Source organism: Snuella lapsa (assembly GCF_039539345.1).
GTDB lineage: Bacteria > Bacteroidota > Bacteroidia > Flavobacteriales > Flavobacteriaceae > Snuella > Snuella lapsa.
In genome coordinates this window covers 57,672-146,077 of record NZ_BAABCY010000035.1, presented here as the reverse complement: position 1 = coordinate 146,077, position 88,406 = coordinate 57,672, and the positions used below count along the sequence as shown (strand labels likewise).

Annotated in this window: 88 protein-coding genes and 1 tRNA gene; 30 read left to right on the top strand and 59 right to left on the bottom strand. The window is 35.0% G+C overall.

Annotated features, from left to right (window positions below):
* Positions 1-43: 43 nt before the first annotated feature.
* On the top strand, positions 44-445 hold the full coding sequence (locus ABD792_RS07665) for a RidA family protein (RefSeq protein ID WP_345005288.1): 402 nt from the start codon (positions 44-46) through the stop codon (positions 443-445).
* On the opposite strand, the gene ABD792_RS07660 is transcribed toward ABD792_RS07665, so the two are convergent.
* The 36 genes from ABD792_RS07660 to rpsL form a co-directional block, all read right to left on the bottom strand.
* Positions 446-1,360: a dimethylarginine dimethylaminohydrolase family protein gene (locus tag ABD792_RS07660; RefSeq protein ID WP_345005287.1), complete on the bottom strand. Its 915-nt coding sequence runs from the start codon at positions 1,358-1,360 to the stop codon at positions 446-448.
* 68 nt (positions 1,361-1,428) lie between these two features.
* Positions 1,429-2,715, bottom strand: a complete 1,287-nt coding sequence (locus tag ABD792_RS07655; RefSeq protein ID WP_345005286.1) for a citrate synthase — start codon at positions 2,713-2,715, stop codon at positions 1,429-1,431.
* Positions 2,716-2,887: 172 nt separating this feature from the next.
* Positions 2,888-4,177 (bottom strand): phosphopyruvate hydratase, encoded by a 1,290-nt coding sequence (gene eno / locus ABD792_RS07650; RefSeq protein ID WP_345005285.1) that lies wholly within the window; start codon positions 4,175-4,177, stop codon positions 2,888-2,890.
* 150 nt (positions 4,178-4,327) lie between these two features.
* Positions 4,328-5,437, bottom strand: coding sequence for a glutamine-hydrolyzing carbamoyl-phosphate synthase small subunit (gene carA, locus ABD792_RS07645; RefSeq protein ID WP_345005284.1), 1,110 nt, complete (start codon positions 5,435-5,437; stop codon positions 4,328-4,330).
* Between the two features lie 89 nt (positions 5,438-5,526).
* Positions 5,527-6,003 (bottom strand): 50S ribosomal protein L17, encoded by a 477-nt coding sequence (gene rplQ / locus ABD792_RS07640; protein ID WP_345005283.1) that lies wholly within the window; start codon positions 6,001-6,003, stop codon positions 5,527-5,529.
* Positions 6,004-6,158: 155 nt separating this feature from the next.
* Positions 6,159-7,151 carry a DNA-directed RNA polymerase subunit alpha gene (locus ABD792_RS07635; RefSeq protein ID WP_199112832.1) on the bottom strand — a complete coding sequence of 331 codons (993 nt, stop codon included), beginning with the start codon at positions 7,149-7,151 and terminating at the stop codon, positions 6,159-6,161.
* A gap of 97 nt (positions 7,152-7,248) precedes the next feature.
* Entirely contained in the window at positions 7,249-7,854 is a 606-nt protein-coding gene (gene rpsD / locus ABD792_RS07630) for a 30S ribosomal protein S4 (RefSeq protein WP_345005282.1), read from the bottom strand.
* 248 nt (positions 7,855-8,102) lie between these two features.
* A complete protein-coding gene (gene rpsK / locus ABD792_RS07625; RefSeq protein ID WP_345005280.1) occupies positions 8,103-8,486 on the bottom strand; it encodes a 30S ribosomal protein S11 in 384 nt (127 codons plus the stop codon).
* Positions 8,487-8,593: 107 nt separating this feature from the next.
* Positions 8,594-8,968 carry a 30S ribosomal protein S13 gene (gene rpsM, locus ABD792_RS07620; protein WP_345005279.1) on the bottom strand — a complete coding sequence of 125 codons (375 nt, stop codon included), beginning with the start codon at positions 8,966-8,968 and terminating at the stop codon, positions 8,594-8,596.
* A 104-nt stretch (positions 8,969-9,072) separates the two neighbouring features.
* Positions 9,073-9,189 (bottom strand): type B 50S ribosomal protein L36, encoded by a 117-nt coding sequence (gene ykgO, locus ABD792_RS07615; RefSeq protein WP_013305171.1) that lies wholly within the window; start codon positions 9,187-9,189, stop codon positions 9,073-9,075.
* Positions 9,190-9,273: 84 nt separating this feature from the next.
* A complete protein-coding gene (gene infA / locus ABD792_RS07610; protein WP_007094967.1) occupies positions 9,274-9,489 on the bottom strand; it encodes a translation initiation factor IF-1 in 216 nt (71 codons plus the stop codon).
* Positions 9,490-9,499: 10 nt separating this feature from the next.
* Positions 9,500-10,849, bottom strand: coding sequence for a preprotein translocase subunit SecY (gene secY, locus ABD792_RS07605; protein ID WP_345005278.1), 1,350 nt, complete (start codon positions 10,847-10,849; stop codon positions 9,500-9,502).
* 15 nt (positions 10,850-10,864) lie between these two features.
* The gene (rplO, locus tag ABD792_RS07600) at positions 10,865-11,317 is read right to left on the bottom strand and encodes a 50S ribosomal protein L15 (RefSeq protein ID WP_345005277.1); all 453 of its coding nucleotides are present in this window, start codon (positions 11,315-11,317) and stop codon (positions 10,865-10,867) included.
* Positions 11,318-11,333: 16 nt separating this feature from the next.
* Positions 11,334-11,513: a 50S ribosomal protein L30 gene (gene rpmD / locus ABD792_RS07595; protein ID WP_099563536.1), complete on the bottom strand. Its 180-nt coding sequence runs from the start codon at positions 11,511-11,513 to the stop codon at positions 11,334-11,336.
* A 14-nt stretch (positions 11,514-11,527) separates the two neighbouring features.
* Entirely contained in the window at positions 11,528-12,052 is a 525-nt protein-coding gene (gene rpsE / locus ABD792_RS07590; RefSeq protein ID WP_199112805.1) for a 30S ribosomal protein S5, read from the bottom strand.
* Between the two features lie 6 nt (positions 12,053-12,058).
* On the bottom strand, positions 12,059-12,415 hold the full coding sequence (rplR, locus tag ABD792_RS07585; RefSeq protein WP_345005275.1) for a 50S ribosomal protein L18: 357 nt from the start codon (positions 12,413-12,415) through the stop codon (positions 12,059-12,061).
* A gap of 10 nt (positions 12,416-12,425) precedes the next feature.
* Positions 12,426-12,968 (bottom strand): 50S ribosomal protein L6, encoded by a 543-nt coding sequence (gene rplF, locus ABD792_RS07580; RefSeq protein WP_345005274.1) that lies wholly within the window; start codon positions 12,966-12,968, stop codon positions 12,426-12,428.
* A gap of 12 nt (positions 12,969-12,980) precedes the next feature.
* Complete coding sequence (rpsH, locus tag ABD792_RS07575; RefSeq protein WP_166967730.1) at positions 12,981-13,379, bottom strand: 30S ribosomal protein S8; 399 nt, start codon at positions 13,377-13,379, stop codon at positions 12,981-12,983.
* A gap of 71 nt (positions 13,380-13,450) precedes the next feature.
* Positions 13,451-13,720 carry a 30S ribosomal protein S14 gene (gene rpsN, locus ABD792_RS07570; protein WP_099563531.1) on the bottom strand — a complete coding sequence of 90 codons (270 nt, stop codon included), beginning with the start codon at positions 13,718-13,720 and terminating at the stop codon, positions 13,451-13,453.
* A 3-nt stretch (positions 13,721-13,723) separates the two neighbouring features.
* Positions 13,724-14,275 carry a 50S ribosomal protein L5 gene (gene rplE, locus ABD792_RS07565; protein ID WP_345005273.1) on the bottom strand — a complete coding sequence of 184 codons (552 nt, stop codon included), beginning with the start codon at positions 14,273-14,275 and terminating at the stop codon, positions 13,724-13,726.
* Positions 14,276-14,277: 2 nt separating this feature from the next.
* Positions 14,278-14,589, bottom strand: a complete 312-nt coding sequence (rplX, locus tag ABD792_RS07560; protein ID WP_345005272.1) for a 50S ribosomal protein L24 — start codon at positions 14,587-14,589, stop codon at positions 14,278-14,280.
* Positions 14,590-14,601: 12 nt separating this feature from the next.
* A complete protein-coding gene (rplN, locus tag ABD792_RS07555; protein WP_199112796.1) occupies positions 14,602-14,970 on the bottom strand; it encodes a 50S ribosomal protein L14 in 369 nt (122 codons plus the stop codon).
* 2 nt (positions 14,971-14,972) lie between these two features.
* Positions 14,973-15,230: a 30S ribosomal protein S17 gene (gene rpsQ / locus ABD792_RS07550; protein WP_117172447.1), complete on the bottom strand. Its 258-nt coding sequence runs from the start codon at positions 15,228-15,230 to the stop codon at positions 14,973-14,975.
* Positions 15,231-15,241: 11 nt separating this feature from the next.
* Positions 15,242-15,433 (bottom strand): 50S ribosomal protein L29, encoded by a 192-nt coding sequence (gene rpmC, locus ABD792_RS07545; protein WP_199112794.1) that lies wholly within the window; start codon positions 15,431-15,433, stop codon positions 15,242-15,244.
* Between the two features lie 13 nt (positions 15,434-15,446).
* A complete protein-coding gene (gene rplP, locus ABD792_RS07540) occupies positions 15,447-15,866 on the bottom strand; it encodes a 50S ribosomal protein L16 (protein ID WP_199112792.1) in 420 nt (139 codons plus the stop codon).
* A gap of 21 nt (positions 15,867-15,887) precedes the next feature.
* Positions 15,888-16,607 (bottom strand): 30S ribosomal protein S3, encoded by a 720-nt coding sequence (rpsC, locus tag ABD792_RS07535; RefSeq protein WP_345005270.1) that lies wholly within the window; start codon positions 16,605-16,607, stop codon positions 15,888-15,890.
* Between the two features lie 9 nt (positions 16,608-16,616).
* Positions 16,617-17,024 carry a 50S ribosomal protein L22 gene (rplV, locus tag ABD792_RS07530; protein WP_199112779.1) on the bottom strand — a complete coding sequence of 136 codons (408 nt, stop codon included), beginning with the start codon at positions 17,022-17,024 and terminating at the stop codon, positions 16,617-16,619.
* A 6-nt stretch (positions 17,025-17,030) separates the two neighbouring features.
* Positions 17,031-17,309 carry a 30S ribosomal protein S19 gene (gene rpsS / locus ABD792_RS07525; RefSeq protein WP_090841277.1) on the bottom strand — a complete coding sequence of 93 codons (279 nt, stop codon included), beginning with the start codon at positions 17,307-17,309 and terminating at the stop codon, positions 17,031-17,033.
* A 3-nt stretch (positions 17,310-17,312) separates the two neighbouring features.
* Positions 17,313-18,140 (bottom strand): 50S ribosomal protein L2, encoded by an 828-nt coding sequence (gene rplB / locus ABD792_RS07520; protein ID WP_345005268.1) that lies wholly within the window; start codon positions 18,138-18,140, stop codon positions 17,313-17,315.
* A 10-nt stretch (positions 18,141-18,150) separates the two neighbouring features.
* Complete coding sequence (gene rplW, locus ABD792_RS07515) at positions 18,151-18,441, bottom strand: 50S ribosomal protein L23 (protein WP_199112769.1); 291 nt, start codon at positions 18,439-18,441, stop codon at positions 18,151-18,153.
* A gap of 7 nt (positions 18,442-18,448) precedes the next feature.
* Positions 18,449-19,078, bottom strand: coding sequence for a 50S ribosomal protein L4 (rplD, locus tag ABD792_RS07510; RefSeq protein WP_345005267.1), 630 nt, complete (start codon positions 19,076-19,078; stop codon positions 18,449-18,451).
* On the bottom strand, positions 19,078-19,695 hold the full coding sequence (rplC, locus tag ABD792_RS07505) for a 50S ribosomal protein L3 (RefSeq protein ID WP_345005266.1): 618 nt from the start codon (positions 19,693-19,695) through the stop codon (positions 19,078-19,080). Before rplC ends, rplD begins: the two co-directional genes overlap by 1 nt.
* Before the next feature lie 142 nt (positions 19,696-19,837).
* A complete protein-coding gene (gene rpsJ / locus ABD792_RS07500) occupies positions 19,838-20,143 on the bottom strand; it encodes a 30S ribosomal protein S10 (RefSeq protein ID WP_007650482.1) in 306 nt (101 codons plus the stop codon).
* An 11-nt stretch (positions 20,144-20,154) separates the two neighbouring features.
* On the bottom strand, positions 20,155-22,281 hold the full coding sequence (gene fusA / locus ABD792_RS07495) for an elongation factor G (protein WP_345005265.1): 2,127 nt from the start codon (positions 22,279-22,281) through the stop codon (positions 20,155-20,157).
* A gap of 6 nt (positions 22,282-22,287) precedes the next feature.
* Positions 22,288-22,764, bottom strand: coding sequence for a 30S ribosomal protein S7 (gene rpsG, locus ABD792_RS07490; protein ID WP_345005264.1), 477 nt, complete (start codon positions 22,762-22,764; stop codon positions 22,288-22,290).
* A gap of 90 nt (positions 22,765-22,854) precedes the next feature.
* Positions 22,855-23,229, bottom strand: a complete 375-nt coding sequence (gene rpsL, locus ABD792_RS07485) for a 30S ribosomal protein S12 (protein ID WP_199112753.1) — start codon at positions 23,227-23,229, stop codon at positions 22,855-22,857.
* A 178-nt stretch (positions 23,230-23,407) separates the two neighbouring features.
* Here rpsL and ABD792_RS07480 point away from each other — a divergent pair, with 178 nt between their 5' ends.
* The 4 genes from ABD792_RS07480 (at position 23,408) to ABD792_RS07465 (ending at position 31,062) form a co-directional block, all read left to right on the top strand.
* Positions 23,408-25,105 (top strand): POTRA domain-containing protein, encoded by a 1,698-nt coding sequence (locus tag ABD792_RS07480; RefSeq protein WP_345005262.1) that lies wholly within the window; start codon positions 23,408-23,410, stop codon positions 25,103-25,105.
* A 122-nt stretch (positions 25,106-25,227) separates the two neighbouring features.
* Positions 25,228-28,458: a SusC/RagA family TonB-linked outer membrane protein gene (locus ABD792_RS07475; RefSeq protein WP_345005261.1), complete on the top strand. Its 3,231-nt coding sequence runs from the start codon at positions 25,228-25,230 to the stop codon at positions 28,456-28,458.
* A gap of 18 nt (positions 28,459-28,476) precedes the next feature.
* Positions 28,477-30,174 carry a SusD/RagB family nutrient-binding outer membrane lipoprotein gene (locus ABD792_RS07470; RefSeq protein WP_345005260.1) on the top strand — a complete coding sequence of 566 codons (1,698 nt, stop codon included), beginning with the start codon at positions 28,477-28,479 and terminating at the stop codon, positions 30,172-30,174.
* Positions 30,175-30,186: 12 nt separating this feature from the next.
* The gene (locus tag ABD792_RS07465) at positions 30,187-31,062 is read left to right on the top strand and encodes a hypothetical protein (protein ID WP_345005259.1); all 876 of its coding nucleotides are present in this window, start codon (positions 30,187-30,189) and stop codon (positions 31,060-31,062) included.
* A 129-nt stretch (positions 31,063-31,191) separates the two neighbouring features.
* Here ABD792_RS07465 and ABD792_RS07460 read toward each other — a convergent pair whose 3' ends face one another.
* On the bottom strand, positions 31,192-35,142 hold the full coding sequence (locus ABD792_RS07460) for an FG-GAP-like repeat-containing protein (RefSeq protein WP_345005258.1): 3,951 nt from the start codon (positions 35,140-35,142) through the stop codon (positions 31,192-31,194).
* 141 nt (positions 35,143-35,283) lie between these two features.
* Here ABD792_RS07460 and rlmB point away from each other — a divergent pair, with 141 nt between their 5' ends.
* Complete coding sequence (gene rlmB, locus ABD792_RS07455; RefSeq protein WP_345005257.1) at positions 35,284-36,021, top strand: 23S rRNA (guanosine(2251)-2'-O)-methyltransferase RlmB; 738 nt, start codon at positions 35,284-35,286, stop codon at positions 36,019-36,021.
* A 42-nt stretch (positions 36,022-36,063) separates the two neighbouring features.
* Here the strand turns inward: rlmB and ABD792_RS07450 are convergent, their stop codons facing one another.
* The gene (locus ABD792_RS07450; protein WP_345005256.1) at positions 36,064-36,801 is read right to left on the bottom strand and encodes a rhomboid family intramembrane serine protease; all 738 of its coding nucleotides are present in this window, start codon (positions 36,799-36,801) and stop codon (positions 36,064-36,066) included.
* Positions 36,802-37,085: 284 nt separating this feature from the next.
* On the opposite strand from ABD792_RS07450, the gene ABD792_RS07445 reads away from it, so the two are divergent.
* Positions 37,086-38,363, top strand: coding sequence for a replication-associated recombination protein A (locus ABD792_RS07445; RefSeq protein ID WP_345005255.1), 1,278 nt, complete (start codon positions 37,086-37,088; stop codon positions 38,361-38,363).
* A 21-nt stretch (positions 38,364-38,384) separates the two neighbouring features.
* Here ABD792_RS07445 and ABD792_RS07440 read toward each other — a convergent pair whose 3' ends face one another.
* From ABD792_RS07440 to radC, 6 genes are read right to left on the bottom strand one after another with little or no spacing between them, the layout of a single operon-like run.
* A complete protein-coding gene (locus ABD792_RS07440) occupies positions 38,385-39,224 on the bottom strand; it encodes a protein kinase family protein (RefSeq protein WP_345005254.1) in 840 nt (279 codons plus the stop codon).
* On the bottom strand, positions 39,214-40,626 hold the full coding sequence (locus tag ABD792_RS07435; RefSeq protein ID WP_345005253.1) for a DUF5723 family protein: 1,413 nt from the start codon (positions 40,624-40,626) through the stop codon (positions 39,214-39,216). The genes ABD792_RS07440 and ABD792_RS07435 overlap by 11 nt, the downstream gene beginning before the upstream one ends.
* Complete coding sequence (locus ABD792_RS07430) at positions 40,623-41,186, bottom strand: hypothetical protein (protein ID WP_345005252.1); 564 nt, start codon at positions 41,184-41,186, stop codon at positions 40,623-40,625. Before ABD792_RS07430 ends, ABD792_RS07435 begins: the two co-directional genes overlap by 4 nt.
* 39 nt (positions 41,187-41,225) lie before the next feature.
* Entirely contained in the window at positions 41,226-41,915 is a 690-nt protein-coding gene (locus ABD792_RS07425; protein ID WP_345005250.1) for a YjjG family noncanonical pyrimidine nucleotidase, read from the bottom strand.
* Positions 41,905-43,206 carry a polysaccharide deacetylase family protein gene (locus ABD792_RS07420; protein ID WP_345005249.1) on the bottom strand — a complete coding sequence of 434 codons (1,302 nt, stop codon included), beginning with the start codon at positions 43,204-43,206 and terminating at the stop codon, positions 41,905-41,907. Before ABD792_RS07420 ends, ABD792_RS07425 begins: the two co-directional genes overlap by 11 nt.
* 57 nt (positions 43,207-43,263) lie before the next feature.
* Positions 43,264-43,962 (bottom strand): RadC family protein, encoded by a 699-nt coding sequence (gene radC, locus ABD792_RS07415; RefSeq protein WP_345005248.1) that lies wholly within the window; start codon positions 43,960-43,962, stop codon positions 43,264-43,266.
* Positions 43,963-44,086: 124 nt separating this feature from the next.
* Between radC and ABD792_RS07410 the strand changes: the two genes are divergently transcribed.
* Complete coding sequence (locus ABD792_RS07410) at positions 44,087-44,536, top strand: DUF1569 domain-containing protein (protein WP_345005247.1); 450 nt, start codon at positions 44,087-44,089, stop codon at positions 44,534-44,536.
* A 66-nt stretch (positions 44,537-44,602) separates the two neighbouring features.
* Entirely contained in the window at positions 44,603-45,241 is a 639-nt protein-coding gene (locus ABD792_RS07405) for an MOSC domain-containing protein (RefSeq protein WP_345005246.1), read from the top strand.
* Here the strand turns inward: ABD792_RS07405 and ABD792_RS07400 are convergent.
* Together ABD792_RS07400 and ABD792_RS07395 are read right to left on the bottom strand one after the other, a co-directional pair.
* Positions 45,230-46,585, bottom strand: a complete 1,356-nt coding sequence (locus ABD792_RS07400; protein ID WP_345005245.1) for a UDP-N-acetylmuramate--L-alanine ligase — start codon at positions 46,583-46,585, stop codon at positions 45,230-45,232. The genes ABD792_RS07405 and ABD792_RS07400 overlap by 12 nt on opposite strands.
* Before the next feature lie 112 nt (positions 46,586-46,697).
* Positions 46,698-47,654 (bottom strand): tetratricopeptide repeat protein, encoded by a 957-nt coding sequence (locus tag ABD792_RS07395; protein WP_345005244.1) that lies wholly within the window; start codon positions 47,652-47,654, stop codon positions 46,698-46,700.
* 258 nt (positions 47,655-47,912) lie between these two features.
* On the opposite strand from ABD792_RS07395, the gene ABD792_RS07390 reads away from it, so the two are divergent.
* The 3 genes from ABD792_RS07390 to ABD792_RS07380 all read left to right on the top strand — a co-directional run bounded on the left by ABD792_RS07390 (position 47,913) and on the right by ABD792_RS07380 (position 56,311).
* Complete coding sequence (locus tag ABD792_RS07390) at positions 47,913-54,257, top strand: alpha-2-macroglobulin family protein (RefSeq protein WP_345005242.1); 6,345 nt, start codon at positions 47,913-47,915, stop codon at positions 54,255-54,257.
* A gap of 129 nt (positions 54,258-54,386) precedes the next feature.
* Positions 54,387-54,896 carry a hypothetical protein gene (locus ABD792_RS07385; RefSeq protein WP_345005241.1) on the top strand — a complete coding sequence of 170 codons (510 nt, stop codon included), beginning with the start codon at positions 54,387-54,389 and terminating at the stop codon, positions 54,894-54,896.
* Positions 54,893-56,311, top strand: coding sequence for a M64 family metallopeptidase (locus ABD792_RS07380; protein WP_345005240.1), 1,419 nt, complete (start codon positions 54,893-54,895; stop codon positions 56,309-56,311). The genes ABD792_RS07385 and ABD792_RS07380 overlap by 4 nt, the downstream gene beginning before the upstream one ends.
* A 4-nt stretch (positions 56,312-56,315) precedes the next feature.
* On the opposite strand, the gene ABD792_RS07375 is transcribed toward ABD792_RS07380, so the two are convergent.
* The 3 genes from ABD792_RS07375 to ABD792_RS07365 all read right to left on the bottom strand — a co-directional run bounded on the left by ABD792_RS07375 (position 56,316) and on the right by ABD792_RS07365 (position 59,121).
* Positions 56,316-56,834: a DUF4136 domain-containing protein gene (locus ABD792_RS07375; protein ID WP_345005239.1), complete on the bottom strand. Its 519-nt coding sequence runs from the start codon at positions 56,832-56,834 to the stop codon at positions 56,316-56,318.
* 69 nt (positions 56,835-56,903) lie between these two features.
* On the bottom strand, positions 56,904-57,902 hold the full coding sequence (obgE, locus tag ABD792_RS07370) for a GTPase ObgE (protein WP_345005237.1): 999 nt from the start codon (positions 57,900-57,902) through the stop codon (positions 56,904-56,906).
* Positions 57,903-58,011: 109 nt separating this feature from the next.
* Positions 58,012-59,121 carry an adenylate kinase gene (locus ABD792_RS07365; RefSeq protein ID WP_345005235.1) on the bottom strand — a complete coding sequence of 370 codons (1,110 nt, stop codon included), beginning with the start codon at positions 59,119-59,121 and terminating at the stop codon, positions 58,012-58,014.
* A gap of 255 nt (positions 59,122-59,376) precedes the next feature.
* On the opposite strand from ABD792_RS07365, the gene ABD792_RS07360 reads away from it, so the two are divergent.
* The 5 genes from ABD792_RS07360 to ABD792_RS07340 all read left to right on the top strand — a co-directional run bounded on the left by ABD792_RS07360 (position 59,377) and on the right by ABD792_RS07340 (position 64,096).
* A complete protein-coding gene (locus tag ABD792_RS07360) occupies positions 59,377-60,531 on the top strand; it encodes a 5-(carboxyamino)imidazole ribonucleotide synthase (protein ID WP_345005234.1) in 1,155 nt (384 codons plus the stop codon).
* Positions 60,532-60,563: 32 nt separating this feature from the next.
* Complete coding sequence (purE, locus tag ABD792_RS07355; protein WP_345005233.1) at positions 60,564-61,043, top strand: 5-(carboxyamino)imidazole ribonucleotide mutase; 480 nt, start codon at positions 60,564-60,566, stop codon at positions 61,041-61,043.
* 146 nt (positions 61,044-61,189) lie between these two features.
* Positions 61,190-63,229, top strand: coding sequence for a M3 family metallopeptidase (locus tag ABD792_RS07350; RefSeq protein WP_345005232.1), 2,040 nt, complete (start codon positions 61,190-61,192; stop codon positions 63,227-63,229).
* A gap of 46 nt (positions 63,230-63,275) precedes the next feature.
* Complete coding sequence (locus ABD792_RS07345) at positions 63,276-63,830, top strand: sigma-70 family RNA polymerase sigma factor (protein ID WP_345005231.1); 555 nt, start codon at positions 63,276-63,278, stop codon at positions 63,828-63,830.
* A gap of 2 nt (positions 63,831-63,832) precedes the next feature.
* Positions 63,833-64,096, top strand: a complete 264-nt coding sequence (locus ABD792_RS07340; protein ID WP_345005230.1) for a hypothetical protein — start codon at positions 63,833-63,835, stop codon at positions 64,094-64,096.
* A 14-nt stretch (positions 64,097-64,110) separates the two neighbouring features.
* Here the strand turns inward: ABD792_RS07340 and ABD792_RS07335 are convergent, their stop codons facing one another.
* The gene (locus ABD792_RS07335; RefSeq protein ID WP_345005229.1) at positions 64,111-64,941 is read right to left on the bottom strand and encodes a UbiA prenyltransferase family protein; all 831 of its coding nucleotides are present in this window, start codon (positions 64,939-64,941) and stop codon (positions 64,111-64,113) included.
* 119 nt (positions 64,942-65,060) lie between these two features.
* Between ABD792_RS07335 and gcvP the strand changes: the two genes are divergently transcribed.
* From gcvP to ABD792_RS07315, 4 genes are all read left to right on the top strand, one after another.
* The gene (gene gcvP / locus ABD792_RS07330) at positions 65,061-67,913 is read left to right on the top strand and encodes an aminomethyl-transferring glycine dehydrogenase (RefSeq protein ID WP_345005227.1); all 2,853 of its coding nucleotides are present in this window, start codon (positions 65,061-65,063) and stop codon (positions 67,911-67,913) included.
* Between the two features lie 97 nt (positions 67,914-68,010).
* Complete coding sequence (locus ABD792_RS07325) at positions 68,011-69,069, top strand: 3-oxoacyl-ACP synthase III family protein (RefSeq protein ID WP_345005226.1); 1,059 nt, start codon at positions 68,011-68,013, stop codon at positions 69,067-69,069.
* Between the two features lie 26 nt (positions 69,070-69,095).
* On the top strand, positions 69,096-69,623 hold the full coding sequence (locus ABD792_RS07320) for a methyltransferase (protein WP_345005225.1): 528 nt from the start codon (positions 69,096-69,098) through the stop codon (positions 69,621-69,623).
* Between the two features lie 9 nt (positions 69,624-69,632).
* Positions 69,633-70,487, top strand: a complete 855-nt coding sequence (locus ABD792_RS07315) for a glycosyltransferase family 2 protein (RefSeq protein ID WP_345005224.1) — start codon at positions 69,633-69,635, stop codon at positions 70,485-70,487.
* 34 nt (positions 70,488-70,521) lie between these two features.
* Here the strand turns inward: ABD792_RS07315 and ABD792_RS07310 are convergent, their stop codons facing one another.
* The 3 genes from ABD792_RS07310 to pafA form a co-directional block, all read right to left on the bottom strand.
* Positions 70,522-72,231 (bottom strand): T9SS type A sorting domain-containing protein, encoded by a 1,710-nt coding sequence (locus ABD792_RS07310; RefSeq protein WP_345005223.1) that lies wholly within the window; start codon positions 72,229-72,231, stop codon positions 70,522-70,524.
* Between the two features lie 93 nt (positions 72,232-72,324).
* Positions 72,325-73,137, bottom strand: a complete 813-nt coding sequence (locus tag ABD792_RS07305; protein WP_345005222.1) for a DNA/RNA non-specific endonuclease — start codon at positions 73,135-73,137, stop codon at positions 72,325-72,327.
* Between the two features lie 4 nt (positions 73,138-73,141).
* Entirely contained in the window at positions 73,142-74,809 is a 1,668-nt protein-coding gene (gene pafA / locus ABD792_RS07300) for an alkaline phosphatase PafA (RefSeq protein ID WP_345005220.1), read from the bottom strand.
* A gap of 104 nt (positions 74,810-74,913) precedes the next feature.
* Between pafA and ABD792_RS07295 the strand changes: the two genes are divergently transcribed.
* Positions 74,914-75,651, top strand: a complete 738-nt coding sequence (locus tag ABD792_RS07295; protein ID WP_345005219.1) for an MlaE family ABC transporter permease — start codon at positions 74,914-74,916, stop codon at positions 75,649-75,651.
* On the top strand, positions 75,651-76,418 hold the full coding sequence (locus ABD792_RS07290) for an ABC transporter ATP-binding protein (RefSeq protein WP_345005218.1): 768 nt from the start codon (positions 75,651-75,653) through the stop codon (positions 76,416-76,418). The genes ABD792_RS07295 and ABD792_RS07290 overlap by 1 nt, the downstream gene beginning before the upstream one ends.
* Here the strand turns inward: ABD792_RS07290 and ABD792_RS07285 are convergent, their stop codons facing one another.
* From ABD792_RS07285 to ABD792_RS07275, 3 genes are all read right to left on the bottom strand, one after another.
* Complete coding sequence (locus ABD792_RS07285) at positions 76,419-77,879, bottom strand: DUF389 domain-containing protein (RefSeq protein WP_345005217.1); 1,461 nt, start codon at positions 77,877-77,879, stop codon at positions 76,419-76,421. It lies immediately after the preceding gene.
* Positions 77,880-77,989: 110 nt separating this feature from the next.
* Positions 77,990-79,069, bottom strand: coding sequence for a mannose-1-phosphate guanylyltransferase (locus ABD792_RS07280; RefSeq protein ID WP_345005216.1), 1,080 nt, complete (start codon positions 79,067-79,069; stop codon positions 77,990-77,992).
* Positions 79,070-79,092: 23 nt separating this feature from the next.
* Entirely contained in the window at positions 79,093-79,686 is a 594-nt protein-coding gene (locus tag ABD792_RS07275) for a SprT-like domain-containing protein (protein WP_345005215.1), read from the bottom strand.
* Between the two features lie 103 nt (positions 79,687-79,789).
* Here ABD792_RS07275 and ABD792_RS07270 point away from each other — a divergent pair, with 103 nt between their 5' ends.
* The gene (locus ABD792_RS07270) at positions 79,790-80,170 is read left to right on the top strand and encodes a hypothetical protein (RefSeq protein ID WP_345005214.1); all 381 of its coding nucleotides are present in this window, start codon (positions 79,790-79,792) and stop codon (positions 80,168-80,170) included.
* A gap of 25 nt (positions 80,171-80,195) precedes the next feature.
* Positions 80,196-81,437 (top strand): DEAD/DEAH box helicase, encoded by a 1,242-nt coding sequence (locus tag ABD792_RS07265; RefSeq protein WP_345005213.1) that lies wholly within the window; start codon positions 80,196-80,198, stop codon positions 81,435-81,437.
* A gap of 47 nt (positions 81,438-81,484) precedes the next feature.
* Here the strand turns inward: ABD792_RS07265 and ABD792_RS07260 are convergent, their stop codons facing one another.
* A complete protein-coding gene (locus ABD792_RS07260) occupies positions 81,485-82,150 on the bottom strand; it encodes a M15 family metallopeptidase (RefSeq protein WP_345005211.1) in 666 nt (221 codons plus the stop codon).
* A gap of 446 nt (positions 82,151-82,596) precedes the next feature.
* Here ABD792_RS07260 and ABD792_RS07255 point away from each other — a divergent pair, with 446 nt between their 5' ends.
* The 4 genes from ABD792_RS07255 to ABD792_RS07240 all read left to right on the top strand — a co-directional run bounded on the left by ABD792_RS07255 (position 82,597) and on the right by ABD792_RS07240 (position 87,001).
* The gene (locus ABD792_RS07255; RefSeq protein WP_345005210.1) at positions 82,597-83,520 is read left to right on the top strand and encodes an alpha/beta hydrolase family protein; all 924 of its coding nucleotides are present in this window, start codon (positions 82,597-82,599) and stop codon (positions 83,518-83,520) included.
* Positions 83,521-83,806: 286 nt separating this feature from the next.
* A complete protein-coding gene (locus tag ABD792_RS07250; RefSeq protein WP_345005209.1) occupies positions 83,807-84,538 on the top strand; it encodes an outer membrane beta-barrel protein in 732 nt (243 codons plus the stop codon).
* A 407-nt stretch (positions 84,539-84,945) separates the two neighbouring features.
* Positions 84,946-86,259, top strand: a complete 1,314-nt coding sequence (locus ABD792_RS07245; protein WP_345005208.1) for a DUF819 family protein — start codon at positions 84,946-84,948, stop codon at positions 86,257-86,259.
* Positions 86,260-86,308: 49 nt separating this feature from the next.
* A complete protein-coding gene (locus ABD792_RS07240; RefSeq protein ID WP_345005207.1) occupies positions 86,309-87,001 on the top strand; it encodes a DUF4369 domain-containing protein in 693 nt (230 codons plus the stop codon).
* Between the two features lie 164 nt (positions 87,002-87,165).
* Here ABD792_RS07240 and ABD792_RS07235 read toward each other — a convergent pair.
* Positions 87,166-87,239, bottom strand: a tRNA-Thr gene (locus tag ABD792_RS07235).
* Positions 87,240-87,301: 62 nt separating this feature from the next.
* Positions 87,302-87,571 (bottom strand): hypothetical protein, encoded by a 270-nt coding sequence (locus ABD792_RS07230; protein WP_345005204.1) that lies wholly within the window; start codon positions 87,569-87,571, stop codon positions 87,302-87,304.
* Positions 87,572-88,008: 437 nt separating this feature from the next.
* Between ABD792_RS07230 and ABD792_RS07225 the strand changes: the two genes are divergently transcribed.
* Positions 88,009-88,380, top strand: coding sequence for a hypothetical protein (locus ABD792_RS07225; protein WP_345005202.1), 372 nt, complete (start codon positions 88,009-88,011; stop codon positions 88,378-88,380).
* The last annotated feature ends 26 nt before the right edge of the window (positions 88,381-88,406 follow it).

Here is an 88,406-nt window from a genome sequence, read left to right as displayed (position 1 = left end):
ATTAAATTTGAAACAGAAAACACACCGCAACTAGCTCTTTTTTATTAAATCATTACGTCGAACTCAGGTTAGAAAGTTAATAAGTACAGGATCGCCCTTTGAATTTGAAATAGGATATTCTCGAGCTGTTGTTCAAGATAAATGGATTTTTGTATCTGGTACCACAGGATATGATTACAAAACCATGACTATTAGTGATGATTTGGTTTCACAGACAGAACAGTGTTTAAAAAACATTAAAGATACCTTAGAAAAAGCAGACGCTTCTTTAGCTAATGTAGTTAGAGTAACTTATATACTTCCAAATGCGGATGATTTTAAACAATGTTGGCCGGTACTTAAAAAGTACTTTGGCGACATACGGCCTGCTGCTACGATGATAAATGCTGGTTTAGCCGATAATAAAATGAAAATTGAAATTGAAGTAACCGCTTTAAAACCTTAATTACTCTCTAATTAAGGGCAAAGTAGAACAACGCAACATACCTTCTTGTTTAGATATTTCAGCATAGGGTACTTCTTCAACGGTAAAACCTTGACTACGCAACCATTTGTTTAATCTTGTAAAATTCTTTTCGGAAACAATTACATCTTCTGAAATAGAAAATATATTACTGGTCATATCGTACATTTCGTCCTTAGTAATTTCAAAAATATTTTCTTTTCCAAAAAAATCAACCAACCATTCATACTCTCTTTCAATCAAGAAGCCGTTTTTATGAATAATAGCCTTGTCTTTCCCTATTGGCTGAAAGCAACAATCTAAATGTAGAGCGTTTTCTTTTGGGTCTGTATTTGATTTTCTGAGTTCAAATGATTTAACAATCTTGTTTGGGAATAACTCTTGAATGGCTATAACTGCATCCATGTTAGTTCTGGCCGTAATCAACTCGGGATAATCTTCTCCTGAATAAGTCCCAATAAATATATAATCGTTCCACGGCATGACATCTCCGCCCTCAACATGGCATTCATCGGGTAAAACAATCCTGTTTTTACTATCAACTTGATCCCATACGTATTGTATTGCCTTAATTTCCTGCTCTCTATTAGGAAGTATATTTGCTCTAATAATTTTATCTTCAATTACAAAAGCTATATCTCGCGAGAAAATCTGGTTACAATCTTTAATAACTTCTGGTCTAAAAACTTTAACATCATATTTCTTAAAAACAGCAGCCACAGCTTCCATTTCTATAACCATATCCTCTTCGGTTGGATAGGTACCTTCCAAAACATGCTGAATGCTTTTAGGGTCATAACAATCTTCAACCTTGGGAATTGCCCCATTGCTCTCGGCTGTTCCCAAAATAACTGCACGCAATCTTGCGGTTTCGTTTTTTATATGAAGTTTTAACATGCTGTAAATATAAAAAAGCTCCATAAGTATTAGTTATGAAGCTTCTTATTTTTTTGAACAACTTTGTTTTATCTTTGGTCAATAGGCAGGAACGACCTATGTGTTTTACCAATATACAACTGTCTTGGTCTTCCTATTGGTTCCTTACGCAAACGCATTTCTCTCCATTGCGCAATCCACCCTGGCAAGCGGCCTAATGCAAACATAACAGTAAACATATCGGTTGGAATTCCCATAGCTCTATAAATGATCCCTGAATAAAAGTCTACATTCGGATACAATTTTCTTTTCACAAAATAATCGTCGTGTAAAGCTTCATTTTCCAATCCTTTGGCTATATCTAAAATAGGGTCTACTACTCCTAAATCACCTAATACTTCATCTGCAGCTTTTTTTATGATCTTTGCTCTAGGGTCAAAATTCTTATATACTCTGTGGCCAAAGCCCATTAAACGGAATGGATCGGTCTTATCTTTTGCTTTTGCCATATACTTTTTGGTATCACCCCCATCTAATTTTATGGCCTCAAGCATTTCTAAAACAGCTTGATTTGCCCCACCATGTAACGGTCCCCAAAGAGCTGATATTCCCGCCGACAGGGAAGCAAACAGGCCTGCATGTGAAGAACCAACAATTCTAACTGTAGATGTAGAACAGTTCTGCTCATGGTCTGCATGAAGGATTAAAAGCTTATCTAAAGCATCAACCAAAACTTTGTTTTGAACATATTCTTCATTAGGCTGTCTAAACATCATTTTTAAGATGTTCTCAACATAACCTAAGTTTTTATCCCCATAATCTAATGGCAACCCTTCCTTCTTACGGAGTGTCCATGCAACCAATACTGGAAATTTACCCAGAATTTTCACCACCGACTTATACATATCTTCTTCGGAATTCACATTCACCGAAGATGGGTTAAATGCAGTTAGAGCACTTGTTAAGGAGGCTATAACTCCCATTGGGTGTGCCGACTTAGGAAAGGCATCTAAAATCTTCTTTACATCTTCATCTACAATAGACTGCGCTTTAATATCTGCATGAAATTTATCACTCTGCTCTTTAGTAGGCAATTCTCCAAATATTAAAAGAAAAGCTACTTCTAAAAAATCAGCTTTATCGGCCAATTCCTCTATTGAATATCCTCGATATCTTAAAATTCCTTTTTCACCATCTAAAAACGTAATTTCACTTTCACAAGATCCCGTATTTTTATATCCCGAATCTAAAGTTGTTATACCTCCCGTTACACTTCTTAGATTAGAAATATCTATAGCTACTTCATTTTCTGTTCCTGTAACTAAAGGAAATTCATTCTTCGTACCGTTAATTTCTATAGTGGCAGTATTTGACATATATTTAAAATTGTTTTTTTGATTTTGAGAGTCGCTAATTTACGAAATATCTCTCCGTTTTTAAAGGTTTCCTGCAAAGATTTAGTCATTTTAAATTTTAGTTAAAATGACCTCAAAAAAAAGCGATTATTTAAAAAAATAATCGCTTTTTTACTAAAATATTATCATCTGGCTATTTTATTTTAAAAGCCTTTTCTTGTGGGAAGTAAGCAACATCTGCTAATTCCTCTTCAATTCGAAGCAATTGGTTATATTTTGCCATACGGTCACTACGTGATGCGGATCCTGTTTTTATTTGACCAGTGTTCAATGCTACTGCCAAATCGGCTATAGTATTGTCTTCGGTCTCTCCAGAACGGTGAGACATCACTGAGGTATAACCTGCATTATGAGCCATATTTACAGCTGCAATAGTTTCTGTTAAGGTTCCTATTTGGTTAACCTTAATAAGAATAGAATTTGCTATACCATTTTCGATACCGCGAGATAAGCGTTCTACATTAGTCACAAATAAATCATCACCTACAAGTTGTACTTTTTCGCCTACTTTTTCGGTTAAGTATTTCCAACCCTCCCAGTCGTTTTCATCCATTCCATCCTCTATTGAAATAATAGGGTATTTTTCGACCAGTTCAGCCAAGTAATCCGCTTGTTCTTTACTGGTTCTTACCTTACCTGTTTCGCCTTCGAACTTCTTGTAGTTATACTCTCCATTCTCATAAAATTCTGCCGAAGCACAATCTAAAGCAATCTTAACTTCTTCTCCGAACTTGTAACCTGCTTTTTCTACAGCCTTTGCAATAGTATCGATAGCATCTTCAGTACCGTCTAAAGTAGGAGCAAAACCACCTTCATCACCAACAGCTGTACTCAAACCTCTTTCATGTAATACTTTTTTAAGGTTGTGGAATATTTCTGTACCCATTTGCATTGCATGTGTAAAATTATTTGCTTTTACAGGCATAATCATAAACTCCTGGAATGCAATTGGAGCATCACTATGCGACCCTCCATTGATAATATTCATCATTGGTAAGGGAAGTGTGTTAGCAGAAACACCACCTACGTAACGATACAACGGTAATCCTAACTCTGATGCTGCCGCTTTAGCTACTGCTAAAGATACTCCAAGAATTGCATTGGCTCCTAATTTGGATTTGTTTGAAGTTCCATCTAAATCAATCATCAATTGATCGATTAAATTTTGTTCAAACACCGATACACCTAATAATTCTTCGGCTATAATGGAATTAACATTTTCAACTGCTTTTAATACGCCTTTCCCCATATAAGTATCGCCTCCATCTCGTAATTCGACAGCTTCATGTTCTCCTGTTGAAGCCCCTGAAGGTACAGCTGCCCTACCTAAAATACCATTTTCTGTTACAACATCTACTTCTACTGTAGGGTTACCTCTAGAATCTAAAATTTGTCTTGCGTGGATATTAATTATTGCGCTCATATGTCTTATTTTTAACTTTTATTACTTCAAATTTACGGCTAAATCTTGTTTAATTTTAGAGGTTTTTAAAGAAATAACCAAAATCTCCTCTATAACGTTTTAGTAAACAAAGCCCTCAAAAAAATGAGGTTTTCTTGAGGGCTGACTATTTTATTTGCTTTTCTTTATATTTTCTATAAACTGATCGAAAAGATAGGAAGAATCATGTGGACCTGGACTAGCTTCTGGATGGTACTGAACCGAAAAACAATTTTTGTTTTTCATTGCCAATCCAGCTACTGTATGGTCATTTAAATGTACATGTGTTATTTCTAAATCGCTATGAGATTCGGCTTCTTCCCTATTTACTGCAAATCCGTGGTTTTGTGATGTAATTTCTCCTTTACCAGTAGTAAGATTTTTTACTGGATGGTTAATACCACGGTGTCCATGATGCATTTTATAAGTTGATACACCGTTTGCTATTGCAATAACCTGATGACCAAGACAGATGCCAAATAATGGCAAATCTCTATTAATAATCTCCTTTGCCAAAGCTTGCGCTTCTTTTAAAGGTTCTGGATCTCCTGGCCCATTAGATAAGAAATAACCATCAGGGTTCCAATCACTCAACTCTTCGAATGTTGCATTATAAGGGAACACTTTTATGTAAACATCGCGTTGAGCAATATTTCGTAATATATTCTTTTTGATTCCAATGTCCAAAGCTGCCACTTTATAAGTCGCATTTTCATCTCCGAAGTAATACGGCTCTTCTGTTGATACTTTTGATGCCAACTCCAAACCATTCATATTTGGCACTTCAGCTAATTGTTTCTTCAAACCGTCAATATTATCAACATCCGTAGATATTACGGCATTCATAGCCCCATTGTCTCTAATATAGCTCACTAAAGCTCTTGTGTCTACATCAGAAATTGCCAAAAGGTTGTTATCATTTAAAAATGTCTCTAAAGAACTATCTGCAGCATCACGAGAATAATCGTAGCTAAAATTTTTACAAATCAAACCAGCTATCTTAATAGAATCTGATTCAATTTCTTCTGCATTAGTTCCGTAGTTACCAATGTGGGCATTGGTTGTTACCATCAATTGGCCGTAGTAAGAAGGATCGGTAAAAATTTCTTGATACCCAGTCATACCCGTATTAAAGCATACTTCACCAAATGAAGTTCCTTGCTTGTTACCTACAGCTTTTCCATAAAAAATAGTACCGTCTGCCAAAAGAATTATGGCATTTTGTCTTTTTTGATATTTCATTTATTCAATAAAAAAGTTTTGCAAAATTGCACAAAAAAAAGGATAAACTAAAATAGTTTATCCTTTATATTTTAAATGTATATTAACATCTATTCTTCCTCTTCGTTGGTTGCTTTCGTTTCAACAACTGGAGCGGCTGCTGGCTTAGAACCACCTCTTCTGCTTCGTCTTGTTGTTTTCTTCTTGGCTTTTTCTGCGTTGTAGATTTCGTTATAATCTACCAACTCTATCATAGCCATGTCTGCATTATCTCCTAAACGATTACCCAACTTAATAATTCTAGTATAACCACCTGGTCTATCGGCAATCTTTGTTGCCACATCCCTAAACAACTCAGTAACGGCATCCTTTTGTCTCAATCTAGACATTACAATACGTCTGTTATGTGTAGTGTCTTCTTTTGACTTGGTAATCAAAGGCTCAACAAACTGCTTTAAAGCTTTAGCTTTAGCTACAGTTGTATTGATACGTTTGTGTTCTATCAAAGAACAAGCCATGTTAGCCAACATTGATTTTCTGTGGGCTGATTTTCTTCCTAAATGGTTAAATTTCTTTCCGTGTCTCATGACATTTCATTTAGTCTTCATCTTGTCTCTACCCTTTTTGGGGAGCAAAATATGAAGGTATTAATTATTTAATTTACTCTTTTGATTTACAATTTTAAATTTAAGAAACTTGACAGTGTTTAATTTGCCATTCAAAAATCTACAATTCAAAATTGTTAGTCTTTATCTAATTTATATTTACTTAAATCCATTCCGAAATTCAAACCCTTAACACTTACAAGCTCTTCAAGCTCTGTTAATGATTTTTTACCAAAATTACGGAACTTCATCAAATCATTTTTGTTAAATGACACTAAGTCTCCTAATGTATCTACTTCGGCAGCCTTTAAACAATTAAGTGCACGTACCGATAAATCCATATCGATTAACTTCGTTTTAAGAAGCTGTCTCATATGTAAAGATTCTTCATCATATGTTTCAGTTTGTGCAATCTCATCAGCTTCTAATGTAATACGCTCATCAGAGAATAACATGAAGTGGTGAATTAAGGTTTTAGCTGCTTCTGTTAAAGCATCTTGAGGTGTAATAGAGCCGTCCGTAATGATCTCAAAAACCAATTTTTCATAATCTGTCTTTTGCTCTACACGGTAATTCTCTATGCTATACTTAACATTCTTTATAGGTGTGTATATTGAATCTGTAAAGATAGTTCCTATAGGAGCAGCAGCTTTTTTGTTTTCTTCTGCCGGTACATAACCTCTACCTTTTTCTATAGTAATCTCTAAGTTAAAGTTTACTTTAGGATCTAAGTTACAAATTACCAATTCGGTATTTAACACTTGGAATCCTGAAATAAATTTCTGGAAATCACCAGCTTTAATTTGATCTTGCCCAGAAATCGATATTGAAACAGATTCGTTGTCAATGTCATCGATCTGTCTTTTAAAACGAGCTTGTTTTAGGTTTAAAATGATTTCTGTAACATCTTCAACAACGCCAGCAATCGTAGAGAACTCATGATCTACACCTTCAATTTTAACCGATGTAATAGCAAATCCTTCTAAAGATGAAAGTAAAACTCTTCTTAATGCGTTACCTACTGTTAATCCATAACCGGGTTCTAAAGGACGAAATTCGAATTTGCCTTCAAAATCGGTTGAATCAATCATGATTACTTTGTCAGGCTTTTGAAAATTAAATACTGCCATATTTTTTCTTCGTTTTAATTGCTATTTAGTTGCGCGGTTTAAAAGTTTGAAGAAGTACCAATAAACCCTTTGGCTAAATACCAATGTTTTTAAATTATTATTTAGAGTATAATTCGACTATGAATTGCTCGTTTATGTTTTCTGGAATTTGAATTCTAGCAGGAACTGCAACATAAGTTCCTTGCTTAGTATCGTTATTCCATGTAATCCATTCGTAAACGTGGTTTGAATTAGCCAAAGATTGCGTTATTACATCTAAAGACTTAGACTTTTCTCTTACGGCTATAATATCTCCAGCTTTTAAAGAATAGGATGGGATGTTTACTAATTCTCCATTAACAGTAATGTGTCTGTGAGACACTAATTGTCTTGCAGCACTTCTAGATGGAGCAATTCCCATTCTGTAGACTACATTATCCAATCTAGATTCACATAATTGTAATAATACCTCACCGGTAATACCTTGTGCAGCTCTTGCACGTTTAAACATATTTCTGAACTGACGCTCTAAAACACCGTATGTGTATTTAGCTTTTTGCTTTTCCATTAACTGGATTGCATATTCAGATTTTTTTCCACGACGCTTAGCGTTACCGTGTTGACCTGGAGGGTAATTTCTTTTTTCAAAAGACTTATCTTCTCCAAAAATAGCTTCACCAAACTTGCGAGCTATTTTAGTTTTAGGACCAGTATATCTTGCCATTTTAAATTGTGTTTTTAAGAGTAGTTATGAATTAAGGTCTTAATCTTATCCTTCGATAACCAGTAATCTCTTGTTTTTGATACTTGTTATTGTTATTATTTTTCAGTTTGCAAATTTATACAAAAAATTAATACCATCTTTAAATCAGATGATATTAATTTTTTTGTCGTTTTTACTCCTTTGCCTTGGCTCAGGGCAGGTTTACAGATATGCTTTTAACAAAACAGTAAACCAAACAATTGTAATTGTTATACTCTTCTACGTTTTGGAGGTCTACAACCATTATGTGGTAGTGGTGTAACATCGATAATTTCGGTTACTTCAATACCTGAGTTGTGAATGGAACGAATAGCAGACTCTCTACCGTTTCCAGGACCTTTAACATAAACTTTTACTTTTTTCAAGCCAGCTTCTTGAGCTACTTTTGCAGCATCTTCAGCCGCCAATTGTGCAGCATAAGGAGTATTTTTCTTAGAACCTCTAAACCCCATTTTACCAGCAGAAGACCAAGAAATTACGTCTCCTTTTTTATTGGTAAGTGAAATAATAATGTTATTGAAAGATGCTGTTACGTGAGCTTCACCAACAGAGTCAACAATAACTTTACGTTTTTTAGTGCTTGTTTTTGCCATATTTTCTAGTTTTTAGCTGTTAGTTATAGTCGCTAGAATCCTAAACCTAAATAATTTCAAACAGATTCTTTCCAACGTCTAAATACTAAAGACTAAATTTCTAATTATTATTTAGTTGCTTTTTTCTTATTAGCAACAGTTTTTCTTCTACCTTTTCTAGTTCTAGAATTGTTTTTAGTACGTTGTCCTCTTAATGGAAGACCAGCTCTATGACGAATTCCTCTATAACAACCAATATCCATTAGTCGTTTAATATTTAATTGAGTTTCAGAACGTAATTCACCTTCAATGGTGTAAGTTCCTACTGCTTCACGAATACTTCCGATTTCATCGTCTGTCCAATCTTGTACTTTAGTACTTTCATCAACTTTAGCTGTTGCCAAAATTTCTTTAGCTCTACTTTTACCTATTCCATAGATATAAGTTAAAGAGATAACGCCTCTTTTGTTTTTTGGTATGTCTACACCTGCAATTCTTGCCATATCTTTTTAGTTTCTAGTTGTTAGTTTTTAGTTGTTAGAATCCTAAACATTTCTATTTCAAGCAGATTCATCTAACTTCTAAACACTAATGACTTATGTCTAATTTATCCTTGTCTTTGTTTAAATCTAGGATTCTTTTTGTTAATTACGTAAAGTCTACCCTTTCTACGCACGATTTTACAATCTGCACTTCTTTTTTTAACTGATGCTCTTACTTTCATTTTTCTTAGTTTAAAGTTTAAAGTTTAAAGTTTAAAGTTGATTAAATCTAGCCTTCAACTTTCACTTACAACTTTATAGCTCATTTAATATCTATAAGTTATTCGAGCCTTCGTTAGATCGTAAGGACTCATTTCTAATTTAACTTTATCTCCTGGTAATAATTTTATATAATGCATACGCATTTTACCTGAGATGTGTGCAGTCACAATGTGACCATTTTCTAATTCAACACGGAACATGGCATTTGATAATGCTTCTATAATTGTTCCATCTTGTTCTATTGCTGCTTGTTTTGCCATAGTATAATAATTAAGCTACTGCTTTTCTATTTTTACCTGTTTTCATCAAGCCATCGTAATGTCTATTCAACAAGTAAGAATTCACTTGTTGCATAGTGTCAATTGCAACTCCAACCATGATTAATAATGAGGTTCCTCCGAAAAACAAGGCCCATCCGGCTTGAACGTCCATAAGCTGTACAATAACAGCTGGGAACACAGCTATAATTGCTAAGAATATAGAACCCGGTAAGGTTATTTGAGACATTATCTTATCAAGATATTCTGATGTTTCAGAACCTGGGCGAATACCTGGGATAAAACCACCACTACGCTTTAAATCGTCTGCCATTTTGTTAGTTGGTACTGTAATTGCTGTATAGAAATATGTAAATACAATAATTAACAAAGCAAATACTAAATTATACCAAAAACCAAACATGTTGTTTCCAAACTCTGTTTGAAGCCATTGTCCAACTGCTGAATCCTTCAAAGAATCTAAGCCTCCTATCAGCCCTGGCACAAACATGATAGCCTGAGCAAAGATAATAGGCATTACCCCTGATGCATTAAGTTTTAAAGGAATATATTGTCTAGATCCTGCCATAACATTCTTTTCGTATCCACCCGACGCTGTACGTCTTGCGTACTGAACAGCTATTTTCCTAACTGCCATTACGAGCATAATAGATGCCAAAATGATAACAAACCAAATAACTAATTCGAAAAGAATCAACATGATGTTATTACCTTCCAACCTAGTAGCGGCGTTTTGTAAGAATGACTGTGGCAATCTAGCTATAATACCTACCATAATTAATAAGGAAATACCATTACCAATTCCTTTATCGGTAATCTTTTCTCCTAACCACATAGCAAAAATACAGCCTGTAACTAAAATAGATACCGATGAGAAATAAAACAATGGTCCTGTCCCTAATAAAAAGGCACTTTGAGGAATACCCAAACTTGGTAAGCTAGCCAAATAACCAGGTGCTTGTAACAAACAAATAGCTATTGTTAACCATCTTGTTATTTGAGTGATTTTTTTCTGTCCACTTGCTCCTTCCTTTTGTAACTTTTGTAAATAAGGAATTGCAATCCCCATTAACTGTACAACAATAGAAGCTGAAATGTATGGCATGATACCTAGTGCAAAAACAGATGCATTAGCAAATGCACCTCCAGTAAAGGCATTAAGTAATCCTAAAATACCTTGTTCGGTATTATCACCTAGAGCTTCTAATTGCGAAGCATCGACACCAGGTAATACCACTTGGGCACCAAAACGATAAACTAAAAGCAGACTCAAAGTAACAATGATTCTGTTTCTTAGTTCCTCTATTTTCCAAACATTTTTTAACGATTCTATAAATTTCATACGTTTAATAAGGTCTTATAACGTTACTGCTTCACCTCCAGCAGCTTCAATAGCAGCTTTTGCTGAAGCTGAAAACTTATGTGCAGATACTTTTAATTTTGCTTTTAACTCTCCTCTACCTAATATTTTAACCAGATCATTTTTTCCAACTAAATTATTAGTAAATAGTGTTTCAAAATCTACGGTATCACCTATTTTCTTATCATCAACCAGTTGTTGTAAAGTATCCAAGTTAATACCTTGGTATTCTACACGGTTAATATTTGTAAAACCAAATTTGGGAACACGTCTTTGAATAGGCATTTGTCCTCCTTCAAATCCAATTTTCTTAGAATAGCCAGAACGTGATTTAGCTCCTTTGTGACCACGAGTAGCAGTACCACCTTTACCAGAACCTTGTCCTCTACCTATCCTTTTCCCTTGGCTTTTTACTGAACCTTCTGCAGGTTTTAAATTACTTAAATCCATTTTTCAGTTTATATTTTTAAGCTTCTTCAACAGAAACTAAATGTGAAACTTTAGCAACCATACCAAGAATATTTGGTGTAGCTTCATGCTCTTTAACTTGACCAATCTTTTTAAGACCTAAAGCTTCTAACGTTCTTTTTTGTCTTTGCGTACGATTGATAGCGCTTTTAACTTTTGTTACTTTAATCTTTGCCATCTTTGATGTTATTATTAAGCGTTAAAAACTTTTTCAAGTGTAATACCTCTATCTCGAGCTATTGCATTGGCATCTCTTAATTGTAACAAAGCGTCGAATGTTGCTTTTACTACATTATGAGGGTTAGATGATCCTTGAGATTTTGATAGTACATCATGTACTCCAACGGCTTCAAGAACTGTTCTAACTGCACCTCCAGCAATAACACCGGTACCTGGAGCAGCTGGAATAATGTTTACTCTTGCTCCACCAAATTTACCTTTTTGCTCGTGTGGCAAAGTTCCTTTTATAATAGGAATTCTAACAAGGTTTTTCTTAGCGTCTTCTACAGCTTTTGCAATAGCACTTGCTACATCTTTAGACTTCCCTAAACCTTGTCCTACAACACCAGCTTCGTCACCAACTACAACAATTGCTGAAAAACCGAATGCTCTACCACCTTTGGTCACTTTTGTTACTCTTTGTACACCAACTAGACGATCTTTTAAATCTAATCCACCTGGTTTTACTAACTCTGCGCTTTTGTATTTACGATACATAATTTCTTAGAATTTAAGTCCTGCTTCTCTAGCTCCTTCAGCTAATGATTTTACTCTTCCATGGTATAAATAACCACCTCTATCAAAAGAGACAGTTTCTACACCAGCCTTTAAAGCTTTTTCAGCAAGTGCTTTACCTACTAATTTAGCCACTTCAACTTTAGTTGCTTTCGCAGAACTAATATCTTTATCTCTAGAAGATGCAGCACTGATTGTTTTACCAGTTACGTCATCTACCAATTGAGCATAAATTTCTTTATTACTTCTATAAACAGCTAATCTTGGTCTTGCCTCTGTACCAGAAACAACCTTACGGATTCTGTTTTTTATTCTTAGTCTTCTTTCGTTCTTTGTCAATGCCATAACTTAATTATTAAGCTGATTTACCTGCTTTTCTTCTTATTTCTTCACCAACAAACTTGATTCCTTTTCCTTTGTAAGGTTCAGGCTTTCTAAAACCACGAATCTTCGCTGCTACTTGACCAACTAATTGTTTATCATGAGAAGTCAATTTAACAATTGGATTCTTCCCTTTTTCAGATATAGTTTCAACCTTAACTTCTGGAGCTATTTCTAAAACGATATTATGTGAGAATCCTAATGCTAAATCTAATTTTTGTCCTTGATTAGATGCTCTATAACCTACACCTATCAACTCTAACTCTTTAGTCCACCCATTAGATACACCTACAATCATGTTATTCAACAATGATCTGTACAAACCATGTTTTGCTTTTTGGTCTTTAGAATCTGAAGAACGTGTTACTAAAACATTAGCATCTTCTACTGTAATCTCTACAGTATCGTAACTTTGAGATAATTCTCCTAGCTTACCTTTTACTGTAACGACTCCGTCTTTTATATCAACTGTAACACCTTCTGGGATTGCTACTGGATTATTTCCTATTCTTGACATGTCTCTATCTTTTTAGTAAACGTAACACAATACTTCACCACCTACATTATCTCTTTTGGCTTGTTTACCAGTCATTACTCCATGAGAAGTTGAAACGATGGCTATACCAAGACCATTAAGAATTCTAGGCAGTTCTTTAGAACTAGCATACTTACGTAAACCTGGTTTACTTATTCTTTGAATCTTTTTAATTACAGGTTCTTTAGTTTCTTTATTGTACTTAAGTGCTATTTTAATAGTACCTTGTACAGTAGAATCGTCGAACTTGTAGCTTAAAATATATCCTTGTTCGAATAATATTTTAGTGATGTCCTTTTTTAAATTAGATGCAGGTATCTCGACCACTCTGTGGTTAGCACGCACTGCGTTTCTAATTCTTGTAAGATAATCCGCTATAGGATCTGTATACATAATTATTGATTTGCGGTTATGGTTTTCAAAAAGAACTATTTCCGTTTGAACCTATAACCAATTAAAATATTTTACCAACTTGCTTTTTTAACGCCTGGGATAAGGCCTTGATTGGCCATTTCTCTAAACGTTACACGTGAAATACCAAAAGTTCTCATATAGCCTTTTGGTCTTCCTGTTAATTTACATCTATTATGCATGCGAATTGGGGAAGCATTTTTAGGTAACTTTTGTAATGCTTCGTAATCGCCAGCTTCTTTTAAAGCTTTACGTTTCTCTGCATACTTTGCTACTGTTTTAGCTCTTTTTACCTCGCGGGCTTTCATTGATTCTTTAGCCATGTCTTAGTTCTTTTTAAAAGGTAACCCTAATTCAGTTAATAATGATTTTGCTTCTTTATCTGTCTCGGCAGAAGTTACAAATGTAATATCCATTCCTGAGATTTTATTAACTTTATCAATATTTATCTCTGGAAAAATAATTTGTTCTGTAATTCCAAGGTTGTAATTACCTCTTCCATCGAATCCAGTCGCCTTAATTCCGTTAAAATCTCTTACCCGAGGTAAGGCAGAAGTAACTAAACGATCTAAAAATTCATACATTCTTTCTCCACGTAAGGTTACTTTAGCGCCAATTGGCATCCCTTTACGCAATTTAAATGATGCAACGTCCTTTTTAGAAATTGTAGCTACAGCTTTCTGTCCAGATATAGTTGTTAATTCTTCTACTGCGTAGTCGATTAACTTTTTATCTGCTACTGCAGCTCCAACACCTTTAGATATTACTATCTTTTCTAGTTTTGGAACTTGCATAACATTCTTATATCCAAATTCTTCTGTAAGAGCTGCAATAACTCTGCTTTTATACTCTTCTTTAAGTCTAGGTGAATATGCCATAACTATATTACTTCATTAGATTTTTTTGAAAATCTTACTTTCTTATCGCCTTCTATTCTATATCCAACACGTGTTGTTTCTCCTTTCGAAGTTAACAACGATAAGTTAGAAATATGGATAGCAGCTTCTTTTTCTACGATACCACCTTGTGGGTTCTGTGCACTTGGTTTAGTATGTTTCTTAACCAAGTTGATCCCTTCTACAATGGCTTTGTTTTTTGCTATTAATACCTTTTGAACTTTGCCTTCGGCACCTTTATGGTCTCCAGCAATCACTCTTACAGTATCTCCAGTTTTTATTTTAAGCTTTGTCATCTTAATAATCCATTAAAGCACTTCAGGTGCTAATGATACAATTTTCATGAATTGTTTATCACGAAGTTCTCTAGCAACAGGACCAAACACACGTGTACCTCTCATCTCTCCCGCAGGGTTTAAAAGCACACAAGCGTTATCATCAAATCTAATATAAGATCCGTCTGGTCTTCTTACTTCTTTCTTAGTACGTACAACAACTGCTGTCGATACGGCACCTTTTTTAATGTTTCCATTAGGTGTTGCATCTTTAACAGAAACAACTATTTTGTCTCCTACAGAAGCATATCTTCTTTTAGTACCACCTAGAACACGTATTGTTAATACTTCTTTTGCTCCAGTGTTATCTGCTACTTTTAATCTTGATTCTTGCTGTACCATAATTACTTAGCTCTTTCTATGATTTCAACTAATCTCCAACATTTAGATTTACTTAAAGGTCTTGTTTCCATGATCCTTACAGTATCTCCAATATTACAATCATTTGTTTCGTCGTGTGCAACATATTTCTTTGTTTTTAACACGAACTTACCATACATAGGGTGTTTTACTTTTTTAACCTCTGCAACCACAATGGATTTTTGCATTTTGTTACTTGTAACAACTCCTATACGTTCTTTTCTTAAATTTCTTGTTTCCATCTTTCGCAGAATTATTGTAATTCTCTTTTAGTTAATTCTGTCGCAATTCTTGCTACAGTACGTCTAATTGTACGTAATTGAATTGGGTTTTCTAAAGGAGATATTGCATGAGCTAATTTTAAATCTGAATAGCTCTTTTTTGTCTCACCAAGTTTTTCCTGTAACTCAGCGGTTGATAATTCTTTAATTTCTGATTGTTTCATAATATCAAATAAATTATGCTTCGTAATCGCGAGCAATTATAAACTTAGTTTTAACTGGTAGTTTTTGAGCTGCCAAGCGTAACGCTTCTTTTGCTATTTCAATTGGCACTCCTCCTACTTCAAAAAGCACACGTCCTGGCTTTACAACTGCTACCCAATATTCAACGGCACCTTTACCTTTACCCATACGTACTTCAAGAGGTTTCTTAGTAATTGGCTTATCTGGAAATATTTTAATCCAAAGTTGCCCTTCTCTTTTCATGTAACGTGTAGCAGCAATACGTGCAGCCTCTATTTGGCGTGATGTAATAAATTGAGAGTCTAATGCTTTTATACCAAAAGTTCCGTTTGAAAGTTGATTTCCTCTTTGGGAAAGACCTTTCATACGTCCTTTTTGTTGCTTACGAAATTTTGTTCTTTTAGGCTGTAACATTTTTCTTTACTTTATAAAAAATTACTTTCTACGACGAGGCTTTGAATTTCCACGCCCTCCGGCTCCACCTTTTCCTTGCTTTTTGGACAATCCAACAAGCGGAGAAAGTTCTCTTTTACCATATACTTCACCTTTCATGATCCATACTTTAACACCTAATCTACCATAAGTAGTATGTGCTTCAACTAAAGCATAATCAATATCGGCTCTAAAGGTCGATAAAGGAATGCGTCCTTCTTTGTAGTGTTCTGAACGTGCCATTTCAGCACCATTTAAACGACCACTAATCTGGATCTTAATTCCTTCTGCATTCATACGCATTGTAGCAGCAATAGCCATTTTTATCGCACGACGGTAAGAAATTCTGTTTTCTATTTGACGTGCAATACTTGATGCCACTAAAAATGCATCTAGTTCAGGTCTCTTTATCTCAAAGATGTTAATCTGAACTTCTTTTCCAGTAATTTTCTTAAGCTCTTCTTTTAACTTGTCTACCTCTTGACCGCCTTTACCAATAATGATACCTGGACGCGCCGTAGTGATAGTAACGGTTACAAGTTTTAAGGTTCGCTCTATAATTACTCTGGATACACTAGCTTTAGATAAACGTGCATGAACGTATTTTCTAATTTTGTCATCTTCAGCAAGCTTATCTCCATAATCATTGCCTCCATACCAATTAGATTCCCATCCTCTGATAATACCTAAGCGATTTCCGATTGGATTTGTTTTTTGTCCCATACTTCTATCTTAGCTTTGTGTGTTATTGTTAGCTCCAACTACTATTGTTACGTGGTTAGAACGCTTTCTTATTCTGTGAGCACGACCTTGAGGAGCTGGACGTAATCTTTTTAACATAGATCCGCCATCTACTCTAATTTCCTTTACAAATAATTCGGCCTCTTCAATATTAGCATCTTCGTTTTTAGATTGCCAGTTTGCGATTGCAGACAACAACAATTTCTCTAAACGGTTAGACGCTTCTTTTTGACTGAATTTTAATATGTTAAGTGCTTTCTCTACGCGTTCACCTCTTACTAAATCGGCTACTAAACGCATTTTTCTTGGAGATGTAGGACAATTATTAAGTTTAGCAAAAGCAACATGCTTCTTTCTTTCCTTAATAGCGTCTGCCATTTGTTTTTTACGACTTCCCATAGCTTACTACTTTTTACCTTTGTTTTTAGCACCTGCATGACCTCTAAACGATCGTGTTGGTGAAAATTCTCCTAATTTATGACCTACCATATTTTCTGTAACGTAAACAGGCACAAATTGACGGCCATTATGCACTGCAATTGTTTGTCCAACAAAATCTGGAGTAATCATACTGGCTCTAGACCAAGTCTTAATTACTGTCTTTTTATCAGCTTCTACATTAGCAGCTACTTTTTTCTCTAATTTATAATGAACGTAAGGTCCTTTTTTTAATGATCTTGCCATGTCTTATTTCTTTCTACGTTCTACAATGTATTTATTTGTTGGATTCTTTTTAGAACGTGTTCTAAATCCTTTAGCAGGAACGCCGTTTCTAGATCTTGGATGTCCACCAGAAGCACGTCCTTCACCACCACCCATTGGGTGATCAACAGGGTTCATAACTACAGGTCTAGTACGAGGTCTTCTACCTAACCATCTTGTTCTACCTGCTTTACCAGATACTAACAACTGATGGTCTGAGTTAGAAACAACTCCGATAGTAGCCATACAATTAACCAGAATTAATCGTGTTTCTCCAGATGGTAACTTAATTGTAGCAAACTTCCCGTCTCTTGCCATTAACTGAGCAAAAGCTCCAGCACTTCGTGCAATTACAGCACCTTGCCCTGGTCTTAGCTCAACACAAGAAATAATCGTTCCTAATGGAATTTGGCTTAATGGCATTGCATTTCCAATTTCTGGAGCAATACCCTCTGATCCTGACACTACATTTTGTCCTACTTGCAAACCATTTTGGGCGATAATGTATCTTTTCTCACCGTCTTGATAGTTTAACAACGCGATAAATGCTGTCCTGTTTGGATCGTATTGAATCGACTTAACTTCGGCAGGAATTCCTGCTTTGTCTCTTTTAAAATCGATAATACGATACTTTCTTTTATGACCTCCACCTATATAGCGCATGGTCATTTTTCCTTGACTGTTTCTACCACCAGATCTTTTATTCGGAACGAGCAAGCTCTTTTCCGGCTTATCAGTAGTAATGGCGTCAAATCCATTAACTACTCTAAAACGCTGACCTGGCGTGATTGGTTTTAATTTTCTTACTGACATTCTTGTCTAATTACATGTTACTGTATAAATCAATCATTTCACCTTCCGCCAGTTGTACAATTGCTTTTTTAACAGCATTTGTTTTACCATGTTGAATACCTGTTTTTGTATAACGGGTTCTTCTATCTGGACGGACATTTATAGTACGAACTTTTTCAACAGAAACACCATAAGCAGCCTCAACCGCTTTTTTAATTTCTACCTTGTTCGCCTTTGTATTCACCGAAAACGTATAGCAGTTTCTTAACTCGCTATCTGTAGTCGCTTTTTCTGTGATTATAGGTTTAATTAAGATACTCATCTGTTTCTTATTTACTTAAGTTTGTTTCAATTCCTTCTAAAGCACCTTCTAAAAGCACTACTTGATTTGCATTTAAAATCTTATAAGTGCTTAATTCTGTGTTAGTTACAACTTCAGAACCTTTTAAATTGCGCGATGACAAATATACATTATTATTTGACCCTCCCAACACAAACAAAGATTTTTTATCTTCTAGGTTTAAGGCTTTTAGCACTGCGGTAAAGTTTTTTGTTTTTGGCGACTCAAATGTAAAGTCTTCCAATACAACGATAGACTTCTCGCTAGCTTTAATACTTAATGCCGATTTACGTGCTAAACGCTTAAGGTTTTTATTAAGTTTGAAGCTGTAATTTCTTGGTCTTGGCCCAAACATACGACCTCCTCCTTTAAATACACCAGACTTAATACTACCTGCTCTTGCAGTACCAGTACCTTTTTGTTTTTTAATCTTACGTGTACTTCCAGATATCTCACCACGCTCTTTAGACTTGTGAGTTCCTTGTCTTTGGTTTGCTAAGTATTGCTTAACATCCAAATATACCGCATGATTATTAGGCTCAATAGCAAATACTTCTTGAGAAAGGTTCGCCTTTCTACCAGTATCTTTTCCGTTTATATCTAAAACTGCTACTTCCATTACTTTCTAATAATTACATAAGAGTTTTTGTGTCCAGGCACGCAACCTTTAACAACAAGTAGGTTCTTTTCAGCTACTACTTTTAACACTCTTAAATTTTGAACTTTCACTTTTTCTCCACCCATTCTTCCGGCCATTTTCATGCCCTTGAATACGCGTGCAGGATACGACGCAGCTCCAATTGACCCTGGTGCTCTTAAACGGTTGTGCTGACCGTGGGTAGCTTGACCTACACCACCAAATCCGTGACGTTTTACAACACCCTGGAATCCTTTTCCTTTAGATGTTCCTGATACATCAACAAATTCTCCTTCGTTGAAGTGCTCTACAGTGATTGCATCACCTAACTTGTACTCCTCATCAAAACCTTTGAATTCAACAACTTTGCGTTTTACAGAAGTCCCTGCCTTTTTAGCATGACCTAGATCAGCCTTAGTAGCACTTTTTTCTGTCGCGTCATCGAAACCAAGCTGTACAGCTTCATAGCCATCAACTTCATTGGTTCTGACTTGGGTAACGATACATGGTCCAGCTTCGATTACTGTACATGGAATATTCTTTCCATTTTCATCAAAGATGCTGGTCATACCGACTTTCTTTCCTATTAACCCAGACATATTTACTATTTATTAATTATTACTATTTGTTATTAAAAATTCAAGGCCAAAACACATTTCGACCTTGAACTGCATTTTTCCGTTTTTCCCGCGACCGCATCGGTGGGACATGTTAGATTCCTGCCTTCGCAGGAATGGCAAACTATACTTTTATCTCTACTTCAACACCACTTGGTAATTCAAGTTTCATCAAAGCATCAATTGTTTTAGATGATGATGAATAAATATCAAGTAAACGCTTATAAGAGCTTAATTGAAATTGTTCTCTTGACTTTTTATTTACGTGTGGTGAACGTAAAACAGTGAAAATTTTCTTGTGAGTTGGTAATGGAATTGGCCCAGTTACAACAGCACCTGTACTTTTTACTGTTTTTACAATCTTATCAGCAGACTTGTCTACTAAATTGTGATCGTAAGATTTTAATTTTATTCTGATTTTTTGACTCATTTTCTTAATATTTAAGCTTCAACACCTTTAGCAGCTTTAATCACTTCTTCAGAAATATTTGAAGGTGTCTCAGCATAATGTGAAAATTCCATAGTTGATGTCGCACGACCTGAAGATAATGTTCTTAACGTCGTTACGTATCCGAACATTTCTGATAATGGCACGGTAGCTTTTACTGTTTTAGCTCCAGCTCTATCTCCCATATCACTAACTTGACCACGACGACGGTTTAAGTCACCTACAATATCACCCATATTTTCTTCTGGAGTGATAACTTCAAGTTTCATGATTGGTTCCATAATCACAGCTTTAGCAGCTTTAGCGGCAGCTTTAAACCCAAGCTTAGCAGCTAATTCGAACGATAATTGATCTGAATCTACATCGTGATAAGAACCGTCAGTTAATGTCACTTTCATAGCATCAACTTCATATCCTGCCAAAGGTCCATTAACCATAGCCATTTTGAATCCTTTCTCTACAGATGGAATAAATTCTTTTGGAACGTTACCACCTTTTATTTCGGAAACAAACTCTAATCCAACCTTACCTTCTTCAGCAGGCTCTAGTGTAAATACAATATCTGCGAATTTACCACGTCCACCAGATTGTTTCTTGTAAACTTCTCTGTGCTCTGCACGTTGTGTAATAGCTTCTTTGTACTCAACTTGAGGCTGTCCTTGATTAACTTCAACCTTAAACTCACGCTTCAAACGGTCAACAATAATATCTAAGTGAAGTTCACCCATTCCAGAAATAATAGTCTGTCCTGAAGCTTCATCTGTCCTAGCTGTAAATGTTGGATCTTCTTCAGATAATTTAGCCAAAGCCATACCTAATTTATCAACATCTGCCTTAGTCTTAGGCTCAACCGCTATACCAATTACTGGATCTGGAAAATCCATAGATTCCAACACAATTGGTGCGTTTTCTGCAGACATGGTATCACCTGTCTTAATATCTTTAAACCCTACAGCTGCTCCAATATCTCCCGCTTCAATAAAATCAATAGCATTTTGCTTGTTTGAGTGCATTTGGTAGATACGTGAGATACGCTCTTTTTTACCTGAACGGTTATTCAAAATATAAGAACCTGCATCCAAACGACCAGAATAAGCTCTAAAGAATGCCAAACGTCCAACAAAAGGATCGGTAGCAATTTTAAATGCTAATGCTGAGAATGGATCTTTTACATCTGGCTTACGAACTTCTTCAGCTCCTGTGTTTGGGTTAGTCCCTACAATATTATCTCTATCTATAGGTGAAGGCAAATAACGACATACAGCATCTAACAAGAACTGCACCCCTTTATTTTTAAATGAAGAACCACAAATCATGGGAATAATAGCCATATCCATTACAGCAGCTCTAAGTGCAGCGTGCACTTCTTCTTCTGTAATTGAATCTTCATCTTCCATGAATTTTTCTAAAAGATTCTCATCGTAAGTAGCAACTTCTTCAATTAAAAGTGCACGATATTTACGAGCTTCTTCCTTCATGTCTTCTGGAATATCGATAACATCAAAAGTAGCCCCTTGTGTTTCATCATGCCATATAATAGCACGGTTTTTAACTAAATCGATAATTCCTTTAAAGTCTGCCTCATCACCAATGTTCAATACAATTGGCACTGCATTAGACTTCAACATATCTTTTACCTGTTGACAAACACCTAAAAAGTTAGATCCTTGACGGTCCATTTTATTAACAAAACCAATCCTTGGAACTTTGTAGTTATCTGCAAGTCTCCAGTTAGTTTCAGATTGAGGCTCTACACCATCAACTGCACTAAATAAAAACACCAATCCGTCTAATACACGTAGTGAACGGTTCACCTCTACGGTAAAGTCAACGTGACCTGGAGTATCTATTATATTAAAATGATAACCTTCAGTATCAGGTGTTGGTTGTCCATTCTCTAACGGGAAGTTCCATGTACAAGTGGTAGCAGCCGAGGTAATTGTGATACCTCTTTCTTGTTCCTGCTCCATCCAATCCATAGTAGCGGCACCATCATGAACCTCACCAATTTTGTGGGACACTCCTGTATAATAAAGAATACGCTCTGTAGTAGTAGTTTTACCTGCATCAATATGTGCAGCAATACCAATATTTCTAGTAAATTTTAAATCTCTTGCCATTTCTTATTAAAATCTAAAGTGAGAGAATGCTTTATTTGCTTCTGCCATTTTATGAGTATCAACTCTTTTCTTAACGGCCGCCCCTTCTTCTTTAGCTGCTGCTAAAATCTCAGCTGCTAACCTTTGTGACATAGATTTCTCATTCCTTTTACGCGCATATCCTATTAACCACTTCATCGCTGTTGATATCTTGCGGTCAGGACGTATTTGCATTGGAATTTGAAAAGTAGCACCTCCAACACGACGGCTACGCACTTCTACGTGAGGCATCACATTAGATAAAGCATCTTTCCAAATCTCTAAGGCAGATTTTTCATCGTCTGTCTTTTTAGCATCTACAATGTCAATCGCATCATAGAAAACTTTAAACGCTACAGACTTTTTACCATCCCACATCATGTTATTTACAAAACGCGTAACCAACTGATCGTTAAATCTTGGATCCGGTAAAAGCGGTCTTTTTTTAGCTTGTCTTTTTCTCATGTCTTCTTTTAAGTTATTTGTTATTGGCTAACGGCTAACAGTTTTAGTTTTACAACTTTTAACTTTTAACTTTTAACTTCTAACTCTGTTTTACTTTTTAGGGCGTTTAGCACCGTACTTAGATCTACGTTGTGTTCTACCTGCTACACCAGCTGTGTCTAAGGCGCCACGAACGATATGATATCTAACTCCCGGTAAATCTTTTACCCTTCCACCTCTAACCAATACTATCGAGTGCTCTTGTAAATTGTGTCCTTCTCCTGGGATGTATGCATTTACCTCATTACCATTTGTTAATCTAACCCTTGCAACTTTACGCATTGCTGAGTTAGGTTTCTTTGGTGTTGTAGTGTAAACACGCGTACAAACCCCACGTCTTTGAGGACAAGAATTCAAAGCAGCCGATTTACTCTTCTTGGTTATTTTGGCTCTTCCTGTTCTTACTAATTGTGAAATTGTTGGCATAAATTATATATAAATTTAAAAATCCTCTTCTAAGAGGGCTGCAAAGGTAGAAATTAAAATTAAAAATTCAAATCCTAAAACATTAATTTTCAACTAAGTTTAAAATTAATAAGCATGTCTGTATTATAAGTATATGTTTTCCGTTAGATTTACACAATGAATGTACACTTTGTTTAACGTGAAAAAACTTCTATTTTTACTCCTTATTATATGCTCTCTCTTTGCTTCGGAATCCTATAGTCAAAACCTGCGCCTTAAAATCAAAGGAACCTCCGATACCGACTCCCATACCATAGATTCCATAGGCTACGTTAGCACGCCCCATAAGAACTACGTCTCAATAGCAAACGAAATTAAAACACTTCAAAAAAAACTTTCAAAGCTAGGTTATATTGAAAACAAATGCTCGCCCGCAATTAAACTAAATGACTCCACCTTTTCAACCACCTTCGAGTTAAAAAAGAAATACCACACCATATATATATATTACGACAATACTACCATAGATGCTTCCATTTTAAAAGCCATTTCAAAACGTGTTTTTGATACTTACTTCGAATTAGATTTTAAAACCATCGAGAATTCACTACATTATATCAACTCAAAAAACATTGAAAAAGGCTTCCCTTTTTCTAAACTGAGATTAGCCAACATCGTTCCTACTGAAAATTTAAAACTAAGAGCCGACTTAGTCCTCGAATCCCACAAAGAACCAAGAACCATAAACAATATTATAATAAGGGGGTATGAATTGTTCCCTAAAGCATATCTAAACCATTTCTTTAAAATAAAACCCAAGCAAATTTATAACAGCGATAACATAAAAAGAAAAACAGAATTATTTAACAACCTGAATTTTGCCAACCAAATAAAGCCCCCTGAAGTATTATTCTCAAAAGATTCCACAATTGTTTATTTATACATAGAAAAATCAAAAAGTAATTCGTTTAACGGTTTTTTAGGATTTGGAACTAACACCGAAACTGGAAAGTTAGAATTTGACGGCTACTTAGATCTTAATCTTATTAATAATTTAAATTATGGAGAATCCTTAAAACTACTTTACAAGAGCGACGAGGGCAATCAAAAAACTTTTGAAACAAACTTAAGTCTTCCTTACCTATTCAAATCTCCAATAGGTATCAACCTGCGACTCCATATATTTAAAAAAGATTCGTTATTTACCACTATTAACCAATCAGCAAAGCTCAATTACCTCATTAATTCTAATCATAAAATATATTCAGGCGTTTTAACCTCTCAGTCAAGTAATTTACTATCCTTAAATACTAATACAAACATAAAAGACTACAAAACCACAGCTTTCACTTTTGCTTACGAATACACAAAAACCCAATCCAATAACTTATTATTTCCATTGCACTCAAATTTATATATAGAAACTACCTTAGGTAAAAGAATCTCATCGGACATCGAAAACAAACAAACTGGCATTACCCTAAACGCTTTTACAATCATCAATCTTAACAAAAAAAACAGTTTGTTTCTAAAAGTAAATAGTGCCAATTTAATATCTAATACGTACCTCGAAAATGAATTATTGCGATTTGGAGGCATCAATTCTATCAGAGGCTTTGAAGAGAACAGCTTACAGGCTTCTTTCTATAGTACAATAAATACCGAATACAGACTACAACTAGGCAACAATCTCTACATCCACACCATTACAGACGCTTCGTATTTTGAGAACAAAATGTTACATAGGAAAGAAAAACTATTTGGATATGGATTTGGTTTAGGAATCATAACTAAGTCTGGACTTTTTAAATTAAACTACGCTAATGGGAAAAGCGAAAATCAAAAATTTAAACTATCCAATTCAAAAGTTCATTTAAGCCTTACAACCCAGTTTTAAAGTATAAATTTTGCCTTTTGTCTATCGAGAAGGGTGAAAAAAGTAAATTTTAACCAATATTTATTGCTTTATTAAGATTTTATTAAGATTTTTGACATTGACTAATTCAAATAATTATTAAAATGAAAACAAAGTTTAGTGGAATTCTAACGCTATTACTAGCGTTTGTTGTGCAATTAACTTTTGCACAAGAGAAGACAATTTCAGGAACGGTATCCGATGAAACGGGATTACCTTTACCTGGCACGACTGTCTTAGTAAAAGGTACATCCTCTGGTACCTCAACCGATTTCGATGGTAATTATTCAATTGACGCTAGTACAGGAGATATTCTTGTATTTAGTTTTGTTGGATACACAAGTCAAGAAATCACAGTTGGATCCTCCAATACAATTAATGTTACAATGAAAGAGGACACCGCTGTTTTAGAAGAGGTTGTTGTCACTGCTCAAGGCATTAGAAGGGAGAAAAAGGCTTTAGGGTATGCAGTAACAACTTTAAATTCTGAACAAGTAGAAAGCCGACCTGAAGCTGATATTGCAAGAGTTTTATCTGGTAAAATAGCTGGTGTAAGCGTTGTAGGAACAGGTGGTTTAGCAGGTAGTGGAACCAATATAAAAATTAGAGGCAATGTTTCTATTACAGGCGACAATCAACCTTTGTTTGTTATAAATGGAGTTCCGTTTAACACAAGTACCAATGCTGAAAGTAATGTTACTACAGGTAACGGTTCTGTATCTGCTTCCAGTAGATTTTTAGATTTAGACCCTAACAACATTGCTTCAATGAGTGTCTTAAAAGGACTAAGTGCTACAGTTCTTTATGGTGATGCCGGTAGAAATGGTGTAATATTGATCACTACCAAAACAGGTGGAGATGGAAGTGCTGATAAAGGTTTTGAAGTAAGCCTTAATCAATCTGTTTTTTTCAATGAAATTTCAAGCTTACCAGATTACACAGATGTTTATGGTCAAGGGGGTGATAACTCTGTTAACGTTGGATTTGTTGGAAACTGGGGAGGACGATTTGATGGCAATTTCACGGTTAGGCATCATTACGACTTACCTGCTTTAAATGAATCATTTCCAGAATATGCAGGTGTTACTGTTCCTTATCAAAATTTTAAAAACAATGTGAAAGATTTTTTCAGAACTGGTCTTGGACGAACAACATCTGTAAATGTATCTAAGGGAACTGAGAATGCTTCTTTTAATATAAATTTCGGCAATACAGATGAAGACGGTTACGTAAGAGGAAATAACATTAAAAGAACAAATTTTGGAGCTGGTGGTTCTGTTAAATTGAGCAATAAATTTACTATAAACGGTTCTTTCAATTTTTCAACCAGTAAATTTATTACGCCTCCGGTTTCTGCCGATAATGGTACAGGCAACTTTTCCATCTTTACTAGAACTTTATTTGTGCCAAGAAATTTTGATTTAATAGGACTTCCTTATCAAGATCCTTTTACAGGAGCTAGTGTATACTATAGAACCGATCAAGAGAACCCTCGCTGGCTAATAGACAATTCTCAAGAATCTATAAACGTAAATAGGTTTTACAATTCTATAAGTACAATGTTTGATATAAGTGAAAATCTAAAATTAACTTATCGTGTAGGTTATGACACCTACACAGAAAGACAACAATTTTATATCAACCAAGGAGGTGTAAGTGCTTTAATTGCTCGAGAGGGTTTTCTAAAAACTACATCGGCTACGAATACCATTTGGGATCACAGTTTAATTCTTAATGTTAACGATATAAACCTCGCTGAAAATCTAGGTTTAAATGCCACTCTTGGTATTAATACCAACTCTGAAGTTTATGACAAATTTGGCGTTGCCAGTACAGGGCAAGTTGTTTTTGACTTTATTGATCATAACAACTTTAAAACTCAAAGTAATCAAGATCCTCTTGGAAGTTCATTAGACTTTATTCAAAAAGAGAACACGATAGGTGTTTATAGCCAACTACAGCTAGACTACTCTAACTATTTATTTTTAACTTTAGCAGGAAGAAATGACTGGACATCTACAGTTGAAATTGATAACCGATCACTTTTTTACCCTAGTGCAGCCCTTTCGATAATTCCAACTTCTGCTATCCCTAGTTTGAAATCAGACGGATTAAATTATTTGAAGTTTAGAGTTGGTTATGGTACTTCAGCTGGTTTTCCAAGCCCATACAGAACGAGACAAACACTTGCCCTAGGTACTGCTGCATTCACTACTCGAGGAGGCCGAGTAGTAAATGTAAACTCTAGCGGTTCATTATCCAGTGGTGTTGACGTTGAATCAAATCCTAATCTTAAAGCAGAACTACATTCTGAAATTGAGGCTGGTGTAGAAGCAAAACTATTAAACAATAGAATTGATTTAGAGTTAAGTGTCTTTACAAGAGATTCGAAAGACCAAATTTTAAGCTCTACCATTCCGTTATCAACAGGTTTTGAAAGAACCACTGTTAATGCTGGTAAAATTTTAACTCAGGGAATTGAGGTTGATTTAGGCATTAGACCAATTGAAAATGATAACTTTAAATGGCTATCAAACTTTACTTTTACAGCTATGGAAAGTGAAGTTAAAGATCTTCCTGCTGGAGATGTTTTTATAGCTGGTTTTTCTAATTTAGGTAACTATGCTATAGAAGGCGAACCCCTTGGTGTTATAAAAGGCAGCTATGCATTGAGAGATGACGAAGGTAATTTACTAATCAATCCTACTACAGGTAATATTTTAGACAGTAGCGCCTTAGGCTTTGACGATGAAATAATTGGAGACCCTAACCCAGATTGGCAATTAACTACAATTAATAGCTTTTCTTTCAAGGGCTTAACTTTAACTGCCCAGGTTGAATACGTACATGGAGGCGATTTTTCATCTAATACAATAAACAACCTTTTAAGAAGGGGTGTTACGAAGTTTCAAGATAATAGAGAAGGCACTAAAGTCATCTCTGGATTTTATGCTAACCCTAACACGGGAGAAGTATTACTGGATGGGTCAGGAAACAAAATACCCAACGCCATCCAACAGGGTACTAATGAATTATGGTTCCTTAATTATGTAGACACTTCAGACAACCAAATATTTGATGGCTCTACAGTAAGATTAAGAGAGATTTCATTAACCTACGACCTACCTAAGAAATTCTTAGCTAAAACCCCGTTTGGGTCAATGTCATTTACTTTACTAGGGCAAAATTTATGGTTCTATTCTCCTAATATTCCAAAGTACACCAATTTTGATCCTGAAACATTAAGTACAGGTGTTGGTAACGGTCTTGGTCTTGACTTCCAAACTGCACCAACTTCAAAAAAGTATGGATTTAGTTTTAAGGCTACTTTTTAAATTAAAAAAAATTAGAAAATGAAAACACAGAATATAAAATTAATACCTATTTGTTTCCTTCTTCTAGCCTTAGCTATGGGATGTGAAACTACAAATTTGGATTTATTGAATAATCCTAGCGAATTAACGCCAGAAAGTGCCGATCCTGATTTACTTCTTAACAATGCACAACTGCGTTTTGTTGCAGCTATTGCTTACAATGAAGATAATGAAGACGGACTTAATGTAAGAGCCGCAGAAACTGTTAGAATGCAGCATTTATTTGGTAACTATTCTGGGCCTTTTGCCGCGTCTAATGGCTCGTTGGATGATGCTTGGAAAGATCTTTACAGAGAGACACTTCAGGACATTAACGTTCTGCTTCCCATTGCGGAAGAAAGAGATCTACAGGGTCACATTGGAATTGCCAAGGTAATTAAAGCATTTGCTTTTGTAACCCTAGTTGATATTTGGGGAGATGTTCCTTATAGCGAAGCTTTACAAGGCTCAGCTGTTATTGCTCCAAACGTTGAAGACGGTCAAGTAATATATAACGACATGCTTGTTGTTCTTGACGAAGCTATTGCTGCTCTTAATAATGCCAGTATAATGCCTGCCGATGATTTGTTTTACGCTGGTGATGCTTCAAAATGGATAACGGCTGCACGTACACTTAAATTTAAAATGTACGCGCAAATGAGATTAATCGGTAACTTTCAATCTGAAATTAACACTTTAATTAGCCAAGGCATAATAGATGATGCCAGTGAAGATTTAGAGTTTAAGTATTCTACGGTATCTAGTGCTACTGGCGAAAGCCGTCATCCTTACTATGCATTATGTTATGATTCTGATGGAGCCGACGATTTCATGAACAATTACTACATGTATCTATTAAAAGACGACAAAGGCTTTAATGATCCTAGATTACGTTATTATTTTTATCGCCAAACACCTACTGCGCCAGAAGGTGATTTCTTAGACTGTGAAGGAGATGCTGTAATAAACTTCTGTTATATTGGTGATTTCTATTGGGGAAGAGACCATGGTTACGATGCAGGTGTAGATCCCGATCAATTATTAAGAACGACTTATGGATTGTATCCTGTAGGTGGAGCTTATGACGGTGATGACTTTAAACCAGTTACTAATAATGTTGGAGCTGGTGGTGCTGGTATTTTCCCTTTTATGTTATCTTCTTATGTTAAATTTTTAATGGCTGAATCAGCATTAACAATTGGAACAACAGGAAATCCGAGAACACTCTTGGAAGAAGGTATACGTGCATCTATGGATAAAGTTGCTAATTTCCAATCAAGTGCTATAACGGCCTCTTTAAGTAATATTTTGATTCCTGATGATCCGGATACAGAAGATGTTAATGAAGAAGTAACTGTTGGTGACCGACCAGAGGAATACTTGATAACTACAGACAATGTTAATAATTATGTTGATTATGTTTTAGATGCTTACGATGCTGCTACATCTGATGAAGAGCGTTTAGATATTATTATGAAAGAATACTATATAGCGCTTTGGGGCAATGGCATTGAAGCATATAACATGTATAGAAGAACGAGTATGCCCAGTGACATGTCTGATCCTGTTATTGAAGCCGGTTCCTTTATGAGAAGTTTCTTGTATCCTGCTGCAGAATCGGCCACCAATCCTAACATTCCAGAAAAGCCAGTTACAACCAAAGTTTTCTGGGATACTAATCCTGATAATTTAAAATAAAAATATTGTATTATGAAAAAAATAGCTTTTTTAAATTATACTATTACAGCTATGGCATGTTTACTCGCTGTTTTTAGTATTACCCTTTTCTCATGTGAAGATGAAGATAAGGATATTTTTAACGTTTTCGAATTGGGAGGCTTTGTGAGATTTGAAACTCCCTTCCCAACAGTTGTGAACATAGCAAGTTTAGCTGAAGCTGCTAACATTACAGTAACTAACGTTCTTGAAGCACCCGATGGAAATGTAGCCAGCTACAGTATTGAAGCTTCTGCAATGGTTGCAGGCGAAGAATACGGCCCTGTAGCATTTGGAGAAACTGTTACCTCATTTCCTGCTAATTTAACTATTACTATGTCTGATTTAGCAAGTGCTTTAGGGTTTGACATTGCAGACGTTGGTTTTGCTGACACCTTTTCTTTTACTGGAACTGCTGTAAATGACAAGGGAATTGTTTACAAAGGCAATGACAGACAAACTTTTACTGAAGAAGACGGAGTAAAAGGAGGTAATAATAGTAGTGATCTTTTAGACGAGACAGGCTATAGAAATGCATTTGAATTTAGTTTTGCCATCCCTTGTCCTCCTAACAATAACCCGATATCTGGTGATTGGACCATAGACATGACAGATTTGTTTGGAGATGGATGGGACGGTGCATTTGTTACTGTTGAAATAGATGGATCCACAACAGACTACACAATTCCAGCCACTGACGCTGCAACACATGTGTTCAATGTTCCTTCTGGAACAGGAGTTTTACGTATTTCTTACACAAGTGGATCATGGGAAGAAGAACATGTTTACACCATTACCAACCCTGATGGAGTAGAGTTTGGACCTTTTGGGCCTGAGCCTGGAACATGTCCTGAGTACACAAGTCCATAAAAATTGGATATTAACACATAAAGAAAGGCGACTAAAAAATAGTCGCCTTTCGTGTTTTATAGACTTACTTTACCCAAATTGTTAATCTGCTAGCCCTTTAATTTTTTAAGTCAAACAAGGTTAAGCTAATTAATTCATTAATGCTATTTTCCAAAATCTCCCTTCTGTCCTTAAAATGTAAATTCCTGTTGACAAACTGCCAACAAACCTTATCTTAGTTTGATGGTTTGATTTATTAAACTCGTAATCTATAGGCAAGTTCTTTCCTTGTAAATTAAATAATTCAAACGCCATTCCTTCATCAGTGTTATTAATAAACAATTGATCGGAATTACCCACAGGGTTAGGATATGCAACCATCTCAATTTCTTTTTCGTTTTGATTATCAAAATATTTTTTTGCAAAATTAAATGTCTCTACCCCTATTTTCTCTCCTATTATTCTACCAGGAATATCATCCATTGGTGGATGGATGCCTCCCCATATTCTTGAAAGGCTACATTGATCTGACGCATCTCTATAAGTAGCCCATTGTAATATTATATCTTGACTAGGTCCTTCTTCAAAAACTAAAAACTCATTTTTATTTGCATGAAACTCTCCAAGTCCTCCCGGAAAAAATGGAGAACCTGTTAACCTAGTAAGTATTTCGGCAGCAGCTCTCGAATAAGTTGAGTGTCCAGAAACATAGCCAGCAAACGGAGGAGTAACAAATGATGGACGTTGGTACGGCCACCAATTTTCAGCAAGAATCCAACCAACACCAGCTTCATCTGTTTCTGCATCTTGAATATAACTATGACCTCTCCAAGCATATAGTTTAATCTTACCTACATTTTCACCATTATCTCCTGCCAAAGAGTCTTCTTCACCAACTACCTCAACAAATCCATCCATTAAAGGCATACCATCAATATCAAAATTATCCATATTTGTTTCAGAGCTTTGACCTTTACCTGCCATGTATCTAATAGCAGAAATAGGACGTATATAGTCATACCAACCCTTAATACCCCATGCAGCAATAGCAGCATCATGCATAGCTCCTCCCAATATAAAATAGGACTTTACTTCCCATTCAATATCACTTAAAACAGAACCGTTCCCTTCGAATTTCTTTTGAATTAATGGGTGGTCATTAATATAATTTAACAAAACAAACCAATGCCCTGGAGGGGTTTCTGAGTCGGGGCCATCAGCCCAGAATTCAGCCAGAACCCTAGTATAGTCTCCTCTAGGCACTATTTGCTCGACATAAGCTTGATTTGTGATTGGATTTAAATTGTGGCCATTACCAATATCTCCTCCTTCAATCTGGTTATAAAAATCTTTATAAGCATAAAAATCATTAGGAAAAGAACTTGATGCTATGTTACCTATAGATTTCGGAGATATATCCCACATTACACCATCATTAGGAGACAGATGAGAACTCCAAATGGAAACCAAAGAAAACCCCCACTTGTACACATTAGATAAAGAAGCATCTTCTGCATCTATAAAAGGAGGTGCTCCAGGGTCATGGTATACTCTATAACTGTTTGAATTTCGAGAATAAATACTCAAATCTTTCTGCTTCAAAGAAAAAGGAAGCGTATTACCCCATTCTGGACTCAAAAATTCTGGAACAGAATTAGTAGGAGACACTATATTCCCACTTTGATCAATATACACATCTAATGAAAGTGGTTGCCATCTATTAGGGTTAGAAATGGTTTCGTTGCCACTAACAATTGGAGCTAAAGACTCATTTACAGGAAAATAATATTCGTTGGTATACCCATTTAATTCATTCGAACCATCTTGAAGTCCATATTCAATTATTTTAGCTCCAATAAAATTGCCTAAAGCAGCAGGTTCTCCATTTGAATAGTCAATAGAATTATAATTAATATCATAACCTAGTAGCTCCATTAACTCATCTAAGCGTTTTGAAATAGTTTCCCAGTTTGGAGATTTTCTAAACCTGTGCTCTAACAACCTATAAACAGCAAAACTTAAAGTTTTATTAACTGCATCAGAAACCTGATAATCTACAGAATGTGAAAAGCCATCAAAGTCACAAATAAAACCATGTAAATCCTTACCAATTAAATAAGCTTCATTATTCTTATTATAAATGGCCCACGAATCATACATTGCGATACTTGTATGAAACAAATTTCGAGCATGAACTGTAGGTCTTGCATAATCTGTCCTTATAGCTTCCAGCAATAGTTCGTTCCATAATCTTGCTACAGAATAATTAGCATCTTCTAAACGCAAATTTATAGATAAGGGCACCTCTAAAGAAACAGCATTAGACATGCAATTATCATTCTTATTAACAACCGAAACAACACCTTTAGAGGCTATATCCCACTTAACACTAATTGTATTTGTACCTTGTCCATCAAGAATTTCTCCATTCACAACCGTCCAAAAGTATGCTTCTCTGCCAGTTAAACTATGAGTATATTTCTCTGTTCTCAGCGGAATAGAATTAGACTTTCCAAGAATAACCCCTGACTCAGCAAAAACACACGAACCATCATCAATAGTTGCATTGGGGTTAAAATTGCATGAATTAGGATTTTTACATCCATATACTGGGATAATCGTACTGCCTGTACCTTCTTTTAAAGTTAGTGATTGGTTAACATCAACGTTATAATAATAGTCTTCAATACCACTTAACCATTTTACTTTAACATAATCTACTAAAGTATCACTCCCAACTCCAAATATTTCGGATGACGAGTTTTGAGATAAATACCCTTCTCCACACAACGTATAACGGTATTGTTTTGTACCGTTTGCAGAAATCTCTATTACCGATCCTATTCCATCTCGGTTACTTACAGTTCCTTCTAACTCTATCCTTAACCAATTATTGTTAGTAACAGATTCGTTCATCCAAAGATTAATAAACTCATCATCCGTATTAGACACAATAATATCGTATAAACCATCATTATTTACATCTCCAATTGCATTTGAATGACTGGGCTTATTGTCATTAAAAAACCCTACATTTATATCACTTTGAAATTTATTATCGCCTAAATTCTCAAAAAAAACAGAGGAATTATAAACTGAAGTCCCGTTTAACGAACTACTAACGTACAAGTCTAAATCTTTATCATTTTCAGCATCCAGGAAAACTGCTCCCCAACAAACACCAAAAACTTTGGTTCCAGTGGATGGAGCTATATCGGTAAAAGTGCCATTTCCATTATTTCTTAAAAAAACATTGCCATCATCAGGAGAATTAGTTACATATATATCAAACCAACCGTCGTTATCAAAGTCATCAATGGTTACGGACATTGCGTCTATCCTTATATCTGATTTAGATTCCTGACTTTTATCAGTAAACGTACCATCGCCGTTATTCTTGTATAAAATATTAGGATTAAAAATCCTATCATTAGATATATAAATATCTTGCCAACCGTCGTTATTATAATCTAAAAAAGCTGCACAAAAAGACAAATGCCCTAAAGAACTTATACCAGCAGATTCACTTACATTAGTAAATGTGTTATCACCATTATTTTTATAAAGAAAATTTGGAATTGCTTTATTAGAATCAAAACTACAAATAAAAACATCTAAGTAACCATCATTGTTATAATCCCCCCAAGATGCTCCATAAGTGAATATATTTTGCTCGGGCAAACCTGAAAAATTCGTAATGTCAATAAAGTTTAAATTGCCATCATTTACAAATAATCTATTTCCATTCGTATCACTCGTAACATATAAATCTTTATCTCCGTCGTTATCTATATCTACCCAATTAACTTGTTTAGTTTGATAGTTTAATTCAGAAATATTAAGATGTTCTTCAATAAAACCATTGCTACCCGTATTTTTAAAAAACCGTATGTTTTGTCCATCTTCAGTTGCAAAGGTTAAATCATCATAGCCATCTTTGTTATAATCATAAAAGGACACTCCATTACCTAGATAAGTTGTTCCACAAGATATACCCAAACCTGAGCTTTCTGCCCTATCTATAAAATTAATCTGGCCATTTACGACATTGATTACTAAAATTGCTAATAATAAAATAAAATATTTAGTGTTTTTTTTCAATAACATGTAGATTAACTTTTCTATAAATTTACAAAAAATAATAGACCCTCTTTTGGGTTAAAAAATAGAAAATGTCCATTGAACTAATTATCGCTTTAGATAATTTAAATTTTATAATGGTAACTTTTATATCTTTACCCCATGCAAGATCAAACACAAATTTTTGGTATTCGTGCCATTATAGAAGCCATAAATGCAGGCGAAACAATAGACAAAGTATTTCTTCAAAAAGGGTTACAAGGTGAGCTGTTTAAAGAGTTGGAATCGCTTATTAACAGAAATAGTATTAATAAATCTTATGTTCCTGTTGAAAAACTCAATCGCTTAACTAAAAAGAACCACCAAGGAGCAGTTGCACAAATATCCCCTATCGCTTTTCATAACTTAGAGACATTGGTTTTGAACGTTATGGAGTCTGGGAAAACGCCTTTGTTCCTGCTATTAGATCAACTAAGTGATGTTCGCAATTTTGGTGCTATTATTAGAACTGCCGAATGCACAGGGGTAGACGGCATTATTATCCAGAAAAAAGGCGGTGCTCCCGTTAATGGCGATACCATTAAAACCAGTGCCGGTGCAGTGTTTAAAGTACCTATTTGCAAAGTAGACCATATAAAAGACGCTGTATTCTACATGCAAGCATCGGGCATCAAAGTAATTGCTGCCACCGAAAAAACGAATAATACGCTTTTCGATGTATCTTTTAAAGAACCTTGCGCCATCATTATGGGGTCCGAAGCCAGAGGTATTAATCCGTCTATTTTAAAAGTAGTAGATGCTAAAGCCAAACTTCCACTACTGGGTGAGATAGAGTCGCTTAATGTTTCGGTAGCATGTGGAGCATTTTTATATGAAGCTGTACGTCAACGTTTAGACTAGGCTAAATTGTCTTTCTTTGAAGTATAGGATAACCGTCTTTCTTTACTCTTTATTTTCTTTATCTATCTTAAATGTGTAATTCACAATTGTTTGGTTCTCCTCTACCCCTACTTCATCAATTGTTTCAATAAAGTTACCATCTGCATCGAAATGCTTCAAAAAAGGATCGTCCTCTTCATTATAGTCTTCATGTTCCCAATCAAACTTCTTAGGTTTAGCTATTTCTTTTCTGAAAATTAGCGCAAATAACAATCCTGTAATCATCCCTGACAAATGTCCTTCCCAAGAGATTCCTTCTTCAACAGGCATAGTATACCATATCATGCTACCATATAGAAAAACAACCAACAAGGATAAAGCTATTAACCTGTAATGTTTAGCAAAAACGCCTTTAAAAAACGTAAAACTTACCAATATATAAATCAGTCCGCTTGCTCCAATATGATAAGAAGGTCTTCCTATGCACCATGTTAAAAATCCAGATATCAAAATACCATAAAGAATAATTTTCCAAGCAATATGCCTATAAAAATAAAACAAGGCCATAGAGAGTACAAAAAGAGGTATTGTATTATGATAAATATGGCTGATGTCTCCATGGATAAATGGACTCAAGATAATGCCACGTAGTCCTTTAGCGGACAATGGATATATACCATACTTACTAAAATTAAAACCGAAGCGTACCTCAAACCAAAACACAATCCAAATAATAAGTATGAAAAGTACTGGGTATACAACTACGCCTGTAGAAAATTTAAAATGTTCTCTTTTTTCCATAACATAAAGATATCAAATTATAATCCATAGTTTATTTTGATGTTATATTGTCACATTTAAACTTTTTGAATATCCGCTATTAGTAATGATTTACGCATTGTTTCATTCAGAACAGAGCTCACATAAATCAATAACACTTTGAATATCAAATACATCACTCCTTTCGCCGGAATCTCCAAACACTGTTTTTTTGCATCATGACACATAACAGATATTCATTTTAAGCTTAAATTCTTTTTTAAGATTCCTTATCATCACTGTAATAAATAGTTTAATTTTACATTATGAATGAACCTTTAGCAGAACGTTTAAGACCCAAAACATTAACAGATTATGTAAGTCAAACACATTTGGTTGGGGCAAATGGTTCATTAACACAACACATTAAACAGGGTCTAATTCCATCTATGTTATTTTGGGGTCCACCCGGCACTGGAAAAACTACACTTGCCAATATTATAGCAGCAGAATCTGGTCGACCATTTTACACCCTAAGTGCCATAAATTCGGGCGTTAAAGATGTTCGTGATGTTATTGACAAAGCCAAACAAAGTGGAGGATTATTTACTACTAAAAATCCCATCTTATTTATTGATGAGATTCATAGGTTCAGTAAATCACAACAAGATTCTTTGTTACAAGCCGTAGAAAAAGGTTGGATTACACTTATTGGGGCTACTACCGAAAATCCAAGTTTTGAAGTAATTCCTGCTCTTTTATCACGCTGCCAGGTTTATATTCTGAATGCCTTTGATAAGACTGATTTAGAAACTCTTTTAGAACGTGCCATCGAAAAAGATGAATATCTTTCTAAAAAGAATATAATATTAAAAGAAACAAATGCTTTATTAAGAATTTCAGGTGGTGATGGCAGAAAACTACTTAATGTATTTGAACTTATTGTCAATGCCCTCGGTAGCGATGATATTGTTATAACTGACGACATGGTTCTAGATAAGGTCCAAAACAATACGGTACGCTACGATAAAACGGGAGAACAGCATTACGATATTATATCTGCTTTTATTAAATCGATACGAGGAAGCGATCCCAATGCTGCTGTGTATTGGTTAGCACGCATGGTTGAAGGGGGTGAAGATGTTAAATTTATAGCACGCCGATTACTTATCTTAGCCAGTGAAGACATAGGTAACGCTAACCCAACTGCCTTGGTAATTGCAAACAATACCTTTCAAGCTGTATCTGCTATTGGCTATCCTGAATCCAGAATAGTACTTAGCCAATGTGCTACGTATTTGGCTTGTTCCCCTAAGAGCAATGCAGCATACAAAGCTATAAATACAGCGCAGCAATTGGTAAGACAAACTGGAGACTTATCGGTTCCTTTAGAAATTAGAAATGCACCAACAAAATTGATGAAAGAATTAGGTTATGGCGAAAATTATAAATATGCCCATAACTATGACCTAAATTTTGCCAATCAAGAGTTTTTACCCGAGAACATAAAAAACACTAAACTTTACGACCCAGGCAACAATGCTCGTGAAAATGCCCATCGTGAATTTTTGAAACAGCGTTGGAAAGACAAGTATGGATATTAACCGTTTGCCTTCAATAGCTCACTAAAACTTAATATTGAGTTCTTCCATCTTTAAAGCACTGTTAGCATAGTATTCCAGAACCCATAGGTTTCCCTTTTTATAAACAATGGCTTGTTTGTTTTCAACCAAAAATGTATTTTCTAGTCCAGTTTTCAAAATCCTGTAAATCACTTTAGGTGTGCTGTCCACTAATTGAAATCCATTTTCAATAACTTGTGCATATAATACACCGCCAGACACACTTTCTTTTACATTAGATTCTTCACTTTTAACCGTTTTAACAGGAACCACAGCTACTTTTGTTTCCTTAACTTCAGCTTGTTTCTCTCTTTTTAAGGATGCTATTTCTTCTTTTAATGTTGCTATCTCTTTTGATACTTCTGCTTTGGTTTCAACCGCTTGTACAGCCACAACATTCGTTTTCTTTGGCTGGTATTCATAATTAAGTGTTTCTAAGGATTTAAAAGCCTCCCTTAACGCTTCATTATAAGCCTTTGCATACTCTTTTTCTCTACTTTCCCCTATTTCGGATGTATAAACAACACGATCATTACAATCTTTCAATTCTACGGTTAACTTCGTTTTAAAAAGTCCAGAATCCTTTATCACATCCGATTTTAAGGTCAAACACCTATTAAGTACCATATCTTCTGGGTATCCATCTCCCTCCATTAGTGCATTAAAACCATATTTCCTAAATAAAAATTGAGCCAATGCATTTAATTGATATTGATTCTTTTCTTTTAAGAAATCAAATTTATTTGGCACTATCACATATTTGTAATCATTTAAATTTACTTGAGAGAATGTGCTTGAAACCATGAAAAGTGTTATTAACACCAAAAAAAATCTAGTCTTCATTTTTATTAAATATATAGTTAAACCCTAACTGTAAAGATACACTTTGTGCATCATATATGTTTTTATATTGTATAAAATTATCTGCCATAAGATAAAAATTAACTGCACCAATATGTACTGAAAGCCCCAAGCCTACGTTATTAAACGAATAGGAGTCTATGGTATATGTTGCCTTAGCTCGCAACCCTTTAAACAACCTCCTGTAATAGTATGCGGTTAGAGCCATTTGCGGCTGTTTAGGTCTGTTTATCGCATACAACTGTACCCCTACAGCATTAAGATATCCAACATCTTCTTTTAAACAGTTACATTCCTCACTTCTTTTTTCTCCAAATGCATAATTTAGGGAAGCATTCATTTTTATAGGTCTCCAGGTTATGTATTTTTTAGCGGTAGTATCTACATTAAATAACGCTTCGAACTCATCTTCAATTTCATTCCAGTATTCCTCTGCCGTTTGTCCGGATCCGGTTTCTGGAAAAATAGGATTGGCGCCTTCAAATGCATAGCTACCCGCTATTTTATAGTTTTCAACATCTTTACTATGACTTATAAAACCAATATCTAACAGACTTCCATCTACAGTCCATTGTTTTGACAATTTATGGGAAAAACCTATATCAAACCCCAAGCCAAGATCACCTCCAAACAGTGCTCGCTTTTTTAATGCTCTAGCTACTGCATCCGAATCTGCATCATCATCTGTTAAACTCGACAGCCCCGACGTTCTAAGTTCCAAATCCAAATTAAATATATGGTTATAAAAATTGTTCTCACCATATTCAGTAACAAAATAGCCTTTGTTTTTAGTGGTCGCTATATTAAGTATGTTTGAATATATTTTACCCCTAACACCAAATGAAAATGCTCTATTTACTTTTTTATTGTACCCCACATGTAATACAGAAATAACTTCTGCACTAGCACTGGCATGACCAGCATTAAAACGCCTGTTAATATTATTTTGATTGCCTTCGTAAGCCAGAATAGCATAATCTTTTGGGAAATAGGTTATAAAATCAAACTCTTGATACATACCAAAACTTATGTACTTGTTTTTATTATAACTAGTTCCATAAGCAAAACCCCCAGAGAAAATTTCTAATTGTTGATTAGCACTAAAAAAATCGTTAGACCTCATACTGTATATAGCGTTACGGAGCTTAGTATTAAAATCTACGCCATCATCAGCAAAAACATCATAAACAGTACTTCCCGATATTCCTACACTAGTATGAATATGGGACAACAATGGAATACCAAAGTACCAATTGTTCTTTACCTCACCTCCAGGATTAAGCATGAGCGCTTGTGGTATTTCTGAAAACCCATAAAGTACTTGCTTATTTTGAGAAAAGGTAAATCCCGTTATACATAAAAACAACCAAATTGCCTTTCTCATATAGAATTGTCTATTTTTAAATAAAAAACACCCTTTGATTTCAGGCCTATCCTACCAGGTGTATTTTCATTGATGGGACTACCAGATCGTGTTCTTAATGTTAATACTAATTTGGTTGTTTGCTTTAAAGCTATCAAACTGTTTCCTTCAAAAACCTCAGTATGCTGTGAGACTATTTCTTCATTATTTGGAGAGGGCTCTACAGACACGGAAAAAGTATGCCTTAGCTGATTTGCTGCATCAAAAAAATCGACTTGTACATCAAGTCCTCTATTTATTGAATTGGTCATTTCCAATACAAGCTCGGCCTTTATTAAGTTATCGATTGCAAACTGATTATTAAAAACATCAATACTAACCGAATCTTGAATAACGGCGACCTCATAACCATCTATATAAAACCTGCTTGCTGGTTCATTTAAGTGCACCAAACTGGATTCCAATACCGGAAAAATTTCAAAATCGTCAATCTGGTCAAAATCCACATCTTTGGTACACGAACAAATAGCAAAGATGAAAATGACACTTAGAATGGTATACTTAAAAATTTGCTTTAACATGCCTAAACTTAAACGTAAAGATTTTCAAAATTGTACATTTTACAAATATTTTTTTAAATGGATGAGATTATCAATCTGTTTTATCTCAACATTCTTTTTTTGGTTCTTTGGATCGAAATAGATCACATCCATGCCAACATTCATGGCTCCCTCTATATCGGCTTCAAAACCATCGCCAATCATAATACTTTGTGCAACATTAGCATTAGCGGCCTTTAAAGCAAACTCAAAAATTTTAGGATTTGGCTTTTTAACACTCGCCATTTCTGCATTGGTAACGGTCTTAAAATAATGACTAATATTGGCATTCCTTAATTTTTTATGTTGTATGTCGCTTGCGCCATTACTTATTATATGCAATCTGTATTTAATACTTAGATAATCCAGAATAAGAATGGTATTCTTAAACAAATGGTTATATGTTGTAAGATGTACTATATAATCTATGGAAATTTGATATACCAAAGCTTCATCTATGGAAAAACCTATAGCTTTAAACGTATCGTTTAAACGCCCTATCCGTAGAGTTTCATGGTCTATTTTTTCATCTCTATAGCGTTTCCAATATTGTGCGTTAATAACTATATAATGCGCTAAAAATGTGCTCAAGTCTATAGGTAATTCACGCAACTTAAAAATCTTTTTAAATGCCAACGCCGAGTTCTTATCAAAATCCCATAAGGTATGATCAAGATCAAAAAAAACATCTGTAATACCCTTAAGCTTCATTTACCGAATCTAAAATAATATTAAACAATTCTTTAAAACCTTTCCAACGATTCGCATCACTAAAAGTGTAATTATGAAATACTGGCACAAACTCACCATCAACCTTTTTTATTTCACTAATCAACTCATTCACCACCTTCTTCTTATCTAGCAATGATTGCGTTTTTAACAAACTGTAATCCATAAGATGGTATGAATTAATCTTTAAGGGTGTTTGTACTTCATAATCCAAATCGTAAAACAAAAAGGGAGTACATGAACCTGCTCGGAATCCAACATAATTTACATAGCCCATAGTATAATCCTCTTGGATTTCCAATTCAATAAGGTTTCTATAGGACTCTGGTAAATTAAGCTTTGAAAACGATTGTCTAGAAGCTCTAAGCGAAGTATTTAAAATAGCTTCCATGCGTCGTTTTTCTTTTTTTAAAACTGCTATGTCTTCAATTGCAAAAAAAGATGTCTTTAAACCAACACTGCAATAATCGGCTACATGTTTTATAAGTGAAATAAAATGTTTTTTGTTTGCATTTATTCCCTTATCGTAAGTAGAATAATCGCCAATTAAAAAAAAGAACAAAAACTTATAGTGGCTCTGTTTTTGCTTGTTAATAATATACCTAAACGTATCATAGGGATCGTGTTTTAGACCAAATAATACCATATATCGGGTATAAAGTCTTTTAAACTTGAACTCAAATAAATCTTTTAAAGTCCCCCCCAACGTACGCATAATTCCCTTGAGCTTAAAATTATAGGCACTGGGAACATCTATAATTGGTTTTATAGAATACTTCCTTACTGGAAACTCAAATTCTGGATATTGTTGCTGCAAGGCTACTTTAAACTTATATGCCCATATATCTACTACTGGTTGATGTAAAAAGCCATATTTATACGCTATACTTTCGGTTGCAACAAAACGGCCATAATCATCTTTAACCTGTGGCAAATACTCTTCGTATCTTGACAACAAATAAAAGGCTGCTGCAAAAATATCAAATGGCATAGAACTCTTTTCCCCATTAAAGAAAAAGCACTTGGTATCTTCCCAATCATGAATATGGATATCGACATCCGACAAACCTTGTTCAAACAAAATATCATGACTCTTTATAAAAAATTCGCTGCCTAGCGACTGTTTGGTGTAAGACATTTTTAAGCTGTCATGGGCAATAAACGCCTCTATCTTGGTTGTAAAAGAAACCTCAATACCCAATACTCTGGTACAAATATGCTTAAAAACATATTTTATTCTCGGTGTAATATGGTGCGTATAAACTAAGAGCATATAAAGTAAAAAATCAATCTTTAAATTTCAAATCACCAATATGGAATTTGACACTTTTCACAATAGTGATTCATCGGCGAAACTAAAATATGCTTTTTCTGTAACAATTAAGTGATCCAATACTTTTATATCCAAACTTTGTGCTGCTGTTTTCAATTTTGTGGTCAATTGCTTATCGGCAACACTGGGATTTAGCGCACCAGACGGGTGATTATGCACTAAAATAAGGCTAGTTGCCCCTAGCATTAAAGCATTTTTTAGAACTAAACGGACATCTACCAAGGTACCAGTTATACCGCCTTTACTTAATTGGTATTTTTGAATAACTCTATTTGAATTGTTCAAATATATAATCCAAAATTCTTCATGTTGCAATTCGCCTACTAAAGGTTGCATTAGCTCAAAAACAGATAAACTTGAACTTATTTTTTTCTTTTTCAAGGCTTCTTCTCCCCTGCGCCTGCGTCCTAACTCTAAAGCTGCAGCAATAGCAATGGCTTTGGCTTCGCCAATACCTTTAAACGCCATTAATTGCTCAACAGACAACTTACCCAACTCACTTAGGTTATTACTAGCATTAGCAAGTATACGTTTTGCTAAGGCAACCGCGCTCTCTTCCTTATTTCCTGAGCCGATTAATATAGCAACCAGCTCGGCATCACTTAATGTTCCTCTTCCTTTATTGAGTAGTTTTTCACGAGGCCGGTCGTCTAACGACCAATTTTTTATACTAAAAGATGAAGATTTTTCATACATTTTATAAATATAAATATTGTAAATTTATCAGGCAATTTAAATCGAAAAGAATTTCTAGATCTTAATTCGTTTTAGAGATTCTTAGATTTATTCATTGGTTAAAAATTTTCTGAAATGTTTATTTATGAAATCTTTATATGAAACACAAGTACACCAAGATATTTTAAGTCGTATTGAAGCATTAACCGAAAACTCACAGCCGCTATGGGGAAAGATGAATGTTGCACAAATGTTAGCGCATTGCTTGGGACCATTAAACGTTACTTTAGGTAAACAAAACCTTAAAAAGCCTAATTTTATCATGAAGATTTTGTTTTCATTTTATAAGGCATCTCTTTATAATGACAAACCTTGGAAACATAATTTACCAACTTCTAGAGAATATAGGATTGTTGACAAAAGGAATTTTTTAGAAGAGAAAAACAAACTAATCGAACTAATCAATGCCTTTTATGCTAAAAAAGACGATCCCAATTGGCCATCGCATCCTATTTGTGGAGATTTTACCCATGAGCAACGGGGACAAATGCAATACAAACATCTGGATCATCATTTAAGGCAATTTGGCGTTTAAGCCAAAGAGAAAACACAATCTTTAACTATAGCATTAAACTCATTACTACAAAACTATTTTTAACTTATGCACATAGCATCTACCAATATCGCAATTCCCCAGACATTTGTATGGCAAGGTAAGGAAGTAACTTCTGGTATTTTTAAAACTCCCATTGACTCCCCTATATTTTTAGGCAAAGAAGGTGTTAATAATGATTTTGTATGCGATACTAAAGTACATGGTGGCTATTACAAGGCGTGCTATCTATTCTCTTCAGATCATTACCCTTACTGGAAAGGACTTTACCCTAACTTAAATTGGAACTGGGGTATGTTTGGCGAAAACTTAACGGTTGTAGGACTTGATGAAACTAAAATTCATGTTGGTGATATTTATAAAATGGGCAATGCCCTAGTTCAGGTTTCACAACCCAGGGAACCTTGTTTTAAGTTGGGAGCTAAATTTGGTTCCCAAGAAATTTTAAAACAATTCATAGCACATGGACGCCCTGGAACCTATGTAAGTATATTAGAGGAAGGCCATGTAAACACTGGCGATTCGATAACCTTAGTGGAACGTATGAAAAAAAGTCTTTCTGTAGCCCAGTTATTTCACCTATTCTTTTCTAAAAGAAAAGATAAGACTCTTATAGAAATAGCGATGTCAAATAAAGCTTTACCTCAACATAAAAGAGACAAATTAAAAAGCTTTTTATTTAATTAGCTCTTTTACTTCTTCAAAATCCAATCCGCCATAATTCCCAGAACTCATTAGCAACAAAGCCTTATTCTCAAAATTTTGAGAGAACAAATAGTTTTTAAATTCGTTAGGATCAGTATAAATAACCAAGCCTTTGCGACCAAAAGCTTGCGCAATCTGCTCATGTGTAACGGCATCAAGTTTTTTAATTTCAACGGCATGAGGTGAATAAAATACCACAGCCTCATCTGCTGCATTCAATGTGTTCTTGTATTCCTTTAGAAAAGTTGCCGTTAAACTACTATAAGTATGCAATTCTAAACAGGCTATCAATTTCTTATTTGGGTATTGTTCTTTTAACGCTCCTGTGGTTGCTTGTACCTTACTAGGTGAATGTGCAAAATCCTTATAGGCAACACTACTATTACTTTCTGCTATTTTCTCTAAACGCTTGCTCGCTCCTTTAAATGTAGCAATGGCTTCATAAAAATCATCTTCATCAACCCCCATATGCTGACAAATCCATTTGGCTCCGGCCAAATTATTAAGATTGTGCCTACCAAAAACGTCAATAGGCATAGCACCCTCTGGTGTTTCCAACAGTGTTTCACCATTCTCAACTGTATATTCTGGTGTAAAATATGGTATTTTTCTAATTGGATTTTCACTTGAGGTTACCACGTTAACTACTTCGGGATCTTCTTCATTATAGTTAATACTCCCGCCTTTAACAATGCTATCGACAAAAATCTTAAATTGCTCTACATAATCTTCAAATGTTGGAAATACATTAATATGATCCCAGGCAATACCACTTAACAACGCAATATTAGGCTTATACAAATGAAACTTGGGACGCCTATCAATAGGGGAACTTAAATATTCGTCTCCTTCCAATACAATAAAATCATTATCCTCGGTAAGCTTTACCATCACATCAAAACCTTCCAACTGCGCCCCTACCATATAATCGACTTCTATATCATGATAGTTCATTACATGTAAAATCATGGAAGTTATAGTGGTTTTTCCATGGCTTCCCCCAATAACTACCCGCGTTTTATTTTTAGCTTGCTCATACAAAAACTCTGGATAACTATAAATCTTAACTCCCAATTCCTGAGCCTTTAACAATTCAGGATTATCGGCTTTGGCATGCATCCCCAAAACAATAGCATCAAGATTTACTGAAATCTTTTCAGGAAACCAACCAAAGGTTTCCGGTAACAATCCTTTTGCTTCCAATCTTGACTTTGATGGCTCAAAAATCGTATCGTCGCTTCCTGTTACGTTGTATCCTTTATTATGTAATGCCAAAGCTAAATTATGCATTGCTGCTCCACCTATAGCTATAAAATGTACGTTCATGTATTGTTTTTTGAAGAAAAACCAAATATACTTTTTTCACAAATAATACACGAATGTTTTTGGACTATTATGAACACCTCATGTATTTGTGACCTATTGGACACCCTAAACATTAATCAAGCTTTAAAATATTTTCTTTTTCTTCTATAAAAGGAGATTCTTCGGGAAGTTCGGCTAGTGCCAAATCAATGTATTTTATTGCCTTTGGTTTATTTTTCTTGTGTTTATGTATCTGTGCCAACCTATAATAAGCCCAAGCTTTGGGAACACCATCTGCAATGGTATAGTTATCAAGATATGTATGCAAACACCGCTCGCCCTTTTGTAACTCAACTTTATATTCGGCTGACACCTTACCTATTTGATAATGTAATGTATTACGCTGATGCCTTTTCTGAGCATCTTCAATCGTTTTTATCGCTCTATCGGGCAATTCGTTTTTTTCGTAAAAACGAATAAGTTTATTGAAACAAGTTAAAGAACCTCCAACGCGTATTGCCCTTTTATAATAGGTTTCGGCTAATTCGGGCTCATTATCATACTCATAGATATACCCTTTTGCTAGGTAACCGTCAACCTTTGATAATGCTTCCAGTTCATTGGCATATTCAAGCGATTTCTTTTTACTGCCTCCCAATATACCGGGTAACTGCATATACAATTCCACAAGAGCCCAACGGGTATCGATATGATTTTTGTCAAGCTCGGCCGCTTTTAAAAATGCTGCTTTTACATCGCCTATAATACCTAAAGCCTGTAACTTACTAACGGCAAGAGCTTTCATTCCCAAAACGCCTCCGTACTTATAATGATAATTTGCCTCGCTTGGTTTGACACCAACCAAGCGCTTATACTGTACTATTGCCTCATCCCACTTTTTTTGATATCCATAAGCATCTCCTAATAATTCAATTGTTTCTAAATTATTTGGATCGTTCTTCAAAATCTTTTTCAGCTCAATTTCTGCATCAACAAATTGCTTTTTTTGAAACAGCAAATCGACCGTATTAAACTCTGTCTGTCCCAAAAGCGCAATAGGCAATAAAAAGAAGTAGAAAAATTTACTCATAATGATTACGTCGAAACTACAAAATTAAACTTTCATTCTACAAATTAATACATTCAAACTATAACCATTCCAACTTAGATTTACCAAATGCAAACAATCTCTTAGGTCAAACCTAAGAGTCATATTCAGAAAACCTTTTAACTCCAATAGAAGAACCTTGAGCATTAAAATCTCGATCACCGAATAAAACTTATCGCACATTTATCGTATTTTGGAATGGCTTTTGAATAGCATAAACCAATAATACGATCATCTCATATGAAACACTTACTACCCATACTAGCTATTATTCTTATTACCAATGTTTCCCATGCCCAAACACCGGACTACAAAAAACTATGGGAACAGGTAGAACAATTTGAAATGGACGGATTGCCTAAATCGGCATTAAAAATAGTTACCAATATTTCAAAACAGGCAACACAAGACAATAATGCGCCGCAACAAATAAAAGTAATGCTGTATAAAAGTAAGTTTGCATTAGTTTTAGAAGAAGAGGCACAACTAAACATTATAGAGGATTTCAAAGCTGAAATAGCCAAAAGCAACTTCCCCCAAAAAAATATTCTGGAAAATTTACTTGCCAACTTATACTGGCAATATTTTAAACAAAATAGATGGAAATTCTATAACCGCACCAAAATTGAAACAACTACAGACGATTTTAGAACCTGGGATCTGCAAACATTATTTGAAACCATCCATAGGCATTACCAAAACGCATTACAAAACGGGCTTTTACTTCAATTAGAACCTTTAGAGACCTACGATGCTATACTCGAAACCCAAAAGGACTCTAAAATTTATAGACCAACACTTTACGATTTTTTAAGTCATAATGCCTTAGAATTCTATAAAACCAACGAAAACAGTATTACAAAGCCCGCCTATAAATTTGAAATTGACAACCCCGATCTATTAGGCGATTCCAAGACATTTTCCTTGTTAACTATCAATTCTAAAGATACAACTTCCCTTCAATTACATGCTTTAAAAATCTATCAAAACCTTATAAAATTCCATTTAAAAGACACATCACTTTTTGGTCTGACCGAAATTAATATTGAACGCTTAAAATTTGTAAAGGAGCATGCTACATTTAAGAATAGTGGGACCATTTTAACAGAAACGCTCAAAGCAGAAGCTCAAAATATAAAACAGCATGAAGCCTCAGGGTTATACAATTTTGAAATCGCATCTTTATATTTTGGCAAAAGTCAGGAATACAATCCCCAAACGAATGAAACCCTTCGATGGAAGGCTAAAGAAGCCTATGATATTTGTAATACTGTTATTTCAAAATTTCCTAAGAGCAGGGCAGCCGAAAAATGCGCTATTTTAAAACAGCAAATCGGACAGCAAACTGTTCAAATTACTACAGAAGCCTTTCTTCCCGTTCAACAACACGGACGTTTGTTGGTAAGGTATAAAAATTTAGACTCACTAAACTTTACAGTTTTTAACATAAGTAAAAAGGAATTTGAAAAATTCAATAAAATCTATAGAAAAGATGAGCAATTGGCCTTTATAAAAAAATTGGAAGCTACAACCCAATGGTACAGTAAGCTTCGCAACGAAAATGACTTCCAGAGCCATACTACCGAAATTGTAATACCAAAACTTAACAATGGTATATACTTGATCCTTACAACTATTAAAAATAATGAAGAATCCTTTGCTTTTAGTAATATTCAGGTTACTAACCTAGCTTTAGTTGAATTCGAAAACAGAAGACATAAGATCTTCCAAATAATTGATAGAAATAATGGGGCTCCAATAAAAAATGCTCTGGTTGAACTAAGTTTCAAGGAAAACAATAGCAGAAGTACTCAATATGAAAATTTCACCACAAATAACAATGGAGAGATTAAAATCGTAAAAAATAAGGACAGGTACAACATCGCGGCTAAAGTAAACCATGGAAAAGACGTTGCCTATTTTGGCAACTTTTATGTAAACCCATATTACAATACGCCTAAAGAAAAAACCTCCTATAAAAGCTTTTTATTTACAGACAGGAGTATTTACCGCCCTGGTCAAACCGTATATTTTAAGGGGATTATCATAAAAAAGGATAAAGAAAGATCCAGTCCTGTTTTAAACGAAACCATTTTTACCTCCCTATACAATGCTAACGGGGAAATGATTTCTGAACTTGATTTTGAGTCAAACGAATATGGTTCTGTTGCTGGTGAATTCATACTTCCCAACACCGGGCTAAATGGGCAATACTACATTGAAATCTATGCAACCAGAGGCACCATACGTGATCGCCATTATTTCTCTGTTGAGGAATACAAGCGCCCTAAATTTGAAACAAAATTCGATCAAGTAACCGAAACCTTTAAAGCAAACGATACAGTCACCGTAAAGGGTAGCGCCTTAGCTTATGCAGGTAGCACGATTACCAATGCCAAAGTAGTATATCGTGTGCACAGAAAAGTACAATATCCCCGATGGTATTTTTGGAATTGCCCTTGGTTTTCCAGTGAACCACAGGAAATAAGCCATGGAGAAACAACAACCAACAATAAAGGGGAATATGAAATTAAATTTAAAGCCCTTCCCGACCAAAGTGTCGACAAAAGCAGCCTGCCGATTTTTAATTATGAGATTACAGCCAACGTTACCGATCTTAATGGAGAGACGAGAAGCACCACGACTATTGTTAAAGTTGGCTATCATACTCTAGTTGCAGCACTATCTGTAGATAGTGTACTAGACAAAACAAAAAAGGATCATACCCTAAGCATAGACACCAAAAATCTTAACGGCGAATTTGTCCCAGCCAAAGGTTCTGTTAAAATATACAAATTAAAAGGACCTGAAACAGTATTGAGGCAGCGCCCCTGGCAAGCTCCCGACTATCAGGAAATATCTAAAGACACCTTTAAAAAACTATTCCCCCACGATGCTTATAATAACGAGCACAAACCCGAAAACTGGGAAAAAGGCAATCTGGTTTTTGAAACTGAATTTGACACCAAGAATTCCAAAGAAATAAAATTAGGTAAACTCAAAAAATGGGTTTCAGGTAAATATATTATAACTCTTAAAAGTAATGATCGTTTTGGACAAGAGGTTAAAGATGAGATAAAAACCACACTCTACGCCAACACCGATGAAACCTTAGCCGATCAGCAATTGTTTAGTATCACTACCGACAAATCAAATTACAAAGTCGGTGATACGGCGATAATAACACTTGCATCAGCTGCTGATAATTTAATTGTTACCGTTAACGTTGAAAAAGATCGTAAGACCGTAAAAACAGATATTATTCAATTAAACAACAATAAGAAATCTATAAGTGTTCCTGTTACCAATCAAGATATTGGAGGCTTTGTCGTCCATTACAGTTTTTCAGCATTTAACGATTTTCAATCCGGCACACAAGCTATTTCCGTGCCCCACCCTAAAACCGAATTAGAAATTGAAACCCTAACGTTTCGTGACAAATTGCAACTCGGTCAAGATGAAACGTGGCGTTTTAAAATTAAAGGACCTCAGGGAAATAAAGTAAGTGCAGAACTATTAGCTAGTATGTATGATGCCTCATTGGATCAATTCAAATTCCACAACTGGAACTTTAACCCCATTTACAAACCTATCTACTATTCATATTATAGAAGTAATGCCAGACAAAGTTTCGGAACACATCGTTTTAGAGTGTATGACTTTCATCCTGTTTTTAGCTATCCACTACAACTGTATGATGAACTGAATTGGTTTGGATTTAGCTTTAACAATAATTATTGGACTTACAAGCGTTACTTAAACTCCCTTAAAATAAATGTTAAATCAACCTTTGATTCCAAAATTAAAGAAGGCTACGTTTCAGGTAGTATTTACGATGAAAATGGAAACCCCTTTCCTGGTGTTAATGTATTGGTAATAGGTAGTACCGCTGGAACCACAACAGATTTTGATGGCAACTTCTCTATTAAAGCCAATAAAAATGACAAACTTCAAATTAGCTATATAGGCTATAGTACGCAGGAAATTAAAGTAGGTAATAATAACCATTTTAATATTTCTTTGGTTGAAGACAATCATAGTCTTGAAGAAGTTGTCGTTGTTGGGTATGGCGCACAACGAAAAAGTACAGTAGTGGGAGCTGTCACTTCTGTACAAGCTGAGGCTATTCTTGAGGAAGAAGATGCTTCACTTCCTTTATCAGGAAAGGTTACTGGCATAGAAGTAGTTAAAGATTCCATAAATAGCAAAAACATTAAAGACACACCAGACTTCAACAATGTTCAAATCCGTAAAAACCTGAAAGAGACCGCTTTTTTCTTTCCACAGTTACACACCGATGAAAACGGCAATGTTAGTTTTAGCTTTACTACACCCGAGGCACTCACCCAATGGAAACTGCAATTACTGGCCCATACAAAAACCTTAGAAAGCAGCATGAAAGCTCTAACTACAGTTACACAAAAAGAGCTTATGGTAATTCCTAATGCACCGCGTTTTTTACGTCAAGGAGATCAAATAAGCATTAGTTCCAAAATTACAAACCTAACAGACAAAACCCTGTCTGGCCATGCAACTTTACTGCTGTTCGATGCGCTTTCTGGTGAGCCTATAGATGCCAAACTGAAAAATATTACAAATAACAAAACCTTTTCAGTTACAGCAAAAGACAACACCCAAATCGCCTGGCAATTAACTATCCCAGACAATATACAAGTAGTGCAATACAAAGTAATTGCCAAGTCAGGTAATTTTAGTGATGGTGAGCAAAATATTTTACCCGTACTTACCAATCGCATGCTCGTAACCGAAACCTTGCCCATGTGGATAAAAAGCAATGAAGCCAGAACCTTTACTCTGGACAAGCTCAAAACCAATACCTCATCAACGCTTAAACACCATAAACTTACCCTGGAAATGACTTCTAATCCAGCATGGCATGCAGTACAAGCACTTCCCTATTTAATGGAATACCCGTATGACTGTAACGAGCAAACCTTTTCACGTTACTATGCCAATGCCCTTGCCAGTCATATAGCAAACAGCAATCCCAAAATTCAAGATGTATTCAAGCAATGGGCCACCCAAGATGTATTAATTAGCAACCTTGAGAAGAATCAGGAGTTAAAACAACTTTTAATACAGGAAACCCCTTGGTTACGGGATGCGCAAAGCGAAACAGAACAGAAAAAACGAATTGCCTTATTATTCGATCTGAATAAAATGCATAACGAACTAGAATCAGCCCTCCGTAAATTAAAGAACAATCAAATGGCTTCCGGCGCCTGGCCTTGGTTTCAAGGAGGCAGGGAAAACCGATACATCACCCAGCATATCATTACAGGTTACGGACATTTACTTAAACTAGGAGTTACATCGAATGCCAACACTATGTCTGAAATTATTGAAAAAGCTATCAACTACTTGGATGCCGAATTTGTTAGGGAATACAAAAACATTAGGAAATACAACGCCAAAGTAGATTTAACCAAAGACCATTTAAGTTATACACAACTGCATTACCTATATATGCGCAGTTTTTTCCCTAAAATAAAAAAATCGAAAGAAGTAAGGGAGATTTCAAAATACTACCTTTCACAAATCCAAAATTATTGGTTATCCCGTTCATTATACGCCAAAGGTTTAATGGCCTTAATCACAAACAGAATGGACGACAAACTAACAGCTTCAAAAATTTTAAGATCCCTAAAAGAAACGAGCATTACTTCAGATGAACTAGGTATGTACTGGAAAGAGAACAGCAGTTCTTGGTTCTGGTATCAAGCACCTATTGAAACGCAAGCGCTATTGATTGAAACCTTTTCAGAAATTGAAAACAATACGGAAACTATAGACAATCTAAAAATATGGCTGCTTAAGAATAAGCAAACCAATCGCTGGAAAACTACGAAAGCCACAACAGATGCCATCTATGCGCTATTACTTCAGGGCAGCGACTGGCTAAATGTAACCGAAATGGTTGACGTTACAATTGGCGATCAAAAAATAGATCCATCAAAACTGGAAAGTGTAAAAGTTGAGGCTGGAACCGGATATTACAAAACCAGCTGGAATACTTCCGAAATCAAACCCAATATGGGAACTGTAACTCTTACCAAAAAGGGAAATGGTATTGCTTGGGGAGCCTTGTACTGGCAGTATTTTGAAGATCTAGACAAAATAAGCACTGCAGAAACACAGTTAAAACTCAATAAGGAACTATTTCTCAAAACCTATACAGACAAAGGGGAATCTCTTACCGAAATTACTAAAGAAACTCCTTTGAAGATAGGTGACTTAATTACTGTTCGCATCACACTTCAAAATGACAGATCCATGGAATTTGTTCATATGAAGGATATGCGAGCCAGCGGCCTCGAGCCCGTAAATGTACTTTCCCAATACAAATGGCAAGATGGTCTAGGGTATTATGAAAGTACTAAGGATGCTGCTACTAATTTCTTCTTCGATTACTTGCCTAAAGGTATTTTTGTATTCGAATACGATCTGCGCGTTAACAATGCAGGCAATATGAGCAATGGAATAACCTCCATCCAGAGTATGTACGCTCCCGAATTTAGTAGCCATAGTCAAGGAAAAAGGATTATTGTTAACAGTCTTGATTAAACAGGATATTTTAGTAATTATTATTGCTGTCAATGAGAACCTTTAAGAAACCTAAGGTTTATTCTATTTTTGGGGCAAAAAAGGAATACTTTTATTATTAACTTTACCAAGCAGTAAATTATTCCCAAATTGAAGACCAGTATATTGTCTATATTCAAGATTATTTTGATACTGATTGCAGTATCAACCATAGCTTGTGCTTCAAAACAAAATGCGATACTTAATGTTAATAATACAAGCTTCCCTCCCAGGCTCATCTTTTTAAACTATGTCATTAAAAAAAATTCAGATGACACAAAAACTGTTCAGTTTGTTAATAAAATAGTAACCGAAGGCAAACTTAAAAAACAAAGTGAAGAATATATTAAAACAGGGGCGCCTGGCGACTTAAAATGTATTCAATTAGACAAAAATGGTAACAAGTTACATTATACTATTATAAAAAACCCGTTGATTAAATCAATAGAATATCTAAATGATGACAAATCATTTGGGAGAAAAATAGAGGAACTCAATAGAGCCCCTTTTTCATTACGCTTACAAATTGACCCTCGTACCAAATCCATCATAATTACTGAGATTTCCTTATCAGAAAAGGAAGAGCACACGCTCATAACCACAAACTTAGACTCCATATGAAGCAAATAACAATAATAGCTCTTTCTTTGCTTTATTTGCAACTTGGTTTTTCTCAAACTTTCGATGTGGAAGCTATTAAAATATCTGGAGATGATGATAAACGAATTAACCTCGTTATCTTAAGTGAAGGCTATCAAGAGAGTGAATTAACACAATTTATTACAGATGCAACTAGCTTCACCAACGGTATGTTTAATGAATCTCCATTTTCAGAATATGCCAATTACTTTAATGTATATGCAATAAAAATACCCTCGAATGAAAGTGGTGCTGATCATCCCGCAACAGCTACAGACATTGATGAAACAGAACTAACACCAACTTATGTCGACACCTACTTTAATGCCACTTACGATTCCTTTGGTTTACATAGACGATTGTACTATGAAATTGATGGCAACAGTGCCAATAATACAGAAGCAAAAATAAATACTGTTTTAGCTAATAATTTCCCAACATACGACCAAGCATTAATTTTAGTCAATTCTGATGACTACGGTGGTAGTGGAGGTGAATTCCCTATGGCATATACAGGCTATTGGGGTACCAATGTTATCATGCATGAATTGGGGCATTCACTATTCGACCTAAAAGACGAATATTATCCTGGCGACTTGTTAGCAGGTGAGGCTATCAACATGACACAGGAAACAGACCCAGATTTAATAAAATGGAAAAACTGGCTGTACGATAACGGTGTTGGAATTTACCAGTACTATGATCATGAAGGTTTAGCTAAAGACTGGTATAAGCCCCATCAAGATTGCATTATGGAAAAAACAGACCAGTCTTTTTGTTCCGTTTGCAAAGAAGGGATTGTTGAAAAAATACACAGCCTCATTTTACCTATTGATGATTATTCCCCCAATAATGCATCTATTGAAAGTCCTTCTTTCCCAATTGATTTTCAATTGGATTTGATTCATACCATCCCAAATACTTTAGAAACAACATGGACATTAAATTCAAACGAATTCGCTACAAATGTCGACGAGATAAGTATTCTGGAGTCCGATTTGAATAACGGCATCAACAACCTAACTGTTGTGGTTCACGATGCAACTTCGCTTTTAAGGGTAGATAACCACAACACAACACACATACAGGTTATACATTGGAATATTGATAATTCTTCTCTCGGTCTAACCTCAATAAGTAGTATAATCAATGATTTGAGTATTGCATTATATCCAAATCCAACTAATACAATTGCTTATATAAAACTAGAGAGCCAAAGCAATATCAGCTTAAAGGTAGAACTCATGAGCTTAGATGGTAAAAAAATAAAAAGCCTCAACCTTACCACACTATCTCCTCTAGAATTAGACATTCAACATTTAAGCCAAGGGACATATATTGCTAATTTTTATGCCGATAACATTAGAATTGCAAGTAAACGCCTTGTCAAAATGTAATCCATTATTTGGGTGGATATGAGCCAAGTATTTTTTCTGCTATGGCTCTTAAACGGTTCTCGCGTTCTTCTGGTGAGGCATTAGGATTAAAGTTGGCCTCACTAACTGCTTGCCAAAAAAGACCAACCCCCTCTTTATCCACAAAATCTATTATTATACGGCGACTCATATTACCCTGACCTATTGGCAACCCTATGGAAATACCTCCTCCTACATGACGACCAGTTCCTCCCAAACCTACACCCACTGTATTTCGCGGAGCCTCTTGATATGCGCTACTTTTTATATCTATAAAAAAATCTGGTGTTTCAGATAAACTAAACCCCTTAGATTTCATATTAGAATCGATCGCATCTAAAAAACGTTTGGTGTCCAATACGCTCATTCCCGATTCTATATCACTAAAATAATTATAGGTTTTGTATTTGCTAAAATTGACAGTTTTATCGAAGTCGTAGCTAACACGAATAGGAGCACATGATACTACTACCAACATGCAAAAAATAACTTTTAATAACTTCATAACCTTTTTTATATAAAGTTAATCAAAAATTATTCCAACTCGTAAGCTCTATTTACACAAAAATAAGAACTAATTATTCAGTATTTTCCACAATATATCCTTAAGTTCTGTAATACCTTGCTGTGCCACTGAGGATATAAATACATAAGGAATTGGTAGTTCGTTATCCAGTTCCTCTTTCAATTCTACTTTAAGCTCATCATCTAACATATCGCATTTAGAGATGGCTATAATACGCTCTTTATCCAACATCTCAGGATTATAGCGCCTTAATTCATCAAGTAAAATATCGTACTGCTTTTTAATATCATCGGCATCGGCCGGAATTAAAAACAATAATACAGAATTACGTTCTATATGGCGTAAAAAGTAGTACCCAAGTCCCTTACCTTCGGCTGCTCCCTCTATAATTCCAGGGATATCTGCCATAACAAAGGTTTGAAAATCACGGTATTTTACAATTCCTAAATTTGGTTTAAGTGTTGTAAATTCATAATCTGCAATTTTGGGCTTTGCAGATGTTATTACCGACAACAGCGTTGACTTACCTGCATTGGGAAAGCCCACCAAACCAACATCGGCCAATACTTTTAACTCTAATGTAATATCCCTTTCTTCCAGAGGCAACCCTGGTTGTGCATACCGCGGTGTTTGATTGGTTGCTGTTTTAAAGTTCCAGTTCCCCAATCCACCTTTTCCTCCTTCTGCAATAATCTTTTCTTCGCCTTCTTCGATAATTTCAAAGATAATATTGTTGGTCTCGGTATCTCGCACTACGGTACCTAAGGGCACATCAATATACACATCTCCGCCGTCGGCTCCAGTACTTCTGCTCTTTCCGCCATGTTCACCGTGCCCCGCCTTAATATGTCTTTTAAACTTTAAATGCAGTAATGTCCAAAGGTTGGATTTACCACGAATAATAACATGCCCTCCTCGGCCACCATCCCCTCCGTCAGGACCGCCTTTGGCTATATATTTTTCACGGTGTAAATGCGCCGATCCTTTGCCTCCCTTTCCAGAGCTGACATGCATTTTCACATAATCAACAAAATTTCCTTCAGTCATATTAAAGTTAAAAGTGACAAGTTAAAAGTTAAAAGTAGTCAATGCAAACTTTTAACCTCAGTGCTTACCTTAAATTATAGAAAAACGAAGTAGTGTATACTTTTATATATTATAAACTGTCAATCACACTACTTAAACGCTTGGTAATTTCTTCTATACTACCAACACCCTCAACTCCATAATACTTATCTTGAGCTGAATAGTATTCTTTTAAAACAGCAGTCTTATTGTAGTATTCCGTGATTCTATTTCTAATAATGGATTCATCCGCATCATCTGCTCTGCCACTGGTTTCACCTCGTTTAAGTAACCGTTGTACCAAAACTTCATCTTCAACTTCCAAAGCAACCATAGCGCTTATTTCAGAATCTTTACTCTGCATCAACGCATCTAAAGCCTGAGCTTGTGTATTGGTACGAGGAAACCCGTCAAAAATAAAACCATTAGCATCTGCATTTTTTTCAACTTCGGCATTCAACATATCTATAGTTACCTGATCCGGTACCAATTCGCCTTTGTCAATATAAGATTTAGCTAGCATTCCCAAGGCTGTTTCATTCTTAATATTATATCTAAAAACATCGCCAGTAGAAATATGAACTAAATTGTATTTTTCTTTTAAAAATTCTGCTTGTGTTCCTTTACCTGCTCCCGGAGGGCCAAATAGCACTAAGTTTGTCATGTGTTGTGTTTCTTTTATTTGATATACTTCTGGCAAATCCCTTCCCAACCCATCATAGTCAAGTCCGTAACCAACAATAAATTTGTCGGGAATTTCAATACCTACATAATGTAATTTAAAATCTTTTTTATAAGCTTCCGGTTTGTAAAACAGCGTTGCTATTTTTAAAGTCTTAACCGCTTCGTTTTTAAAAATACGATGTACTTCCGCCAGCGTGTTTCCAGAGTCTATAATATCTTCCAAAATAATAACTGTACGTCCTGTTAAATCCTGTGTTAAACCTATTAAACGTTGAATATCTTCGGTAGACTTTACACCTTCATAAGAAGCTAACTTTATAAATGTTACCTCACATGGCTTAGGATATTTTTTAACAAAATCACTTACCAACATAAACGATCCATTTAAAATACCCACAAACACCGGAATTTCATCACCAACATCCTCTGCTATTTTATCAACCATACGGTCTAGAGCCTTATCTATACTCTCTGCAGAGATAAATGGTTTGAAAAATTTATCATGAAGTTGTAACACGACTAATACATTTTGAAAGATGCAAAGATAATCAATAGATTAACCAATAACCATTTTTTCATTTACGTTTTTTAACAGGAATACTCTCTGTCATTATTTTTTTGTGCCAATCATAAAAAATCACACTTAGAGACTGATTAAATTGCACTGACTTTTAGTATTGAACTTTAAGTTATGGATGTTTCATTTTTAAATGTATTTTTGCATATTCTAAACACACTTAAATGTGGCCTAATTTCAGTAAAATACAACAGAATGAATTACTTTTCTTCAAATTTTAAACTTGGTATTCTTGGTGGGGGTCAATTAGGAAAAATGCTGCTTAATGATACCAGAAAATTTGATATTTATACCAGTGTCCTTGATGCCAGTAAAGATGCTCCTTGTAAAATTGCCAGTAATGAATTTCATTTAGGCGACTTAATGGATTATGATAAGGTCTACAATTTTGGAAAGCAGGTTGATGTGCTTACCATCGAAATTGAGAACGTAAATGTAGATGCCCTGGAAGCTCTTGAAAAAGAGGGCATAAAAGTATATCCCGCTTCAAAAACACTCCGTACCATTCAAAACAAAGCGAAACAAAAACTGTTTTATGTAGATAATGGTTTACCAACAGCGCCCTTTTCACGTTTTGCATATACCTCTGAAATTAAGGAAGCCGTAAATAACGGAGGGCTCCAACTACCATTTGTATGGAAATCGGCACAATTCGGATATGACGGTACAGGCGTTAAAATAGTAAAGACAATTCAGGACCTTGAAGAGTTACCAAATGTAGAATGCATTGCTGAAACTCTGGTTCCATTTAAAAATGAATTGGCTGTAATTGTAGCCCGTAATGCATCTGGTGAAACGAAGTCTTTTCCTGTAGTAGAAATGGAATTCCATCCCGAAGCAAATCAGGTAGAATACGTGATTTGTCCAGCAAGAATTTCTGAGGTAGTTGCAAAAAGAGCAGAAGCAATTGCATTGGCTACTTCCAAAGCTTTTAACCATGTAGGATTACTTGCGGTAGAAATGTTTCAAACCCAGGATGATACTATTCTAATAAATGAAGTAGCCCCAAGGCCTCACAACTCAGGTCATCATACCATCGAATCCAGTTACACTTCACAATTCGAACAACACCTTAGAGCCATTCTGGATTTACCTTTAGGCAATACTGATAGTAAAGTAGGAGGTGTTATGGTAAATCTGGTAGGTGCCGAAGGGTATACTGGTAATGTAATATATCAAAATATAGAAGCCATTATGGAAATGGAGGGGGTAACACCTCATATTTATGGAAAAAAACAAACCCGACCATTTCGTAAAATGGGTCATGTAACTATTGTAAATGCCAATCTAGGTGAAGCCAGGCGCATTGCGGAAGATGTAAAGAATACAATTAAAGTAATAAGCGAATAATCGCAATAATAAAAATTTCAAAACCTAAGAATATGAAAGTAGGTGTAATCATGGGAAGCAAAAGTGACCTTCCCGTTATGCAAGATGCCATAGACATCTTAAAAAGTTTTGACATAACTGTTGAAGTGGATATTGTGTCTGCACACAGAACACCCGACAAACTATTTGATTATGGACAAAATGCTCATACCAGAGGGTTTTCAGTAATTATTGCTGGCGCTGGTGGTGCCGCCCACCTACCGGGAATGATAGCTTCTTTATCCCCTTTACCTGTTATTGGCGTTCCTGTAAAAAGCAGCAATTCCATTGATGGCTGGGATTCGGTACTTTCTATTCTCCAAATGCCAGGTGGTGTACCCGTGGCAACAGTCGCCCTAAACGGAGCCAAAAATGCTGGCATTTTAGCAGCCCAAATAATTGGTTCACATAATACAGCTGTTTTGGATAAATTGATAGCTTATAAAGAAGAGCTAAAACAAAAAGTCCACGAATCGGCAAAAGATCTAATATAATAAAAGCCCCGAACAGTGTTCGGGGCTTAATCAAATATAAAACCGAATTATTATAAGTTAGTCACCTTATAAATTTTACGTGGCAAATATACAAAAAATATATTATGCACGCATAATAATAGCATAATTTTTATTCTTTCATTAAAATGACAAAAAACTGCTTACTGGAATATTTTAATACACCATACAATACCGCTCCTTTTTCCAAAATAAAAAACTCTGATTTCTTACCTGCCTTTAAAGAAGCTATTGCAAGTGCCAAGTCTGAAATTGATACTATTATTGATAACCCAGATACACCAACATTTAAGAATACCATTGAAGCATTAGCGTTTTCTGGCGAGCAATTGGACAGGATTTCAAGTATCTTCTTTAACTTGAATTCTGCCGAAACCAATGACACCATTCAAAAGATAGCACAAGAAGTTTCACCATTACTGTCAGAATTCAGTAATGACATTACACTTAACGAAGCACTTTTTAAACGCGTAAAAGCTGTTTATTTACAAAAGGACACTTTAGAGCTAACTACCGAACAACAAACACTTTTAGATAAAAAATATAAAAGCTTTTCCAGAAATGGAGCCAACTTACCGGAGGACAAAAAGCAACAACTTCGGGAAATTGACAAGAAACTAAGTACTCTTAAACTAAAGTTTGGAGAAAACGTTTTGGCTGAGACCAATGCGTTTGAAATGCTTATTACTGATGAAAAAGAACTTTCAGGCTTGCCTGAAGGCTCTAAAGAAGCTGCCAGGCAACTTGCCGAGTCAAAAAACAAAAGCGGCTGGTTATTCACTTTAGATTACCCTAGCTACATACCTTTTGTTACCTATGCTAACGATCGTAATCTTAGGAAGCACCTAACATTGGCAGCAGGCAGTAAAGGCTTTAAAAATGATGCTTTAGACAATCAGGAGAACGTCCTTCAAATAGTAAAACTAAGGCACGAACGTGCCAACCTGCTGGGATACAAAACACATGCGCATTTTGTTTTAGAAGAACGCATGGCCAAGACGCCTGAAAACGCACAACAATTTCTAGACGAGTTGCTTGAAAAAGCAAAACCGGCCGCAATTAATGAGTTTAAAAATTTAGAACAGTTTGCAAAAAAACTACATGCTATAGACAGACTTGAAAAATGGGACGCTTCTTACTACTCCGAAAAACTAAAGCAGAAACTTTTTGATTTAGATGATGAGCTTTTAAAACCCTATTTCAAATTAGAAAATGTAATTAACGGCGCATTTTCAGTTGCGAATAAACTATTCGATCTTAATTTTGAAGAAATAAATAGCATCGACACATACCATAACGATGTACTCACTTATAAGGTAACAGATAAAGACAATAATTTAATTGCTATTTTCTATGCCGATTTCTTCCCCAGGCCAGGTAAGCGCAACGGTGCGTGGATGACATCTTATAAACCGCAATATATTAAAGATGATGTTAACGAAAGACCTCATGTATCTATAGTTTGTAACTTTACAAAGCCTACTAAAACAAAGCCATCACTACTAACTTTTAATGAAGTAACTACCTTGTTCCATGAATTCGGACATGCGCTCCACGGTATGCTAGCCAACACCACCTACCCTGGTCTTTCTGGCACCAGTGTATATTGGGACTTTGTAGAATTACCAAGTCAGATAATGGAAAATTGGTGTTATGAAAAGGAAGCATTGGAGCTTTTTGCTAAACACTACCAAACGGGAGAAATCATCCCTATGGAACTTGTTGAAAAAATAAAGGCATCTGCAACCTTCCATGAGGGTATGCAAACCCTACGTCAACTAAGTTTTGGCTTATTGGATATGAGTTGGCACGGACAAGATCCAAACGGCATAAAGAATGTAAAAGCGCATGAAATGGAAGCTTTTAAAGACACGTCTTTATACCCCGAAGTTAAAGAAAACTGTATGAGCACGGCTTTTTCACATATATTTCAAGGTGGGTATTCTTCTGGTTATTATAGCTATAAGTGGGCCGAAGTTTTAGACGCCGATGCCTTCGAGTATTTTAAAACTTCTGGTATTTTCGACAAAAAAGTAGCTAATAAATTCAAAGAAAACATACTAAGTAAAGGAGGCACCGAAGATCCTATGGTGCTCTACAAACGCTTTAGAGGCCAAGAACCAAAACCTGAAGCCTTATTAAAACGTGCTGGGTTGATAAAGAATTAAATAGATTCATTTTTTTCCCTTATTTTTGAAATTCAAAAAACCTGTTATGTCTAACCACTTAATTGACCCCAATAATTGGATTGATCTGTATTCCGATTATTTATACAACTATACGATTTCGAGAGTTAGTGATAAAACAGTTGCTCAGGACTTGGTACAGGACACTTTTTTAGCCGCCCTTAAGTCGATGAAGAATTTTAAGGGAGAATCTAGTGAACGTACCTGGTTAATCTCCATTTTAAAACGAAAAATCATTGACTATTATCGAAAAATAAACTCAAACAAAGGCAAAGCTGAAGTTCGCATAGACTACAATAGTGATTCCGAAAGTGAAGGTGACTGGTTAGAAGAACGCGTTGCAGACCCTTATGACAAAACAGCCGAAGACACCATGCAAAATGATGAATTGGGAGAAGCTATTTACAAATGCCTAGACAAGCTCCCCAAGAAACAAGCCGACGTTTTTAAAATGAAAACGATTCAAGGACTTGAAACTGAAGTTATTTGTAATGAATTAAACATCACAGCGTCTAACCTTTGGGTAATCATTCACAGAGCGCGTACTGCTATGGCCGAATGCCTGAAAGAAAATTGGTTTTAATTATGATAAAAAAAATTAAAGTCTTCATCCCTTGTAAAGAAGCAAATCATGTTTGCGATAAAACACAATACAGGGAATCCTCATTCTGGGAAAAAATTAAATTGAACTTTCATTTGTTATACTGCAAAGCATGTAGAAAATACTCAAGCAATAATGCTAATCTTACCCAAACCATTGACAAATCAAATGTAAAATGCATGGATAAAAAATGTAAAGAATCCATGAAGCAAGAATTTGAAAAGGCATTAAAAGAAATTGAGCACTAAGAGACTTTTTATATTTAAGCAACCAAAATTAATATTAGCCACAAAACAGGAATCCCTTCAACCCAAAACGAACTGTAAAATTTAGGTTGGTTTGCTCTGGAAAAAACCAAAAAGATAAAGGTTATCGAAGTTATTATTAAAAGAACTTCCATATTAGTTCTATGTATAGCTTCTTTTAAAAGTTCCAATAGCACATAAACTACCAATAATATACTTCCCAATACTTTGGTTTGCTTCACCCCTATTTTTTGTGGGATGGTATCCAATTTAATGCTATCGTATTGTAAATCCCTAATCTCAAAAGGCAACATTAAAACAACAATAAAAACAAACCGCTGAACCACCATTAACAAAACTCCTGCATCTATCCTGCAATCATTATTTATTAGAGGCAAGAGCACCGTTACCCCTCCCCAAACTAAAGCAATTAAATAAACCTTTAACCCTCCTATACTTCTTAAATTTTGTTTACTATCAAAAAAATACCGTTTAGGCAAAAAGGGAATTGCGTATAAAAAAGTTATTACTCCAAAGCCCGCAATATACACCAATGTAATGGCTTGTAATTGCAAAGCGTAATAACACATAAAAAGAAAGCAAAATAACGAAAAAACCTGGATCCATTTTAGCCAATTAGCCAAACGCCTATGATGGAATTTTGCCAGTCCAAAATACTTCACAAAATTATAACCCGTAATCGATGCATAAAAGATAAAATACAATACATTTTCATCGTAAGGAATACCATATGTAATCAACGTAATCCAAGTCAGCGCATATACGGATAGAGCTACATGAATACTACTATTGATATAAAAATTAAAAAGCTCTCTAAACACCTTCATACCACAAAAATAAGCAAAGTGTTAATAAGCTCTTAAAATGGTTAAAAAGTTTCACGTTTACGCATTAAAATACATTAATAATTATGTAATTTTGCCGACTAGTTAAAACTAAACTTGCAATGAATACAAACGCTTTTGCTTTACGTCATATTGGCCCCAATGAAGAAGACCAAAACCTTATGTTAGAAACCATAGGTATTGACTCATTAGATCAGTTAATTTACGAAACCATCCCAGATGATATCCGTTTAAAGAATGGATTAAAGCTGGATGATCCGATGACCGAACATGAGTACCTCCTTCATATTCATGAACTATCTAAAAAGAATAAAGCTTATAAAACGTATATAGGTTTAGGCTATCATCCTACCATTTTACCTGCAGTCATTCAACGAAATATCCTTGAAAACCCAGGATGGTATACTGCCTATACTCCTTACCAAGCCGAAATAGCACAAGGCCGACTGGAAGCTCTTTTAAATTTCCAGACAATGGTAATAGACCTTACTGGAATGGAAATAGCAAACGCTTCACTTCTTGATGAAAGTACAGCAGCTGCTGAAGCCATGAGCTTATTGTTTGCAGTTCGTGAAAGACAGCAAAAGAAAGATAACATCAATAAGTTTTTTGTTTCAGAAAACATATTACCACAAACCCTTTCCTTACTTCAAACAAGAGCAACTCCAATTGGTATTGAGCTTGTTGTTGGTAACGAAGAAACCTTTGCATTCTCTTCCGACTTTTTTGGAGCCATTCTTCAATACCCTGGAAAAGACGGACAGATCAGTGACATCAAATCATTTATTGAAAAAGCCAATGCCTCTCAAATAAAAGTGGCAGTAGCTGCCGATATATTAAGTCTGATAAAACTAGAAGCACCCGGTAAATTTGGCGCAGATGTAGTTGTTGGAACAACACAGCGTTTCGGTATCCCAATGGGCTATGGTGGCCCACACGCTGCTTTCTTTGCTACTAAAGAGGCTTACAAAAGAGATATCCCTGGACGTATCATTGGTGTAACCAAAGATGCTAATGGTAACCGCGCCCTACGAATGGCTTTACAAACACGTGAGCAACATATTAAACGTGATAAAGCAACTTCTAACATCTGCACAGCACAGGTGCTTTTGGCCGTTATGGCAGGTATGTACGCAGTATATCACGGCCCTAAGGGCTTAAAATTTATAGCCAATAAAGTCCATAACAAAACTGCTACATTAGCCAAAGCTTTAGAGCAACTAGGCTATACACAAATAAACACTTCGTATTTTGATACGCTTCAAATTAAGACGAAGGCAAAAAAAATAAAGGCAGTTGCCAAAGAAAAGAAAGTAAACTTAAATTATCTAGATAAAGAAACGGTCACTATTTCTTTAAACGAAACGACTGCTATCAGGGATATCAACTATCTAATATCCGTTTTTGCTGAAGCTGCCAATAAAGAAACAATTGTCATTTCTTCAATCCTTGAAACTAACAATATTTCGGAAGCGTTGCAACGTACGACAAGCTTCTTAACGGAGCCTGTTTTTAATACTTATCATTCCGAAACAGAGTTGATGCGTTACATTAAAAAACTTGAACGCAAAGATTTGTCCTTGAACCATTCGATGATTTCTTTGGGTTCTTGCACAATGAAGCTGAATGCCGCTTCAGAGATGTTACCTTTAAGTTGGTTTAAATGGGGGAACATTCATCCATTCGCGCCTCTTAAACAAGCCAAAGGCTATTTAACAGCTTTAAAAGAACTAGAAGACCAATTAACTGAAATAACAGGTTTTGCTGCTACTTCATTACAACCTAACTCGGGTGCTCAAGGTGAATTTGCTGGCCTTATGGTTATTAAGGCATACCACGAATCCCGTGGTGACAACCATAGAAATATTTGCTTAATCCCATCATCGGCTCACGGAACAAACCCTGCAAGTGCCGTTATGGCAGGCATGAAAGTTGTCGTAACTAAATCGACTTCTGAAGGAAACATTGATGTTGATGATTTACGTGAAAAAGCAATAGCCCACAAGGACAATCTTGCCTGTTTAATGGTAACCTATCCATCCACTCACGGTGTTTACGAATCGGCCATTAAAGAAATTACAAAAATAATCCATGACAACGGCGGACAAGTATACATGGATGGTGCAAATATGAACGCACAAGTAGGCTTAACAAACCCAGGGAATATTGGAGCAGATGTATGCCATTTAAACTTACATAAGACTTTTGCAATACCACATGGTGGTGGCGGCCCTGGTGTAGGTCCCATTTGTGTTGCCAAACAATTGGTTCCGTTCCTACCTGGTAATCCGCTGGTTAAAACTGGTGGAGAAAAAGCTATTACAGCTATTTCTGCAGCACCATACGGTTCGGCTTTGGCATGCTTAATTTCTTATGGGTACATAAAAATGTTAGGAGCCAAAGGCTTAACACAATCTACTAAAATAGCTATACTCAACGCCAATTATATAAAGCAACGTTTACAAGGTAGTTTTGATACCTTATATTCAGGTGAACGTGGTCGTGCTGCACATGAAATGATTGTAGATTGCCGACCATTTAAAGCAAATGGCATTGAAGTTTCAGATATAGCAAAACGTTTAATGGACTACGGATTCCATGCGCCAACAGTATCATTCCCGGTAGCCGGCACCTTAATGATCGAACCTACGGAAAGTGAAAGTAAAACCGAGATCGATCGCTTTTGTGATGCTATGATCTCTATTAAGAGAGAAATAGACAACGCTTCAAAAGAAAACGCTAATAATGTTTTAAAGAATGCGCCACATACTTTAGACATGTTAACTGCAGACAATTGGGAGTATCCATACACAAGAGAAACAGCAGCTTTTCCGTTGGATTACGTAAAAGAAAATAAGTTCTGGCCTTCTGTTAGGCGTGTAGATGATGCTTATGGAGACAGAAATTTAATATGTTCGTGCGTTTCGATAGAGGAATATGCAGAAGCGTTATAGGCTTTTGAACATCGTAAAATAGAACAGTAAAGAGTTTGCCTTTAATACATTGCTATTATATTTGTTATATTAGCACAATTAAAGGCATTCTTCTTTTATGAATATAAAAATTACGGGGACAGGAAGCTATATCCCTGATACCATTGAGAAAAACGAAAACTTCCATCAACGTCAATTCCTCAACACCGATGGTTCCATAATAAATCAACCAAGTGAAGTTATTGTAGACAAGTTCAAAGCTATTACAGGCATTGTTGAACGTCGTTATGCAAAACCCCATTTAAATGCTTCTGACCTAGCTTTTTTTGCTGCTGAAAAAGCCATTACCGATGCCGATATTGATCCAGAAACGATAGACTATATTATTGTTGCCCATAATTTTGGTGACGTAAAGCACAGTACTATACAAAGTGATATTCTTCCTAGTTTATCTGCCAGAGTAAAACATAGCTTACGAATTAAAAACCCTAAGTGTATAGCTTATGATATTCTTTTTGGTTGCCCTGGTTGGATAGAAGGCGTAATTCAAGCTAAGGCCTTTATAAAATCTGGTATGGCGAAACGTTGCCTAGTGATTGGGTCTGAAACACTTTCTAGGGTTGTTGATAAATATGATAGAGATTCAATGATTTTCTCTGATGGCGCAGGTGCTACTATTATTGAAGCTACTGAAGAAACAGGAGGCATTTTAGCTCATGAAACAGCCAGTTTTACCTATGATGAAGCTTATTATTTGTTCTTTGGTAAATCGAACAATCCAGATAAATGCAAAGATACGCGCTACATAAAAATGGATGGCCGCAAGATTTACGAATTTGCTCTTACCAATGTACCTAAGGCTATGAAAACCTGTTTGGATAATAGTGGCGTTAATATTAAGGAAGTGAAAAAGATTTTTATCCATCAGGCAAACGAAAAGATGGATGAAGCCATATTAAAACGTTTTTACAGACTGTATAGAACAGACATCCCAGAAAGGGTTATGCCTATGAGCATTCAAACATTAGGCAATAGCTCGGTTGCAACGGTTCCTACCCTATTCGATTTAGTAAAAAACAATAAATTGGAAAATCATCGTCTTACAAAAGGGGATGTTATTATATTTGCAAGCGTTGGTGCAGGTATGCATATTAATGCGATCGTTTACAAATATTAATTTAACCGCTTTAGCGAACATGTAAAATGTACGAAAAAACATTTCCTAACAAACGTTTTAAGCATACACTAGAATTTCTTAAAAAACATATTTCTAATTCAGAAACCATTCTGGATCTAGGTGTAGAAAACCCTTTTTCCGAAATCATGAAGCAACATGGATTTTGTGTTGAAAACACCAAAGGAGAAGATTTGGATGTAGATACATCAACCATATTAAACTCTAATGCCTCTGTTGTTACTGCTTTCGAAATTTTTGAGCACTTACTATCCCCCTTTACAGTCTTAAAATCCATTAAAACAGATAAATTAGTTGCTAGTGTCCCCCTTAAATTGTGGTTTTCTTCGGCTTATAGAAGTAAAACAGATATGTTGGACAGGCATTATCACGAATTTGAGGACTGGCAATTCGATTGGTTATTAGAAAAAGCAGGTTGGAAAATCATAGATCGTAAAAAATGGACGAACCCAACCAAGAAAATAGGCATCCGCCCTATTTTAAGGTGGTTTACTCCAAGGTATTATATTGTTTATGCTGAAAAAATTAGCAAATAACAATTCGACATGAACTTCTACATCATCATCCCAGCGCATAACGAGCAGAATTCCATAGGACTTACTTTAGGTTCTTTGGTAAAACAAACCTTGTTACCAAAACGAGTTGTTGTGGTTAACGATAATTCAACGGATAACACTGAAGATATTATTGAAGGCTATTCTACCAAACACCCTTATATTACATTAGTAAACTCCAAATCGTCTAACGAGCACTTGCCCGGTTCAAAAATCATAAATGCATTTTATAAAGGTTATGAAGTTTTAGATGATCATTATGATGTAATCTGTAAATTTGATGCCGATTTAATATTTCCCGACAACTATTTGGAACAACTGGCTAGCCATTTTAACAGAGACAAAACACTCGGAATGGCGTCGGGTTTTTGTTATATTAAAAAGAATGATACTTGGGAATTGGAAAATTTAACCCGTAAAGATCATATTCGTGGCGCACTTAAAGCCTATAGAAAATCGTGCTTTCTTCAAATAGGTAAATTAAAACCTTCGATGGGCTGGGATACTGTAGACGAGCTACTTGCCAAATTTTACGGTTGGAACATATTAACAGATGCATCTTTAAAAGTGAAACACCTAAAGCCTACTGGCATTAGCTACAATAAAGCATCTAAGCATATGCAAGGGGAAGCCATGTACAAAATGCGCTATGGTTTTTTAATCACTTTGATTTCTGCAATAAAGTTAGCTTACAAAAAGCATAGCTTAAAACTGTTTAAGGATTACATGGCTGGTTATTTTAAAGCCAAACATAGCAAACTAGACTTTCTTGTTTCTAAAGAGCAAGGTGATTTTATCAGGAACTTGAGATGGAAAGGGATGTTAAACAGAAAAGGTCCAAATTAATTGAACCTTTTACCTTCTAAGTAACTATTTACTACTATTCTACCACCAGGCGTTTAACAGCCCTGATACCCGTTTTAATATTGGTTACACTAACAAAATAGATTCCGCTTTCCAAATCATTTGTGTGCAATGGAATTTTCTTAATTGTTTTACCATAGTTAGCATTAAATAATAGGTTTCTTTGTAAGCTATATATCTTGACACTTGTATTTCCGCTTACGAATTTCGACAAGTCTACAGTAACACTACTTTTAGATGGATTGGGATATAATGCAATTTTACCTGTACTAGAACTTTCTGTTTTAATGATTTCTAAGGCGTTGGAAAAGTCATAACATCCTTCCAGATTCATAACTAAGCTATCTTGTACCAAGCCTACTATACCTTCTTCATAGCTTAAATGCCACACTAAACAGGTATCGGCCTCTGTCTCGTCAAAGTCCGGTTCGGTATAATCGTCAGCTAATATTAATATTTTCTCAGCATTTTTATCGGTGAACACCCATTTCGACATGCTTCCAACATTATCAGCAAGACTAATGGAATCTGTCGCTATATTATCTGCTACTTCATCCCCTACAGTAAACTCGAACGGCCCACCTGTTATGGTTCCCCCATCTGGTTGGTGTCTAATAACCTCTACGGCATTAGACAAACTAAAACACCCCATTATATCTGCAACCAATCCATCTACTTCTAGTCCTTCTAATTCCCACTCATAGCTTAAATGCCATACCAAACATGTACCCGCTGGTGCTTCATCAAAATTTACTTCAGAATAACTGTTGGGCGGCAATCCAAGTATAACGGTACCGTCTTCATTGGTAACTACCCATTGCGAAGAAGCCCCTTCATTTCCCGTTAATGTAATTGCGCCTTCTGGTATGTGATCTGCCTCACCATCACCAACACAAAATTCAAACGGCCCGCCTTCTAAGGTTCCTCCTTCTGTATGTTTTCTAATTACGGTAACAAAATCTGAAAACTCAAAACACCCTATCAGATCTGCAGGATTATTGCCTACCTCCAAACCACTAATACCATCCTCATACATTAAATGCCATACCAAGCAAGTGCCAGCAGGCGCTTCGTCAAAGTTAACTTCTGTATAACTATTAGGTGGTAATCCAAGAATTTCCGATCCATCAGCGTTTGTTACTACCCATTGTGAATTAGCCCCCATATTTCCAGAAAGTGTAATAGCTCCTTCAGGTATGTGATCTGCTTCGCCATCACCTACACAAAATTCAAATGGCCCGCCTTCCAATGTACCACCTGTAGGTTTTTGTTGCACAAGGACATCGATATAATTATGAGAGACATGGTACCTTCCGAGAAGATCAGACAAATTTTTCACATGTTTATGCCATAAGGGTTTTATACCATTATAAGACAAATGGTATATTCTGTAATCTCCTGGTTCGAATGTACTAAAATCTATGATTACACTTTCTGGTAAATCCAGAATATTTTCATCTGTATCTGTTACAATCCATTGTTTTACTCGTCCGGAAGCCCCCTCAACAACAGCATTAATTATGTCTGGATTTTCATCACCCAGACAAATGCTTGTGTTATCCATAGTACTTACCCAACCGCCATCTACAGTGGCATTTTCATTGGCATGCTCATTTTGAGCTGTTACAAACCCCATGCTTAAAACCATTAAAGCAAAAAGAAGTATCTGGGTTTTAATAATTACAAAACATCGACTTGGGGAATCACCGTGTACCTTTTCCTTCATAACTATTTGATTTATAATTTAATAAGATCAAATAATATACAAAAAACCAATAGAATAGTTACTATCTACGGCATCAGGTACAAAAAAAATCGGTCAGTCGTAAAAGTCCCATGTACTGCTATTGTTTGATGCCTCCAATTTGTACTCAATTTCATCTTTAAGTTTAGAAAAGAAATCTATACCTGTTAACTTTTCAACTTCGTCTACAGACACAACAAATTCATACAATGGTCTGTCGGAATTTTTATGGGGCACTAAAAAAGCAATCATGTTGGTTTTCCCATTTTGAGTTGACAAAAGCACTTTAAAAAAATAATCGGGAACAGAAACCTGTTCTTTTCCAATGGATTTTAATCCTTCTTCCAAAACGCCACCAGTAATGACAAAAACACCGTTATATTGTTTAGCCCAATACCTAACTTGTTGCTCTAAATTGTTCCAGATACCAGAATTAAAAGTATGTTCCTGAGGTGAAATATTACTGGTTAAAAAGGTTTCTTTATAAGCCGACAAGCTATGACGTCGGTCTCCAGCCGGACATAAATGGCCCCGATCGTAACCGGAATTCTTGTAGTTATTCCAATGGGCCGCTCCTGTCTTTACTGCTTTATCAATTTCAAAATAAGGACGTTTATAATTTGCTTTCGACAAATCAGACTTCTTTAATTGATAAGCCACCCATTCTGGTTGTTCATGAGGCTCGCTATATGATAAAGAATAGCCTTCATGATGTACAACCTGCCCTGTAGTGCTCGTGGGAAGCAAATATTCTTTAGTATGTGCCTTTACAACTTGTCCCTCTGAAACTACCGTTGCCTTTTCTTCTTCATTTAAAGAATACTCATATACATAAACCCCTAAAAAAATTAAGGCTGTTAATATGGCGTATACTTCTCTTTTATTCAAATTATTATTCTAAAACAAACTCCAAAGGTTTACCAATGGCTCCATTAGGGAAACTTGTTCCTAATAACGCAGACATGGTTGGAGCAATATCTGTAATATCTGTTCTTTGTAAGGTATGTCCATGTTTAATCCCTTTTCCAAAAAATAAAAGAGGCACATGTGTATCATAATTCAAACTACTTCCGTGTGAAGAGCCTGTTTTTCCATATGAAATATGTGCTGGGTCTGGTACCATAATGATATCTCCTGATCGTTTTTGGTTAAATCCCTTCTGCACAAAACTTTCTACTCCTGTTTCAAATGATGCGGAACTCATTGTAGTTGCACTGTACGCTTTATCGATGTTAGCATAAGCAAGAACTTCGTTTACAATAGCTTCTTGTACATCATTTAAATTTAAGCCCAAAGCTTTTATTTTTTCTCTATTTAAAAATATTTGATTATTACTAATATTCTCAACTAAATCCTTACTTCCATATGACTCCTCCATAAAGGCATCGAACACTTTTCTAGTTTTAGAATTATTCAAGTAACCTGCTGGAATTTTAACACTTTGCAGATAAGCTGGCACATCAACAGCTCCATGATCGGCCGTTAAGAAAACGGTATAATTATTTTTACCAACATTTTTATCTAGATTATTGAATAGCCTTTCCAAATCTTTATCTAAACGTATATACGTATCTTCTACCTCTTTAGAATTAACCCCAAAATTGTGTCCTACGTAATCCGTACAAGAAAAACTAACAGCCAACACATCGGTTATATCATCTTCTCCCAATGCTTCACCACTAATTGCTGCTATGGCAAAATCTGCCGTTAAACTATTACCGTATGGTGTAGATTTAAGAATATCAAAACCTCCATTTTGGTCACTTAATTTGGCAAGTTCGTAAGGGAACGTTGCTGTCTTCTTACCTTTAAAACCGCCTTCAAAGGTATTTAAATCACTGCCACTCTCTACATAATCATTAATATCGTAAACCGTGTTCCAAACTTTTAAATAAGATTTCACTGTACCAGACGCATTAAAATCATTTACCCATTTGGGTAATTCATCCATATAATGCGTACTTGATATCCAATGTCCTTCATTTTTTCCATGAAACCAATATGCTGCATTTGCTGTATGTCCAGCAGGTAAGATCGCACCACGATCTTTAATTGAAATTCCAATAGTCTTCCCCCGCATTTGTGTAAACAACCTGTTCTCATCGGCAAATGTGGTAGTTTTCATTCTGTGAGGTGACATCTTCCCTGCCTTATCTAAGGTTCCTACTGGTTGAACAGCTTCATCACCCGCACAATATACCATATCCTTAATTTCTTTGTCATACCAATCATTTGCAATAATACCGTGATACTTAGGGGTTGTTCCCGTGTATATTGAGGTATGACCTGGCCCTGTATAGGTTGGTACATAGTTATAATGATTGTTCTTACAGTTAAACCCTTCTTTCATCATGCGCTTAAAGCCGCCTTCTCCATACTTATTATAAAAACGAGTTAAATAATCATACCGCATTTGGTCAACTACAATACCCACAATTAGTTTTGGGCTTTCATTAATTAATGAAGCTTCCTTTGTTTCGAAATTAAGCTTATCTTCTTGAGCTTTAGAAATTGTCCCTATTAGCAACAACATTGCTAGTGATACAATATTTTTTAACATGATTATTGGTTTTGCCGCCAAAAATACATTTTTTTGGATATCATAATCGAATTTTAATTTAAAATGCTTTTAGTTTTTTTACTTTAGCACCAACAAATTAAAGTATGACATACCTATATAACATTGGTTCTTATTTTTTAATGATTGCCGAGATGTTTCGCAAGCCTACCAAATGGTCGGTTATGCGAACATTGATCTTTAAGGACATTAACGATTTGATAATTGGCTCTTTAGGCATCATAGCCTTTATTTCATTTTTTGTTGGAGGTGTTATTACCATACAAACGGCTTTAAATATTGACAACCCATTAATCCCTAAATACTTGGTTGGGTTTGCCACAAGGCAATCTGTTATATTGGAGTTTGCCCCGACCTTTACCTCTATTATCATGGCTGGAAAAGTAGGCTCCTTTATCACCTCTAGTATAGGCACAATGCGTGTTACAGAACAAATAGACGCTTTAGAAGTGATGGGGATTAACTCTTTAAATTATCTTGTATTTCCAAAAACAATTGCTTTAATGCTGTATCCTTTTGCTATAGCAATTGGCATGTTTTTAGGGATTCTAGGAGGTATGGCTGCTTGTGTTTTTGGAGGATATACTTCACTAGAAAATTATATACTTGGTCTACAAACAGACTTTGATACCTTTCATGTTATCTATTCGTTTATTAAAACATTTGTGTTTGCATTTGTTTTAGCAACCATACCTTCCTTTCATGGGTTTTATATGAAAGGTGGTGCCCTAGAAGTTGGTAAGGCCAGTACCACGTCTTTTGTGTGGACAAGTGTGGTTATTATTTTACTTAATTATATATTAACAGGAATGTTGTTAGGCTAATGATAGAGGTTAAGAATTTACATAAATCGTTTGGTGAAGCTGAAGTGTTAAAAGGTATTAGCACAACTTTCGAAAAGGGGAAAACCAATCTTATTATTGGACAAAGTGGCTCAGGAAAAACTGTTTTTCTTAAATGTCTCTTAGGATTATTTAATTATGAAGAAGGCTCCATCTCCTATGATGGAGAGATCTTTTCCGAATTGACCGAGGATCAAAAACGTAATTTACGTTCTAAAATAGGCATGGTTTTTCAAGGAAGTGCTTTATTTGATTCTATGACCATTGCAGAAAATGTTATGTTCCCTTTGCAAATGTTCACCAAACAAAGTAAAAGTGAAATGCAAGACCGGGTTGATTTTGTTTTAAAGCGTGTTAATTTGGACAATGCGCATCACAAAATGCCCAGTGAAGCTTCTGGGGGTATGCAAAAGCGTGTGGCCATAGCAAGAGCCATTGTTAACAACCCTAAATATTTATTTTGTGATGAACCCAACTCTGGACTTGATCCAAAAACCGCTATTGTTATAGACAATCTTATCCAGGAAATTACAGATGAGTATCAAATAACTACTGTTATTAATTCCCACGACATGAACTCTGTTATGGAAATAGGAGAAAAAATAGTTTTTTTAAAAGATGGATTAAAAGCTTGGGAGGGATCCAATCAAACGATATTCAGAACCGATAACGAAGCTGTAACAAATTTTGTTTACTCTTCTAATTTATTTAAGAAAGTTAGAAAGATGTATTTGGAAGAAAACCAATAGTTAATTAACACGTTTCACGACCAAGGTATCTAAATCCAGTTTTAACCTTAGCCACTTCTCTAACTTTTCTACGTCCTTTTTTCTAATGGATTCGTTAGATAAAGAATCGACCCATTTAATTGAAAAAACAGATAGGGTATCCATTTTTTTAAAATTTGAGTTTATTACATTGGCATAAGATATCTGTTCGATAGTTTCGTAATTAATCTCTACCTCTTTTGCCAACTGATCGAATGCTATATAGTTTTTCTCTAATTTTGTTAATTGCTTTACCTTGTTTTCTAAAAAGTTTATTTTTTGTGTCTGCGACAGCAAATCTAAAGAATCACGTGTGCGTAGTTCTTCCATATACCTAAAGTTATTTAACTTAGATCGATTTTGATTAATCACCAACTTACAATCACCTAAAGCACTATAATCTTTCATTCTATCCTGTAATATAGCTATAGTAGACTCAGGTATTTCTTCTAAGCCAAACGTATTAAGCTCGATTACAGAGCTCCCTTTTCTATCGTATTTATAACTAGCATTTCTCTTTAAATAATCTGCATGGGGCAAAGACTTAAGTTCATTACTTACAAAACTACTGGCATCTCTATTAAAATTACTCTCATTTAAAACATTTAAAAATGTCCAGATAGCTGGGATCATAACAACAATTGCCAATAAAGTAGCTAACCTTGCCAAGCGCCGACGCTTTTTAGAGTTAACATATTTAAGCATAGGGAAACGCAACACTTTTAATACAATAATAGTAGCCATAGCTATAAAAATTGTATTGATAGTAAATAAATACATGGCTCCAGAAAAGTACTCCAAGTTTCCTTTGGCCAACCCATAACCAGCAGTACATAGTGGGGGCATTAAAGCTGTAGCAATAGCAACTCCAAAAATAACGGATGCAATCGTTCCCTTTTTGGTTCGCGCTATAATAAGAGCCAAACCTCCAAAGAATGCGATTAAAACATCACGTATGTCTGGTTTCACCCTGCCCAAAAGTTCGGAAGTAACATCACTCAATGGAAAGAACCAAAAAAACAAAAAAGCCGTCAATAAACTCAAAGCAATCATTGTAGCTAAGTTTATCAATGATTTTTTAAGGGTATCGATATCATTTATTGCAATAGACAGCCCTACACCTAAAATAGGCCCCATTAGGGGAGAAATTAACATCGCTCCAATTACAACTGCCGTAGAATTAGCATTTAATCCTATAGAAGCAACAAATATGGAACAAATTAAAATCCATGCAGTAGCTCCTTTAAACGGGATATCATTTTTAATAGCTTGAATCGTTGCTTCCCTGTCTGTATCGTCCCTAAAATCAAGCAATTCATTTAAGAAGTTCCTTATACTTTGAAAAAGCCCTTTTGCCTCTTCTTTTATTGTTTCTTTAGAAGTTTCGATGGTCTGTTCCTTCTTTAACTCCTCTTCTGAAAAATTGAATTTATTTTCTTCCATAGATTAATGATATACTCGCATTTTAAAGATACAACAATATTGTTTTAAATTCCTAATCTGTAAAGCTAGTAGGTAAAAGACTTACAATTACATTATTACATATCTAAATCTTACAAACTATCATCTCCATACTTTTTTTTTACTCTTTGAAGTATCTGTTTAATATCCTGTTCTTTATTTTTTGGATAAATAAGCAATACATCTTCTTTATCAACAATAATATAATCGTTCAATCCATCAACAACAACGAGTTTATCTTTATTAGTCCTAACAATATTACCCTCTGCATTTTCGGCTAAGGATCTGGCATTTAATATGGCATTATTATGTCCGTCCTTTGGAAGTTTATCATATAGACTACCCCAGGTTCCTAGATCATTCCAATCAAATTCAGCAGTAATAACATAAACATTATCCGATTTTTCCATAACAGCATAATCGATCGAAATATTTTCGGATTTACCATAGTTTTCATTTATAAACTCAGCTTCCATGTCCGTATTATACACTTCTGTTCCTCTTACAAATAAGGCATATAGTTCTGGTTGATTATCTTGAAAAGCCTTTACAATAGATTTCACACTCCACATAAAGATACCCGCATTCCACAAGAAATTTCCTTGATCGATAAAACTTTTAGCTGTTTCATAATCTGGTTTTTCTCTAAACTGACTAACAGGTTTTATGGTTTCTTTCGTTGCTTTATCATATTCAATATAACCATATCCTGTATTAGGAAATGTAGGATGAATTCCTAAAGTCATCAAGACATCATTAGCTGAACAAAAATCGAAAGCTTGTTGAACGTTCGTAATGAATGCCTGTTCATTTTCAATCCAATGGTCACTAGGTGCCACAACCATTAAAGCATTAGGGTTTTCTTTTTGAATTTTTAACGATGCATATAAAATACACGGAGCAGTATTTCTCATGGCTGGTTCTAAAACCAATTGACTTTTTGTGACCTCAGGTAACTGCTTGCAAACCAAATCGCTATAGTTTTCGTTAGTTAAAATAAAAATATGCTCCTTGGGAACTATTTTAGACAACCGGCAAAATGTTCTTTGGATAAGTGTCTCCCCCGTCCCCAACATATCGTGAAACTGTTTAGGAAATTCTTTAGTACTAACCGGCCAAAACCTTGTTCCAATACCGCCTGCCATTAATATGGCATAATAGTCTTTATTCATTTCTTATTTATCTTCTACCATTTTTATATCATTTCAACTTCCACATTGGGATTAAAAAGGTATAACCTACCTGTATTAACCTCTACACATTCATAACGTTTTACACGCTTGTGTCCTTTTTTAAACAATCTGCCATTATATATTTTAAAAACACTACCTAAAGGCACCTCAAAAACATAGGCCTTATCGTTGGGTTCGTCAAACTGTTTTAAGGCCAGTGCTAAACGAACATCTGTATCACTAGATGCTTTTGGGTTTTTAAAATGATTCGCTAAAAGCGGAAGCAATTGTATTGGGAATATGTCTGGGTTCAAAAAAGGCAACATTAAATGTTGAAAACACCGTTTCCATTCAATTCCATGTGGCTTAATAAAATGCCCGTGATTTTCATATGCTTCAAAATGGGCAATTTCATGAATAAGCGTTATCAAAAACCGATATTCATTTAAATTCGAATTAACTGTAATTTGATGTTTACCGTTAGACAAACGCTTATAATCTCCGTGGCGTGTTTTACGTTCTGCCTTTATTTTAACAGTTAATTGCTCATTTTCTAAAAGTTTTAAAACTTTTGGCAATGCCAATTTCGGCAAATAGTCGTTAAGCAAATTCTTCATTTCTACAAAAATAAACTAATTGTTTTAAGAACAATAGGCAATTTAAGTTATAAAACAACTTTCCTTACTTTTTAACAATACGTTTTTTTTGTATCTTTATTTTATGAGCTTACTAACTATAAAATTAGAATTAGAAGACAACGATGATGTTTATATTTTAAACAAACCGGAAGCTTTTAACGATTCTTTTGATGGTATAAATTACTTCGAATCTTTAGTAACCACTTCGTGTGTTAATTGCGCACTGGTTTTTGTAAATACTAAGGAAGAATTTATAAACCAAATGCTCACCTTATTTCCTAGATTATTGGACAGTGCAATAGTATGGGTATTTTACCCAAAAATTACATCAATTAGCGAGCTCTCTAAACTTCATTTGGAATTTGATTGGGATTTCTTGGGAGACTACAGACTCAAACCTATAAAGTTACTTCGTATTGACCATACTTGGAATGCCATTAAATTAAGTAAAGTACTAGCCTAAATAAACTATCTTTGTCAAAAAAAGAATGTCATTTAAAGACTTACTACTAAATAAGCCTATCTTAAAGGCTGTTGCCGAGATTGGCTATAACGATCCTACGCTAGTTCAAAATAAAGCGATCCCACTAATTCTAAAAAAAAAGGATTTAATTGTTTCCGCTCAAACAGGAACCGGTAAAACGGCCGCCTTTGCCCTACCCATTCTACAATTACTTTTTGACAAACAAGATGCTTTAAAAAGAGGAAAAAAAATAAGAACTTTAGTTGTTAGCCCAACTCGTGAGCTAGCCGTTCAAATAAATGAAGACTTTAATAAATATGGCACATATACCAATTTAAGAACGACTGTTGTTTTTGGAGGCACTTCAATTGAACCACAAAAGGACATATTAAAAAAGGGTGTCGATATTTTAATTGCTACCCCTGGACGACTACTAGATTTGCACAAACAGGACATCATAAATTTAGATTATATCGAAACCCTTGTACTCGACGAAGCCGACTTAATGCTAGATATGGGCTTTATAGATGATGTTAAAAAAATTGAACGTCTATGCCCCAACGGCAAACAAACACTACTTTTCTCTGCAACCATACCCTATAAAGTAGAGCAATTAGCAAATAACATCTTAAACTCTCCAGAACGTATTGAAATTAACCCCAGCGCTTCAGCCTCTAAAAATATAAGCCAATTACTATATTATGTCCCAAAACGGAACAAAATAGAGCTTTGCTTACATTTACTAAGAAACAACATAAAAGGCAGCATCCTTATTTTTAGGCGCACAAAGTTTGGCGTAGATAAACTTGAAAAAACACTTCTTAAAAATGGTTATAAAGCGGATAGCATCCACGGAGACAAATCGCAAACTGCTAGACAAAATGCTTTAAACGAATTTAAAAATGGCCATGTAAATATATTAATTGCCACCGATGTTGCTGCTCGCGGAATAGACATAAACGAATTAGATGCTGTTATTAACTTCGATTTACCTAACATACCCGAAACATACGTACATCGTATTGGTAGGACTGGCAGAGCCAATAATACTGGTTTATCATACTCATTTTGTTCTGCAGACGAAAAAACTTACGTAAAAAGCATAGAACAACTCATCAATGCACAAATCCCTATTGAAGAAAATCATCCTTACCCTTTAGATCCAAAAGCAAAACCAGCAATTCATAAATCTAAAAAAACGGGTAGTAAACACAAAAAAGGCAGAAAAAGTGTCGCTTCAAAAAAGAAAAAGAAACGATGGTATTAAATTAATAGTCAAGCTAAAAGCATTGTTTTAAGAAATCAGAGCTGTTTTTACTCTATAGGAAAATCAAAATACGTTTTTGGATAAGGCTCTCCTCGTAACGTAAAATGCCACCATTCTTTATGGTAATTTCTAAATCCATATTTAAGCATAATGGTTTGCAAAAGTTGCCTATTACTCCTTTGAGCTCCAGTAAGCCCCTGATAATCAACCCATGATTCTTTACCAAAAAAGTCATATGGACTGCCCATATCCAAGAGCTTATTGGTAGCGCCATCTAAAATAGTTAAATCAACAGTACTGCCCTTGCTATGTCCCGAACGTGTTGCTATATATTCTTCTTTAAACAAATAGCGCTTCTTTACATTTGGATAAAAGCGTTGTTTATTTATTGTATCGCTTAGTGCTTTTGCCCATTCTATAAAATGATTAACTGCCTGCTGCGGCCTATAACCATCAAACACATATAAACATAAGTTTTGTTTTTCCAATTCATCCTGAACTTGCTTCAATGCCAAAGCAGCTGCCTCAGTCAATATGAGCTTATTTGATTGGTAGCCTTCTATTGGCCTACCCACAAAGTTATTTGAAGTATGGTAACGCAATTCCACTTTTATATTTGGAATTACATCCTGAACGTATACAAACCCTTCAGGTAATTGTCCAAATGCAATTACCGAGTAGAACAAAATAAGATATTTCAAAAAAACTTTCATTCGTTTAATCTTAAACATTTAGCCATATAAACTAAATGATAAGCTAAGGTATATAAATTTATTTTCGCTCAAAAATAGGCAACAAAAAAACCGAGTTCCCTCAAACTCGGCTTTCTTTAATTTGCTTTTTATTACGAAGTTAGATTTAGGGTCTCTACATCAACAACATAATGCAAATATTAATTAATTAATCCATTGAACTAAAAAGTATGTTATTTAGTACACGTCAAAGATATAATTATAAAACAAACATGACGACAAAAAACATATAAAATCGATGAAATACACATTTTTTTAACATTTAAGGTTGAAATATTTAAAATTATCGATGAAATACACGAACTAAGAAAAACAAAATTGGCTACCACTAATAGAAAATTAGTCTCATTTATTAAATTTTAAGCTACTTATATTATATTATTGTATTGTTTAAAATCTAGAAACAAATGAAACTTAAATTGCTTTTATTCTTATTTACAAGCCTTCAATTACTCAATGCACAAGAAAAACAAGCCTCTGAGCAGAACCTATCTATAAATAGGTTTATAGACGGTACTCTTATACTACCTTCTGGTATAGAAAAGCCCAATCTAGCTATAATAATTGGTGGTTCTGGCCCTACCGATAGAAATGGCAATCAAAACCTACTAAAAAATAATGCACTTAAAAAATTAGCCGAAAGCATTTCGAATAACAATATTGCAACTTTTAGATACGATAAACGCGTTGTTAAGCAAATAAGACAAGGTATTATTGATAAAAATATCGTGTTTGATGATTTTGTTACGGATGCTGTTTCTGTAATTGACTATTTTAAATCTACAAAACAATTCAATAAAATATACATAGTCGGTCATAGTCAAGGTAGTTTAGTGGGAATGCTAGCTGCTAAAAACAGAGCCGACGGTTTTATATCGATTGCTGGTGCTGGACAAAGTATTGATAAAGTAATTATAGAACAATTGGAAAAGACAGCTCCAATGTTTACTGAAGATGCCAAAAAGGTTTTTCAAACCTTAAGTGAGGGAAAAACCACTGAAGATTACCCTGTTGCCTTAGCATCTATATTCAATAAAGACATTCAAGGTTTTATGGCCAATTGGATGAAATATGATCCTAAGGAAGAAATTAAAAATTTACAGCTTCCTATTTTAATTATTAACGGCACCAAAGATTTACAAGTACCAGCAGAAGAAGCAACTATTCTTAATGAAGCATCCAACAATGCTTCCTTAGTGATCATCGACAAAATGAATCATGTTTTGGTTCCTATTGAGGGTGATGATTTGGAAAACTCAAAATCCTACAATGAATCGTTTAGGATGTTATCCCCTAAACTTATTGAAGCTATTACGGACTTTATAAACTAATTTTAATATCTAAAAAGTGGACAAATCAATCAACTTTAAGCTTTGTTGCTCATGTCTTTTTTGTTAATTTTCAATGACCACCGCAACGTTAAACGGTCAAAATAATCATTTTTCTGAGTGCTTAATGATTATTTTAATCGTCTTGGTTTCATTTTGTTAAAAAACGCGAATAAATGTACCCATAAAATGAAACTAATCGAAAAAAGCCCTATTCTCAACGATAAAATTACACTATAAGCAATTCATATTCATACATTTAAAAGACACAAATCTATATGTAATGAAAATGAAAAAGCACCTACTTCTAGCGCTCTACTTACTTATTTGTCTTTATGCTAACGCACAGGAATATGCTTTTGGCATAAAAGGAGGCTTTAATTATTACAACATTGGAGATATAAATTCCAGAGGAGGATCTATTCAAATTGGTAAGCCAGATGAAACCTTTTCTCCCAATAAAGAATTAGGAACACAATTCGGCGCATTTTTAAATATTGCATTTAATAATTTATTTTTTCGTCCTGAACTAAATTTTGCGACCCACAAGAACAACTACAATTTTCCTATTAAAACGTCTAAATGGAACGCTTCTAAAATTAATGTTCCTTTATTAATAGGTTATAAAGTATTTGACCCTATTTCAATTTATACAGGACCAAGCATTAACTTTTTTAAAGATATGACAATTGAAGGCGCAAATAATATAGCTGGAAGATCCCCTATTATTTACGAAAAAACAGTTACAAACATACATTTTGGCATTCAAGCTGAGTTTAAATATGTTGGTGTAGACTTACGCTACGAACTCGGAATAAAAGAAACTCAAGGCGAGCATGGCGACAACTATCAAGATTTTCATAATTCGGCTTACGGCATAAACATTGCCGATATATGGCCCTATACTCCTTCTCAGATTAGCTTAAGCTTAAATGTTTATTTATTTAGAACGGAAGAAGGCGAGATTAAAGGGTTCTTTTCAAATTTATTTAAGGGCAACAAATGCTATTGCCCAGGATAACAAACAAAAAAAGCACCCAAAAGGGTGCTTTTTACTAACTAACCAACCAAAAATATGAAATTGCATTCTTAGATTTAAAGTAACCACTCAATAAACCAATTACTGAATGCAATATTTTATAATCATCAATCATTGTGCCAAACTTGATATTTAAATTATTTTTTTTGAAAAAATTCAAAAAAAATCGATTTCAAGAAAAATACATGGAAAAATTCCAGTTTTGAGCATTTCTGATTGCTATCTAAGTTATTACCAAAACCTATACCAAAGTCATAATAATTGTGAAATTTATTTTTATAACTACAACATCCCGAGCGTACCGTTCAAAAAAAATTAAATTTGTTGTTATAAAAAACACAATATTATTATAAACTCGTTTAAACTTTTTAGAAAACCAGCGCATAATTATGGAAAACACTCCTCTGTTTACTAACGACACTATTGTTTTTGGACTCTTAATGCTTTCTCTTGGCTTTGTATTTTATACCGAATCCAGACCTTCTGGTTTTTGGTATAAATTCTACAAAGTAGTTCCAGGGCTTTTTATGGCTTATATGGTTCCAGCTATTTTAACATCGTTGGGGCTTATTGCTCCAGAATGGGATACCTTAAATGAATCTAACGAAATAGTAAAGCACAAAACCAACATCTATTTTATTACTAGTCGATTTTTACTACCTGCAGCTCTTGTATTAATGACTTTAAGTATTGACCTAAAAGCTGTGTTCAACTTAGGTTGGAAGGCATTAATTATGTTCTTCACTGGTACCATAGGGATTGTAATAGGAGGCCCATTAGCCATTCTTTTAATTTCAATATTCTCTCCCGAAACAGTTGGAGGGGTTGGTCCCGATGCCGTTTGGAGAGGTTTATCTACTTTAGCAGGAAGCTGGATTGGAGGAGGCGCCAATCAAACAGCAATGCTAGAAATATACGGTTACAACCAAAAACTTTATGGCGGAATGGTATTCGTAGATATTGTTGTGGCAAATATCTGGATGGCTATTTTGTTGATAGGCATTGGAAAGCGGCACAACATTAACAAATGGCTAAAAGCGAACACCGAATCTATTGAAAATTTAAAAGAAAAGGTTTCATCATTCACTGAAAGTATCAAAAAAAACCCTTCATTGGCAGATTATATGATTATGTTATCCATAGCCTTTGGAGCTGTAAGTATAGCACATCTATTTTCAGGTTATCTTACCCCTCTATTTAGTGAAACTGTTGCATCAATTGAAAACGCTACAACCAGAAATATATTCACTTTCCTTGAATCAGGTTTCTTTTGGATGATAAGTATTGCCACAGTAATTGCAATATTGCTGTCTTATACTAAAGCAAGAAATTATGAAGGTGCCGGAGCCAGTAAAATTGGTAGTATATTTATATACATATTGGTAGCATCCATAGGAATGAAAATGGATTTAAAGCTTATTTTTGACAATGTAGGATTAATTGCTATAGGAATTGTTTGGATGAGTATTCATGCAGGACTTCTAATTTTAATAGCCAAGCTTATTAAAGCCCCCTATTTCTTTTTAGCTGTAGGCAGTCAGGCCAATGTTGGAGGTGCAGCTTCAGCCCCTATAGTAGCTGCTGCCTTCCACCCTTCATTAGCAACTGTAGGCGTGTTGCTTGCCGTATTTGGATACGCCATAGGAACTATTTCTGCAATAGCTTGTACCATTTTAATGGAATTAGCCTCGGCAACTGGATAATTCTCAATTTTTATTAGCATATTTGCGTTCTTAAAAAGTAGCATTGAATATGAAAAAATTAATATTAGCATTCGCAATAATTGTTATTGCATCATGTTCCAAAACTCAACACGACTTAACCGTTAAAGTCAACATAAAAGGATTGAAAAAAGGAACAGTATATCTAAAAAAAGTACAAGATTCTACTCTTATAACAATCGATTCGCTTCAAATTAATGGTAATCCAGCATTTGAATTACACAGTACAATAGAATCCCCCGAGATATTCTTTTTATACTTAGACAAAAACAGTAGCGAAGACAACCGTATTGCCTTTTTTGCCGATAAAGGCATCACTGAAATCAATACAACATTGAAAAATTTTAATTACGATGCTAAAATTAAAGGATGTAGCCAACAGGAAACTCTAGAAGAATACCAAGCGATTATAGCTCGATTAAATAGTAAAAATCTAGATTTAATAAAAGAAAACCTAGAAGCTCAAAAAAATGGAGATTCCAGTAAAATTAGTGATTTAAGCAGCCTATTCAACGGTCTCACAAAGCGCAAATATTTATATACTGTAAACTTCGCCATTAATAATAGCAACAGTGAAGTAGCCCCCTATTTGGCTCTTACGGAAATTTATGATGCAAAAATCAATTTTCTTGATACAATCAACAACTCTTTAACACCAAAAATAAAAGCTTCTAAATATGGACAAGAATTACAATCCTACATTGATGCTATAAAGGGTAAATAAAATAATCTACCCACAAACTATATTAGTTTTTCTCTATACAAAAAAAGGCACCTGAGTTTATTTTTTTAGGTGCCTTTGTTTTTTATAAATATAATGATGAAGGGTCATTTTTTTACATAAAAAAAGCCCAGTTAATCTTTAACTGGACTTCCTTTATTCTTTAGAGCCGATGGAGGGACTCGAACCCACGACCTGCTGATTACAAATCAGCTGCTCTAGCCAGCTGAGCTACATCGGCACTTTAATCGGGCGCAAATATAAAATGAAAAACAATATTTGCAAAAAAACTTTCCGAAAAAATTAACCTAATTTGTTAACCTTTTCAATTAACGCTTTTCCTTTAGCTTCAAGTTCATTATTAATTGCTTTAAAATGAGCTTTTTTATCCTCAACACTTCTATTGTTAACTTTAGCAATTAAATCATCAAAAACTTCAATAGCTTCATCTATTATTGCCGAACTTTCCTTAGTATCTTTATCTGTATTTGCATATTCCCAAACATATACTGCCTCAATAATATCGCCTAATACATAATTGATGTCTTTCTTAAGGTCTCTTTTATTTGCCATAACTAAATTATTTATTTGGGACAAAATTACATTAATCCTAAATATAATTAGGTATAATTATTTTAAATATTAGCTAAATAAAAAATTAATTCCTAGTTTTACACCTATGAATGCATTAAGAGTATCATACAAGAAGAGTTCCAGCCGTTTTTTACAACAATGTAAAACAGCAGCTATTGTTGTGTTAAAAATGAAACACCCTCCTATGCATCTTGAATAAACGTAAACAATTATTACAACTATAAACAGTAAAGGTGCTTTTTTAAAAAGCACCTTTTTTTTTAACATTTAAATTTTAAAATCATGAAAACAATGAAATCCATCAACCAAAAACTACAACAATTAACCCGCTTAGCCATTTGTAATAACGTCTTATTTAGCACGTATCACAATTACCGACTCACTCCTTTATTACTATACCCTTAAACTTTAAAGCAATGAATACACTTACCCACATAAACATTCCTTACACAGTAACAAAAAACGCCAGTAACGCTAACGGTTTTTTACTTCCAAACATTCTATACGACAAAATAAAAAAAGTCGCATCAACTCCAATTAAAGGATTTTATTTGCAAGACATTCCTGAATTTACAGACTACAAATTTAGAATGCACAAAAATGCCTTTGTAAACGACAAATTAACCATTCAGGCACAATTAGTCAGGCAAGACACCAATGGCTATCTAGTAAATATAATTGTGACCAAGGCAAAAAAGGCCTCGAACCGACATGAAACAATTTGTAGTGCTCTTTTTGGTTTTCCTTTAAAGGGAAAGACCTATCAGGATAGCAAAAGGGCTTGTTAAATAAAATCCCAAGTATTATACTTGGG

Coding starts and splice junctions, on each gene's coding strand:
- ABD792_RS07660 (WP_345005287.1), bottom strand. CDS start 1,360: ATGTTAAAACTTCATATAAAAAACGAAACCGCAAGATTGCGTGCAGTT.
- ABD792_RS07655 (WP_345005286.1), bottom strand. CDS start 2,715: ATGTCAAATACTGCCACTATAGAAATTAACGGTACGAAGAATGAATTT.
- eno (WP_345005285.1), bottom strand. CDS start 4,177: ATGAGCGCAATAATTAATATCCACGCAAGACAAATTTTAGATTCTAGA.
- carA (WP_345005284.1), bottom strand. CDS start 5,437: ATGAAATATCAAAAAAGACAAAATGCCATAATTCTTTTGGCAGACGGT.
- rplQ (WP_345005283.1), bottom strand. CDS start 6,003: ATGAGACACGGAAAGAAATTTAACCATTTAGGAAGAAAATCAGCCCAC.
- ABD792_RS07635 (WP_199112832.1), bottom strand. CDS start 7,151: ATGGCAGTATTTAATTTTCAAAAGCCTGACAAAGTAATCATGATTGAT.
- rpsD (WP_345005282.1), bottom strand. CDS start 7,854: ATGGCAAGATATACTGGTCCTAAAACTAAAATAGCTCGCAAGTTTGGT.
- rpsK (WP_345005280.1), bottom strand. CDS start 8,486: ATGGCAAAAACAAGCACTAAAAAACGTAAAGTTATTGTTGACTCTGTT.
- rpsM (WP_345005279.1), bottom strand. CDS start 8,968: ATGGCAAGAATTGCAGGTGTAGACATACCAAAAAACAAAAGAGGCGTT.
- ykgO (WP_013305171.1), bottom strand. CDS start 9,189: ATGAAAGTAAGAGCATCAGTTAAAAAAAGAAGTGCAGATTGTAAAATC.
- infA (WP_007094967.1), bottom strand. CDS start 9,489: ATGGCAAAACAAGCAGCAATAGAACAAGATGGAACAATTATAGAAGCA.
- secY (WP_345005278.1), bottom strand. CDS start 10,849: ATGAAATTTATAGAATCGTTAAAAAATGTTTGGAAAATAGAGGAACTA.
- rplO (WP_345005277.1), bottom strand. CDS start 11,317: ATGGATTTAAGTAATTTAAAACCTGCAGAAGGTTCAGTAAAAAGCCAA.
- rpmD (WP_099563536.1), bottom strand. CDS start 11,513: ATGGCAAAGATTAAAGTAACAAAAGTTAAAAGCGCTATCAATCGTACG.
- rpsE (WP_199112805.1), bottom strand. CDS start 12,052: ATGTATCGTAAATACAAAAGCGCAGAGTTAGTAAAACCAGGTGGATTA.
- rplR (WP_345005275.1), bottom strand. CDS start 12,415: ATGGCATTGACAAAGAACGAAAGAAGACTAAGAATAAAAAACAGAATC.
- rplF (WP_345005274.1), bottom strand. CDS start 12,968: ATGTCAAGAATAGGAAATAATCCAGTAGCAATCCCAGAAGGTGTTACA.
- rpsH (WP_166967730.1), bottom strand. CDS start 13,379: ATGTATACAGATCCTATAGCGGATTATCTTACAAGAATTAGAAACGCA.
- rpsN (WP_099563531.1), bottom strand. CDS start 13,720: ATGGCTAAAGAATCAATGAAAGCCCGCGAGGTAAAAAGAGCTAAAACA.
- rplE (WP_345005273.1), bottom strand. CDS start 14,275: ATGGCATATTCACCTAGACTTAAAGAAGAGTATAAAAGCAGAGTTATT.
- rplX (WP_345005272.1), bottom strand. CDS start 14,589: ATGACAAAGCTTAAAATAAAAACTGGAGATACTGTAAGAGTGATTGCT.
- rplN (WP_199112796.1), bottom strand. CDS start 14,970: ATGGTACAGCAAGAATCAAGATTAAAAGTAGCAGATAACACTGGAGCA.
- rpsQ (WP_117172447.1), bottom strand. CDS start 15,230: ATGGAAACAAGAAATTTAAGAAAAGAACGTATAGGAGTTGTTACAAGT.
- rpmC (WP_199112794.1), bottom strand. CDS start 15,433: ATGAAACAATCAGAAATTAAAGAATTATCAACCGCTGAGTTACAGGAA.
- rplP (WP_199112792.1), bottom strand. CDS start 15,866: ATGTTACAGCCTAAAAGAACAAAATTTCGTAAGCAACAAAAAGGACGT.
- rpsC (WP_345005270.1), bottom strand. CDS start 16,607: ATGGGACAAAAAACAAATCCAATCGGAAATCGCTTAGGTATTATCAGA.
- rplV (WP_199112779.1), bottom strand. CDS start 17,024: ATGGGAAGTCGTAAAAAACAAATGGCAGACGCTATTAAGGAAAGAAAG.
- rpsS (WP_090841277.1), bottom strand. CDS start 17,309: ATGGCAAGATCATTAAAAAAAGGACCTTACGTTCATTATAAATTAGAG.
- rplB (WP_345005268.1), bottom strand. CDS start 18,140: ATGTCAGTAAGAAAATTAAAACCAATCACGCCAGGTCAGCGTTTTAGA.
- rplW (WP_199112769.1), bottom strand. CDS start 18,441: ATGAGTATCTTAATTAAACCTATAATCACAGAAAAAGCGACTACAGAT.
- rplD (WP_345005267.1), bottom strand. CDS start 19,078: ATGGAAGTAGCAGTTTTAGATATAAACGGAAAAGATACTGGTAGAAAG.
- rplC (WP_345005266.1), bottom strand. CDS start 19,695: ATGTCTGGGTTAATAGGAAAGAAAGTCGGTATGACCAGCATCTTTGAT.
- rpsJ (WP_007650482.1), bottom strand. CDS start 20,143: ATGAGTCAAAAAATCAGAATAAAATTAAAATCTTACGATCACAATTTA.
- fusA (WP_345005265.1), bottom strand. CDS start 22,281: ATGGCAAGAGATTTAAAATTTACTAGAAATATTGGTATTGCTGCACAT.
- rpsG (WP_345005264.1), bottom strand. CDS start 22,764: ATGAGAAAAAGACAAGCTAAAAAAAGACCGCTTTTACCGGATCCAAGA.
- rpsL (WP_199112753.1), bottom strand. CDS start 23,229: ATGCCAACAATTTCACAATTAGTAAGAACAGGAAGAGCCAAAATAACC.
- ABD792_RS07475 (WP_345005261.1), top strand. CDS start 25,228: ATGAAAACAAAGTTTAGTGGAATTCTAACGCTATTACTAGCGTTTGTT.
- ABD792_RS07470 (WP_345005260.1), top strand. CDS start 28,477: ATGAAAACACAGAATATAAAATTAATACCTATTTGTTTCCTTCTTCTA.
- ABD792_RS07465 (WP_345005259.1), top strand. CDS start 30,187: ATGAAAAAAATAGCTTTTTTAAATTATACTATTACAGCTATGGCATGT.
- rlmB (WP_345005257.1), top strand. CDS start 35,284: ATGCAAGATCAAACACAAATTTTTGGTATTCGTGCCATTATAGAAGCC.
- ABD792_RS07450 (WP_345005256.1), bottom strand. CDS start 36,801: ATGGAAAAAAGAGAACATTTTAAATTTTCTACAGGCGTAGTTGTATAC.
- ABD792_RS07445 (WP_345005255.1), top strand. CDS start 37,086: ATGAATGAACCTTTAGCAGAACGTTTAAGACCCAAAACATTAACAGAT.
- ABD792_RS07440 (WP_345005254.1), bottom strand. CDS start 39,224: ATGAAGACTAGATTTTTTTTGGTGTTAATAACACTTTTCATGGTTTCA.
- ABD792_RS07435 (WP_345005253.1), bottom strand. CDS start 40,626: ATGAGAAAGGCAATTTGGTTGTTTTTATGTATAACGGGATTTACCTTT.
- ABD792_RS07430 (WP_345005252.1), bottom strand. CDS start 41,186: ATGTTAAAGCAAATTTTTAAGTATACCATTCTAAGTGTCATTTTCATC.
- ABD792_RS07425 (WP_345005250.1), bottom strand. CDS start 41,915: ATGAAGCTTAAGGGTATTACAGATGTTTTTTTTGATCTTGATCATACC.
- ABD792_RS07420 (WP_345005249.1), bottom strand. CDS start 43,206: ATGCTCTTAGTTTATACGCACCATATTACACCGAGAATAAAATATGTT.
- radC (WP_345005248.1), bottom strand. CDS start 43,962: ATGTATGAAAAATCTTCATCTTTTAGTATAAAAAATTGGTCGTTAGAC.
- ABD792_RS07410 (WP_345005247.1), top strand. CDS start 44,087: ATGAAATCTTTATATGAAACACAAGTACACCAAGATATTTTAAGTCGT.
- ABD792_RS07405 (WP_345005246.1), top strand. CDS start 44,603: ATGCACATAGCATCTACCAATATCGCAATTCCCCAGACATTTGTATGG.
- ABD792_RS07400 (WP_345005245.1), bottom strand. CDS start 46,585: ATGAACGTACATTTTATAGCTATAGGTGGAGCAGCAATGCATAATTTA.
- ABD792_RS07395 (WP_345005244.1), bottom strand. CDS start 47,654: ATGAGTAAATTTTTCTACTTCTTTTTATTGCCTATTGCGCTTTTGGGA.
- ABD792_RS07390 (WP_345005242.1), top strand. CDS start 47,913: ATGAAACACTTACTACCCATACTAGCTATTATTCTTATTACCAATGTT.
- ABD792_RS07380 (WP_345005240.1), top strand. CDS start 54,893: ATGAAGCAAATAACAATAATAGCTCTTTCTTTGCTTTATTTGCAACTT.
- ABD792_RS07375 (WP_345005239.1), bottom strand. CDS start 56,834: ATGAAGTTATTAAAAGTTATTTTTTGCATGTTGGTAGTAGTATCATGT.
- obgE (WP_345005237.1), bottom strand. CDS start 57,902: ATGACTGAAGGAAATTTTGTTGATTATGTGAAAATGCATGTCAGCTCT.
- ABD792_RS07360 (WP_345005234.1), top strand. CDS start 59,377: ATGAATTACTTTTCTTCAAATTTTAAACTTGGTATTCTTGGTGGGGGT.
- purE (WP_345005233.1), top strand. CDS start 60,564: ATGAAAGTAGGTGTAATCATGGGAAGCAAAAGTGACCTTCCCGTTATG.
- ABD792_RS07350 (WP_345005232.1), top strand. CDS start 61,190: ATGACAAAAAACTGCTTACTGGAATATTTTAATACACCATACAATACC.
- ABD792_RS07345 (WP_345005231.1), top strand. CDS start 63,276: ATGTCTAACCACTTAATTGACCCCAATAATTGGATTGATCTGTATTCC.
- ABD792_RS07340 (WP_345005230.1), top strand. CDS start 63,833: ATGATAAAAAAAATTAAAGTCTTCATCCCTTGTAAAGAAGCAAATCAT.
- ABD792_RS07335 (WP_345005229.1), bottom strand. CDS start 64,941: ATGAAGGTGTTTAGAGAGCTTTTTAATTTTTATATCAATAGTAGTATT.
- gcvP (WP_345005227.1), top strand. CDS start 65,061: ATGAATACAAACGCTTTTGCTTTACGTCATATTGGCCCCAATGAAGAA.
- ABD792_RS07325 (WP_345005226.1), top strand. CDS start 68,011: ATGAATATAAAAATTACGGGGACAGGAAGCTATATCCCTGATACCATT.
- ABD792_RS07320 (WP_345005225.1), top strand. CDS start 69,096: ATGTACGAAAAAACATTTCCTAACAAACGTTTTAAGCATACACTAGAA.
- ABD792_RS07315 (WP_345005224.1), top strand. CDS start 69,633: ATGAACTTCTACATCATCATCCCAGCGCATAACGAGCAGAATTCCATA.
- ABD792_RS07310 (WP_345005223.1), bottom strand. CDS start 72,231: ATGAAGGAAAAGGTACACGGTGATTCCCCAAGTCGATGTTTTGTAATT.
- pafA (WP_345005220.1), bottom strand. CDS start 74,809: ATGTTAAAAAATATTGTATCACTAGCAATGTTGTTGCTAATAGGGACA.
- ABD792_RS07295 (WP_345005219.1), top strand. CDS start 74,914: ATGACATACCTATATAACATTGGTTCTTATTTTTTAATGATTGCCGAG.
- ABD792_RS07290 (WP_345005218.1), top strand. CDS start 75,651: ATGATAGAGGTTAAGAATTTACATAAATCGTTTGGTGAAGCTGAAGTG.
- ABD792_RS07285 (WP_345005217.1), bottom strand. CDS start 77,879: ATGGAAGAAAATAAATTCAATTTTTCAGAAGAGGAGTTAAAGAAGGAA.
- ABD792_RS07280 (WP_345005216.1), bottom strand. CDS start 79,069: ATGAATAAAGACTATTATGCCATATTAATGGCAGGCGGTATTGGAACA.
- ABD792_RS07275 (WP_345005215.1), bottom strand. CDS start 79,686: ATGAAGAATTTGCTTAACGACTATTTGCCGAAATTGGCATTGCCAAAA.
- ABD792_RS07270 (WP_345005214.1), top strand. CDS start 79,790: ATGAGCTTACTAACTATAAAATTAGAATTAGAAGACAACGATGATGTT.
- ABD792_RS07265 (WP_345005213.1), top strand. CDS start 80,196: ATGTCATTTAAAGACTTACTACTAAATAAGCCTATCTTAAAGGCTGTT.
- ABD792_RS07260 (WP_345005211.1), bottom strand. CDS start 82,150: ATGAAAGTTTTTTTGAAATATCTTATTTTGTTCTACTCGGTAATTGCA.
- ABD792_RS07255 (WP_345005210.1), top strand. CDS start 82,597: ATGAAACTTAAATTGCTTTTATTCTTATTTACAAGCCTTCAATTACTC.
- ABD792_RS07250 (WP_345005209.1), top strand. CDS start 83,807: ATGAAAAAGCACCTACTTCTAGCGCTCTACTTACTTATTTGTCTTTAT.
- ABD792_RS07245 (WP_345005208.1), top strand. CDS start 84,946: ATGGAAAACACTCCTCTGTTTACTAACGACACTATTGTTTTTGGACTC.
- ABD792_RS07240 (WP_345005207.1), top strand. CDS start 86,309: ATGAAAAAATTAATATTAGCATTCGCAATAATTGTTATTGCATCATGT.
- ABD792_RS07230 (WP_345005204.1), bottom strand. CDS start 87,571: ATGGCAAATAAAAGAGACCTTAAGAAAGACATCAATTATGTATTAGGC.
- ABD792_RS07225 (WP_345005202.1), top strand. CDS start 88,009: ATGAATACACTTACCCACATAAACATTCCTTACACAGTAACAAAAAAC.